The organism is Azotobacter tropicalis (assembly GCF_059739045.1).
Map to the genome: position 1 here is coordinate 1,720,515 of NZ_AP046059.1, position 112,183 is coordinate 1,832,697.

Below are 112,183 nucleotides of genomic sequence, written 5' to 3' on the forward strand. Positions count from 1 at the left end.
CGTGCCGCTGCGCGTCAACACCATCGCCCAGCAGTACGACCGCATCGCCGAACGGGTGCTCGACCGGACCCTGCGCGCCATCGAGGGCGACTACCAGCCCGGCATCGAGGCCATCCCGCGCACTCTGAAGGTGCGCCGCGGGCAGACGGACAGCCCGCAGCGCTCAGGCTGAACCACGGACGCGGCGACGGGATATCCTTGGGAGAAGCCCGCTTTTCCCGAGGAGCCCGCCACCGGTGAGATTGATCGACACCCACAACCACCTCGACTTCCCCGACTTCGACGCCGACCGCGCCGCCGTGCTGGCCCGCTGCCGGGCACTCGGCGTCGGTCGCCAGGTGCTGGCCGGGGTGTATCGCGCGAACTGGCAACGGATCTGGGATCTGGCCTGCGCCGAGCCCGGCCTGTATGCCGCCTTCGGCCTGCACCCGGTCTATCTGGAGCAGCACCGTGCGAGCGATCTGGACGACCTCGGCGCCTGGCTGCAACGCCTGCGCGACGATGGCCGGCTCTGCGCGGTCGGCGAGTTCGGCCTCGACTACTACCTGGCCGAACTGGACCGCGAGCGCCAGCAGACGCTGTTCGAGGCCCAGCTGCACCTGGCCGCCGAGCTGGAGCTGCCGGTGCTGCTGCACGTGCGCCGCGCCCATGCCGCGACCATCGCCACCCTCAAGCGCCTGCGCCTGCCCCGTGCCGGCATCGTCCATGCCTTCGCCGGCAGCCACGAGGAAGCACGGGAATACCTGAAACTCGGCTTTCGCCTGGGCCTCGGCGGCGCACCGACCTGGCCCCAGGCCAACCGTCTGCGCAAGGTCGTCGCCGAGTTGCCGCTGGAGGCCGTGGTGCTGGAAACCGACGCCCCGGACATGGCGCCGTCGATGCACCCGGGCGAGCGCAACAGCCCCGAGCATCTGCCGGAAATCTGCACCGCCCTCGCCGCGCTCATGCAGGTCGAGCCGGACACCCTGGCCGAGGCCAGCACGCGCAACGCCTGCGCAGTGTTCGGCTGGAGCTGATCTCAGAGGAACAGGATCGCCAGCGCCAGCACCACGTACCAGAGCATCCCGGCGCGCACCAGCAGCTGCCACAGCTCGTCCAGGGTCATCACCCCCGCCTCGCCGGCCAGCACCTCCGCCTCCAGCCCTTCGTTGGCGGCGCGTCCGGCCTCGATCACCAGCTGCGCCGCCGGGGCCTTGGCGCCCGCCAGATGGCGCAGCACGCGGAACACCGCGGCGAAATTGCCGACCAGCGCGAAGCTCACGGCCAGGATGCGCGCCGGCAGCCAGTCGAAGAGCTGGCGCAGCCGTACCGACTGCTCGCGCAGGGGCGGCAGGGTCGTGTGCTCGCCGGTCAGCGCCGTCAGGCGGTAGGCCAGCGCCGCCACGGGGCCGAGCAGGGCGTACCAGAAGATCACCGCGAAGAAGCTCTGGTAGGCCTGCCACAGCAGGTAGCCCTGCACCCGGCGCAGCAGCGACAGGCTCTCCTCCGCCGCCACCGCCAGGTCGCGCTCGGCCACCAGGCAAGCGGCTTCGCTGTCGCCGCGCCGCCAGGCCTCGCGGAACGGCTGCAATTCGGTCAGCACATCGCCGCGTCCCAGGCTGTAGATCAGCACGAAGATATGCAGCGGCAAGGTCAGCCAGCCGTAGAGCGGAATCGACAACAGCGCCAGCAGCCCGCCCACCGCCAGCACCGGCAGCAGCACCAGGCGGAGCAGCGCCCGCCGCGGATCGCCGGCCAGCTCCGGGTCCGTCTCGACCCGATCCAGCAGCCGCAGCCAGAAGATGTCCTGCTGCACGCGCAGGCGCCAGCGGGAGAACCGTTCCAGCAGCAGCGCCAGCAGAAGCACCAGAAACGTCATTGCATATCTCCAGAGTCGGACAGCGCGCTGCGATAGCGCGCCCAGTCGAAGGCCGGCCCCGGATCGGTCTTGCGCAGGGGGGCGATATCGGCATGGCCGCAGATGTGCCGGACATCGAGCGCCGGATAGGCCTGCCGCAGCAGCCGGGTGAGCGCCGTCAGGCTGGCGTATTGCGCGTCGCTGTAGGGCAGCTCGTCGGTACCCTCCAGCTCGATGCCGAGGGAGAAGTCGTTGCAGTTCTCGCGCCCCTCGAAGCACGACTGCCCGGCATGCCAGGCACGGTCCAGGCAGGAAACGAACTGGGTGATCGCGCCGTCGCGCTCGATGAGGAAATGCGCCGACACCTGCAGCGCGGCGATGGAGGCGAAATAGGGATGCTCGCCCGCCGGCAGGCAGTTGCGGAACAACTGCTGCACCTTGCCGGTGCCGAAGCAGCCCGGCGGCAGGCTGATGTTGTGGATCACCAACAGAGAAATCTCGCCGTGCGGGCGGGCATTGAAATTCGGCGACGGGCAATGGCGAACGCCTTGGCACCAGCCGGTGGAGGGGTCGAACTGCATGCATCTCTCCTGAAAACAGCCGACACTCTAGAGCAGCCGCGCCGCCGGGCCAAGCGACGCCCCGCCGCGGCACGGCCGCCAGGACTGCACGGGAGACGGCCCGCGTCTTATAATCCGGGACCCCAACCTGCCGGAGTCCCCCATGCCAGACCTCATCCTTGCCGATCTGAGCGCCGAAATCGTGGCGAACGTCCGCCGCGCCCTGGCCGAGGACATCGGCAGCGGCGACATCACCGCGCAGCTGATTCCCGAAGGCCGCCTGGCCCGCGCCCGCATCATCACCCGCGAGGAAGCGGTGATCGCCGGCCGCGCCTGGGTCGACGAGGTGTTCCGCCAGATCGACCCGCGGGTCGCCGTGCACTGGGAAGTCGCCGACGGCGAGCGGGTCGACGCCGACAAGCTGCTGTTCAGCCTGGAAGGCCCGGCGCGCGCTCTGCTCAGCGGCGAGCGAAGCGCCCTGAACTTCCTCCAGACCCTCTCCGCCGTGGCCACCCGCTGCCGCTACTACGCCGATCTGGTCGAGGGCACTCCGGTGCGCCTGCTGGACACCCGCAAGACCCTTCCCGGCCTGCGCCTGGCGCAGAAATACGCGGTCACCTGCGGCGGCTGCCACAACCACCGCATCGGCCTGTTCGACGCCTTCCTGATCAAGGAAAACCACATCGCCGCCTGCGGCGGCATCGCCGAGGCCGTCGCCGCCGCCCGGCGCATCGCCCCCGGCAAGCCGGTGGAGGTCGAAGTCGAGGACCTGGAAGAACTCGACCAGGCCCTGGCCGCCGGCGCCGACATCGTCATGCTCGACGAACTCAGCCTCGAGGACATGTACACCGCCGTGCGCCGCACCGCCGGCCGCGCCAAGCTGGAAGCCTCCGGCGGCATCAACGGCGACAACCTGCGCCAGATCGCCGAAACGGGCGTGGACTACATCTCACTCGGCACCCTGACCAAGGACATCAAGGCGGTCGATCTGTCGATGCGCTTGCAGTTGTGAGGGAAAGCGCCTCCCCTGCCGCGTAGGAGCCAGCTTGCTGGCGATGCTCTTGAGTAGACAGCTGATCGCTAGAGCCTGTTATTAACCCGTTCGTTTCTTGATCAGCCGAGTGTTGCCAAGGCCTTGAGAGCAGTCGGCAACATCAGGCAAACAAAGGCTATGAAGTGAAAGCCCGCCAGCGTCGAGGCCAGGCGCTCGTAATCCCGACTCAGTCTTCGAAAGCGGGCCATCCAGCCGAAGCTGCGCTCGACCACCCAGCGCCGGGGCAGCAGGATGAAGCCCTTCTTCGCTTCCGTGTGCTTGATCACTTCCAGCTGGATGCCATGCGCCTCTGCCTGCCGGGCCGCCGACTCGCCGCTGTAGCCCTGGTCGGCGAAGGCAACCTCCACCGCCTCACCGGTCACCCGCTGCACCTGCTCGGCGAGGGCGGCCACCTGGGCGCGGTCCTGTTCGTTGGCGGGCGTCACCCGCAGGGCGAGCAACTGCCCCAGCGTATCCACGGCCATATGCACCTTCGAGCCCTTGCGGCGTTTGGCCCCGTCATAGCCGGCCCGTGCGCCGCTTTCCGGCGTCGACTGCAGGGTGCGGCTGTCGAGATCACGGCGCTGGGCTGAGCCTTGCGCTTGTCCGCCACCCGGATCAACTCGCGCACATCATGCAGCAGTTCCTCGAAGACGCCGGCCTCGATCCAGCGTCGGGTCTGCTGATACACCACCTGCCACGGCGGCAGATCATGCGGCATCTGCCGCCAGAGCAGGCCGCCGCGGACGATGTAGCGCAGGGCATTGAAGACCTCGCGCAGGCTGTGGACGCGATGGGCGGAGGATTCGGGCATCAGCGCCAGATAGGGCGCCACGAAGGCCCACTCCTCATCGCTGACATCGGTGGGGTAGGGTTTTCGGGTTGTCGTCTGCATAACTGCAAACGATAACCAAAGCAGTGGTTAATAACAGGCTCTAGGGCCTGTTGACGTTTTGGCGTAGGCCGCGACGGAGGCCCGTCCCTGCGGGTTGCGCGGCAAATGCCGCCATGCGGCGTTGCGGGTCTTGGCAAGGGAATGACCATTGCTGGCGCCCCGCGCCTTGCCTAGCGGCATTTGACGCGGCAACGCGGCTCGCGTCAAAACGTCAACAGGCCCTAGCAAGCTGGCTTCCACATAGATAAACGGCTGCCAAAGCATTGGCTGTCTTGCTACGAATGCTTCGGCACAAAATCCGACATGCGCTGCGTCTGCGGGTCGAAGCAGATCGAACCGCTCCGGTAGGAAGACTCGATATCCACCCGGAAGCAACCGCTCTCCACCTCCCAGACGGCGCCGTGAAAAATCTTCTCCACGGCTCGGCGGTCGGTCGTCAGCTCGCGGTACAGGTCAACACGTTGCTGGAGTGGTGTCTCACCATTGAGCTGGCCCAGAGTATGCTGAACTACGAACTCCACCGCGTTCTCTGGCACCTCTACATAGAAGTACTTCGGCGTCCATCCCGACAACCGGTCCAGCTCATTCTCTGCAACATTTAGCTGTCGGAAATCTTCGCGGTTGAGCGCATAGAAGGTGTCGAACACCTGCACCACCACCAGCGGACGAGCATTGGCCACCAGCCAGGCACCAGTCCCCAAGGCAAGCAGTTGCACCAGAGCGATTAGCGACAGATCCCGGACCAGCTCTGCCCGGGGTTTTTGTGGATTGAACACGATCAGGGTCAGGCAGGGACCGAGCACCAGATCGACCGCTCCGACGATTCTCAGCCCCTCCCAACCACCGGCGGCCTGAAAAAGCCCGCCTGGGAAGAGCCATAACAACGCAACCGATACCGACACGACAAGAAGCGCTAGGCTGAGCAGGAGATGAAGTGCGAAGGCGCTCCAGCGATTGATTGGCTTCGACAGAAGCATTCTAGATGAGACTCCAGACAATCCGAATGGGGGCAAGTCGACAATGGGTAACGTGAAACGCGAACGCCCCGCATGGGGGCGGGGCGTTCGTGGGGTGGGTGAAACCCGTCGTCATGCCAAGGGCGTTGCAAAGCTACAAGGCTGCAGGTTACACCCAGCCTACACAGCTACAAGGCGATTACAGACCACCCAACACAGCCTGGCGGCAGCTAGCCGGGAAGTACTTCAGATCAGTTGTAGTAGCATTGGTACCACACGACCAGCTCACTACCGGAGTCATGACACCACCAGTAATCGAAATTGCAGTGGTACGACCAGCATCCGAAGTCGGCTGCAGAATCAGATTCTTGGTATCAGCTCCGGAACCAGTACCCTGGACAGTGACGGTGATGGCTGCAGTAGCATTGGAAACCGTCAAGCCTGTAGCGTATTTGCTGGCAGCCGTGCTGCAACCCGCTGCGTTTGCATCGGCCGGGAATGCGTTATTGGTTTGCAGATACTCAGCCACGGCCGCTTTGCAACCGTCTGCCGCCAGCATGACTTCAGACACCTTGGCACGTACGGTGTAATCCTGATACGCCGGCAGTGCGACAGCAGCCAGAATACCGATAATCGCCACAACGATCATCAATTCAATCAGGGTAAAACCTTTCTGCAGTTGAGCTTTCATCAAACATCTCCTTGAAGTGTTTAGGCTTTCTTTCATGCCTACCAGAGACACTGCAGGCGATATGCCATCTTTTCTCAATTCAACTTGAAGATGTTCTGTTTTTAACTCTCTGCGCGATCCAATAACAACCGCTACAAGCCTCGCCATTACTGGGGCAGCCCTCCATGGAGGACATACATAACTCCCCCGGCAACAACTTCTCCTAATGGGCAATACATCACAAAAGCCGATTCAACCGCGCGACAAAACGTCCGAAGTTTCGAGTACTTCCAATATCCCGAATATCTCTTCACCGCAAAAAGCCAACCGCAAATCCGCCAATTCCTGACATTTTTTGTCACCTCGCATCCAGGCATTTGGCAGAGCTTGGCAACTGGGTTATAAGGCGGGCCAGCAATATAAATGGCTAATTGCCGTCATTAGCCGAAAGTTCTTTCCTCTCTGGCTTTTATCCTCGCCCCTATCCCCCCAGGGAACTGTGGCAGATAGAGCTTTGGCGGCACCAGTCATCAGCCCATCCACCCTTTCAGCGCGCATAGAGCCATCCACCCGATGAGCAACGACATTTCCCTCCCCGGCCTGGCACGGCAGATGGTGCTGGCCGGACTGATTGACGAGAAGACTGCCCAGCAGGCCCAGCAGCAGGCGCAGCGCAACCAGACCCCGCTGGTTACCTGGCTGGTGCAGAGCAAGCTGGTAAAGAGCCGGGCACTGGCGGAGCTGGCCGCCGAGCAGTTCGGCATCGCCCTGTTCGACCTCAGGACGCTGGACAAGGAGAGCCAACCCCGGGACCTGCTCAGCGAAAAGCTGATCCGCCAACACCGCGCCCTGCCGCTGTGGCGGCGCGGCAACCGGCTGTTCGTGGCAATTTCCGACCCGACCAACCATGAGGCGGTCCGCGAGATCCGCTTCGGAACCGGGCTGAACACCGAGGCCGTGCTGGTCGAGGACGACCGGCTGGGCGAGGCCATCGAGAAGTACTTCGAGGGCGCTGGCACCGGCCTGGACGATCTCGGTGACGCCGATTTGGACGGACTCGACGTCGAGGCAGCCGGCCAGAAGGACGACGAGGCCGACGCGAACGGAGGTGCCGAGGACGCCCCGGTGGTGCGCTTCATCAACAAGATGTTGCTGGATGCGATCCGCGGCGGCTCCTCGGATCTGCACTTCGAGCCTTACGAGAAGAGCTACCGGGTACGCTTCCGCACCGACGGCATCCTTCATGAGGTGACCAAACCTCCGGTCCAGCTGGCACCGAAGATCGCCGCACGCCTAAAGGTGATGGCCGGGCTGGACATCTCCGAGCGGCGCAAGCCGCAGGACGGCCGGATCAAGATGAAGTTGTCGAAAACCAAGGCCATCGACTTCCGGGTCAACACCCTGCCAACCCTGTGGGGCGAGAAGACCGTGATGCGGATACTCGATCCCTCCAGCGCGCAGATGGGCATCGACGCCCTAGGCTACGAGGAAGAGCAGAAGGCGCTCTACTTGGCGGCGCTGAACCAGCCACAGGGGATGATCTTGGTGACCGGCCCGACCGGTTCGGGCAAGACGGTATCCCTGTACACCGGCCTGAACATCCTCAACACCCCGGAGGTGAACATCTCCACCGCGGAAGACCCGGTGGAGATCAACCTGGAGGGTATCAACCAGGTCAACGTCAACCCGCGCCAGGGCATGGACTTCTCCCAGGCGCTACGCGCCTTCCTGCGCCAGGACCCGGACATCATCATGGTCGGCGAGATCCGCGACCTGGAGACCGCGGAGATCGCCATCAAGGCCGCGCAGACCGGTCACATGGTGATGTCCACCCTGCACACCAACAGCGCTGCGGAAACCCTGACCCGCCTGCGCAATATGGGCGTGCCCTCCTTCAACATCGCCACCTCGGTGAACCTGATCATCGCCCAGCGCCTGGCACGCAAGCTGTGCCCCTGCAAGAAGGCGGTGGACATTCCCCGCGAGGCGCTGCTCGAGGAGGGCTTCCCCGAGGCGCGCATCGGCACCTTCAAGCTCTACTTCCCGGTCGGCTGCGAGAACTGCAACGGCGGCTACAAGGGCCGGGTCGGCATTTATGAAGTGGTTAAAATCACCCCGGCCCTGCAGCGCATTATCATGGAGGATGGCAACTCCATCGATATCGCCCGGCAGATGCGCGCCGACGGCTTCAACGATCTGCGCACATCGGCCCTGCTGAAAGCCATGCAGGGCGTCACCAGCCTGGAAGAAGTCAACCGCGTCACCAAGGATTAACCATGGCGGAAAAAGCGTTGAAAACCAGCCTGTTCACCTGGGAAGGCACCGACCGGCGCGGGGCCAAGGTCAAGGGCGAGCTGAGCGGCCAGAATCCGGCGCTAGTCAAGGCGCAGCTGCGCAAGCAGGGCATCAACCCGACCAAGGTGCGCAAGAAGACCGCCTCGCTGTTCGGTGCCGGCAAGAAGATCAAGCCGATGGACATCGCCCTGTTCACCCGGCAGATGGCGACCATGATGAAGGCCGGTGTGCCGTTGCTGCAGGCTTTCGACATCATCTCCGAGGGCTTCGACAACCCGAACATGCGCAAGCTGGTGGATGAGGTGAAGCAGGAGGTGGCGGCCGGCAACAGCTTCGCCACCGCCCTGCGCAAGAAGCCGCTGTACTTCGACGATCTCTACTGCAATCTGGTGGAGTCCGGCGAGCAGTCCGGCGCCCTGGAAAACCTGCTGGACCGGGTCGCCACCTACAAGGAAAAGACCGAGGCGCTGAAGGCCAAGATCAAGAAGGCGATGAACTACCCCATCGCGGTGATCGTGGTGGCGGTCATCGTTTCGGCGATCCTGCTGATCAAGGTGGTGCCGCAGTTCGAGTCGGTGTTCGCCAACTTCGGTGCCGAGCTGCCGGCCTTCACCCGCATGGTCATCCGTATGTCCGAGGTCATGCAGGAATACTGGTTCTATGGTCTGTTGGTGCTGTTCGCCATAGCCTTCACCCTCAAGCAGGCGCATCAGCGCTCGGAGAAATTCCGCAACTGGACGGATCGTACCCTGCTCAAGCTGCCGATCGTCGGCGAGATCCTCCACAAGTCGGCGGTGGCCCGCTTCGCCCGTACCCTGTCCACCACCTTCGCCGCCGGCGTGCCGCTGGTCGATGCGCTGGACTCGGTGTCCGGCGCTACCGGCAACGTGGTGTTCCGCACCGCCACCGAGAAGGTCAAGGCCGATGTCACCACTGGCATGCAGCTGAACTTCTCCATGCGCACCACCGGCACCTTCCCGACCATGGCGATCCAGATGACCGCCATCGGCGAGGAATCCGGCGCGCTGGACGAGATGCTCGACAAGGTGGCGAGCTTCTATGAAGCCGAGGTGGACAACATGGTGGACGGCCTGACCAGCCTGATGGAGCCGATGATCATGGCGGTGCTCGGCGTGCTGGTCGGCGGCCTGATCATCGCCATGTACCTGCCGATCTTCCAGCTGGGCGCGGTGGTCTGAGCATGTCCATTCACGATCTTCTGGCCGGCTCCGGGCTGGCCTTCGCCGTTTTTGCCGGGCTGCTGGGCCTAGTGGTCGGCAGCTTTCTCAACGTGGTGATTCATCGCCTGCCGAAGATGATGATGCGCGATTGGCAGGCGCAGGCGCGTGACGTGCTGGAACTGCCTGGCGAGGCGCCGGGCGAGCCCTTCAACCTGCTGCTGCCCCACTCCCACTGTCCGCAGTGCGGGCACGAAATCCGCCCTTGGGAAAATATCCCGCTGCTCGGCTGGCTGGCCCTGCGCGGCCGCTGTTCGTCCTGCAGGGCGCCGATCGGTGTGCGCTATCCGCTGGTGGAGCTGGCTTGCGGGCTGCTCTCTGCCCATGTCGCCTGGCATTACGGCTTCGGCTGGCAGGCTGGCGCCATGCTGCTGCTCGGCTGGGGCCTGCTGGCCATGAGCCTGATCGACTACGACCACCAACTGCTGCCGGACTCGCTGGTGCTGCCGCTGCTCTGGCTGGGCCTGATCCTCAACAATTTCGGGCTGTTCGTTTCCCTCGAAAATGCGCTCTGGGGGGCGGTGGCCGGCTATCTCAGCCTGTGGTCGGTGTACTGGCTGTTCAAGCTACTCACCGGCAAGGAAGGCATGGGCTACGGCGACTTCAAGCTGCTGGCGATGCTCGGCGCCTGGGGTGGCTGGCAGATCCTGCCGCTGACCATCCTGCTCTCCTCGCTGGTCGGTGCCGTGCTGGGAATCGTCATCCTGCGCCTGCGCCAGGCCGAAAGCGGCACGCCGATCCCCTTCGGCCCCTTCCTCGCTCTCGCCGGCTGGATCGCCCTGCTCTGGGGCGAGCAGATCACCGGTAGCTACCTGCGCTTCGCTGGCCTTTAGGGGGCGAGCGCAACCTGGCCGGCTTTTTTGGGGGCCCATGCCGGATTGCGCCAGCCCTGCGCAAGGACCACGAGCCACGAAGCGTTGCATATCCGCCGGCAACGCGGTATCTAGCACGGCACTTCGGTATTGGGAGCGCTCATGAAACCCTGGATTCTCGGCCTGACCGGCGGCATCGGCAGCGGCAAGAGCGCCGCCGCCCGGCATTTTCGTGATCTCGGCGCTCATGTGGTGGATGCCGATCAGGCCGCACGCTGGGTGGTGGAACCCGGACGTCCGGCGCTGGCGAAGATCGCCGGGCACTTCGGCCAGGAGATTCTGCTGGCGAACGGCAGCCTGGATCGCGCCGCACTGCGCCAGCGAGTGTTCCAGAACGAGGAGGAGCGCCGTTGGCTGGAGCGCCTGCTGCATCCGCTGATCCGCCAGGAGATTCTGGCCAGCCTGGAGCAGGCTTCTTCGTCCTATGCCATCCTGGAGTCGCCGCTGCTGGTAGAAACCGACCAGCACAAGTTGACCCAGCGTATCCTGGTCGTCGATGTGCCCGAATCCCTGCAGCTCGAACGCGCCATGCAGCGCGACCAGGCGGATCGCAAGCAGGTCGAGGCGATCATCAAGGCCCAGGCCAGCCGCGAAGAGCGCTTGCGCCATGCCGACGACGTGCTGCTGAACGACCGCGACTTGTCCTGGCTGTACAGCGAAGTCGAACGCCTGCATCGGTTCTACCTGACTCTTAATGGAGGTCAGCCATGAAACAACCGTTGACGGTAACCTGTCCCACCTGCCGGGCACCGGTCGAGTGGGGCCCGCAGAGCCCTTACCGGCCGTTCTGTAGCGAGCGCTGTAAATTGATCGATTTGGGCGCCTGGGCGGCCGAGGAACATGCCATTCCCGGCGACAGCCTCGAAGACGAAGTGTTCTCCGGGGAGCTGCCGCCACGTGGTCATTGAACCACGCGAAATAGAACAAGCTCAGCCCGGCTCGTCATCCTTCCAGGGGGCCTGCAGGTAGCGGCTGCGGTTGAAGGTTTCCAGCCATTCCGGGCAGTACACCACCAGCCCGCTGACCACCGCGCCATTGATGAACGCCTCAGGAAACATCACCAGCCACAGGTAGCCAAGGTAATCGAGTAGCCACGGCGGCATTTCGTAGCGACCATCCAGCCACAGCACGCCGAGCCCTGCCAGCAAGCAGGCCAAGGCGCTCAGCGCAGCCGGAAAGAAGCCCGAACAGAAGATGTAGACGAACAGGTTGCGCGGCTGCGCGCGCTCGACCAGCAGAGCGCAGCCTTCGGTGATCGACACCGGAATGGCCACCAACAGCAGGCCGTTGACGCCCAGCGCCGCCAGGTCCTGCCGCCCCAGCGCCAGCAGCCCGAGCTGAGCAGCCAATCCGGCGAGCACGGCCAGCGGCCAGTCGAGCAGCAGGGTCACCGCCGTCATGCCGATGAAGTGAAAGGACAACCCGGAAACGAAATCGCGTCGCACCAACCAGAGCAGAAATAGCGCTAGGACAGTACCGAACAGCAGATGCTGGCGCCGGCTGTCGCTGAACAGCTCCAGCCAGGGCGCCCGCCAAGCGGCATAAAGCAGGAGCCCCAGATAGAGGCCTCCGCCGATCAGCTGGGTACTGGGTGCCAGCAGATCGGCAGCAATCACGGCATCGCCTGCTCAAGGGCTGCTGCCAAGGCACCGGCATCGCCGAATTCGCGCTGGGCGCGCAGTCGCCCCTGCTCCAGATCGAGCCACAACACCTTGGCCGGATCGCCTGGATAACGGGAAGCGATCCGGGCATCGCGGTCGAGCAGCACACGATAGGGGTAGTCGCGCATCGCCGGAACGGCGAACAGGCGAGCGACCAGCGAAGGCATACGACTGATGTCGGCAACGAACGCCGCCCGACGTGCCTCCAGGTACCCCTGCGGCCGCGACTTGAGCGCGGCCTCGACCAACCGGGCACCGTCCATGCTGCGCGCGACCAGCAGAATGCGGGTCTCCTCGCTCAGGCTGTAGGCCTGATCATGCTGGTCCAGCAGGGTCCAGGGCGCAAGCCGCTCACCCACCTCCAGGGCCTGCGCCCAGACTGGCATCAAGGCAAGCACGATACTGACGACGAGTCTCACTCGCAGTTCCTCCGTGTGGAATAGACCCGAATATCGCTGCGGCCTTCCCAGCCGGCCTGGGCTTCCCAGAAGGCCTGGGCCTGCAGAGCGTCCCGCAGGACGAACACATGGGACTTGTTGATTCCCAGCTGTGCGAGCCTGACGAGCGCCTCGTCCAGCAGCGCCTGGGCAAAGCCACGGCCGCGGTGGGATTCGTCGACCGCCAGATGTTGCAGGTAACCGCGCCGCCCATCATGGCCGACCAGCAGCGAAGCGACGATCCGGCCATCGATCTCGACCAGTTGGCTCAGTCCGGGATTACGCGCCAGATAGTTGCAGAAGGGCTCGAAATCATCTTCGGCGCGCAGTTGCAGGCCCGGCGTGCGCCGCCACAACGCCAGCAAGGCCGGATGATCGGCAGGGGTGACGGGGCGAACGGGCATGGAAAAACTCCGGAGAGCGGGCGGCAAAGTCTACACCGGATGCAACCCTGCTAACGGAAGACGGCGGTCAGAATAGGACTATCCGGATACGCCGCCACGGAGCAGGCCTTAATACGCCCCTGAACTCGGCGTCATTTTTAAAATGCGAACTTTCGCCACATTGAAATTTTAGCCAAAAGACATCTTGCCAGCCGAGCGTCACAAGGAGTTATGATTCACATCAACAAAGCATGGGCTTTCCGGGTAGCCGGATCGCTTAGTGAACGATTTTTGCAGAATGCGAGCCCTGCATGGCAAGCCGCCTGAACCCCGAGGATCAGCAACGAGTCAACGAGTACCTGAGCTCCCCACAGCATCAGGTAGAGCGCCAGCCGTTCCGCCCCTGGCGCCTCGCACTGATCGTGCTGACCGTGGTCGTCTGCCTAGGCCTGCTGAGTCGCATTCTGGGACGTCTGGTGCTCTGAGCTGCTTTGCGCTCGCCCCGACGCTTCTGCCCCGTTTTTGCAACCTTTTCATTTCAACCTTGTGAGACCCTAGCTATGACTCATCGTATCGTAATTGTAGGCGGCGGCGCCGGCGGCCTGGAACTCGCTACCCGTCTCGGCAAAACCATGGGCAGGAACTATCAGGCAAAGATCACCCTGGTCGACGCCAACATGACCCACCTCTGGAAACCATTGCTGCATGAAGTCGCAGCCGGCTCGCTGAACTCGACCGGTGACGAACTGAATTATGTGGCTCAGGCCAAGTGGAACGACTTCGAGTTCCAATATGGCCGCATGTGCGGACTGGACCGCGCCAACAAGCGCATTCGTCTGGCAGCCCAGCCTGCCCAGGAAGACCGCGCCCCTCTGCCCGAGCGCGAACTGAGCTACGACACCCTGATCCTCTCTGTTGGCAGTACCACCAACGACTTCGGTACCCCGGGTGCCGCCGAAAACTGCATCTTCCTGGAGAGCCGTGACCAGGCCGAACGTTTCCGTCGCCTTCTGCTCAGCCATTACCTACGCGCCCATGCCAGCGATGCCAACAACCATCAGGTGAATGTCGCTATCGTCGGCGCCGGCGCCACCGGCGTCGAATTGGCCGCCGAACTGCGCCACGCCTCCGAGGAACTGGTCGCCTATGGCCTGGAACGCATTCCGCCGGAAAATCTCAGCATCACGCTGATCGAGTCCAGCCCGCGCGTGCTGGCCGCCCTGCCTGAACGCATTAGCCGCTCGGCACATGCTACTTTGGAAAGTCTCGGCGTTCGCGTGCTCACCAGCACTGCCGTCAGCGAAGTCACCGCCGAAGGCCTGAGGACCAAGGATGACCAGTTCATCTCCGCCGACCTCATGGTCTGGGCTGCCGGCGTGCGCGCCCCTGCCTTCCTCAAGGATCTGGACGGCCTGGAAACCAACCGCATCAATCAACTGCTGGTGCGCCCGACCCTGCAGACCACTCTCGACGACGACATCTTTGCCTTCGGTGATTGCGCCTCCTGTCCGCAGCCTGGCACCGACCGTACCGTTCCGCCGCGCGCCCAAGCCGCTCACCAGCAGGCTACCTTGCTGACCAAGTCGATCTATCGCAAGCTGCAGGAAGACAAGCCCCTGCTTGAGTACCGCTACAGCGACCACGGCTCACTGATTTCGCTCTCGAGCTTCTCGGCGATCGGCAACCTGATGGGCAACCTGACCGGCAACGTAACCCTGGAAGGCTGGCTGGCCCGCAAGTTCTACATTTCACTGTATCGGATGCATCAGATGGCGCTGTACGGCACTTTCCGCACCCTGATGATGATGCTGGGCGACCGCTTCCGCAGCAGCACCGAACCCCGTCTCAAACTCCACTGACCTCCTCCTCCCCTGCGAGCACCACTGCTCGCAGGGGCCTTTCACTGCCTGCCGCAGCGCAGACAGCTTCCGTGGCACACCTCAGCTTTTGGCGCTTTGCATCGAAGAATTTTGGACACACGGATACCGGCCCGATTAGAAACCAAGCCAAGGCAGGAGAGAAATGCGAGCCAAGGGATAAGAGAATAATGCAGCGCAGGAAGTACGACTTCGAAGACTCGAAAGTGCATACGACAAGAGATGGTGGGTCGTGTAGGATTCGAACCTACGACCAATTGGTTAAAAGCCAACTGCTCTACCGACTGAGCTAACGACCCAAGCACATGAAGAGATGGTCGGGGTAGAGAGATTCGAACTCCCGACATCCTGCTCCCAAAGCAGGCGCGCTACCGGACTGCGCTATACCCCGTCTGAAAGCTGGCTCCGCGACCTGGACTCGAACCAGGGACCCAATGATTAACAGTCATTTGCTCTACCGACTGAGCTATCGCGGAACTTTCATCGCTTCTCAACTGCAGCGAATCCGAAAACACCGTCTCCGTTGCAGTGGCGCGCATTTTACGGCTCCAGGCGCCCCTGTCAACCCTTGAAAAATGCTTTTTGCAGCAATTACTTATTTTTGTCCTCTCCCCCCGCAGGGAGAGAAGGTCGAGAAGAGGTATCAGCCAAAGACTATCTCGTCACCCACCACCTGGGCTGAGATCTTCGCTCCAGGAGCGAACCGGCCGGCAAGGATCTGCTGTGCCAGCGGGTTCTCTATCCAGCGCTGGATCGCCCGCTTGAGCGGCCGAGCCCCGTAGACCGGGTCGTAGCCGACGGCAATCAGCTTGTCCAGAGCCTCATCGGAGAGATCCAGGCTCAGTTCACGCTCGGCCAGACGCCGACGCAAGCGCTTCAGCTGGATCTCGGCGATACCGGCGATCTGCTCACGGGCCAACGGATCGAACACTACGACCTCGTCGATACGGTTGATGAACTCTGGCCGGAAGTGATGGCTTACCGCATCCATCACTGCCGCACGCTGAGCCTCTCGATCGCCGGCCAACTCCTGGATCTGCACCGAGCCGAGGTTTGACGTCATCACCACCACAGTATTCTTGAAGTCCACTGTACGCCCGTGGCTATCGGTCAGGCGACCATCTTCCAGTACCTGCAGAAGGATGTTGAACACATCGGGATGGGCTTTCTCCACCTCGTCCATCAGCACCACGGAGTAAGGCTTGCGACGCACCGCCTCGGTCAGATAGCCCCCTCCTCGTAGCCGACATACCCCGGAGGGGCACCGATCAACCGGGCCACCGAGTGTTTTTCCATGAACTCGGACATATCGATGCGCACCAACGCCTCCTCGGTATCGAAGAGGAATTCGGCCAGTGCCTTGCAAAGCTCGGTTTTACCTACCCCGGTCGGGCCGAGGAAAAGGAAGGAACCGCTCGGCCGATTCGGATCGGCGAGCCCAGCGCGGGAGCGCCGCACCGCGTTGGCCACGGCGGTCACCGCCTCATGCTGGCCGATCACCCGCTGATGCAGCAACTCCTCCATTTTCAGTAGTTTCTCGCGCTCGCCCTCGAGCATCTTGGCTACCGGGATACCGGTCCACTTGGATACCACCTCGGCGATTTCCTCGTCGGTGACGCGGTTGCGCAGCAACTGGTTCTCCCGCGGCGCGCCGCTGTCGACGGCGGCCAGCTTGCGCTCCAGCTCGGGAATCTGGCCATACTGCAGCTCGGCCATGCGGTTCAGATCACCTTTGCGCCGTGCCGCTTCCAGGTCCAGCTTGGCCTGTTCCAGTTGCTGTTGAATCTGCGCCGAGCCCTGCACTTCGGCCTTCTCGGATTTCCAGATCTCCTCGAGGTCGGCGTACTCGCGCTCGAGCTTGACGATATCCTCCTCCAGCTTGGCCAGGCGCTTCTTGGTCGCTTCGTCGGTCTCCTTCTTCAGCGCTTCGCGCTCGATCTTCAGCTGGATCAACCGGCGATCGAGACGGTCCAGCTCCTCGGGCTTGGAGTCGATCTCCATGCGGATGCGGCTGGCCGCCTCGTCGATCAGGTCGATGGCCTTGTCCGGCAGCTGGCGGTCGGTGATGTAGCGGTGCGACAGCTTTGCCGCGGCGATGATCGCGCCATCGGTGATGGTCACCCCATGGTGCACCTCGTAGCGCTCCTTGAGGCCACGCAGGATCGCGATGGTGTCCTCTTCGCTCGGCTCATCCACCAACACCTTCTGGAAACGGCGCTCCAGAGCAGCGTCCTTCTCGATGTACTGGCGGTACTCGTCGAGAGTGGTAGCACCGACGCAATGCAGCTCGCCGCGGGCTAGAGCCGGCTTGAGCATATTGCCAGCGTCCATGGCGCCCTCGGCCTTACCGGCGCCGACCATGGTGTGCAGCTCGTCGATAAACAGGATCACCCGCCCTTCCTGCTTGGCCAGCTCGTTGAGCACAGCCTTCAGGCGCTCCTCGAACTCGCCGCGGAATTTGGCGCCGGCAATCAGCGATCCCATGTCCAAGGACAGCAGACGCTTGTCCTTGAGGCCATCCGGCACCTCGCCATTGACGATACGCTGTGCCAGCCCTTCGACGATGGCCGTCTTGCCGACCCCCGGCTCACCGATCAGCACAGGGTTGTTCTTGGTGCGCCGCTGCAGCACCTGGATAGTACGGCGGATTTCGTCGTCACGACCGATCACCGGGTCGAGCTTGCCCTCCTCGGCCCGCGCGGTCATGTCGACGCAATACTTGTCCAATGCCTGACGCGACTCCTCAGCGTTCGGATCGTTCACCGTCTGGCCGCCGCGCAGGTTGCTGACGGCGTTTTCGATGGCCTTTTTCGATACCCCCTGGTCGAGCAGCAGTTTGCCCAGGCGAGTATTGCCATCCAGCGCGGCAAGCAGCACCAGCTCGCTGGAGATGAACTGATCGCCCTTCTGCTGTGCCAGACGATCAGCCTGGTTGAGCAGACGCGCGAGGTCCTGGGACAGGTTCATGTCACCGGTGGGATTCTGCAACTTGGGCAACTGGCCCAATGCCTGGCTCAGCGCCTGGCGCAGGGCATTGATGTCGAAGCCGACCTGCATCAGCAGCGGCCTGATCGAGCCACCCTGCTGATCGAGCAGCGCCTGCATCAGGTGCAGCGGCTCGATGGCGGCATGGTCGAGACCGACCGCCACGGACTGGGCATCGGACAGGGCAAGTTGCAGTTTGCTGGTCAATCGGTCGATTCGCATGGAGTCATCCTTCCTATAAGGAGCGGGCTGGCGCGCTGGAGCACCTGCCGAGTTGAAGCATAGATAAGGATGATCGGCGGGGATTCAAGGGCGCAGGCTTGATCCGTGTCAGCAATTGGAACGATGGACGCAGTCCCTTCGCCCTTGCAGCGAAGAAAGCGGTCAGGGAGTCGTCAGCCAGACCAGACTGGCGAAACGACCGGTACGCGGGGCGCGGCGATAGGAATAGAAGCGTGGATCGCTATAGGTGCAGAAACCGCCGCCGTATACGGCCTCGACGCCGCGAGCAGCCAGGCGGATGCGCGCCAACTGGTAGAGATCAGCCATGAAACGCCCGGGGTTGTGACTCGCAACGAAAGCCTCAGCGGCCTGCGGATGATGCGCGAGAAAGGCTGCGCGCACCTCCGGACCGACCTCGAAGACCGCCGGACCGATGGCCGGACCGAGCCAGACCAGCAACTCCTCCGGCGCCACTGCCAGGGCATCCAGAGTCGCCTCCAGAACGCCACCGGCCAGCCCGCGCCAGCCGGCATGGGACGCCGCCACCCGCGTGCCGGCACGATCGCAGAACAGGACTGGCAGGCAGTCGGCAGTCAGGATGGCGCAGCAGATGCCAGAGCGATCCGTCCAGCTGGCATCGGCCTCGGCTGTCAGCGTCGGATCGGCCGGTACCACCGTCACGCCATGCACCTGACGCAGCCAGGCCGGCTCGCAGTCGAGGCTGGACTGCAGACGCCGGCGATTCTCGGCCACGGCCCGTGGCTCGTCCCCGACATGGTCGCCGAGATTGAAGCTATCGAAGGGCGCGACACTGACGCCGCCCGCGCGAGTCGTCACGCCGGCGCGCACCCGTGCCGGTGCAGGCCAGTCCGGCACCAGCCAGGCATCCATCAGACGAACGCCTCGTTGTCCTGGCGTAACAGCGTCAGCAGCCAGACGAAATCGTCCGGCAGCGGCGCCTCCCACTTCAGGCGCTCGCCGCTGGCCGGGTGGTCCAACTCGAGGAAACGGGCGTGCAGGGCCTGGCGCGGAAACTCCCGGAGCGCCTGCACCAGGGTCGGACTGGCCGCCGGCGGGATGCGGAAGCGCCCGCCATAGACCGGATCGCCCACCAGCGGATAGCCGATGTGGGCCATGTGCACACGGATCTGGTGGGTGCGTCCGGTTTCCAGCTTGATGCGGGTATGGGTATGCGCGCGGAAACGTTCGAGTACGCGATAGTGGCTGACCGCCGGCTTTCCACCCTCAATCACTGCCATGCGCTGGCGCTGCTGGCCATGCCGGCCGATGGGGGCCTCGACGGTGCCACCGGCAGTGATCACGCCGACCACGATGGCCTCGTAGATGCGGCTGACGCTGCGCGCCTGCAACTGCTCGACCAGCCGCGTCTGCGCCTGCAGGGTCTTGGCCACCACCATCAGGCCGGTGGTGTCCTTGTCCAGGCGATGGACGATGCCGGCGCGCGGCACATTGACCAGCCCCGGCACATGATGGAGCAACGCATTGAGCAGGGTGCCGTCGGCGTGCCCAGCGGCCGGATGCACGACGAGCCCGGCCGGCTTGTTCAGCACTAGGATCTGCTCGTCCTCATGAACGATGTCCAAGTCGATAGCCTGGGCGACCCACTCGCCCTGCGCCTGCTGTTCGGCATCCAGCTCGAGCAGGGCGCCACCATGCACGACGTCGCGAGGGCGCAGCACGGCGCCATCGACGGTCAGGCGCCCGTCCTTGATCCAGGCGGCCAGGCGCGAGCGTGAATGTTCGGCGAAAAGCTGTGCGGCAACCTGGTCGAGGCGCTGGCCGCCCAGCTCGAAGGGGACTTCGGCACGAAGTCGAATGGCCTGATCGTTATGTATTGACATGCTCGGCAACGGCGGGGCATGGCTTTTGGTTTCGGCCATGCGCTTGTGGTTAAATACGGCCCCTCTGCCCCGGCTCACGCGGGGCGCCCATCATAACAGGACGGCCCGGCCCCCGACAGCCGCCGTCACAGGGACGCACAGCCTCCATGCACCTGAAACACCTGCTGCTGATCGCCACGCTCGTTCTCATCGCCGCCTGCGGATCGAAGAAGGAGAAGGAGGATGTCGTCGACGAGAACCTCAGCGAGACTGAGCTGTACCAGCAGGCCCAAACCGACCTCGGCAACGAGAACTACAGCGCCGCGACCAGCAAGCTGAAAGCGCTGGAGTCGCGCTATCCGTTCGGCCGCTATGCCGAGCAGGCGCAGCTCGAACTGATCTACGCCTACTACAAGAGCCAGGAGACGGAGGCCTCGCGTTCGGCAGCCGAACGTTTCATCCGCCTGCATCCGCAGCACCCGAACGTCGACTACGCCTACTACCTCAAGGGCCTGGCCTCCTTCGAGCAAGATCGCGGCCTGCTGTCGCGCTTCCTGCCGCTGGACATGACCAAACGCGACCCCGGCGCGGCCCGCGACTCCTTCAACGAGTTCGCCCAGCTCACCAGCCGCTTCCCGAACAGCCGCTATGCGCCGGACGCCAAGGCGCGCATGGTCTACCTGCGCAACCTGCTGGCCGCCTACGAGATCCACGTCGCCCACTACTATCTCAAGCGCGAGGCCTACGTCGCCGCCGCCAACCGCGGCCGCTACGTGGTGGAGAACCTCCAGGAAACGCCCGCGGTGGGCGACGGCCTGGCGGTGATGGTCGAGGCTTACCAGCGCATGACCCTGGACGAATTGGCCGCCACCAGCCTGGAAACCCTGAAGTTGAACTACCCGGATCACCCCAGCCTGCAGAACGGCCAGTTCGTGCCGCTGGAGGAAGAGGATGACAACCGCTCCTGGCTGGGCAAAGCGACTCTCGGCTTGATCGAAAGCAAACCGCCGTTGCCTCCGGGCGAGACCCGCGCCAATCAGGATATCCGTCGCATGTACGAGGAAGCCCGCCAGGAAATTCGCGCCGATCTGAAGCAAGGCGAGGAGGCTCCCGAAGCGGTCGAGGCCGCCGATCGCAAGCCCAAGCGCGCCTGGTGGAATCCTCTTCGCCTGCTCGACTGAAGCAGTACTGGCAGCACGAACAAGAAGGGAGGCCCAAAGGCCTCCCTTCTTGTTTCAGCGGTAGGTCAGCCACACGAGGGCGGCCCGCACTCCTCGCTCAATCCCCCAGCCGCCAGCCGGAAGTGATCGGATAGCGCCGATCCCGGCCGAAACCACGCTGGGTCACCCGTACCCCGACCGCTGCCTGACGACGCTTGTACTCGTTGAGATCGACCAGGCGCAGCACCCGCTTCACGGTATCCTCGTCGAAACCCTCGGCGACGATGGCATTGGCCGACAAGTCGTACTCGACATACAGCTTGAGGATCTCGTCGAGCACCGGATAGGGCGGCAGCGAGTCCTCGTCCTTCTGATCGGGAGCCAGCTCGGCTGACGGCGGACGGTCGATGACCCGTTGTGGAATCACCGTTCCCAGGCGGTTGCGATACTCGCAGAGACGGAAGACCAGGGTCTTGGGCACATCCTTGAGCACGTCGAAACCGCCGGCCATATCGCCGTAGAGCGTCGCGTAGCCGACCGCCATCTCGCTCTTGTTGCCGGTGGTCAGTACCAGATAGCCCTTCTTGTTGGAAATGGCCATCAGCAAGGTGCCACGACAGCGCGCCTGCAGGTTCTCCTCGGTGGTGTCCCGACCGAGCCCCGCGAACACCGGCGCCAGAGTCCCCATGAACGCCTCGACCATCGGCGCGATGGGCAGCACCCGGTAGGTCACGCCCAGAGCACGGGCCTCCGCTTCGGCATCCTCCAGGCTCATCTGTGCCGTGTAATGGTAGGGCATCATCACCGCCTCGACCCGCTCGGCACCGAGCGCATCCACCGCCACGGCCAGGGTCAATGCCGAATCGATGCCACCGGACAGCCCCAGAATCACCCCCTTGAAGCCGTTCTTGCGCACATAGTCGCGCACCCCCATCACCAGCGCCTGATAGACGCTCTCCTCCAGTTCCGGCAGCGGCACGCAGCTGGCAGTGTGCGGCAATACCGCCCCTTCGTCCTCGATGCGGAGATCGACCGGATAAAGCCCTTCGGTGAAAGCCGGCACCCGCTGGGTCACCTGGCCGTCCGCTGCGACCACGCAGGAACCGCCGTCGAACACCAGTTCGTCCTGCCCACCGACCTGGTTGACGTAGACCACCGGCATGCCGCCTTCGGTCGTCCGGGCGGCGAGGATCTCCTCGCGCTCGCGCTGCTTGTCCAGATGGAAGGGCGAAGCATTCAGGCTGAGCATCAGCCGCGCTCCGGCGTCGCGTGCCTGGCGCATGGGGCCGGGAAACCAGATGTCCTCGCAGATCGACAAGGCCACGGGCACGCCCTTGATATCTAGCAGGCAGGCCTCGCTACCCGGCTCGAAATAGCGGCGCTCGTCGAACACCCGGTAATTCGGCAGATGCTGCTTGTAGTAGCGCGCCAGAAGCTCGCCGTCGGCGATCACCGCAGCAGCGTTGAAACGCTGCCCGTCTTCCAGCCAAGGGTAGCCCAGCACCAGATAGATGCCCCGAACCTCGTCCTTGATCCGCTGCAGGCCCTGCTCGATACGCAACTGCATGCTCGAGCGCAGCAGCAGATCCTCCGGCGGGTAGCCGCACAGCGCCAGCTCGGGAAACACGATGACATCCGCGTCCCAGTCGTCACGGGCGCTGCAGGCTGCCTCGACGATGCGCTCGACATTGCCGTGCACATCGCCGACGCGCAGATTCAGTTGGGCCATCACGACCCGCAGGGTTTGGCTCATGGCCGTCTCCACCGATGAATGTGACGCGCCCGGCATGTACACGGGCGCGCATCGAAAAATCCATTCTCCCGCATCGGCGCCTGCGGAAACAACGCGCTCCAGCCCATGCCGGGGCGAACCGTAAAACCTTCGCGCCATGCCGGCCCGCGCGCGGAGCCGGCTACGGCATAGTCCCGGAAAACCCCCGGCTTGCTAAAATACCGGCCCTCCTTCGAGTAGAGCACTCCATGATCCGTCTGCTGTTCTGGACTCTCGTCATCATCGCCGTCCTTTGGCTCTGGCGCCGGCTGACACGCCCGGCCTCGCGTCCCGTCGCCAAGACCGCCCCCGAAGCACCCAAGCCCATGGTGCGCTGCGCCCACTGCGGCGTTCACCTGCCGCGCGAGGAGGCGCTGGCCGAAGGCCGCCTCTGGTACTGCAGCCAGGCGCATCTGACCCAGGGCCCAAGCCGCGGTGAGCGCTGAACCCCTGCCGCACTACGGCGCCCCATTAGGCATCCACCCGCTGGGCGGCCCTCAAGGCGGTAACGTCCTGCGCCTGTACCATCTGTATCGACTGGTCATCGGCCTGCTGCTGGTACTGCTGATCTCCAGCAACCTGGACGAACGGCTGCTGCAGGTCGCCCACCCCGAGCTGTTCCACCACGGCAGCTGGTTCTATCTGATCCTGAACATCGTGGTCGCCGTCCTGGTGCATCACCCCAAGCCCCTGCAGATCTTCAGCCTGGCGCTGGTCGACGTAATCCTGCTCTCTGGCTTGCTCTATACGGCCGGCGGTCCGTCCAGCGGCATCGGCAACCTGATCATCGTCTCGGTAGCCGTCGCCAATATCCTCCTGCGCGGACGGATCGGCCTGCTGATCGCCGCCGTGGCGGCCAGCGGCCTGGTCTACATGACCTTCTACCTGGGCTTCAACCGTCCTGCGGCCGCTACCCAGTACGTGCATGCCGGAGCGCTGGGTTCGCTGTGCTTCGCCAGTGCGCTGTTCGTGCAGAGCCTGACCCGCCGCCTGCAACGCAGCGAAACCCTGGCCGAACGGCGCGCTGCCGAGGTCGCCGACCTGCAAGCCTTGAACGCGCAGATTCTGGAGCGTATGCGGACCGGCATCCTGGTGCTCGACCAGCAACAGGAGATCGTGCTGGCCAACCAGAGTGCTTTCACCCTGCTGGGCAACCCCGAACTGGTCGGACAACCGCTTGCTCCCCATTGTCCGGAACTGGTGGAACGCCTGCAGCAGTGGCAACAGAACCCGACCCTGCGCCCGCAGGACCTGCACACCCTGCCCCACGGCCCGCTGGTTCAGCCGAACTTCGTGCCCCTCAAGCGCGGCGGCCGACAGAGCACCCTGATTTTCCTGGAAGACGTCTCGCAGATCGCCCAGCAGGCCCAGCAGCTCAAGCTCGCCTCGCTCGGCCGCCTGACCGCCGGCATTGCGCACGAGATCCGCAATCCGCTCGGCGCCATCAGCCATGCCGCGCAACTGCTGCAGGAGTCCGAGGCGCTCGAAGGCCCGGACCGGCGCCTGGCGCAGATCATCCAGGACCAGTCGCGACGCATGAACCTGGTGATCGAAAACGTGCTGCAGTTGTCGCGTCGGCGCCAGGCCGAGCCACAACTGCTCGACCTGAAATACTGGCTGCACCGCTTCGCGGGCGAATACCGCGCCTCGGCGACGTCCAACCAGGTCCTGCACCTGGAAATTCGGGACGGTTCGCTGAAGACCCGCATGGATGCGAACCAGCTCATCCAGATCCTGAGCAACCTGGTGCAAAATGGCCTGCGCTACAGCGCTCAGCGTCATCCACAAGGCCAGGTCTGGCTCAAGCTGTTTCGCGATCCGGACAGCGACCTGCCAGTGCTCGAGGTGCTCGACGACGGCCCCGGCGTGCCTGCCGAGCAGATCGAGCACATCTTCGAACCCTTCTTCACCACCGAAAGCAAGGGAACCGGCCTGGGCCTGTACATTTCCCGCGAGCTATGCGAGAGCAACCAGGCTCGCCTCGACTACCGCGGCAGCGAAGGCAGAGGCGGCTGCTTCCGCATCACCTTCGCCCACCCGCGCAAGCTGACTTAGATATTTGACGGATGCTCTCACCTAGCCCCCTTCGAATTCCCGCCATCTGCAACCGAGTCCGAGCATGAGCGCCCGACAGAAAGCCTTGATCGTCGACGACGAGCCCGACATCCGCGAACTGCTGGAAATCACCCTCGGCCGGATGAAGCTCGACACCCGCAGCGCCCGCAACCTCCAGGAGGCGCGCGACTGGCTGGGACGCGAGCGTTTCGACCTGTGCCTGACCGACATGCGCCTGCCCGATGGCAGCGGCCTGGAGCTGGTGCAATACATCCAGCAACGCCACTCGCAGGTCCCAGTCGCCATGATTACCGCCTATGGCAGCCTGGATACCGCGGTCAACGCCCTCAAGGCCGGCGCCTTCGACTTCCTGACCAAGCCGGTCGACCTCGCCCGCCTGCGCGAGCTGGTCGCCAGCGCCCTGCGTCTGCATGCACCAGCGGCCAAAGAGGAGCCGGTGGACAGCCGACTGATCGGCGACTCACCGCCGATGCGCACCCTGCGCAAGCAGATCGCCAAGCTGGCCCGCAGCCAGGCGCCGGTCTACATCAGCGGCGAGTCCGGCAGCGGCAAGGAAGTGGTGGCCCGCCTGATCCACGAACAGGGTCCGCGCGCCGAACGCCCCTTCGTTCCGGTGAACTGCGGCGCCATTCCTTCGGAACTGATGGAAAGCGAGTTCTTCGGCCATCGCAAGGGCAGCTTCACCGGCGCCATCGAGGACAAGCTGGGCCTGTTCCAGGCGGCCAACGGCGGCACCCTGTTCCTCGACGAAGTGGCCGACCTGCCGCTGCCGATGCAGGTCAAGCTGCTGCGCGCCATCCAGGAAAAGGCCGTGCGCACGGTCGGCGGCCAGCAGGAGATGGTGGTCGACGTGCGCATCCTTAGCGCCACCCACAAAGATCTGGCCGCCGAAGTCGCTGCCGGCCGTTTCCGCCAAGACCTCTATTACCGCCTGAATGTCATCGAGCTGCGCGTTCCGCCGCTGCGCGAACGCCGTGAGGACATTCCTGCGCTGGCGACGATCATGCTGGCGCGCCTGGCGGAAGAGGCCGGCCTGCCACCCGCCCGGCTCAGCGAGGACGCCCGGGAAAAGCTCTGCAGTTACCGCTTTCCGGGCAACGTGCGCGAGCTGGAGAACATGCTGGAGCGAGCCTACACCCTCTGCGAGGACGATCTGATCCAGGCCCGCGACCTGCGCCTCTGCGACACCCGAGTTCAGCCGAACGCGGCGAGGCATCGCTGGCCGGCATCGACAACCTCGAGGACTACCTGGAAGAGCTCGAGCGCCGGTTGCTCATGCAGGCCCTTGAGGAAACCCGCTGGAACCGCACCGCCGCCGCCGAGCGCCTGGGCCTGAGCTTCCGCTCCATGCGCTACCGCCTGAAGAAACTGGGCATCGACTGAAGTCGGCGGCTGCGTAACCCCCTCGCCCGAGAGGGCCGGAGCGAGAGTATTCGGGAGGACCGGCTCAGCGCTGGCCAATCCGCCCGGCCGGCGCATAGGGCGCCGGATCGATGATCGGCTCGCGCGCCAGCAAGAGATCGGCGAGCAACTGGCAGGACGCCGGCGCCAACACCAGCCCGTTGCGGAAATGCCCGCAGTTCAGCCACAGTCCCTCGTGATCGGGGACCGGACCGATATAAGGAATGCCCTCGGGCGAGCCAGGCCGCAGCCCCGCCCACTGCTTGACCACCTCGGCACCGGCCAGCGCTGGCAGCAGCGCCTCGGCAGAAGCCTTGAGGCTTTCCAGGGCCTCCCCGGTAGGCGTCTTGTCAAAACCGACATCCTCCAGGGTACTACCCACCAGGATGTGCCCGTCCCGTCGCGGAATCGCGTAGCGTCCGTCGGCCATCACCATCCGCGGCAGGAAGTCCTCGGCGCACTTGTAGAGGATCATCTGGCCCTTCATCGGCTTGACCGGCAGCTCCAGCCCCAGGGTGGCGAGCAACGCGCCGCTCCAGGCACCAGCTGCGAGCACCACGTGATCGGCCCGCAACTCACCGGACGCCGTACGCACCCCGACGATACGCTCGCCTTCGCGAACGAAGCCCGTCACCGGCTGGTTCTCCTCGAGGATTACATTGGGCAGGCGCGCCAGCGCCTCGTGCAGCGCGGCGAGCAGACGCGGATTGCGCACGTTGGCCACCCCCGACATGAACAGCGCCCGCGAGAAGCCCGGCCCCAACGCCGGCACCGCCTGGTGGACGGACGCGATATCCACCGCCGCCAGCGGCCGGCCCTCCCGCGCTGCCCAGGCCAGCGCCTCGGCCTCGTCCTCCAGATCCAGCCAGTAGAGGCCGGTGACATGCACCTCGGGATCGATCCCGGTTTCCTGCCGCAGGCGCTCGCCCAGCGCCGGATAGAAGTCCTGTGACCAGTGCGCCAGCGCCGTCACCGCCGGGCTGTAACGCCAGGGATAGAGTGGCGACACGATGCCGCCGCCAGCCCAGGAAGACTCCCGGCCGAGCGCGCTCTGATCCAACAGACGGACCTCCACCCCGGCCTCCGCCAAGCGCAGAGCCGACAACATACCGATGGCGCCACCGCCAACCACCAGGACTCGCATCGCATCCTCTCCCAAAGAAAACGGGCCGTAAATCGGCCCGTTATACGCCTGCAGGGAACTGCATGCCAAGGTTGTGCAGCCACGAGCCTGCCGTCAGGCCCGGAAAGTGCCGCTTGCTCGGCATACCGCCAACGCACTGCCTTGTACTCTGTGCGGTCGGCATGGAGCCACAATCCAGGAAGGAAAACGATGCGAATCATCCAGCGACGGCACGAATATGGCTTCACCTTGGGCGAGGCCCTCATTTCGACGGCTATCCTAGGCATACTGCTGGGCCTGGCCGTTCCCGCCTTCACCCATCTGACGCTGAACAGCCAGAAGAACAGCGCGGCACAACAAGCTAGATCCCTGCTGATGCACGCCAGAAGCATCGCCGTGACTCAGAGAAAGACCGCCACTCTATGTGCCAGTCAGAATGGTTACAACTGCGTCAAAACCGATGCCCGATTTCTCATTGTTTTCATCGACCACAATCTGAATGGTCAGGCCGACACCTCGGAACTCATCCGTCAGGAGCCGGTATTGCCTGAGATCCGTTATCGACTGAGCGCCTCCACCCTCGATAGCATTCGCTTCCGCCCCGATGGCACGGCAAGCAGCTATGGCAGCATTGCCCTCTGCCCCTCGGCAGACAACAAATATGCAGCCAGGCTGATCGTCAGCAGCATGGGGCGTGTACGCAGCGCCTGGGATAGCGATGGCGACGGCGTGATCGAGGGAGCGGACGGCAGGCCGCAGAACTGCCCATCCTGACCCGCAGTCACTGCGGCGGCACGGTGAGTGCCGCCGCAGCGGGGCCTACTTGGCGTACCAGTAGGCGCGCTTGCGGTTGTTGCTCAGCTCGATCTCCGGGATGGACGGGTCGAAGGTCGTAGGGCCCGAGCCGCCGATGATGAAGGGCACCGTCTCCTCCCCGATGTTGACCAGTCCCGTTACCGGCGATGGCGGCAGGCCGCCCCCGACGAATACGGTGTACTCCAGCTTGGCAGTATTGAAGTCGAGCGTGTAAGCCCGGGCTATGCCGAGGTCGGCGGTACAGGAGTCCGTCTTCGGCACGTCCGGGTAGTTGGTGCCGAAGTAGGTCTTGCCGGCCACGGTGACTGGCGCGTTGACGCCCTTCTCGCCCGCGTTGGGAAGATCGATGTAATAACCATCGATGTCATCGGCCGTGGCATCGAAGGAGCTAAGTTGATCGGGATTGGCAACCAGATCGGTATGGGTCAAGGCGGTGAAGGGCGTGGTCATGGCTGCACCAGTGTCCTTGTCCTTGATCATGTAGATCCGATCTTGCACGTTGTAGGCCATTCCTGCTGTCGTATCGGTGGTATAGAGCGGGTGCTCGCGATCGCCGGATACCGCCATGATGGCATCGAAGGCGCTGGTCGGAATCACATCCGGGGCGAAGAGAAACTTTCGTGCATCGTTTCCGGTACCGCCCAGCGCCGCCAGCTTGGTGATTTTCCAGTCGGCGGGCGTGGATGCCATGCCGAAGCCCTTTGGATCGAGATCGACGCGCCAGATATTGCCTCCCACGTCCGCCGCGTAGACCCGGTCGACATAGCCATCCGAGTTGCGGTCGAGCAGCGTGACATCGGCCGCCACGGCATCGGTCGGCGCGCCGGTCGAGACGCAAACCCCGTCGCTCGCCAGATCGACACCTGTGCAGTCGGCCAGAGCCGCCCAGACCACCTTGCCGGTCACCGCATCCAGGATCAGCACGCCCCGTCCCATGGAGTCATCGCTCACGACCGGGTCGGCATCCTGTTCCGGCGCATAGCCGGCGCCCATGATCAGCACCGGGTCGGTCCGACTGCTCAACACCGCCACCTTCGGCTGCGACCAGGTCTGCCCCAGTTCCTTGATGTCTGAATTGGTCTTTTTCCAGAGGAATTTCGGCATCTTCGGATCGGTAACATCGAATGCATAGATCAGGCGCCCGCCTCGCCGGGCAGTCAGATAGATATAGGTCTTGCCCTTGGTGGAGGCCTCGGTGTCAGTGGTGTCTGTGGTGGTCGAGCGCGTATCGCGCAGGACGGTGGTCGAGCCGTCGAAGAAGTAGTCCTTGGGCTGCTTGTCCGGAGCCATGACGCCGGCAATATCGATCAGTGGCGAATTCTGGAACAACCGCTTGAACTTGCCGTGGAACTCGGGGGCAACGAAGCTCCACAACTCGCCTCCTGCCCTAACACCGTCGATGGCCGCTGTCTGGTTACCGTTCACCGCCCGGAAGATGCCATCGTTGGCACCATAGAAAACCACCACACCTGTAGTGCCGCCATAGTTGATAACCGCCGGCCGGGAGTGCAGCACGTCCCCGTGCAGGGACGGACGCACGGTGACCGGGGCGCCAGGGCCGGCCATATCCTCGTTGCCGGCGATATCCCAACCACGTACCCAGTTGACCAGGTTGCTGGCGGTCAGGGCCGGTGCGACTTCACAGCCGACGATCGCATCCGGCAGGGTCAGGGCGGCGTTGTCCCACTTGAAAGTGAAGGTATTGGTCGCGATGGCCGTTACGGTCACGTTACGGCCGCTGCTGCCGGCAGGCAGGTTGGACAGGCCTAACACGGTTGCAGTTGCATCACTCTTCACGGCGCAGTTCTTGAGAATCACGGAGTCGCCAATACTCAGGCCATGTGCCGTGGCACCGCTGTTAACGGTCACGGTGCGATCAGGCTTGTAGAACACCGTGCCATCCGGGATGGAATAGGATGCGCCGGTCTGCAGGCCACTGACCTTAAAGGTGAAAGTGTTAGCCGTAACCGCCGTCACCATACAACCGGAGGGCATACCACAAGCGCCTTGGAAATTTGCCGTATTCAGCTCATTCACAATGATATCGTCGACACTCAGGCCTGGATCGGTATCCACGAAGGACACCTCGAACGTACAACTCTTGTTGTCCGCCTTGCATGTCGCCGCCCCCACCTTGAACGCCTCCCCCGCTGTGAGCGAAGCGCCATAGGACGAGGTCGGACCCACGCCGAACAGGGTAGAGGCATTTGCCATCAGTGTGGCATTCCCGGTGGAAAACTCGGTCAACCCCGAGCCGCAGCCGCCGATGCTGTCGCAGGTCAGCAGATTGCGCCCGTTGTCGTTGCTGCTATCAGCGTAGGTAGCCGTCAGGTTGTCGGCACGCGCCATCTGTGCAGCACCGCCTTTCTCGACCAGATCGCCATCCGGCGAGTCGAACTGCAAGCCTTCTCCGGAGGGGCTGCTCAACCAGAAGCCGGTGCTCGGCCAACCCGTTACGCCAGGCGAATTGGTCGTCCAGAAACTGACCGCCTCGGGCGAAATGGCCCCCGTCGCCGGATTGGTCTTCGAGGTGACGGCTCCGGTATCGGGATTCTCCGTAGAGTCGGTCAGGACGATGTTGTTGCCGGAATCCAGACCCAACTGATACTGCTTGAGATTCCCGTACCAGCGCGGGTTGGCATTGTCGTCCGGACGGAACATGGCCACGAACACCTGATTGAGATAAGTGCCCTGGGTGTTCGCCGTCACCGGCAGAGTGGCGGAAGCGAAGACGCTGTTCTTGGCCTGCACGTCGTTGAACACGGTGAACAAGGCATTGGCGAGCCCATCGATATCCCTGACATCGACCAGAAAGCTTTTGCCCCCGCCCTGCTTGGCCATTTCGGCGTAGTAGTTGATCGTGCTCTGGGCCTGGGCCTGATTGGCCAGGTCGCTCACCGAAATGGTGTAGGTCGTGACGTTCTTGTCGGCGGTGGCACTGTCGATCACCGAGACCCGCTTCATGAAACGGGCCCATTCATCGGCCCAGAAATCGTTGTTGGTGTTGCCCGAAGTATTCAGCAGGGGCACCGCGATCGGCTTGCTGAACAGGGAATATGCGTTGGAACCGGAGGCATAGCCGAAAACTTCGCTCAACTCCTTCTTGAGGATGACATCGGCATCCCCGCCATCGCCCGGGTTGCTGTTGGTGAAGGCGTTGCCAATATAGATCAGCACCGCATCGCGACACTGGGTCGACACCTCGGCGAGCGTGGAATAATTCACGCCCGAACAGGAAGCGCTTCTGCCGTTCAGCGCAGCCCAAGCCTCGGCCATGGTCGCGCCCACCGCCACGCTATTGGTCTTGATGGTGCCGGAGCCAGTGTCCTTGAATGCCTTGATTTTCGCGATCAGGGTATCGAGGCCCTCCTTGTCCATCAGTTGGGGAGCGTGCACCAGATAACCGCACTGGCCGTTACCGCTCTTGAAGTCGTTCTTGTTGAACACCATCAAGCCGATCTTGATCATGCCCAGCAGATTCGGATCGCTGCGCAGAGTATGCAGGGCATTAACCATCGCACACTGCTCCATGCCCGCGGCCGTCGCGGTCCCCAGGCTTGGCGCGCCACTGCCATCGGCATACTGAGTGCAAATCTCTTCGGCGCTAGCACTGTTGTTCGCCGCGTTGTCCCAGACCAGCAGGACCGTCGGCACGTTGCCGCCCGCCGGGTTGATGCCGGTATAGATGTCGATGTCCTGCGCAAAAGCGCCATGCGTGCCCAACAGCAGGGGCAGAAGCGCCGCAGCACACCGGATTGAAAACCTCTTCACGACCACTCTCCCTGACGCTACTACTTCGAAAGAAAGGCTCAGGGGCACGGCGTGCCCAGCAAAGTCCTGAGATAGACGCCCTGATGCACCTCGACCAAGGCATTGGTCACATCCGCGTCATCGACCGTGGAATGCACATCCCACATCATCTTCGAGCACCAGGAGTTGCCGGTCGCCACCCCATCGCTCAACAGGCCGCTCTCCTGTACCGCACCGCTGCCATAACAGGAAGCGTCGTCCGCGTTCTTCACGTTCAGCTCGGTCAGCTTGATGGGAATGGAGCGCAGACAGACCGGTGGCTCCACGACGGCGGAAAATTCCTCCACGCCATCACCGTCCAGATCCGTGGGAATCGTAATTGAGGCGGTTGGCAACGGAATCTCGAAGTTGGCCTCGTTGCTGATGTATTCCTCAATCGCGTTCTGCGCGGTCAGCTGCGCTTCGCTGCGGTATTGTTGGTTGCCGGCGATGCGGAAGTTGATGTTCGAGCTGTTGACCATGGCCGCGACGATGAGGGTCAGGATGCCCAGCATGACGAGGACCACGACCAGTACCGCTCCCCGCTGCCGCTCGGAGGAGGACTGCAGATGCCTGCTCATTCTTCACGTACCCCCGAGACATTCGGCAAGGTCACCACGGCGCTGTATACCTGGCGCCGATAGTTATCCTCGAAGGGGCCGGACAAGGCTTCGCGCCCGAGATCGTAGGTACGCGTATCCGTCCAGCCGGGGCTCGTCTGGGTACTCCTGGCCAGCAGATTGATCCGCACACTGACCACGTTCGACCAGTTCGTCGCATCCGTGGTCGACCAGCCGGTCGTGGGGCAATTCGCAGCAGTCGGCGCCGTATCGACCGCAGGGTCCGAGACGTAGCAGTCGGGCGCACCATTGGCGTCCAGATCCATTCCGTATTCGAAATGCATGTCCTCGATACCCTCGGCCATGGACTGCGTGACGATGCTCAGCACCCCGCTAACCTCCTTCAACTCTGCCACCTTCAGGGTGGGAATTTCGTCGCTCGGACTACAGATGTCGCAGTCACTCAGGTAATAAGTGCGGAAGCTGTAGGGCCACAGCTCGGCACTCGCCGTGCAGTCCTTGCCTTTCAGCGTGAATCCGGGGGAGCCCGCAACGCCGAAGACCATCGGCTGGGCGTCCGTCTGGCACTGGGACAACTGCACATAGGGCACACCTGCCGACGCAGCCGTCACACTGGTCGTCTCGACATGACGAACCAGCAGGGCTTCGCTGTCACTGAGCGCAGTGTCGAGACAGGAAACAGTGGGGTCGCTCGAGGAAAGGGCGGTATAGCCCTGTAGTGCAGCAGGGAGCTGGGCGTTGAATACCCCGGAAACATTGGAAAAGGAAAACCCTAGGTTCGCCACGGCCGTCGTGCAGGGGGAAGGCGCACTATAGGTCGATGCAGCAACCTGGGAGGCTCCATAGAAGCCCGCCAGGCGCAATTCGTCGCTCAGCAGCTGAATGGCATAGCGACCGTTCTCGATCTGCTCGGACGTCTTGTTGAGTTCCGTGCGGGCCTGACTCACCCAGATCACCAGACTCAGCACGCCGCCAAGCATGAAGGCACCGATCGCCAGGGCAACCATGATCTCGACCAGGCCGAGACCGGCCTGACGCAAAGAGCCTTTCATGACGATATTTTCAGGATGTCGGGCCACACGGGTAGTTATTGGCAAAGCAGACGGCTTCATGAAGAAAGTTTCCCCAAGCGCACCAGCGCACTGACGGTTCGACGCAGCGTTTCAGCGCCATAACTGCCCTGGCCGCAGTCGTTTCCTGGCGCGACGGTATCTCCCAGCCCCTGCCAAGCGACGGTGATGCGGTAGGTTCTTTCATCGGCGTCGACCAGACGGATGCAGCCTCGCGCACCGATCAAGGCTCCCACATTGGTGGAGCCGTCTTTTTCCGCCGCCCCCTTGAGATTGCTGTCCCAACGCTGCAGATCGGCAACGGCGGTGGCCTGCTGGGCAGTAGAGCCCGTACTGCAGCTGATGCTGCTGTCGAAGCCGGTGCCCAGCGTCTCCGTGCTGGCATAACAAGCGGCGGCCTGGCGATTCGCCCCGAGCTTTTCCTGCATGTCCTGCAGCAGGATGAGGGCCTGCACCCGCTGATAGGACTCGCTCTCCTGCTGCACCGTGCGCGTCACCAAGCCGGCGATCCCGAGCGAGCTGACCATGAAGATGAGCAGGGCCACCAGAATTTCGATCAGGGTGAAACCCGCATTGCCCGATTGCCGACTCATCCGCTGCATGCCCCCGTACGGTTGTTGGGCTTGCCGCTTCCCAAGACTCTTACGCATTGCGCCGTCACTCCCGCAGCCAAGGGACTGATGGCAAAGGTCGCCCCGACCGTCACGCGCCCCGTGCCCTTGTAGGTAATCTCAGTCACACCCGAGCCAATCGTCACGCCTGAATGGGAGGCGAATTCCCGCAGCGTGAGAGTTCCGGCCTTGACGACCCACCCGTCATCCCATGTGCCGGAAGCAGAGACCGTTACGTCCGTGTTGCGCTTCACCGCCTCGCTGCGGGCGAAGCTCATGGCGAAAACCAGATCGGAAGTCGCGTTTCGCACGGATTGGGAGGCTTGATACTGATTGAAAGAGGGAACTGCCAGCGTCGTCAGAATTCCCAGAAGCACGATGACGACCAGCAACTCGACCAGGGTAAAACCACCAACCGGCCTTCTTCGTGAGGCCATCCTGCCGAACTTCATGGCCTTCACCTCATTTCCAGCAGCGTGAACCGCCGCCTTCCGCCGTTTTGGCACCCAATTGATCGAGGGTGAGCTCCCCGCACTCCGTATCGCTGGCCAGTTGTGATCCGATGGGCGTGGCGGTGATGGTGTAGGCCAGGCCCGCGCTAGAGGAGCTGGTGACCGCGACCGTGTAGTTCGAAGAAATATCCGCCCCCAGCGACATTCCTAAGGTGCTGAGACTGCCGGCATAGGTGCGCTTGTCGAGAAGATAGCGTTCCTGCCTGTTGGCCACTTCGAGCATGAAGGCCTCGACCGCCGCACGGTTCGACCTGACCACGTGTTGTCGATAGCTGGGCAGTGCTATGGCCATGAGGATGGCGACGATCACCACCGTGATCATCAATTCGATCAGTGTGAAACCCGACGAATACCGCGCACGAGCCAAGCGGCTTCGCTCAAAGACCATCAAACACCCCCATCCAAGGCACAAGTCGGTGCATACGCCCAGTCGCAGCGGCGTGAAAACCCGGCCACGCTCAAACTGCAGCGTGCGGGCGTCCGCCAAGAGCCCGAACCTGAAAAGTCCTGGCTCCGCTTGGCCCTTGACGCTGCCGGGCATGAATGGAGGTGAAGATAGCGCCCTTACCCTGCCCGTTCTCAGGATAAGTGCGCAATTCTGACGTGGCGCTGCAAGGCAGCCGCCAACTTGAGAAATAAAGAGGCGTCCTTACTCAGACAGAATATCGATGCAAACGGCTCAATCCACTTGTATTACCCGTAACTCCTTCGGCATCGAGAAGGTGACGTTCTCCTCCCGGCCGGCCAGTTCCTCAACCTCGGTGACGCCCCACGCGCGCAGGCGTTCGATCACACCGCGCACCAGCACTTCCGGCGCTGAGGCGCCGGCGGTGATGCCGACGCGCTGGATGCCTTCGAACCATTCGCGGCGCAAATCCTCGGCGCCATCAACCAGATAGGCCGGGGCGCCCATCCGCTCGGCCAGTTCGCGCAGGCGGTTGGAGTTGGAGCTGCTGGGACTGCCGACCACCAGCACCAGCTGGCATTCGCTGGCCAGTTGCTTGACCGCGTCCTGGCGGTTCTGGGTGGCGTAGCAGATGTCGTCCTTGCGCGGGCCGCCGATGCCCGGGAAACGGGCGCGCAGGGCATCGATCACCCGGGCAGCATCGTCCATCGACAGGGTAGTCTGGGTGACGAAGGCCAAGGATTCGGGATTGCGCACCTGCAGGCGGGCGACATCGTCCTCGTCCTCCACCAGGTAGATGGCGCCGCCGCTGGCGGTGTCGTACTGACCCATGGTGCCGACCACCTCCGGATGCCCCTGGTGGCCGATGAGGATGCACTCCCGGCCGTCGCGGCTGTAGCGGGCGACCTCCAGGTGCACTTTGGTCACTAGGGGGCAAGTGGCATCGAACACCTTGAGGCCACGCCGTTCCGCCTCCCGACGCACCGCCTGGGACACGCCATGGGCGCTGAAGATGACGATGACGTTATCCGGCACCTGATCGAGTTCCTCGACAAAGACTGCGCCGCGGGAACGCAGGTCCTCGACCACGAACTTGTTGTGCACCACCTCGTGGCGCACGTAAATCGGCGGGCCGAAGACCTCCAGGGCGCGGTTGACGATCTCGATGGCGCGGTCGACGCCGGCGCAGAAGCCGCGGGGATTGGCGAGTTTGATCTGCATGGGAGCCTCGGCGGGAAGTAGCGGGTGACAACCGTGGCGGGCCTCGCCCGCCGGGTCTCCAGGAATTAGACCGGCTTGACTTCGAGGATCTCCACCTCGAAGGTCAATTCGCGGCCGGCCAGCGGGTGGTTGAAGTCGACGGTGACCTGCCTATCGTCGAAGGACTTGACGATGCCGGGCATCTCGCTGCTGGCGGCGTCGTTGAAGATCACCAGCAGCCCCTCGGACAGCTCCATACCCTCGAACTGGCTGCGCGGCATAACTTGCACGTTCTGCGGGTTGGGCCGGCCGAAACCCTGCTCCGGGGCGATCGGCAGGGCGCGCTTGTCGCCGGCCTTGAGGCCGTAGAGGGCCAGCTCGAAGCCGGGCAGCAGGTTGCCGTCGCCGATCCGGAAGGTGGCCGGGCGCTTGTCGAAGGTGCTGTCGACCACATCGCCCGAGTCGAGCTTGATGGCAAAATGCAGGGTGACTTCCCGATCGGGACCGATGCGCAGTTCAGTCATGGGCGGTTTCTCCGGACTTCTTGCTGATGAACATATCCAGCGCCAGCATGATGGCGCCCACGGTAATGGCGCTGTCGGCCAGGTTGAACGCCGGGAAGAACCAGCGATCCTGCCAGTGCACCAGGATGAAGTCGATCACATGGCCGTAGGCCACGCGATCGAACAGGTTGCCCACCGCGCCGCCCAGCACCAGGGCCAGGGCAACGGCCAGCCAGGTCTCGGCGGACTGCAGGCGCTTGAGCCAGACCACCAGCACGGCGCTGACCGCCACCGCGATCAGGGCGAACAGCCAGCGCTGCCAGCCGGACTCGCCGGCCAGAAAGCTGAAAGCCGCGCCGGTGTTGTAGGCCAGGGTCCAGCTGAACAGCCCGGGCACGATCTCGATCTGCTGGTAAAGCTGCAGGGCGCCTTCGAAATAGAGCTTGCTGGCTTGATCGAGGGCGAAGACCAGCAGGCTCAGCCAGAGCCAGGGGAGCTTGCCGAAACGGGAGATCATGGGCGGACACCTGCCCCCTCTGCCCTGCTATGTGCATCACGCATGCCGGCGGACCTCGCCTTCGCCCTGGATGTTTTCCACGCAGCGACCGCAGATTTCCGGGTGGGCCGGGTCGGCGCCGACGTCCTCGCGGTGGTGCCAGCAGCGGGCGCACTTGGCGTGGCCGGACTTGACCACCTTGAGCCGCAGGCCGGCGACCTCGGTGTCGACCGCATCGGCTGGCGCGCTCTCGAGGGGCTGGACCTGGGCGACGGAGGTGATCAGCACGAAGCGCAGCTCGTCGCCCAACAGGGCCAGGCGTTCGGCGAGGGCCGACTCGGCATACAGGGCGACCTCGGCTTGCAGGTTGCCGCCGATGGCCTTGGCGTTGCGCTGGTTCTCCAGCTCCTTGTTCACCGCGGCCTTGACCGCCATGGCCTGTTCCCAGAAGGCACGATCCAGCGCGAAGCCTTCCGGCAGTTCGGAGAGGCCCTGATACCAGGTGTTGAGCATCACCGACTCGTTGCGCTCGCCGGGCAGGTACTGCCAGATCTCCTCGGCGGTGAACGCCAGGATCGGCGCGACCCAGCGCACCAGAGCCTCGCCGATGTGGTACATGGCGCTCTGGCAGGAGCGACGCGCCACGCTGTCGGCGGCGCAGGTGTACTGGCGGTCCTTGATGATGTCGAGGTAGAAGCCGCCCAGCTCCTGCACACAGAAGTTGTGCACCTTCTGGTAGACGACCCAGAAGCGGTAGCTGTCGAAGGCCTCCTCGACCTCGCGCTGCAGCAGCAGGGCGCGGTCCACCGCCCAGCGATCGAGCGCCAGCATGTCCTCGGTGGCCAGCAAGTCCTTGGCCGGATCGAAGCCGTTGAGGTTGGAGAGTAAAAAGCGCGCGGTGTTGCGGATGCGCCGGTAGGCGTCGGCGCTGCGCTGGAGGATCTGCTTGGACACCGCCATCTCGCCGGAGTAGTCGGTGGCCGACACCCAGAGGCGCAGGATATCGGCGCCCATGCTGTCGGTGATCTCCTGCGGGGCGATGACGTTGCCGAGCGACTTGGACATCTTGCGGCCGTTCTCGTCCACGGTGAAGCCGTGGGTCAAGAGGCCCCGGTACGGCGCATGGCCATCGATGGCCGCGCCGGTCAGCAGTGACGAGTGGAACCAGCCGCGGTGCTGGTCGGAGCCCTCCAAGTAGAGGTCGGCGCGCGGACCCTGCTCATGACCCATGGGATGCGAGCCGCGCATCACGTGCCAATGGGTGGTGCCGGAGTCGAACCAGACGTCCAGGGTGTCGGCGATCTTGTCGTACTGGGCGGCTTCCTCGCCGAGCAGCTCGGCCGGCTCAAGCTTGAACCACGCCTCGATGCCCTCCTGCTCGACGCGCAGGGCCACCTCCTCCATCAGCTCGACGGTGCGCGGATGCAGCTCGCCGCTCGCCTTGTGCAGGAAGAAGGGAATCGGCACGCCCCAGTTGCGCTGACGCGAGATGCACCAGTCGGGGCGGCCGGCGATCATCCCGTGCAGGCGCGCCTGGCCCCAAGCAGGGACGAACTGGGTCTGCTCGATGGCGGTCAGGGCACGCTCGCGCAGCGTGGTGCCGTCATGGGCCTGCTTGTCCATGCCGACGAACCACTGGGCGGTGGCGCGGTAGATCAGCGGGGTCTTGTGCCGCCAGCAGTGCATGTAGCTGTGCTGGATGCTCTCGTGCTTGAGCAGGGCGCCGACCTCGGCGAGCTTGGCGACGATGTTCGGGTTGGCCTTCCAGATGAACTGGCCGCCGAAGAACGGCAGCGACTCGGCATACACCCCGTTGCTCTGCACCGGGTTGAGAATGTCGTCGTTGTGCATGCCGTAGTGCTTGCAGCTGCGGAAGTCGTCCTCGCCGTAGGCCGGCGCCGAGTGGACGATGCCGGTGCCGGCGTCCAGCGCCACGTAGTCGGCCAGGTAGACCGGCGAGAAGCGCTCGTAGAACGGATGACGGAAGCGGATCAGCTCCAGGGCCTCGCCCTTGGCGGTGGCGATCACCTGCCCCTGCAGGCCGTAGCGCGCCAGGCAGCCTTCGACCAACTCTTCGGCCAGCACCAGCAGCCGCTCCCCGGTATCGACCAGGGCATAGGTGAATTCCGGATGGACATTGAGCGCCTGGTTGGCCGGAATGGTCCAGGGGGTGGTGGTCCAGATCACGATGCCGACCGGCTTGGACAGGCTCGCCAGACCGAAGGCGGTAGCCAGCTTGTCCCATCCTCAATCGGGAAGAGTACGTCGATGGCGTCGGATTTCTTGTCCTGATACTCGACCTCGGCCTCGGCCAGCGCCGAGCCGCAGTCGAAGCACCAGTTCACCGGCTTCAAGCCCTTGAACACGAAACCGCCCTCGACCATCTTCGCCAGGGCACGGATCTCCCCGGCCTCGTTGGCAAACTCCATGGTCTTGTAGGGATTGTCCCAGTCGCCGAGCACGCCGAGGCGGATGAAGTCGGCCTTCTGCCCCTCGACCTGCTCGGCGGCGTAGGTGCGGCAGCGCTCGCGGGTCAGGTCCGCCGGCTGGTTCTTGCCGAAGGTGGTTTCCACCTTGTGCTCGATGGGCAGGCCATGGCAGTCCCAGCCCGGCACGTAGGGCGCGTCGAAGCCGGCCAAAGTCTTCGAGCGAACGATCATGTCCTTGATGATCTTATTGACCGCGTGGCCGATGTGAATGTTGCCGTTGGCGTAAGGCGGGCCGTCGTGCAGGATGAACTTCGGACGCCCTTCGCCGATCTGCCGCAGCTTGCGGTACAGGCCAATGCTGTCCCAGCGCTGCAGCATTTCCGGCTCGCGCTGTGGCAGGCCAGCCTTCATCGGAAATGCCGTTTCCGGCAGATTGAGGGTCGCTTTGTAGTCGGTCATCGTCATTCGGGCTCGTGAGTAAGCGGTTTACCCTGCCAGTAGGCACGGGCGGCGGCGATATCCGCGTCGATCGCCGTTTTCAGCGCTTCCAGGGAAGAAAAACGTTCCTCGTCGCGCAGCTTGTGATGAAAGGTGACCCGCAGGTGCCGGCCATACAGGTCGCCGGCAAAATCCAGCAGATGCATTTCCAGATGGGCTTGGCCGTCGCCCGCTACCGAAGGGCGAACGCCGATATTGGCCACTCCTGGCCAGGGCCGCCCGTCCAGCTCGGTGCTCACCAGGTATACGCCACTGAGCGGCACCCGGCGCCGTTTGAGCTGCACGTTCGCGGTCGGCGTACCGAGTTGGCGTCCTAGCTTCTGACCGTGCAGGACACGCCCGCAGAGGCTGAACGGCCGACCGAGCAGACGCTCGGCCAGCGACAGATCGCCGTGGTGCAGCGCCGCGCGCAGCCGCGTGCTGCTGACCCGCAGGCCGTCCACCTCCACGGTGACCGCCGCCTCGACGGTAAAGCCCTCGCTCGCGCCAGCCTGCCGCAGAAACGCGAAATCGCCAGCCCGGTCGCAGCCGAAGCGGAAGTCGTCGCCGACCTCCAGATGACGCACCCCCAGACCATCGACCAGCACGTCTTGCACGAACGCCTGGGCGCTCAGTCCGCACAACCGACGATTGAAGGCCAGGCAAAGCACGCGGTCGACGCCCTGTGCAGCGAGCAATTCGAGCTTTTCCCGCAAGCGGGTCAAGCGCGCCGGAGCGCGCTGCGGAGCAAAGAACTCCCGCGGCTGGGGCTCGAAGATCACCACGCAGCTGGGCAACCCCAACTCGTTCGCACGTTCGCGCAGGCGTGCAAGGATCGCCTGGTGTCCACGATGGACACCGTCGAAATTCCCAATGGTGGCGACACAACCCCGATGCTGGGGCCGCAGATTATGGAGGCCTCGAACCAGCTGCATAGGAAACATCTTGCTTGCAAAGTGGCCGATTATACGCACAGCCGGCACCCGGCAACAGATCGGCAAGGCCCTACGAGCGGAGGAGCGCCGACGGCACGACAACCTGTGCGGAACATTTCAAGGCTAGGCGATCGCTCTGCGGGAAAAATCCCGCAGCCGGAAGCCGAGCAGCGCCAGCATGCCGAAATAGGCCGCGACACCCGCCAGCACCAGCGCTCCCAGGCGCAGGAGGCGCTCTGCCATTCCGCCCTGCTCCCAGGCCGGCATCAGCGCCAGCAGTCCGAGCAGCACCAACACCATGGCCAGCACCGCCAGCAGCAGCTTGACAAGGAACGCCCTCCAACCGGCTTGCGGCTCGAAAAGGCGCTGTTTGCGCAGTTTCCAGTAGAGCAGACCGGCGTTAAGGCAAGCCCCCAAGCTGATTGCCAGCGCCAGACCGGCATGCTTGAGCGGAATGATGAAAGCCAGGTTCATCAGTTGAGTCGTCACCAGCGTGAAGACGGCGATGCGCACTGGCGTGCGGATGTTCTGCTGGGCATAGAAACCTGGCGCCAATACCTTTACCAGAATGATTCCGAGCAGACCGACCGCGTAGGCGATCAGCGCCTGCTGGGTCATCAGAGCATCATGAGCAGAGAACTTGCCATACTGGAACAGGGATACGGTCAGCGGTTCGGCGAGGATCGCCAGAGCCAGCGAGCAGGGCAGCACCAGCAAGAAGCACAGGCGCAGCCCCCAGTCGAGGAGCCGCGAATACTCCCGGTGGTCCTGGCTGGCATAGGTCTTCGACAGGGCCGGCAGCAGAATGGTCCCCAGCGCCACGCCGAGCACGCCGGACGGCAGCTCCATCAGGCGATCGGCATAGTACATCCAGGACACCGAGCCGGCGGCGAGAAAGGACGCGAAGATGGTGTTGATGATCAGCGAGATCTGCCCCACCGAAACGCCGAGGATGGCCGGTAGCATCTGTCTGAGCACGCGCCACACCCCGGTATCATGCAGACTCAGCCGCGGCAGCACGAGCATGCCGATCTTTTTCAAGTGCGGCAGCTGATAGAGCAATTGCAGGAGGCCGCCAACCAGCACCGACCAGCCCAACGCCAGCACCGGCGGATCGAAATAGGGCGTGAGGAACAGCGCGAAGGCGATCATGCTGAGGTTCAGCAGGGTCGGCACGAAGGCCGGCACACTGAAGCGGTTCCACGTATTGAGGATCGCTCCGGCCAGGGACGACAGCGAGATCAGCAATATATAAGGAAAGGTGATTCGCAACAGCACGGTGGTGAGCTCGAACTTATCTGCCGAATCGGCGAAGCCGGGCGCCGAAACCCAGATTACCCAGGGCGCCATCAGGATGCCGAGCAGGGTCACCAGGGCCAACACCAAGGTCAGCAGACCGGACACATAGGCGATGAAGGTGCGCGTCGACTCCTCACCCTGCTGGGTCTTGTACTCGGCGAGAATCGGCACGAAGGCCTGGGAAAACGCCCCTTCGGCGAAGATGCGTCGCAGCAGGTTGGGCAGCTTGAAGGCGACGAAGAAAGCATCGGTAGCCAGACCCGCACCGAAGATGCGCGCCACCAAGGTATCGCGCACGAAGCCCAGCACGCGGGACAGCATGGTGATGGAGCTGACCGCCGCCAGCGACTTGAGTAAATTCATGGAAGCGAAGTTCGGAGCCTGAGCAGGAAGAGAAGGGAGCGACAAGGTGCCATTTCATCGCCACCGCAGACGACGGCACCGTCTGGCGCCGGGCAGAGCCGCGAGTGTAGAGGCCGCCGACAACCACCGCAATGCGCTGCGAGTCGACCGTTTCCCTTGACATCCCCCCGCTCCTCGGCATGATTCGCGGCCTTATTTGTTTGCATCCCCAGATTTGTTCGTATCCCCCAGTTTCGAGGAGCTTGACGGTGGCCAACTCACCTTCTGCCAAAAAACGCGCCAAACAGGCTGAGAAGCGTCGTAGCCATAACGCCAGCCTGCGCTCGATGGTTCGTACCTACATCAAGAACGTGGTCAAGGCGATCGACGCCAAGGACCTGGACAAGGCCAAGACCGCCTACACCGCTGCCGTTCCGGTGATCGACCGTATGGCCGACAAGGGCATCATCCACAAGAACAAGGCCGCTCGCCACAAGAGCCGCCTGAACGCGCACATCAAGGCTCTCGGCGTAGCTGCTGCCGCCTGATCGCGACATGTTCTAAAAAACCGGCCAATGGCCGGTTTTTTGTTGCCTGCGGTTCAAGGCGAAGCCCTCACTCCCCCCAAGGCAGAATCGGAATCGCCGTTACCGCATTCTGCGGACTACCTTCGATCACTCGGTCGCTGTAGACCAGATATACGAGGGTATTGCGCTTCTTGTCGAAGAAACGCACCACCTGCATGCTCTTGAATACCAGCGAAGTGCGCTCCTTGAAGACCACCTCGCCGTCCTCGAACTCCTCGCGAAAACGAACCTTGCCGACCTGACGACAGGCGATGGAGGCCTCCGCACGGTCCTCGGCCAGCCCCAACCCGCCTTTGACGCCCCGGTCCTGGGCCGCGACAGGTAGCAGGTCACTCCTTCGACCTTGGGGTCGTCGAAGGCCTCGACGACGATCCGGTCGTTCGGCCCGAACCACTTGAATACGGTCGAAACCTCGCCGATCTGCTCGGCCAGGGCCAGAGACGGCAACAGCGCCACCAGGAACAACGACATCCTGCGCATGCTTCTCTCCTCAGACCAGAATCAGGTTATCGCGATGCACCAGTTCCGGCTCATCGACGTAGCCCAGCGACTGCTCGATCTGTTCGGAAGCGCGACCGATGATCTTCTGCGCCTCGGCGGAGCTGTAGTTGACCAGCCCACGGGCAACTTCACGCCCCTCCCGATCGACGCAGACGACCATCTCGCCGCGGCGGAAATTCCCCACGACCGACTTCACCCCCACCGGCAACAGACTACGGTTATGGCAGGTCAACGCCTCCACCGCCCCGGCATCCAGCACCAGAGTGCCACGCATCTGCAAGTGCCCGGCCAGCCACTGCTTGCGCGCTGCCAGCATGCCCTGCTCGGGTGCCAGCAGGGTGCCGAGCCGCTCGCCGGCCTTGAGCCGGTCCAGCACCCGCTCGATGCGACCACCGATGATCACCGTATGAGCGCCGGAGCGAGCCGCCAGCCGCGCCGCGCGCAGCTTGGTCTGCATGCCGCCGCGCCCCAGAGCGCCACCGGTGGAGCCGGCTGCACCGTCTAGGCGCGGGTCATCGGCGCGCGCCTCGAAGATCAGCCGGGCCTCGGGATTGTTGCGGGGATCAGCATCGAACATACCATCGCGATCAGTAAGAATGACCAATAAGTCCGCTTCTACCAGGTTGGCCACCAGCGCCGCCAGGGTATCGTTGTCGCCGAAACGGATCTCGTCGGTGACCACGGTATCGTTTTCGTTGATTACCGGGATGACGCCCAGATCGAGCAGAGTGCGCAGGGTGCTGCGGGCATTCAGGTAGCGCTTGCGGTCGGAAAGGTCATCATGGGTCAGCAGGATCTGCGCAGTGTGCCGGCCATGCCCGGCAAAGCTCGATTCCCAGGCCCGCACCAGGCCCATTTGCCCCACCGCCGCCGCCGCCTGAAGTTCATGAATGGCCTTCGGCCGGACAATCCAACCCAGCTGGCTCATGCCAGCCGCCACGGCACCGGACGACACCAGCACCAGCTCCACACCGGCCTCGCGCAGCGCTACCATCTGCTCGACCCAGACCGCCATCGAAGCACGATCCAGACCACGACCGTCGGCAGTCAGCAAAGCGCTGCCGATCTTCACCACCCAACGCCGCGCCCCCGTCACCTTATCGCGCATCATCTCCGCCTTTCCGCTCTGTCAGTCAGACGGCGAGCCAGACCCGCCGCCAATCGCGGGCGAACCCCGCCCCGCAGGATCACCGCACGTAGAAGATTTCCGGCCCGTCGCCATCATCCTCGTCGTCGAAGTCGTCTTCATCCTCCAGCGCATCGGCGCTCTTCAGGCCGGCGCGGCGCAGGGCACGCTGATCGTCGAGCGCCTGCAGACGCGCGCGCGCCTCGTCCTCGATGCGCTGATCCAGCTCGGCCAGCGCTTCGGCGTACTCCGGCTCCTCGGCGATGCGCAGGGCACGCTCGTCCAGATAGCGCATGATGTCCTGACAGAGCGCCTCGGTGCCCTCGCGCTCCAGCGCGGAAATCACGTACACCGGCCCCTGCCAGTCGAGCCGCTCAACCACCGCCCGCAACCGCTCTTCGCGCTCTTCGTCGAGCAGTTGGTCGGCCTTGTTCAGCACCAGCCAGCGTTCGCGCTCGGTCAGTGCCGGGCTGAATTTCTCCAGCTCATGCAGGATAGTTTCGGCCGCATCGGCCGGATCGCTTTCATCCAGCGGCGCCATATCCACCAGATGCAGCAGGAGACGGGTACGCGCCAGATGCTTGAGGAAGCGGATGCCCAGCCCCGCCCCTTCTGCTGCGCCCTCGATCAACCGGGAATGTCGGCGACTACGAAGCTCTTGTAGCGCCCGACGCTGACCACCCCGAGGTTCGGCACCAGGGTGGTGAAGGGATAATCAGCGACCTTGGGCTTGGCCGCCGATACCGCGCGGATGAACGTGCTCTTGCCGGCATTCGGCAAACCGAGCAGGCCGACGTCGGCCAGCACCTTGAGCTCCAGCTTGAGATCCCGCGCCTCGCCCGGCTTACCCGGCGTGGTCTGCCGCGGCGCACGATTGGTGCTGGACTTGAAGCGGGTGTTGCCCAGGCCGTGCCAGCCCCCCTGGGCGACCAGCAGACGCTGCCCGGGGCGAGTCAGATCGCCGATGATCTCCTGGGTGCCGGCATCAATCACCGTGGTGCCGACCGGCACCGGCAGGACCAGGTCCTCGCCCTTGGCCCCCGTACAGTCGCAGCTGCCGCCCTTCTCGCCGCGCTGTGCCTCGAAACGGCGGGTATAGCGGTAGTCGACCAAGGTATTGAGGTTCTCGTCGGCCTCCATGTACACGGAGCCGCCGTCGCCGCCGTCGCCACCGTTGGGGCCGCCCTTCTCGATGAACTTCTCGCGACGGAAGCTCATCATGCCGTTGCCACCGTCACCGGCCTTTACAAAAATCGAAACTTCATCGACGAATTTCATGGGGTACGCCTCCCGCCAATGGGACGGGCTGAATGAAACGAGTAATACAGGATACAGAAACAAAAAAGCCCCGTCGCATGACAGGGCTTTTCCGGCGGGGCCGCGATCAGGCCGATACGACGCTCACGTAGCGACGACCGAAGGCACCTTTCACCTCGAACTTGACCACGCCTTCCACTTTCGCGAACAGGGTGTGGTCCTTGCCCATGCCGACACCGAAACCGGCGTGGAACTGGGTGCCACGCTGACGCACGATGATGTTGCCGGCCTTGATGACCTGGCCGCCGAAGATCTTCACGCCAAGGCGTTTACTTTCTGAGTCGCGACCGTTGCGGGTAGAACCGCCAGCTTTTTTGTGTGCCATGAGTGCGTTACTCCAAATAGCGGGTATTCAGGCTCAGGCCTGGATACCGGTGATTTTGACTTCGGTGAACCACTGACGGTGGCCCTGGTGCTTCATATGGTGCTTGCGGCGGCGGAACTTGATGATGGTCACCTTGTCGTGACGGCCTTGGCCCACGACTTCGGCGGTCACCTTGGCGCCTTCGACCACAGGTGCACCGATCTTCACGTCGTCACCGTTGCCAACCAGCAGCACGCGATCGAAGGTCACGGCTTCGCCGGTGCCCACTTCGAGTTTTTCGATCTTCAGGAATTCGCCTTCGGCAACCTTGTATTGCTTGCCGCCGGTCACGATTACTGCGTACATGGTATGTCTCCGTTGATCCTGCTCACCCGGCACTTTATAGGAGGAGTCGTTGGCCGGCATGGCTGCACAGACTGAGATAATCGCCTGCGCAATTGCGTAAGACAGGGAAATACCCAGGGAAGTTAGGGCCCGCGATTGTACGCAAGCGCCAGAAGCCACGCAAGCGCCGCAGGCCCTTGCCTTGACAGCCCATACCCTGCCACCTAGCATGCCGCGCAATTGATCAGAAGCTCGAGGCGTTGATGCAACCCCAGGCCTTTTACCGCGTGGTCGCGGACGATTTCAGCGCTGTTGACGGCATTATCCGCAAACAGCTCACCTCGCGCGTTCCCTTGGTGGAGACGATCGGCGACTATATTATCTCCGCTGGCGGCAAGCGTCTGCGTCCGCTGTTGGTACTGCTCTGCGGCAACGCCCTCGGCAAGTGCGACGAGCGAATGCGCCTGCTGGCCGCCGCCATCGAGTTCCTGCACACCTCCACCCTGCTGCACGACGACGTGGTCGACGACTCCGACCTGCGCCGCGGCCGCTCCACCTCCAACGCCCTGTGGGGCAACGCGCCGAGCGTGCTGGTCGGCGACTTCCTCTACGCCCGCTGCTTCGAGATGCTGGTCGAACTGGCCTCCATGCCGGTGATGCGCATCATGTCCCAGGCCACCCGGGTGATCGCCGAAGGCGAAGTGCTGCAGCTCTCCAAGGTGCGCGATGCCAGCACCACAGAGGAGACCTATATGGAAGTCATCCGCGGCAAGACCGCAATGCTCTTCGAAGCCGCCAGCCATGGCGCCGCCATCCTGGCCGATGCCACTCCCGCGCAGGCCGAAGCGCTACGCTGCTTCGGCGACTCGCTCGGCGTCGCCTTCCAGCTGGTGGACGACCTGCTCGATTACCACGGCGATGCCGAAACCCTCGGCAAGAACGTCGGCGACGACTTGGCCGAAGGCAAGCCGACCCTGCCGCTGATCTATACCATGCGCGAAGGCACTCCCGAGCAGGCCGCCCTGGTCCGCCGGGCGATCCAGAAAGGCGGCATCGAGGATCTGGCCGCCATCGTCGCCGCCGTGGAGGCCTCCGGCGCCCTGGACTACACCGCCCGTCTGGCCCGCGAGCACGCCGAACGCGCCATCGCCAGCCTGGACGTCCTGCCGCCCGGCGAATACCGCGATGCCCTCATCGAGTTGAGCCGCTTCGCCGTGGCGCGCACCCACTGACGGCTCTCTCGCGGCATCACAATGAAAAAGCCGGACCATGATGTCCGGCTTTTTCGTTTCCGCTCGCGACTGTCCGCGGAGTCCGCTCTTACATTACGTCCAGCAGTTCGACGTCGAACACCAGCACGCTGTGCGGCGGGATGCTGCCGATGGCCTGGTCGCCATAGGCCAGTTCGCTCGGCACATAGAGGCGCCATTTGCTGCCGCTGTTCATCAATTGCAGGGCTTCGGTCCAGCCGGCGATCACCCCGCCAACCGGGAACTCGGCCGGCTGGCCGCGCTGATAGGAACTGTCGAACACGCTGCCATCGATCAGAGTACCGTGGTAGTGGGTGCGCACACGGTCTTCGCGGCCCGGCTTGCGGCCCTCGCCGGCCGTCAGCACCTCGTACTGCAGGCCGGACGCCAGAACGATGACGCCTTCGCGCTTGGCGTTCTCAGCGAGGAAGGCGACGCCTTCGGCGGCCGCCGCCTCGGCCTTGACTTGGGCTTCGGCCTGCATGCGATCACGGATGACCTTGAAGCTGGCCGACAGCGCAGCCGGCTCGACCCGGCTGGGCTGGCCGCCGAAGGCATCGGCCAGACCGGCCAGCACCGCCTCGAGGCTGACCCCGGGCGGGGGGTTGTCACGGATCTGGTCGCCCAACTGGCGCCCGATGCCGTAACTGACCCGGGCTTCGTCGGTGGAAAGATTGAGTTCGCTCATGACGGAGTTCCAGTCGGTGAAAAGACCCGACAGACTAGCACAAGCACTGGTGCAGGACAGGAAAGATGATCCGCGGGCATGCTGTCGCACAGGGGAAAGGCGCTCCGGAAGCAGCCGCCTCAATGGGCGTGCTTGGTCATCTTCTCCAGATAGCTCATAACGAAGGCAGAGACAACGAAAGTCATGTGGATGAGCACATACCACAACAGCTTGTCGTTGGGGATCTTCTGCGCATCCATGAACACGCGCAGCAGGTGAATCGAGGAGATGGCCACGATGGAGGCAGCCACTTTCAACTTCAGCGAGCCGGAATCCATCTTGCCCAACCAGTCGAGCTTTTCCTTCCCCTCGTCGATGTCCAACTGGGAGACGAAGTTCTCGTAGCCGGAAATCATTACCATCACCAGCAATCCACCAACCAGCGACATGTCGATCATCGACAGCAGGACCAGGATCAACTCCTCCTCGGCCATGTCGAGCACGTGCGGCAGCAGATGGTAAACCTCCTGGAAGAATTTCAGGGTCAGCGCCAGCAGGGCCAGGGATAAACCGATATAGATCGGCGCCAGCAGCCAGCGGGAAGCATACATCGCATTTTCGAGAAAACGTTCCATAGGGCATTCACTCAGCCAAAAACGGCGGCGAGTATACCCATGGGCATGGTCGGGACAAAGACGTCCGCCAGAACCGGAAACGCCCGGCAACATATCCCCAGACTCTGTGGATAACCCTGTGAACGACGAGCGGATGAACCGCTCCGAAGCACGGCGGACGGTCCTTCGCGCCCGCCGTACAAATCTCGAACAGCGTGCGCTCAGACTTCCGGCCGGGACTCGCAGCTTCCCGGGCGGCAGCGTCGTGGACCGTTCAGGCGCCGCAATTCGGCCTGCAGATGAAGGCACCAGATGAGCGGGTCGGAGCACTCCTGATAGCCCACGCCGGCCAGGGTCGCGGCCACCTCTTCGAGCACCCGCTCTGCCGCCACAGGCCCGCGAAACGGCCCCTGCGCCTTGACCGAGGATGGCTGTGCACCGGACAGACCGGCGGCGAAGAGCAGCGTCCACAGCCCCTGCTCTCCCGCCAGAGGACGGGCTACCAATTCGATGCGAACGGTCAGTCCCAAGCAGTTGCGGACCAGACAAAGCGTGCGAGACATAGGCAATCCCCCTTCAGGGTCGTGCTTTCAGCGTACACCTCGCACGGCAACCCAGGAAGATTTTTACGTCTCGCCAGCCTGTGGATAAATCTGTGAACGGATCCAGGACAAGCGGAAACCGGCCTGCGGCATTCGACCGCCCCGCCCTGCCGGGCAGGGCCGGCCCCACTCACTCTTGAAGGCCGATCTGCGGCTCCTTCGGCTTGCCGGAGTCCTCCTCCATGCCCATCTCGGCGATTTCCCGCAGCCGCTCGACCACCCGCGCGTTGACGCTGCCGGTCGGGAAACGTCCCAGCCCATCCGGCGTGCCGGCCGGCTCGCCGAGCAGCAGGCTGAGCGCCTCGTCCACCTGACGTACCGCATAGACATGGAAACGTCCGGCGCGTACCGCCTGCAGCACGCGCTCGTCGAGCATCAGGTTGGTGACGTTGGCGCGCGGGATGATCACCCCCTGCTCGCCAGTCAGCCCACGCGCCTCGCAGAGCCGGAAGAAGCCCTCGATCTTCTCGTTGACCCCGCCGACCGCCTGCACCTCGCCAAACTGGTTGATCGAGCCGGTGATGGCAAAGCACTGCCTGAGCGGTGTACGCGACAGCGCCGAGATCAGCGTGCAGACCTCGCCGAGGGAGGCACTGTCGCCATCGACGTAGCCGTAAGACTGCTCCAGGGCGATGCTCGCCGAAATTTCCAGGGGAAACTCCTGGGCATAGCGGCTGCCGAGGTAGCCGGTGAGGATCATCACCCCCTTGGAGTGGATCGGCTGGCCGAGGTTGACCTCGCGCTCGATGTCGACGATGCCCGAGCCGCCCGGATAGACGGTGGCGGAAATCCGCGCCGGCACGCCGAACACCGAGTCGCCGATCTCCAGCACGGTCAAGCCGTTGCACTTGCCGATCGCCGCGCCTTCGGTATCGATCAGGATGATACCGGCGAGCATGTCGTCGAGAATCCGCGCGGAAACCCGTCCGGTGCGGGTTTCCTTGGCCTTCAGGGCGCGCTCGATGTGACCGACGTCGGTCAGCGCCGCGCCGGCCAGCTGGCGGACGAAGTCGGCCTCGCTGACCAGCTGGAACAGGTCGCCGATGCGCGCCGACAGCCGCCCCTGGTGCTCGGCCAGGCGCGCACTGTAGGTCGCCAGGCGCGCCACCGCCGGACCGGACAGAGGCGCCATGCCCTCCTCCGAGGTACGCGTCTTGAGCAACTGGGCGAATTGTTCGAGGCTGTCGTCGGCGAGGGGAATCTCCTCGTCGAAATCCACCAGCACGCGGAACATTTCCTGGAAGTCCGAATCCACCTCCTGCAGCGCGTAGTAGAGCTGCCGCGAGCCGACGATCACCACCTTGACCTGCAACGGAATGACCTGCGGGGTGAGGGTCACGGTGGCCAGGCGGCCCAGCTCGGCCAGCGGCGACTCCATCTTCAGCTGACGCGAGTGCAGGGCGCGCTTGAGGGCATCCCAGACGAAGGGCTCGCCGAGCAGCCGCTCCGCCTCGAGGATCAGGAAACCGCCGTTGGCGCGGTGCAGCGCGCCCGGACGCAGCTGGCGATAGCTGGTGTAGAGCGCCCCCTGGTCAGTGCCGTATTCGATGCGGCCGAACAGGTTGTCGTAGGTGGGATGCGGCTCGAACACCACCGGTGCGCCGCCCCGGCAATGATGACCGACCACCAGGCTCGGGCAGTACTGCTCGACCAGCAGCGCGCGCCGCTGGGCATCCGGGGCGCTCTCGTCGCCCAGTTGCTCGACCACGGTACGCAGCAGGTTGACCTGCATCGCCTGCAGATAGGCACAGACTCCGGCGCTCTCCGCATACTTCTCCGAGAGCGGCGCAAGCAGCGGCTGCAGGGCCAGGGTGATGGTCTCCTCATTGAGCTGGCGCAGCTGGTTGCTCGATTCGCGCTTCCACTGCGGCAGGCTGGAGAGCTCCTCGTTGAGGCGCTCCTCGAGGCTGCCGATATCCTCGTGAAAACGCTCACGCTCGGTCTCGGGCAGCAGGGCGAAGTCGGCCTCGTCCAGCGCCTTGCCGTCCTTCATCGGCGTGAAAGCGATATTGCTGCTGTCGCGGTACAGGGCGATGCCCTTGTCCAGCGCCTGCCGCTCGATGCTGTCGAGGGCACGGTCGTAGCGCTGGTTGAAGCCGCGGTCGATGGCGCTCTTCTTCTGCTGATAGGTCGGCGTCTCGAACACCGCCGGAAAGGTCGCCAGCAGGTTGTCGACCAGCAGATTGATGTCGGCGATGAACTCACTGGCACTACCCGCGGCGAGCTGCAGCGAGCGTGGCTCGCGCGGCTCCTCGAAGTGATTGACGTAAACCCAGTCGGCTGGCGTTTCCAGACGCTTGGCTTCGGTCTGCAGATAGCGCTTGACGTAGGAGAAGCGGCCGGTACCCGGCTCGCCCATGACATAGACGTTGTACCCCGGGCGCGGCATCGCCACACCGAACTGCAGCGCCTCCACCGCGCGCTCCTGGCCGAGCACGCCGCGGAAGGGCTCCAGCTCGTCGGTACTGGCGAAGTCGAACTGGGCGGGGTCGAAGGGACGGGTCAGCTCATCGGGTGCCAGGCGCAGGCCGGCAGCAACGGAGTCGGGCATCGGGAGTCCTTACATCGGGCGGCCAGGGGCCGCGGAGAGGGGAAAAACAGTCGTCATTCTGGCCTTCGCACCGACCCGCCGCAAGGCGCCCCATCGATGCCGCACGGCGGACGAGGCTTCGCACTCGAGCAAACGGCCATCACACGCCTCAGTGCTCCAGCCCGGCGCAATGCAGGCAGAGTTCGGCGACCGGCAGAGCGGCCAGGCGTGCCGGCTCGATGGGCTGTCCGCAGCGCCGGCAGAGGCCGTAGCGCCCCTCCGCCAATCGCTGGCGCGCCCGCTCGACCTGGCGCAGGCCCGCCTCGGCCTCGACCAGCAGGGCCTGCAGGACCTCGTCGTTCTGCCGCTCGCCGGCCCGCTCGGTGGCATCCGCGTCGTGCGGCCGGGCCAGGTCGTCGCGAATGGCCTCGGCGCGCTGCCGATACTCCCGATATAGACGCTCGAGGGTGTCCTGCGGATCGAAAATGTCGGCCATGTTCGCTCCCTGGAATCGACCATACTCATCTTCAGTGTGGCCCAGGCTGGGCGATATGCAGTGATCTGCATCAAGCGCCTAGCCCACCACCGGGGCGGCCGGCTTGACAGCCCCCCTGCATTGCAAAATGCTGCGCACCGGCCGGCCAGGACCGGCCCGTTTCTCCACATGAAGAAGAAGAGATCATCAATGAAAAGGATTCTGCTGGGTTCCCTGTTTGCCATCGTCTCCGTCAATGCCTTCGCCGAGGCACCGGGCGGCCCGAGTTGCGGCTGGGGCAACATGTTGTTCAAGGGGCAGCGCGGCCTGGCCTCGCACCTGGTCGCCTCGACCACCAACGGCACTTCGGGCAACGCCACCTTCGGCATGACCTCCGGCACAACGGCTGCCGTACCGATGGCGCCCTGACCTACGCCGGCAGCCGATGCTGGTACTGGGCAGCATTATGGACGAGTTGTCCGAGGACATGGCCAAGGGCGACGGCGAGGCTCTGACCACCTATGCCGTGGTCCTCGGCGTGCAGCCGGAAGACCGTGCCCACTTCGCCGCCGTGACCCATGAGCACTTCATGGAAATCTTCAGCTCTGCCGACGTCACCGCCGAGGACGTGCACAACGCCACCCTCGCCGTGCTGAAGAAAGACGCACGCCTGGCCAAGTACGCCGAGCAGGCCTGACCTGGCCGGGGCACCCCGCCCCGCTGCTGTTTCGTGCCCGCTCCGGCGGGCACTTTTCTGTCCGACTTTTTCATCCCCCCATGCTCAAACGCCTGCTTCCCCTTCTGCTGGGCGGCGCCTGCGCCGCGCTCCAGGCCGCACCGCAAGTGCCGGCCTCACGCCTGCACGCTCTGGCCGCGGAGCCCTTCTGGCTCGCCCTCGGCCACTACCAGCGCGACCGACTGGGCGGCTGGCGCAGCCATGTCGACGATGCGGAATTCTTCCTGGCCGAGCGGGGCGAACGCGATCCAACCGCGGAGCTCGCCGCTACCCTGGCCGCCCTCTACCAGAAGCCGGCCCTCGCCGACCGCCATCCGCAGTGCCGCTTCCCGGCTCGCACCCGTTGGCTGCGCGAGCGCCTGGCGCTGGACGACCTGCCGCAACCGCAGTGCCGCGAATACACCGACTGGTATGCCGACATCGCTCCGTACAGCACGGTGCTGGTGTTTCCCGCCGCCTACCTGAACAGCCCCTCGTCGATGTTCGGCCACACCCTGCTGCGCATCGACCCGGCCGGCCTCGACACCCGGGGCAGCCCGCTGCTCAGCTATGCGCTGAACTTCGGCGCCTACATCGAGGGCAGCGACAACAGCATCCTGTATGCCTGGAAGGGCCTGATGGGCGGCTATCCCGGCCTCTTCGCCCTGCTGCCGTACCGGGAAAAGCTCGCCGAATACAGCCGACTGGAAAACCGCGACCTCTGGGAATACCGCCTGAACCTCAGCGCCGAGGAAACCGGGCGGATGGTCGAGCACGTCTGGGAGCTGCGACAGATCCAGTTCGACTACTACTTCTTCGACGAAAACTGCTCCTATCGCCTGCTCGAATTGCTGGAAATCGCCCGTCCGGGCCTGGAGCTGACCGACCGGTTCCCGCTCACCGCCATCCCCGCCGACACCGTGCGCGCGGTGCAGCAGGCCGGACTGATCGAGCGTACCGACTACCGTCCCTCGCGGGAGAAAGAGCTGCTCGCGCGCGCCAAACCGCTGAGCCGCTCGGAGCTGGCGTGGACGCGGCGCCTGGCCGAGGACAGCGCACCGCTCGCCAGCCCGGCCTTCCAGAGGCTGCCGGCCGAGCGCCGGGCGCTGATCCAGGATGCCGCCTACCGGCTGATCCGCTACCGCAAGAACGGCGAGGAACGCGACGACGCCAGCGCCCGCGACAGCTACCGCCTGCTGCAGGCGATCAACCGCAACCCGCCGCCGCGGCTCGCCGAGGGGCGCCCGGAGGCGCCGGAGAACGGCCACGAATCGCGCACCTGGCAACTCGCCCTCGGCAGCCGAGAAGACCAGAGCTTCGCCGAATACGGCCTGCGCATGGCCTACCACGACCTGCAGGACAACCTCGCCGGCTTTCCTCTCGGTGCGCAGATCGAGATCGCCCAGCTCAAGCTGCGCCAGTACGAGGACAACCACTGGCAGCTGCAGCGGTTGGACGTGGCCAACATCCGCTCGCTGACCCCGCGCAGCGCGCTGCTCTCGCCCTGGTCCTGGCAGATCGGCGGCGGGCTGGAACGGGTCATCGGCAAAGGGCGTCACGACGACGAGCAACTGGTCGGTCACTTGAGCGGCGGCGCCGGCGCCACCTGGCAACTCGCCGACGGACTACTCGGCTTCGCCTTGGCCACCGCCCGGCTGGAGCAGAACGAGGACTTCGCTGCCCTCATCAGCCCGGCGGCCGGCTTCGACGCCGGACTGCTGTGGCGCAACCGCCTGGGCAACCTCGGCCTCGAGGCCCGCGCCGACTACTTCCACAACGGCGAGGTGCGCCGCGAGCTGAGCCTGGTCCAGCAATGGGAAATCGCCAACAACCTCGGCCTGCGCCTGGCCGCCCGGCGCGAATTCAGCCACATGGGTTCCCCTGCCAGTGAGCTGAGCCTGCAGTTGCGCTGGTATCACTATTGAGACGACCGTGCGCGAGGTCTACGGCCCTGCCGCCCTATTCCCTGCTCGCCGCCGGTCCGCCGAGACGGAGCGGGCGTCCTGCCCCATCGCTCTCGAGCGCCTTCCTGGCCGGCTCGACGATCTGCTCGAGCGGCAAGGCGGCCACCGCCTGCTGTACCTGATGCCCGGCGCTGCGCCGCACATCCTCCAGCTCCGCCTTCAGCGCCTCGTTCTCCTGACGGAACATTTCCGCCACCTCGCGCCAGACCCGGGCGACCGCCTCCTGCTCGCGCGCCTCGTCCGGCGTGCCGGCCCGGCGTGCCTGCTCGTCCGCCTGTGCGGCCCTGGCCTCGGCTCTCGCCAGATTCGCCGCCCGGCGCCGGCGCAGAATCTCCCGAAGCCGGTCGAACAGCCAATCGGAAAACTCGTCCAGGACCTTCCCGACGAGCATCTTGACCACCGGCCCGAGCAGGCCGATCAGGAGTTTGGAAAGCATTGGCGTATCGCTCCGAAAAAAGAGGTCCGGCGGCGCAGCTTGCCGGAAGCGTGGCGCAACGCGCAATCGTCGCGCCTCGGTGCCTCACGGCGGCCTAGCGCCTCTCCGGGCGCCGCAGATTTCCGACCATGCCGCACGGCCAACGCTTTGTGCGATCATCGCGCCTTCGAAAACCCACACCCGATGAGAGGAAACATGAGCAGCGAAGCCACCGGCACCTGCCGCCATTTCGTCACCTACAGCGGCATCAAGCTGCCGCTGAAGCTGATGAACGAACTCGACGAAGCCGGTCTCCACAACCGCAACACCTTCTTCCGCGGCCACTTCGACGAACAGGACCGTCTGATCAAGATGGAGAAGATCGTCTACGGCGAGCTGGAGCTGCAGCACATCTACAGCTACCACGCCAACGGCGCGCTGCGTCAGGCCGAGATCACCGACGTCGACGAGGAAGTCACGGTACTCGACTTCGACGAGAACGGTCAGCCGGCCTGACTCGCCCCCATGCCTCCTGGCAGGGATGCTGCTGCGCATGACCCAAGCCCTCGGCACCGGCCGGGGGCTTTTGCTTTCCGGCATCCTGTACGGGAAGGGCTGCTCCAGCTAGACGTCCGAATCGCCCCGGCCTGCCGGCTCCGCCGCCCGCTGCCACGGCCAGCGCCCCTCCAACTCGACCTGCAGGGACATGCTCAGGAAGGTTCGGATCACCACGATCAGTCCCAGGACCAGGACGCTCTCGATCGTCGGGGTCACGGCCACCGTGCGGATGATGTCGGCCGCTACCAGAAACTCCAACCCGAGCAGAATGCCCCGTCCCAGATCCTGGCGGAACTGCCGATACGGGGTGGCCGTCCGCCGGCCGGCGACGCAGAACCGCAACGTGGCGGTCAGGATGCCGAGGACGATGACTAGGACTCCGGCGGCATCGACCATGAGGCCAACCGCCTCGATCATCCCGTGCAGTGAAGACATGGCATCCCTCCCCGTGGCCCCCAGGTTGCCGGCAAACAGCCGAGACGCCGCAACGAAAAAGCCCCTGCCGATCCGGCAGGGGCTTTTCGCTTCAGGGCTGCCTGTGGCTGCCTTCGAGTTTACGCCAGCTTCTTGTAGCGCACCCGGTGCGGCTGGGCCGCGGCGTCGCCGAGGCGCTTCTTGCGGTCGGCCTCGTACTCGGTGTAGTTGCCCTCGAAGAACACCACGCTGGAGTCGTCCTCGTAGGAGAGGATGTGGGTGGCGATGCGGTCGAGGAACCAGCGGTCGTGGGAGATCACGATGGCCGAGCCGGGAAGTCCAGCAGCGCCTCTTCCAGCGCGCGCAGGGTTTCCACGTCGAGGTCGTTGGACGGCTCATCGAGCAGCAGCACGTTGCCACCCTGCTTCAGGGTCAGCGCCAGGTGCAGGCGGCCGCGCTCACCGCCGGAGAGGTCCTTGACGAACTTCTGCTGGTCGGCGCCCTTGAAGTTGAAGCGACCCACATAGCTGCGCGAAGGCACCTCGTAGTTGCCGATGCGGATCTGGTCGAGGCCGTCGGAAACCTGCTCCCAGACGGTCTTGCTGCCGTCCAGATTCTCGCGGCTCTGATCGACGCTGGCGATCTGCACGCTGTCGCCGAGGTCGATGCTGCCGGCATCCGGGTTTCCCGGCCGAGGATCATGCGGAACAGGGTCGACTTGCCCGCGCCGTTGCCGCCGATCACCCCGACGATGGCGCCCTTGGGCACCGCGAAGGACAGATCGTCGATCAGCACGCGGTCGCCGTAGCCCTTGCGCACGTGGCTGAACTCGATGACCTTGTCGCCCAGGCGGGGCCCGGCCGGGATGTAGATCTCGTTGGTTTCGCTGCGCTTCTGGAATTCCTGCGACTGCATCTCCTCGAAACGCTGCAGGCGCGCCTTGGACTTGGCCTGGCGGGCCTTGGCGCCCTGGCGCACCCATTCCAGTTCGGCCTTCATGGCCTTGGCGTGGGCGGCTTCGGCCTTGGCCTCCTGGGCCAGACGGGCGGCCTTGGACTCCAGCCACTGCGAGTAGTTGCCCTCGAAGGGGATGCCGTGGCCGCGGTCCAGTTCGAGGATCCAGCCGGCGACGTTGTCGAGGAAGTAGCGGTCGTGGGTGATCGCCACCACGGTGCCGGGGAAGTCGTGGAGGAACTGCTCCAGCCAGGCCACCGAGTCGGCGTCCAGGTGGTTGGTCGGCTCGTCGAGCAGCAGCATGTCGGGGGCCGACAGCAGCAGGCGGCAGAGCGCCACGCGACGCTTCTCGCCGCCGGAGAGGTGCTCGATCTTCGCCTCCCACGGCGGCAGGCGCAGAGCGTCGGCGGCGACTTCCAGCTGGCGCTCCAGGTTGTGGCCATCGGCGGCCTGGAGGATCGCTTCCAGCTTGGCCTGCTCGGCGGCCAGCGCATCGAAATCGGCATCCGGTTCGGCGTAGGCGGCATAGACCTCGTCCAGGCGGGCCTGGGCCTGCTTGATCTCGCCCACCGCCTCCTCGACGATGTCGCGCACGGTTTTCTCCGGATCGAGCTGCGGCTCCTGCGGCAGGTAGCCGACCTTGATACCGGGCATCGGCCGGGCCTCGCCGTCGAACTCGGTGTCGACCCCGGCCATGATCCGCAGCAGGGTCGACTTGCCCGCGCCGTTGAGGCCGAGCACGCCGATCTTCGCGCCGGGGAAGAACGACAGGGAGATGTCCTTGAGGATTTCACGCTTCGGGGGCACGACCTTGCTGACCCGATGCATGGTGTAGACGTATTGAGCCATGGATGACCTTGGTTTCGACCAGGAAATGGAAACGGGAAGACGGGGGCGCCCGGCCAGGGGCGCGGCCGAACGGCGATCCGCGACAGCTCGGTGACACCGGCTGCCCGGTCCCCCGCGCGTGGCGGCAAAGCTACCCGAAATGCGCCGGGCAAGCCAGACGAGGGCAGCGCCGGCGGCGAGCGGCTTTACTGGGGAGACGGCGCGCTGCCGCATGAGTCCGGCTCGTCCACAGTTGATCGTCTTTCATGTGCCGGCCTGCTGCGGATAAGGTAGAATTCGCGCCCTCTTTAATTTACCGCCCAGCCGAACTCAGGGGATTGCCATGTTCAGCCGTGATTTGACCCTCGCCCGCTACGACGCCGAACTGTTCGCCGCCATGGAGCAAGAAGCCCAGCGTCAGGAAGATCACATCGAGCTGATCGCCTCCGAGAACTACACCAGCCCCGCCGTGATGGAAGCCCAAGGCTCGGTGCTCACCAACAAGTACGCCGAAGGCTATCCGGGCAAGCGCTACTACGGCGGTTGCGAATACGTCGACATCGTCGAGCAGCTGGCCATCGACCGCGCCAAGCAGCTGTTCGGCGCCGACTACGCCAACGTCCAGCCGCACGCCGGATCGCAGGCCAACGCCGCGGTCTACCTGGCGCTGCTCAACGCCGGCGACACCATCCTCGGCATGAGCCTGGCCCACGGTGGCCACCTGACCCACGGCGCCAGCGTGTCCTCCTCCGGCAAGCTGTACCACGCCGTGCAGTACGGCATCGACGGCAACGGCCTGATCGACTACGACGAGGTCGAGCGCCTGGCCCTCGAGCACAAGCCGAAGATGATCGTCGCCGGCTTCTCCGCCTACTCCCAGGTGCTGGACTTCCCGCGCTTCCGCGCCATCGCCGACAAGGTCGGGGCCTACCTGTTCGTCGACATGGCCCACGTCGCCGGCCTGGTCGCCGCCGGCGTGTACCCCAACCCGATCCCCTTCGCCGACGTGGTCACCACCACCACCCACAAGACCCTGCGCGGTCCGCGCGGCGGCCTGATCCTCGCCCGCCAGAACGAGGAGATCGAGAAAAAGCTCAACTCCGCGGTCTTCCCGGGCGCCCAGGGCGGCCCGCTGGAACACGTGATCGCCGCCAAGGCGGTGTGCTTCAAGGAGGCCCTGCAGCCGGAGTTCAAGGAATACCAGCAGCAGGTGGTGAAGAACGCCCAGGCCATGGCCCAGGTGTTCATCGAGCGCGGCTTCGACGTGGTGTCCGGCGGCACCCAGAACCACCTGTTCCTGCTGTCGCTGATCAAGCAGGACATCACCGGCAAGGATGCGGACGCTGCCCTGGGCCGCGCCTTCATCACCGTGAACAAGAACAGCGTGCCGAACGACCCGCGCTCGCCCTTCGTCACCTCCGGCCTGCGCATCGGCACCCCGGCCGTGACCACCCGCGGCTTCAAGGAGGCCGAGTGCCGCGAACTGGCCGGCTGGATCTGCGACATCCTCGCCGACCTGAACAACGCTGCGGTGATCGATGCCGTGCGCGAGAAGGTCAAGGCGATCTGCACCAAGCTCCCGGTTTACGGCAAGTAAGCCTCACCCTCCTGGAAAAGCCCGGCCCTGCGCCGGGCTTTTTCGTTCAGGCCCCCGGCGCACCACGCGACCGTCCGGCAACGCATCCGCTGCGCAAGCCTTGGCTCCCGGTCGCGCCCGAAAGCGGCCTCCGGGCCCGGCGGCTGCGGTCTGGGACGCAAGGCAACTTCCCGCCCACCTCTCCGCAAGAAGCTGCGCAGGAGTCATCGACGGCCGTCACACAATCCCGGCCCCTCCAAGCCAACCCATTGATTTGCAAGGCCACACGGATTCGGCACGGCTCTTGTGTACGTTTCGGCACCGGACCGCTCCGGTCCACCACCCAGCAAGGAGAGCCCCCATGCCAACCCCCGCGTACCTGTCCCTCGAAGGCACCAAGCAGGGCCTGATCACCGCCGGCACCTTCACCGAGGATTCGGTCGGCAACATCTTCCAGGAAGGCCACGAAGACCAGATCCTGGTCCAGGCCTTCAACCACCAGGTGATCATTCCCGCGACCCGCAATCCGGCCAGCCCACCGGCCAGCGCGTGCACAAGCCGCTGATGATCACCAAGGTGTTCGACAAGTCCTCGCCGCTGATCTTCAACGCCCTCACCTCCGGCGAGCGCCTGGCCAAGTGCCGCCTGGAATGGTTCCGCACCTCGGCCACCGGCACCCAGGAGCACTACTTCACCATCGAGCTGGAGGACGCGGTGATCGTCGACGTGCAATCGCGCATGCCGAATTGCCAAGACCCGAACATGGCGCACTTCACCCATCTGGAGGACGTCTACTTCACCTACCGCAAGATCGTCTGGACCCACGAGGTGTCCGGCACCTCCGGCTCCGACGACTGGCGTGCGCCGATCTCCGCCTGACCACCGCCGCACCGGCCGGCGCCCCAGCCAGGTGGCGAATGTCCGCCCCTGGCCCCGCGGGCATTCGGCATTTGGCTGGAGACCCGCTATCACCGAGGCGCTGCAGCTCAGCCCAGCACCTCGGCGAATCCCGCGCGGATCTCCTCCTCCGCCAGGTTGTCGCCGATGAACACCAGCACGCTCTCGCGTGTCTCGTCGGCACCCCACTCCTCGGCCCAGTCGAAGCCATAGAGGCGCAGCACGCCCTGGAACACCATGCGCCGCGACTCGCCGGCCAGGTGCAGCACGCCCTTGTAGCGCAGCAGCGAGTTGCCGTAGCGCGCCAGCAGCCCCTCCATGAACAGGCCGAGGCGCTCCAGGTCCAGCGCCTGCTCGCTGCGCAGCACCAGGGTGGCGATGCGGTCCTTGCTGGCGGCCGGGACGAGCGGGCGCAGGGTCAGGGCCTGGCCGAAGTCGGCGTTGAGGTTGAAGCCGCGCACGTCGAGCAGCTCGCCCAGATCGATGCGCCCGTGCTCGACGATGCGCACCGGCGCGCGGCGGTTGATGCGCTGCAGGCGCTGGCTCAGCGCCTCGACCGCCTCGGCCGCGACCAGGTCGGTCTTGCTCAGCAGGATGCGGTCGGCAAAGCCGACCTGGGCCTGGGCGATGGCCTCCTGCAAGTGGCGCCCGGCATTGGCGGCATCCACCAGGGTGATGATGCCGTCGAGCACGTAGCGGTCGCACAGCTCGTCGTCGGCGAAGAAGGTCTGCGCCACCGGCGCCGGATCGGCCAGGCCGGTGCACTCGATGACCAGGCGGTCGAAGTCGAGCTCGCCGGCGTCCCGGCGCTCGAGCAGGAGAAATAACGCCTTCTCCAGCTCGACATGGATCGAGCAGCAGACGCAGCCGTTGGCCAGGGTCATCACCTCGACCGGCGCGGCGCCGAGCAGTTGGCCGTCGATCGGCGCCTCGCTGTACTCGTTTTCGATCACCGCGATCTTCAGGCCGTGCTCGGCTTCGAGCAGGTACTGCAGCAGGGTGGTCTTGCCGGCGCCGAGAAAACCGCTGAGCACGGTGACCGGAATGGGAGTCTGGGACATGAAGCGTTCCTCGAAACGAAACGCGCCACGGCGGAGCGTGGCGCGTGGATGCAATGCCAGGTGTAACGATCCGACAGGGGGCGTAAGGCGACGGGTTGCACCCGCGCCCTACCCAACGTCAACAGCAGCGTACCGGCCGTCCCTTGCCGCCGCCATAGCGGGCGTCCTGACGCTCGCGGAAGAAATCCTCGTAGCTCATCACCGGCTGGTCGGGATGCTTGCTCTGCATGTGCTCGACATAGGTGTCGTAGTCGGGCATGCCGACCAGCATGCGGGCGGCCTGGCCGAGATACTTGCCCATGCGGCTGAGATCGTTGAACACGGAACCTCTCCTCTGTTGCTCAAGACCGGGCTCCCGAAGGAGCCCGGAGCCGGATCAGGCGCCGGGAATCGCCTGGAAGGGCGTTTCCTTGTCGGTGCGCTCCTCGACGACCCAGGCGGCGCGGCCGACCTTCAGCGAGTAGAACAGGATACTGAACACCACTACCAGGAACAGCACGCTGAGACCGGCGTTGGTGTAGGCGTTCATGATCACGTTCTGCATCTGGCCGAGGTCCTTGGCCGGCGCCAGGATCTGGCCGGCGTCCAGCGCCGCGGTGTACTTGTTGGCCAGGGCGAGGAAGCCGACCGCCGGGTTCGGGTCGAACAGCTTGATCAGGCTCGCCACCGTGGTGCAGATCAGCAGCCAGATAGCCGGCAGCAGGGTGACCCAGACGTAGCGCTGGCGCTTCATCTTGATCAGCACCACGCTGCAGAGCATCAGGGCGATGCCGGCGAGCATCTGGTTGGAGATGCCGAACAGCGGCCACAGGGTGTTGATGCCGCCCAGCGGATCGACCACGCCCTGGTACAGCAGGTAGCCCCAGAGCGCCACGCAGCCGGCGGTGGCCAGCACGTTGGCGCCCCAGGAGTCGGTGCGGCGCAGGGCCGGCACGAAGTTGCCGAGCAGGTCCTGGAGCATGAAGCGCCCGGCGCGGGTGCCGGCGTCCACCGCGGTGAGGATGAACAGCGCCTCGAACAGAATGGCGAAGTGATACCAGAACGCCATGGAGCCGGCGCTCGGCAGCACCTGATGGAGGATCTGCGCGATGCCCACGGCCAAAGTCGGCGCACCGCCGGCACGGGCCAGGATGGTGGTTTCGCCGATGTCGCGGGCCACGCCTTCCAGTGCCTCGGGAGTGATGGCGAAGCCCCAGTTGCTGACCGCCGCCGCCACGCTGGCGGCATCGGCGCCGACGATGGCCGGCGGGCTGTTCATGGCGAAGTACACGCCGGGCTCGATCACCGCGGCGGCGACCATCGCCATGATGGCGACCATCGACTCCATCAGCATGCCGCCGTAGCCGATGTAGCGGGCATGGGTCTCGTTGGCCAGCAGCTTGGGCGTGGTGCCCGAGGCGATCAGCGCATGGAAGCCGGACACCGCACCGCAGGCGATGGTGATGAACAGGAAGGGGAACAGCGCGCCTTTCCACACCGGACCGCTGCCGTCGATGAACTGGGTCAGCGCCGGCATCTTCAGGTCGGGGTTGAGAATCACGATGCCGATCGCCAGGGCGACGATGGTGCCGATCTTCAGGAAGGTCGACAGGTAGTCGCGCGGGGCGAGGATCAGCCATACCGGCAGCACCGCGGCGACGAAGCCGTAGCCGATCAGCATCCAGGTGATCTGCACGCCGCTGAAGGTGAACACCGCGCTCCAGTAGGGGTCGGTGGAAATCGCGCCGCCCAGCCAGATCGAGCCCAGCAGCAGGACGATGCCGATCACCGAGATCTCGCCGATGCGCCCGGGTCGGATGTAGCGCATGTACAGGCCCATGAACATGGCGATCGGGATGGTCGCGATCACCGTGAACATGCCCCACGGGCTGTGGGCCAGGGCCTTGACCACGATCAGCGCCAGCACCGCGAGGATGATGATCATGATCAGGAAGCAGCCGAACAGCGCAATGGTGCCGGGAATCCGCCCCATCTCCTCGCGCACCATGTCGCCCAGCGAACGGGCGTTGCGGCGGGTGGAAATGCACAGGACCAGGAAGTCCTGCACCGCACCGGCCAGCACCACCCCGGCGATCAGCCACAGGGTGCCGGGCAGGTAGCCCATCTGCGCGGCGAGCACCGGGCCGACCAGCGGACCCGCGCCGGCGATGGCAGCGAAGTGATGGCCGAACAGCACGTGCTGGTTGGTCGGCACGAAGTCCAGGCCGTCGTTGTTGAGCACCGCCGGGGTGGCACGGCGCGGATCGAGCTGCATCACCCGGGTGGCGATGAACAGGCTGTAGTAGCGATAGGCGACCAGGTAGATGGCCGTCGCGGCGACCACGATCCACAAGGCGTTGATGGCTTCGCCTCGACGCAGGGCCACGACGCCCAAGGCGGCGGCGCCCAGCACCGCCAGGGCGAACCAGGCGAGATGAGAGACCAGTCGGTTCATTGCGTTCTCCTGCCGCCGGCCGGGCGGCCCGCAGCGTCGTTGTTGGAATTGTCGCGCTCCGGAGATGGAGCCTTGCTACTATCGCCACATCTCGCACGCGCCGATATTCGCAGTGCTACTCAGGGCCACTACGTAAAACTACGCAGCCGCCGCGAGCCGGGCATGCCCATTCCCCTCCCCGGACAGGCCTGGCAACCCTCTGGCACGGCGCCAGGCCAGCGGTCGCAGGCAGACAGCCGGCAAAACGCTCCTACTGGAAATCCTAGGACAGAATCTCCGGACCCGGCGCCCTCCCGTGCCGCTCGTCCGGCAGACGCGCCTTCGGCAGACAATCCCGGCGCGGCTCCGCGCCCCGCTCCCCACGAGAAGGCCCATGCAGCTCAAACACAAGATCGTCGCCCTCAGCCTCCTGCCGCTGCTGCTGGCCGTGGCGCTGATCTGCGCCCTGGTCATCGTCCAGAACCAGCGCCTGGGCGAAGAACAGGCCCGGCTGATCGAGAACGCCATCCTCTCCAGCAAGCGCGCCGAACTGAAGAACTATGTGGCCATGGCACTGAGCGTCATCGCCCCGCTGCAGGCCGCCGGTCCGGACGATGCCAGAACCCGCCGGCAGGCCCTGGAGGCCCTGGCCAAGCTCAACTTCGGGCAGGACGGCTACTTCTTCGTCTACGACACCCGGGGCCGCAACCTGATGCATCCCCGCCAGGCCGAGCTGATCGGCCGCGACCTGTGGAACCTGACCGATCCCCACGGCCTGCCCGCCGTCCAGGCGCTGATCGAGAGCGCGACCCATGGCGACGGCTTCCAGCGCTACGCCTGGCAGAAGCCCTCGACCGGCCAGGTGACCGACAAGCTGGCCTACGTGGTGATCCTCGAACCCTGGGGCTGGATGCTCGGCACCGGGATCTACCTCGAGGATGTGGAGCAGGCGACCCGTCTGGTCCGCGAGGAGGTGGCCGGCGGGATACGCGCCACCATGGTCGCCATCGCCACCATCGCCCTGGTGGCGGTGCTGCTGGTCTTCGCCGGCGGCCTGACCCTGAGCGTCCGCGAGCACCGGCTGGCCGACAGCAGACTGCAGTCGCTCAACCGGCGCATCGTCTACCTGCAGGAAGAGGAGCGCTCGCGGGTTTCCCGGGAACTGCACGACGGCATCAGCCAGCTGCTGGTGTCGATCAAGTTCCAGTTCGAGCTGGCCGCTCATCAGCTGGAGGCCGGCCAGTCCGCGGGGCTGGCGATCCTCGGCAAGGCCATCGAGCGGCTGGGCGGCGCCATCGGCGAGATCCGGCGGATTTCCCACGACCTGCGTCCCTCGCTGCTCGACACCCTGGGCCTGCCGGCCGCCCTCGGCCAGTTGGCCGCCGAATTCGAGCAGCGCTGCGGTCTGGCGGTGATCTACCGCAACGACCTGCACGACACCCGGCTGCCCGACGGGGTGGCGGTGGCGCTGTTTCGCATCGTTCAGGAAGCGCTGACCAACATCGAGCGCCATGCCCAGGCCGGCATGGTGCTCATCGACCTGGAACCCTGCGTGAACGGCGTGCAGTTGCAGGTGCGGGACGACGGCGTCGGCTTCGATCCGCGCACCATCGAACAGCCGCAGAAGGGCATCGGCCTGCGCAACATCCGCGAACGGGTCGAGCAGCTCGGCGGTCGCTTCAGCCTATCGTCCAGCTCTGGCCATACCGGAATCTGTGTAATATTGCCCGTGCCGGCCGCCTGAACGCCGGCCTGTCGTTCACCCCATAAGAAGAGCTGCAGCATGAACTCCAGCCCCCCGATCCGGATCGTTCTGGTCGACGACCATGCACTGGTACGCGAGGGTATTCGGGCCTTGCTGGCCGTCATGCCGCGAATCGAAGTGGCGGGCGAAGCGGAAAGCGCCGCCGAAGCGCTCGAACTGCTCGACCGGGTACCGGCCGACCTGCTGCTGCTCGACATCGGCCTGAAAGACACCAACGGTCTGGAGCTAACCCGCACCCTGGGCCGCCAGCACCCGGACCTCAAGGTGCTGATCCTCAGCATGTACGACAACATCGAATACGTGCGCACTGCGATCCGCGCCGGGGCCTGCGGCTATGTGCTGAAAGACGCCTCGTCCCGGGAGATCGTCGCCGCTATCGAGGCCATCGCCGCCGGCGGCAGCTTCTACAGCGCGGAAATCGCCCGCAAGCTCGCCGAACGGAGCACAGAGCCCCACAACCTGACGCCACGGGAATGCCAGATCCTGCAGATGCTCGCCCAGGGGCTGGACAGCAAGGCCATGGCCCGCGAACTCGACATCAGCGTGCGCACGGTGGAAACCCATCGTTTGAGCATCCGCCGCAAGCTGAACATCGACGGCTCGGCAGCGCTGATCAAGTACGCCCTGAGCGCCTCCCGGCTCTGAACGGGGCCGGTCAGATCCAGCGCCGCACCCGCGCCTGGTAGGCGCGATAGGCGTCGCCGAAGAGCACGGTCAGCAGCGCCTCCTCATGGCGGACCACCGTGCGGTTCATGAACACGATCAGCACCGGCAACAGCAGCCAGGGCCAGAGGCTGGCCAGGAGCAGAGCGATGCCGGCGTAGACCAGGGTATCGGCCAGGTAGATGGGGTTGCGCGACAGGCGGAACGGCCCCTCTTCGAGCAGCTTCGCCGGGGTGCCGTAGGGATTGACGGTAGTGCGCTGGCGGATCATCAGCAGCGCGCTCCAGAGCATCAGCACCAGGCCGGCATCGATCAGACCCCAGCCGGCCCAGCGGGTCCAGTCGTTGGACGGCAGCGCTATCGGCAGCAGGGCATCCAGACCCCAGGCGAAACCGACGAAGAGCAGGTAGATGACCGGCGGCGGCAGGATGCGGGGGATCGGGTGGCTGGACATGGCGGCACTCCTTAGGGCCTGTTGACGTTTTGGCGTGAGCCGCGTTGCCGCGCCAAATGCCGCCAGGCAAGGCGCGGGTCGCCGGCAATGGTCATTCCCTTGCCAAGCCCCGCAACGCCGCATGGCGGCATTTGCCGCGCAACCCACAGGGACGGGGCCCGTTTGGCGCAGCACGGCGTCTCTCCTCGTTCATTTGGAATGACCAAACTTCTCTCCTCGTTCCTTGTTCTGCGCCAAACGGGCCGCCGTCGCGGCCTACGCCAAAACGTCAACAGGCCCTAGAGAAAAGGCCCGATTGTAGCGTCCGCTGCTGACGGAGCCGACGCCCGGCACTCACTCGAACAACGCATCCAGCGCCTGCTCCAGGCGCGTCACCGGAACCACCGCCAGCCCGTCCGGCGCCTCCTTGGGCGCGTTGCCCCTGGGCACGATGGCGCGCTTGAAACCGTGTTTGGCGGCCTCCTTGAGGCGCTCCTGGCCGCTCGGCACCGGACGGATCTCGCCGGACAGGCCGATTTCGCCGAACACCAGGAGATCGTGGGGCAAGGGCCGGTTGCGCAGGCTGGAGATCACTGCGGCGAGCAGCGCCAGGTCCGAGGCGGTTTCCAGCACCTTGACCCCGCCGACCACGTTGAGGAACACGTCCTGGTCGTAGGTGGGAATGCCGCCGTGGCGGTGCAGCACGGCCAGCAGCATGGCCAGGCGGTTCTGGTCGAGACCCAGGGTGACGCGCCGCGGGTTGGCCAGGTGGCTGTTGTCGACCAGCGCCTGCACCTCGACCAGCATCGGTCGCGAACCTTCCCAGGTGGCCATCACCACGCTGCCGGGCACCGCCTCCTGGGCGCGGGTGAGGAAGATCGCCGAGGGGTTGGAAACCTCCTTCAGGCCCTTGTCGGTCATGCCGAACACGCCCAGCTCGTTGACCGCGCCGAAACGGTTCTTCACCGCGCGCAAGAGGCGCAGGCGGCCGTCGGACTCGCCCTCGAAATACAGCACGGTGTCGACCATGTGCTCGAGTACCCGGGGACCGGCCAACGCGCCCTCCTTGGTGACGTGGCCGACCAGGAACACCGCGGTGCCGCTCTGCTTGGCGAAGCGCACCAGGAGCGCCGCGCTCTCGCGCACCTGGGCCACGCCGCCGGGCGCCGACTGCAGCTGCTCGGTGAAGATGGTCTGGATCGAGTCGATCACCATCACCTTGGGCTTTTCGAGGCGGGCGGTGGCGATGATCGCCTCGATGCAGGTCTCGGTCATCACCTTGAGCTTGTCCTGCGGCAGATCCAGGCGGCGGGCGCGCATCGCCACCTGCTGCTGGGACTCCTCGCCGGTGACGTAGAGCGCCGGGAAGCGTTCGGCGACGTTGCACAGGGTCTGCAGGAGGATGGTCGACTTGCCGATCCCCGGGTCGCCGCCGATCAGCACCACCGAGCCGTCCACCAGGCCGCCGCCGAGCACCCGGTCGAGCTCCTTCGAGGCGGTGGAGAAGCGCGGCAGCTCCTCGACGCTGACCTCCGCCAGGGTCCTGACGTTGGCCTGCTGGCCGGCCCAGCCGCCGCGGCCGTTCGGCGTCGCCGTGCCCTCCAGCAGGGTTTCCACCAGGGTGTTCCAGGCACCGCACTCGCCGCACTGGCCGGCCCATTTGGGGAAGGTGGCGCCGCACTCGGTGCAGCCGTACATGCGCTTGGCCTTGGCCATGGGAACTCCGCTCGCCGGTAAAGGGCGCATGATAGCGGCACGGCAAGGGCCTGTGCGCGGCGCTCGGCGCGTCAGTGCCTGTTGTTGTCGAGCGCCTTTCTGAGCTGGCGGGCGATGTCGTCCTTCATCACCACCCGCTCCTGCTTCAATGCGTTCAGCTGCAGGTCGTCCATGTTCTCCGTGCCGCTCTCGACGCGGCAGATGCGCTTGTCCAGCGCCTCGTAGTCCTCGACCAGGCGGGAAAAGCTGGGGCTGGTCTGACGCAGGCGCAGCAACGCCTCGGCCATGTCCGGAAAATCCTTGTTCAGGGAATGGGGGTCGACGTAGTACATGAAGCACTCCTCCTGTGGTCGGGACCGGACCCTTTCACCTTAGCAGCCGCCGACCGCGGCTGCCGGCGGCTCGGGGCGCACGGATTCCGGCCGCCTGACCGGCAGGGAGCGATGGCTGGCGTCCAGGCGCCGCATCCGGCTATCCGCGCAGGACCACCCTCCTCCCCAGACCTCCCCGGCATGGCAGAGTCGGCGCGGCTACTCTCCAAGACGTACCTGCCCGGCCGCCGAGCCGTACCGGCGGGATGCCCGGTACTCCCGAAAACCGCCATCCAAGGAGTTCTCCAATGAGCATGCTCAGCGAATTCAAGGCCTTCGCCGTCAAGGGCAACGTGGTGGACATGGCCGTCGGCATCATCATCGGCGCGGCCTTCGGCAAGATCGTCTCGTCCTTCGTCGGCGACGTGATCATGCCGCCGCTCGGCCTGCTGATCGGCGGGGTGGATTTCTCCGATCTGGCGATCACCCTCCGGCAGGCCCAGGGAGACGCGCCAGCGGTGATGCTGGCCTACGGCAAGTTCATCCAGACGGTGATCGACTTCGTGATCGTTGCCTTCGCCATCTTCATCGGCGTCAAGGCGATCAACCAGCTCAAACGCAAGGAGGCCGCGGCGCCGACCCTGCCGCCGGCACCGACCCGCGACCAGCAGTTGCTCGAGGAGATCCGCGACCTGCTCAAGGCGCAGGACCGCCCCTGATCAGCCGAGCGCCTTCTCGATGGCCTGCGGCAGCGCCGGATCGTCCGGCGCGGTGCGCGGCGAGAAGCGCGCCAGCACGTGGCCATCGCGGCCGACGAGAAACTTCTCGAAATTCCAGCCGATGTCGCCGGGAAACGCCGCTCCCTCCCCCGCCAGCAACTGGTACAGGGGCGCGCGACTAGGGCCGTTGACCTCGAGCTTGGCCGCCAGGGGGAAGGTCACGCCGTAGTTGAGGGTGCAGAACTCGCGGATCTGCGCCTCGCTGCCTGGCTCCTGCCCGGCGAACTGGTTGCACGGCACGCCGAGCACGCTGAAGCCGCGCCCGCGGTACTGCAGGTAGAGCTTCTCCAGGCCGGCGTACTGGGGCGTCAGGCCGCACTTGGAGGCGACGTTGACCACCAGCACCACCCGGTCGCGGAACTGCGCCAGCGGCAGGTCCTGCCCGTCCAGCCCGCGCAAGGTCAGATCATGGAACGCGCTCATCTCTCGACTCCCCCTGCTTGCCAAGAGAAAAGGCGCCGAACGGCGCCTTTTCGAGGTGTCTGCAGTCGGCCGGGGCCGGCTTCAGTGGTGATGACCACCCTCGCCATGGATATGGCCATGGGCGATCTCTTCCGGATTGGCGTCGCGCACATTGACCACCTTGACCTGGAAGGTCAGCCGCTGACCGGCCAGCGGGTGGTTGCCGTCGACGGTCACGTCGTCGCCATCCAGATCGCGGATGGTGACGATCTGCATGCTGCCGTCCGGGCCGGAAGCGTGGAACTGCATGCCCACCGCCAGCTCGTCGACGCCTTCGAACATGGCGCGGTTGAGGGTGGCGACCAGCTCGGGGCTGTACTCGCCGTAGGCCTCTTCCGGCTCGATGGAAACCTTCAGCTCATCCCCGGTCTGCTTGCCCTCCAGCGCCTTCTCCAAGCCGACGATGATGCTTCCGGCCCCGTGCAGGTAGACCAGCGGCGCACCGCCGGCGGAACTGTCGATCACCTCACCGGCATCGTTGGTCAGGGTATAGTCGATGGAGACGGCCTTGTTGGCGGCGATCAGCATGAGCGAACAACCTTTGCAAAATAAGAATGAAGCCACGAGTGTAACCGCCGCCTCGCGGGAAAGCGAACCGAGCGAGGACGAGCGGGCCGCGATGCCGCGCCTGACCGGCTTCCGCCAGGATGCCGACGGCCACTGGGTGGCGGTGCTGTCCTGTGGGCACACCCAGCACCTGCGTCACCAGCCGCCCTGGCAGAACCGCCCCTGGGTACTCGACCCGGAACGTCGCCGGCGCCTGATCGGCCAACCCTTTTCCTGCGGCTGGTGCCTGAGGGCGCGACTTCGGGAGGAGTGATGGCCACACGCAACCTGCGGTCGGCACTGCCGGTCGAAACGAAAGAGCCCGGCATCGGCCGGGCTCTCCCACTGCGCGAAGCCTCGCGGCTTACGGCTGCTGGGTAGCCCCCGGCAGCGGCCGCAGGTTGATCTCCACGCGGCGGTTCTGCGAGCGGCCGGATTCGGTGGCGTTGCTGGCCACTGGCATGTCCGGACCGGCGCCGCGGGTGTTCACCCGCGCGCCGTTGACGCCCTGGGCGACCAGGTAGTTGGCCACGCTCTGCGCGCGGCGCTGCGACAGGCTCAGGTTGTTCTGGTAGGAACCGGTGCTGTCGGTGTGGCCGACGATCTCGATGCTGTTCTGGTCGTACTGCTTGAAGGAGGTCGCCAGATCGTTCAGCGGGGTATAGAAGTTGCTGGCGATCTCCGCCGAGCCGGTGGCGAAGGTGATGTTGCCGGGCATGATCAGCTTGATGTCGTCGCCCTGGCGCTGGACCTCGACGCCGGTGCCGGCCATCTGCTGGCGCAGCTGGGCTTCCTGCTTGTCCGCGTAGTAGCCGTAGCCGGCGCCGGCGGCACCGCCCACCGCCGCGCCGATCAGCGCGCCCTTGCCGCGGTTGTCATGGTCGATCAGCGCGCCGGCCGCAGCGCCGGCCAGCGCGCCGAGACCGCCATACTTGGCGGTGCGGCCGATGCCGCCCTGACTCCCGGCCTGGGTCTGGTCCTGAGTCTGGTAGGGATTGTTGTTGGTAGCACAACCGGCCAGCAGCGCCATGGCAGTCGCGGCGATCAACAGGCGAGACGGAGTAAACATGCAGTACAGCTCCTCAGAGATTCATCAGCCCCCTCGCAGAAGGGAGGGCGGTTGGAACACGAAAACGGCGGGAGATTCCCTCCCCGATTTGCAGGGTTCCGAAGAAGGGAATTTACCCGCTATCGATGGGGCATTCCGTGCCCCTTTTCAACGCCGGGCGAACACTCAGCCCTGGTCCGCCCGGCGCCTTCAGGCCCGGACGAAGGGATTCTCCCGCATTTCGTCGCCCAGGCAGGTATCGGGGCCGTGGCCGGTGACCACCGTGGCCTCCTCATCCAGAGTGTAGAGGCGCTGACGGATCGAGCGCTTGAGCGCAGCCGCATCCCCGCCCCACAGGTCGGTGCGGCCGACGCTGCGGTGGAACAGGGTGTCGCCGGCGATCAGCAGCTTGGCCTCAGCGAACCAGAAGCTCATCGAGCCGGGCGTATGCCCCGGCGTATGCAGCGCGACGCCGCAGCCGCAGGCCAGCTCCTCGTCGTCGCTCAGCCACTGGTCGGGAGCCGGCACCGGGGTGTAAGGCACGCCGAACATGCGGCACTGCATCTCCAGGTTATCCCAGAGGAACTGGTCGCCCTGGTGCAGGTGCAGGGTCGCGCCGGTCAGCTCCTTGAGCTGTCCGGCGGCGAGGAAATGGTCAAGATGGGCGTGGGTATGGATGATGCTCACCACCTTCAGTCCATGGCGCTGCAGACGCGCCAGGATCAGCTCCGGATTGCCGCCCGGGTCGATGACGATGGCCTTCTTGCTGACGGGATCGCCGATGATGGTGCAGTTGCACTGCAGGGGGCCGACGGGGAAGGTTTCGCGGATCATCGCGGTGGGCGCGGTCATGGGGAGGGGGCTCCGGAAGCTTCGGTGCGCCATCTTGGCACACTGCGAAGAAACGTCGAGCATTTCGAGCGCAGCATATACGGCAAAGCGCCCCCCTTCCGGTCCCGTTCTCAGCAGAGGTCGGCACGCCTTCAGCCGTCCGCCCCGGCCGTCGACGCCAGGATGGCGGCGACCCGCTTGGGCCGGCAGTTCAGGTAAAGGGATGAGGCCAACCATTTCTGGTCGGGATAGTAGGAAAACATGAACTGCCCGCCCTTGAGGCTGTCGACCACCATACGCGCCACCTCCGGACGCACCGCCGGACAGCCGTGACTGCGCCCGAGGCGGCCTTCGCGGGCGATCCAGGCCGGGCTCACGTAGTCGGCGGCGTGGATGACGATGGCCCGCTCGCGCGCCCGGTCGTTGATGCCCGGCTCCAGACCATCCATGCGCAGCGAGTAGCCGTGCTGGCCCTCGTAGCTTTCCTGGGTGCGGAACAGGCCGATGCTCGACTGATGGCTGCCTTCGAGGTTGGAGAAGCGCGTGGCGTAGTCCTCCCCGGATTGCTGCCCGTGGGCGACGAAGTCCTCCAGCAGCAGTCGCCGGCGCACGAGATCGAAGATCCACAGGCGACGCTGGGACGACGGCAGGGAGAAGTCGATGACCGCCAGCCGCTGGGCCGGCGCCGAGCCGTTGTTGATGGCGCACTGCATGGCCGCCAGGGCGCTGTCCAGCACCTTGCGATTCAGTGTCGGAGCGGCCCTCGACAGGCTGTCGAGCAGGTAATAACGAGGAGCCGGTGCCGCGTGGGCGGAAAAGACGAAGCCCGCCACCGCCAAAATGAGCAGCCGGAAAAGAGTGGACATGGAGAACGCGCCTCTTTCTGGTTGGGTGGCGAACGATCGGGGCCCCTTTGCCTCGCCGGGCAATTGGGTTGATCATGGACGCCAGTTGATTGCAGTCTAGCCGGCAACCTGCGATCCGAATGTTCAGCAGGCTTGGGAGCCAGCAATTGTATAAAAAGTGCACACTTCTGTTAACCGGCCTGTTCCTGGCAACCAGGGTTGCCCTGGCGGACCCGGCCGCCCCCTTGCCCGGCGACGAAGCGATCCGCCAGCAACTGGCGCAGCCTTCGCTGAGCTGCGTCTCTCCGGCCATCACGCTCGACGGCTTCGGCCTGGAGGCGCTGTCGGCCTTCTACCGCCAGCTCGGTTACCAGCATGCCTGGGCAACCGACGCCCGCCTGGAAAAACTGCTCGAGCAGCTCACCCATCTGGCCGACGACGGCCTGGATCCGGCCCGCTACCAGCTCGCCAGCCTGCGCCAGTTGGCCGCTGACCCGGCCAGCCATCCGCGGCAGAATGCCTGCACTGATGTCCTCGCCACCCATGCTTACCTGCAAGCCTTGCGCCATCTTGCCTATGGCCAGCTCGACCAGAACCAGGCCGAGCCCCTCTGGCGCTCGCCGAACAGTCTCGTGCCGGCCGCGCCCGTACTGTTTCCGGCCTTCGCGGTGACCCAGCTGGACGACCTGCCGGCCGCCTTCGCCGCGGCCCGCCCGGACTTCGCCCCCTATCGCGCGCTACGCCAGGCCTATGCGGAACTGCGCCAGAATCCGCCGCGCAACTGGCGGCGCGTGCCGGAAGGCGACCTGCTGCGTCCGGGCATGACCGACGAGCGCGTCCCCCAGATCGAACAGCGCCTGGCCGGCGAAGGCTATCTGACCGAGGCAGCTCGCCCCGGCAGCGACCGTCAACGCTACACGCCGCGGCTGGTCGATGCCGTGAAGCGCTTCCAGGCCCGGCATTTTCTCGACGACGACGGCGTCATCGGTCCGGCCACCCTGGTGGAGCTGAACATCACGCCCGCCGCCCGTCTGGAGCAGGTCCGCGTCAACCTCGAACGCTTCCGCTGGCTGGCCCGGGAAATGGAGCCGACCCTGCTGCTGGTCGATGTCGCCGGCGCCCAGCTGACCTTCTTCCGCGACCACCAGCCGCGCTGGCAGACGCGCACCCAGGTAGGGCGCCCGGCCCGCCCCACGCCGCTGCTGAAGTCGCAGGTCACCCACCTGACCCTGAACCCGACCTGGACCATACCGCCGACCATCCTGCGCGAGGACAAGCTGCCGCAGATCCAGCGCAACATCGGCTTTCTGGCCAACCAGAACCTCAAGGTGATCGACTACGAGGGCAACGAGGTCAACCCGCGCAGCGTCGATTGGCACAATCCCAGCGGCATCATGCTGCGCCAGGACCCCGGCCCGCACAATCCGCTCGGGCAGATCGCCATCCGCTTCCCCAACCCCTTCTCGGTATACCTGCACGACACGCCGAGCCAGCACCTGTTCGCCAAGGAGACGCGCACCCTGAGTTCCGGCTGCGTGCGCGTGGAACGAGCGATGCAGCTCACCGACCTGCTGCTGGAGGGCGCCAGCCCGGCCGAGCGCCAGCGCTTCGAGGAGATCCTCGGCAGCGGCAAGACGCGCAACCTGAACCTGCCGAAACCGGTGCCGATCCTGCTCGCCTACTGGACCGCGCAGGTCGACGACAGCGGCCAACTGACCTTCCGCCCGGACATCTACGCCCACGACGAAAAGATCCTCGCGGCACTGCAGGCCATGCGCTGAACCTTCAGAAGCGCACGCCGAGGCTCAGCAGCAGATAGTCGCGGTCCACCAGGGTGCTGTACTCGCCGCCGAAAAAGTCGGTGTAGGACAGCCCCGCGCTGTAGGTGTCGAGGTAATCGGCATCCAGCCCGAGGCCGAGCGCCTTGCGGCCCTCGACGAAGTTGCCGTCGGGGCCGGGGGAATAGCCGTCCACGTCGTGGGACCAGACGAGTCCCGGCTTCAGGTCCAGGCCCGGCAGGATGTCGCGGTACGCCCAGGTCGCCTTCAGCCGGTAGCCCCAGGAGTCGCGGGTGGTGAAGCCGTCGCTCTCGCAGTAGCGGCCGAGGTTCTGCTGCGAACCGCCCGCCAGGGTGGCGGCGTTCTGCGCCTGGCAGGCGCCGTCCGGCAGCGGGCCGACGCCGAATACCGGATCGCGGCCGTAGCGCAGCTTGCTCGCACCTTCCAGCCCGCCGACGTGGGTCCAGCCGACCTCCCCCTGCAGGGTCAGGCGGCTGGCGCCCATCACGCCATCGAGGTCGTGGCTGAAGCCGGTCTGCACCTGGGTGATCTCCTTGCGCCGGTAGCCGTGGACCTCCTGTCCGGGGCTCGTCTGCAGCAGCGCCGCGGCGGGATCCAGCGGCGTCAGGGTGGCGCCGAGCAGATCGTTGATGTTGAGCTGCACCGGGGCGTTCGGCCGGTAGCTGAGCTCGCCGCGCCAGCGGGTCCCGGAGGCCAGCGTAGTGGAGAAGCTCAGGCCGAACAGGCGGATGTCCTCGGGGTATTCGACGAAATAGCGCGCATTGCCGGCCGCCGCCAGCGGCTGCAGCGTCTGCGGCAGATGCGTGGCGAACGCCGCGGCGGAGGCGCTGGCGGTGCTGAAGATCGCCGCGCGGCTGTGATAGTTCATGAAGTAGGCGCCGAACTCGGTGTCCAGCGGCTCGGCGAAATAGTGCAGGGCGATCCCCCACTGACCGCCGTCGCGGGCATCGCGGTCGCCGCTGCGGCGCACCAGCACGCCCTGGTCGGGCGGGCTCCAGGCGACGCCCTGCGCCTGCAGCGCGTCGATGTCGGCGGCGCTCAGCGCGCCGGCCTGGCCGCCGAGGACCACCAGGTTGCGGTCGCAGCCGTCGGCCAGCATGTCCGCCTGCGAGAAGAAGGTGCCGCAGTTGTCGGTCAGGGTCTGGTCCCAGGCCAGCTGGTAGAAGGCCTCCACGCCGAAGGCATCGTTCAGGCTCTGGGCGAGGTGCAGCAGGGCGACCGGCAGCCGCCCTTCGCGGACCTGCGTGACGGGACGGTGAAAGGTCTGCGCATCGAGGGGATTGATCGCATCGATGCCTCCCTGCAGGAACAGCCCTTCGCCCCAGTTCACCACCTGCCGACCGAGGCGCAGCGAGCCCGGCAGGTCGCCGAGACTGTAGTTGCGGTAAACGAAGGCATCCAGCAGCCGGGCGCCGGAGGGCCGGGCGCCCTCCTTGCGGTTGCTGTCGTCGATATCCTTGAACAGTCGCTGCTCATCCTGCAGTTCGAAGTCGTACCAGTAGTCGCCGCGCAGGTACAGGCCGCTGTCGCCGCGCTTCAGCTCCAGACCGTGCACGCCGCGCAGGCGCTTGGCGAAGGTCTCGCCGCGCTTGAAGTTGCGCCGGCCGTCGTCGGAGATGGACGACAGGCCGCGTCCGCCGTCGGCGCCGATCAGGTCCCTGTCCTTCTTGTCCGTCGACCAGGCCGTTTCCAGCGTCAGGCTGGAGTCGAGCTGCGCCTCGAGCGGGCCGATGTTGAAGCTCACGGCGCCGGCCGGCGCAGCCAGCGAGGCGGCACAGGCGACGGCCAGGGGCCGGAGGACGGGAAAGGATGGCATCGTGACACTCCAGGACAGGGCCGCAGGTCTCCGCTCCGGCCCGATGGGCAAAGCGTCTATTGTCCCTGTCTCCACCGGGCTACCGCCAGCCGGCAAGCGCCCTTCACGCCGAACGGAACATCTCTGTTAGGCTCGCCCCCTGTCCCCTTCCCTGCCAAGGAATCCTCGATGAACAAGCGTCGCGCCGTTTTCCTCGACCATGCCTCCCTCGACCTCGGCGATCTGGACCTCGCCCCGCTGCGCCTGGCCTTCGACGAGCTCGTGCTGCACGACGCCAGCAGCGCCGGCGAGGCGGCCGGGCGGCTCGCCGGCGCCCAGGTAGCGATCGTCAACAAGGTGCCGCTGAGCGCGGAAACCTTGGCCGCCTGCCCCGACCTGGAGCTGGTGCTGGTCTCCGCCACCGGCACCAACAACGTCGACCTCGCCGCCGCCCGCGCGCTGGGCGTGGCGGTGTGCAACTGCCAGGGCTACGGCACGCCTTCGGTGGCCCAGCACACCCTGATGCTGCTGCTCGCCCTGGCCACCCGCCTGCCCGACTACCAGGCGGCGATCCGCGCCGGCCGCTGGCAGCAGGCCACACAGTTCTGCCTGCTGGACTTCCCCATCGTCGAGTTGGAGGGCAAGACCCTCGGTCTGCTCGGCCACGGTGAACTGGGCAGCGCCGTTGCCCGGCTGGCCGAAGCCTTCGGCATGCGCGTGCTGCTCGGCCAGCTGCCGGGCCGCCCCGAGCGCGCCGACCGTCTACCACTGGCCAAGCTGCTGCCGCAGATCGATGCCCTGACCCTGCACTGCCCGCTGACCGAGCAGACCCGCAACCTGATCGGCGCCGAGCAGTTGCAGGCGATGAAGCCCAACGCCTTCCTGATCAACACCGGCCGCGGCGGGCTGGTCGACGAACAGGCGCTGGCCGACACCCTGCGCCGCGGCCACCTGGGCGGCGCGGCCTGCGACGTGCTCAGCGAGGAGCCACCGCGCCACGGCAATCCGCTGCTGGCGCCGGATATCCCGCGGCTGATCCTCACCCCGCACAGCGCCTGGGGTAGCCGCGAGGCGCGCCAGCGCATCGTCGGCCAGTTGGCGGAAAACGCCCTGGCCCATTTCGCCGGCACGCCGAAGCGTCAGGTCGCCTGAGCCGAAAGCCGCTCTGCTAAGCTGCGGGCTTTTTCCGAGGATGTTTCATGGACCCGCGTAGCGAAGTGCTGTTGCGCCAGGCCGAGCTGTTCGGCGGCGATCTGCTGCTGGCCGGCCTGCCTGCCGACGACCTGCTCGGCCGGCTGCCCGCCGCCCACGGCTGGAGCTGGCAGGCCGGGGAGCACGCCGCGTTGGCCACGCGCTTCGCCGGACGCTGCCAGTTCGGCGTCGCCCCCGGCGAGCGGCCCTTCGCCGCCGCCGTGCTGTTCCTGCCCAAGTCCGCCGAGCTGACCCGCTACCTGCTCGATGTCCTGGCTGCCCGCCTGCCCGGCGGCGAGCTGTACCTGGTGGGAGAAAAGCGCGGCGGCATCGAGAGCGCCGCCCGCCAGCTGCAGGCCTTCGGCCGGCCGCGCAAGCTGGACAGTGCCCGACACTGCCAGCTGTGGCAGGTGACGGTGGAGCAGGCTCCTCCGGCCCCCGTGCTGGAAGAGCGCGCCCAGCGCTACCGGCTCGAGCTGGCCGACGGTGCGCTCGAGGCGATCAGCCTGCCGGGGGTGTTCAGCCACGGCCGCCTCGACCGCGGCAGCGCCCTGCTCCTCGAGCACCTCGACGGACTGCCGCCGGGGGATCTGCTCGACTTCGGCTGCGGTGCCGGCGTACTCGGCGCGGCGCTCAAGCGACGCTATCCGCCGAGCCGGGTGAGCCTGCTGGACGTGGACGCCTTCGCCCTGGCCAGCACCCGCCTGACCCTGGCAGCCAACGGCCTGGAAGCGGAGCTGATCGGCGGCGACGGCATCCAGGCCGCTCCCGGCGAACTGGCAGCGATCATCAGCAACCCGCCGTTCCACCAGGGCGTGCACACCGACTACCAGGCCACCGAGACGCTGCTGCGCGAGGCCGCCCGCCACCTGCGTCCCGGCGGCGAGCTGCGTCTGGTGGCCAACAGCTTTCTCAAGTACCCGCCGCTGATCGAGCGCCATCTCGGCTCCTGCCAGGTGCTCGCCGAGGCCCACGGCTTTCGCGTCTACCGCGCAGTCCGGGCGCGCTGACTTGCCCACCGGCGGCGGCTTGGGCACAATGCGCGCCGTCCTGGGGGAGTAGTCTCCCGCGAGCGCCGCTCGCCCGGCACCCGTCAACATGCTTGGCCCACAGGCCATGGCGGGTGCGACCCCGGCCCACGCAGGCCGCCGGGTTTGACAAGACCCATGACGCGCACACCTCTAGCCGGGGCGGGGAGGCGTGCGCGTCATGGAACCGTGTCGACCCGCCCCCGCAGGAAATTCGATGGAATCCCTTTTCGTCCCCACCCTGATCGTTGCCCTGGCCGAAATTGGCGACAAGACGCAACTGCTCGCCCTGCTTCTCGCCGCCCGCTTCCGCCAGCCCTGGCCGATCATCTGGGGCATCGTCGTCGCCACCCTGGCCAACCACTTCGCCGCCGGCGCGGTCGGTAACTGGGTCGCCGGCTTCTTCTCGCCCGCCACGCTGAGCGCCATCCTCGCCGCCGCCTTCGCCGCCGTGGCGGCCTGGACGCTGATTCCGGACAAGCTGGACGAGGACGAGGAGTCCGGCCTCAAGCGCTACGGCCCGTTCCTCACCACCCTGATCGCCTTCTTCCTCGCCGAAATGGGCGACAAGACGCAGATCGCCACGGTGATGCTGGCCGCCCAGTATCCGCACTTCGTCCTGGTGGTGATCGGCACCACGCTGGGGATGCTGATCGCCAACGTGCCGGTGGTGCTGGCTGGCAACTTCGCCGCCGACCGCCTGCCGCTGACCCTGATCCGCCGCATCGCCGCCGCCGGCTTCGCCGCCCTGGCCGTCTACACCGGCTACCAGGCCATGCAACTGGCCGGCTGGCTGTAAGCCCTTCGTCCAAAGGGGGTCGCGCTTGCCCGGCCCCTCCCCCTTGGGCACAATGTCCGCCGTCCTAGGGGAGTTCTCTCCCGCCCGCCGCGGCCTGTCGCCAGGTCCGGTCATGACGCGTGCGCTCCAGGCCCGTCGTATACATGCCAAGGTATGACACGCGTCCCTCACTCCCGGGGCGGGGAGGCGCGCGTGTCCTGGAAGACTGTCGTCCCGCCCCCAGGAAATCCGATGGAATCACTCTTCATCCCCACCCAGATCTCCATCCTCGCCGAGATCGGCGACAAGACCCAGCTTCTGGCCATGCTGCTGACCCTGCGCTTCCGCAAGCCATGGCCGATCGTCTGGGGCATGCTCATCGGCATCCTCGCCAACCACTTCCTCGCCGCCGAAGTCGGCCATCTGTTCGCCCGCTACCTGTCGGAAGTCGCGCTGAACGGCATGCTCGCCCTGGCCTTCGCCGCGATCGCCGTGTGGACCCTGCTGCCCGACCAGCGTGGCGACGACGACGACTCCAAGCTCAAGCGCTACGGCCCGTTCCTGACCAGCACCATCGCCTTCTTCTTCGCCGAGATGGCCGACAAGACCCAGGTCGCCACCGTGGTGCTGGCCGCGCAGTACACCTATCCCTTCTTCGTGGCGGTCGGCACGACGCTGGGCATCGTGGTTTCCAACGCGCCGGTGATCCTGCTGGCCGGCAACTTCGTCGCCCAGAACCTGCCGCTGAAACTGATCCGCCGGATCGCTGCCCTGGCTTTCATCTGTCTGGCGATCTATTCGGGCTATCAGACCGCCAAGCTGGCCGGCTGGCTGTAGACACCGGCTGCGCTGCCCCCGACCGGGGGCAGCTTCAGTTGCCGCCCCGGGCCTGCCGGTACAGCGGCATGACCTTGGGAATCGCCGCCTCCAGCGCCGCCGTGCGGTTGCCGGGCGAGGGGTGGGTGCTCATGAACTGCGGCGTGCCGTTGTTTCCCGCCTGGCTCATCTTCTGCCACAAGGTGATCGCCGCGTTCGGGTCGTAGCCGGCGCGAGCGGCCAGCTCCAGGCCGATCAGGTCGGCCTCGTTCTCGTTGCTGCGGCTGTTGGGCAGGGTCATGCCGTACTCCACCGCCACATCCGCCAGGGCGATACCGGCCTCTCCCACGCCGAGCAGCGCGCCGGCCCCCTGCTTGGCCATCTGCACGGCATAGGCCTTGGACATCGCCTCGCGGCCGTGCTCGCGCAGAGCATGGGCGATCTCGTGCCCCATCACCGCGGCGATCTCGTCGTCGGTCAGTTGCAGTTTCTCGATCAGCCCGCTGTAGAAGATGATCTTGCCGCCCGGCCCGCAACTGGCGTTCAGCTCGTCGCTGTCGATCAGCGCGACCTCCCACTGCCACTGCGCGGAATCGGCGCGGAACAGCGGTGCTTTGGCGATCAGCCGCTGGGCGATGGCGTTGAGGCGCCGGGCATTCTCGCTGCCGGTGTCCAGAACACCCTTGCCGGAGGCTTCGCTCAGCGTCTGCTGATAGGACTGGGCGTACATCTGGTTGACCTGCTCGGTGGAGAGCATGCTGAACATGTACTGCTTGCGCTCGACTCCCACTGCGCCACCGCTGGTGGTCTGGACGGGCTGGCAGCCCGACAGCAGCAGGGCGACGGCTACACCGGTGAGATAGGAAGACTTGCCCATGGGGGTACTCCTGGCGAACACGGCCTGTATGCTAGGTCGCCGGCACAGGGGCGGCAACCGGGGCCGAAGAATGGATAATAGCGATAAGCCAGCCCCAGAAGCGGGGCCGGCAAGAGAGCGCCGGCAGCCCGGAAAGTTCCCGCGGCGCCCTGGCTCAGGCCGGCGTCAGGCACTCCGGGGCATCCAGCCGCGGGTCGTTGACCAGCGCTGCCAGGGCCCGTTCGCGCAGGGCCGGTGCGGGCTGCAGCAGCAGCCCCTGCAGCGCGGCCGGGGAACTGGCGGCATCCAGCCAGAGCGCCTGCTCGGCCTCGCCGAGAATCAGCGGCCGGCGCTGGCCGGCCGTCGCCTGGGTGATCATGGCGGCGCTCAGGTAGACCTGCCCGCCGGCCGAATAGGCCTCCCAGATCGCCGCAAAGTGCAACAGCGGTGCCGCGCCGGTCATCCAGTAGGGGCGTTTGCGCGCGCTACCTCGCCACTCGTAGAAGCCGTTGGCCGGCAGCAGACAGCGCCGCGCGCGGAAAGCTTCGCGGAACATCGGCTGCTCGGCCAGGGTTTCCGCCCGGGCATGTGCTGGGGTACGCGACAGGTCGGTCAGCCAGGCCGGAGTCAGCCCCCAGCGTGCCAGCGCCACCTCGCGCTCGCCGTCCACAGCGTGCAGCATCAGCACCCGGGCGGCCGGGGCGATGCTCCAGTGCGGCGCCAGATCCACGGGAAAGCCGCGCAGGGCAGCCAGGGCCGGAGTCCAGCGAAACAGGGCATAGCGTCCACTCATGATGGCAAGCACTCGGGGCAGGAGAGGAAAAAGGCCTCACCATTGTAGCGGCGCCAGCCGTCGGGGCCAGGTAGCCGTGACCCGACCGTTTCGCCACGGCAAAACCACCACCAGCGGCGCGTTTCCGGCATCGTGGAGTCCGCCGAGTTGCCGCTATAATGCCCAGCCGATTTTCCCCCGCGACAGGAGGCGCAGGCCCGCACCTCCGCCTCTTTGTTTATCTACCCAGTCCTGATCAAGAGCACATGATGGGCGAATTCGATGCCATCCGACCCTATGCCGACGCCGAAGTCCCTGCCGTTCTGCAACGGCTGATCGCCGACGCCGACTTTCTCGACATTCTTACCCGCTTCCGCTTTCCACGCCTGGCCGGGCCGCTCGGCTGGCTGCTCAAACCGCTCATCGCCCTGCGCCTGCGCGCCGAGTTCGCCCGCATCGACAGCGTCGCGTCCCTGCAGACGAAGATCGAAGCCTATGTCGACCACACCATCGAGCGTGCCACGGATGGCGTGACCTACAGCGGCGTCGAACAGCTCCGGCCCGGCAAGGCCCGGCTCTTTCTCGCCAACCATCGCGACATCGTGATGGATCCGGCCTTCGTCAACTACGCGATCTACCATGCCGGACTGCGCACGCCGCGCATCGCCATCGGCGACAACCTGTTGCAGAAGCCCTTCGTCAGCGACCTGATGCGCCTGAACAAGAGCTTCATCGTGCATCGCTCGCTGAGCGGGCGGCGGGAGAAGCTCGCCGCCTACCAGCTGCTTTCCGCCTACATCAACTACTCGATCCGCGAGGAAGGCGAATCGATCTGGATCGCCCAGGCCGAAGGCCGCGCCAAGGACGGCGACGACCGCACCGACTCGGCGATCCTCAAGATGTTCCACATGAGCCGTAAGGACGAACCCTTCGCCGAGGTGGTGAAGGCTCTCAACCTGACACCGGTGTCGATCAGCTACGAGTACGACCCCTGCGACCAGGCCAAGGCCCGCGAGCTGTACATTCGCGCCACTACCGGCAGCTATACCAAGGCGCCGGGCGAAGACGACCAGAGCATCGCCCTCGGCATCACCGGCTACAAGGGACGGGTGCACATCCACTTCGGCGCGCCGCCGGAAACGCTGCCGGAAGATGCCAAGCAGCTCGCTGCGGAGATCGACCGGCGGATCCTCGGCAACTACCGGCTGTTTCCCGTCCATTACCTGGCCTATGCCATGCATGCCGGACGCGATCCGCAACTGCAGGTGCCGACCGCCGCGGAGCTGTTTCCGGCCGAGGAAGTCGCCCGTGCCGAGGCGGAATGGCAGAAGCGCCTGGCCGCCTGCCCGGAAGAGCAGCGCCCCTATCTGGTCCAGCAATACGCCAACCCGGTGCGCAACCAGTATCGGGTCAAGGCCGGCCTGCCGCTGTAGGAACGACAGCGCCGCACCCGGTCAAAGCCGGGTGCTGCACCAGGAAAGGAGCAGGGCCAGCAGCAGGGTGCCAGCGCCGAAGCAGTAGAAGAAGCGGTTGACCCGCCCGGTCGCCGCCTCCAGCGACCAGGTGCCCTCCTCGTCCAGTTCCCCCTCGCCGGCCAGGCGTGCCAGGGCACGCTGCTCGCGCAGGCGGGTGGCCAGCAGCAGCCAGCTCCCCGCGAGAGCGAAGAACAAGGCTACGGCATTCAGCAGCAGCGACGGGGCAAGCGGCAAGGGAAACCCAGGGGCCGGCAGTAACATCAAAACCTCCGCATCGGAGAGGTGCACAGAGAAGCCGCGCGCACCACAACAGGGAAAGACAAGTCGTTCTCCAACCGGCGGAGAGCGCCAGCGTCTGCTGCGGAAACGGAGAAAACTCCTGTCGCAGAACGGCTTGGCGATCGCCGTGCATCCCGCAAAAGCAACTGGCCGGCAGCTTGCATGAAGCCTCGCCGCGGACAGAGAAGACTCATCCCTATTCTATGCAAGCCAAGCGCCTTATAAGCGCTACTTTCGACCAAATTCGCCAATGAGTCGTCGGAGTTCTGATTCCGTCGGAAAACGGTCATCCGACCGCCCTACAGTCTGAAGCCCTAGCCATGAGGCAAGGCAACCGATCAGCCATGGAGGAACCGACATGCAGCACGCTGAATCCCTCGAACGCCCGACCGAGTTGCAGGACGAGCTGGAGGAGCGCATCGGACTGGACTTCTGCGTCCACGACCAGGACTGGCTGGACTACTGCCGGCTGGGCGGCCACGAGCACTACGAACTGCTCGCCGCCAGTCGGCCAAAGAGACGCTACGCCAAGGCCGCCTGACAGGGCGAAGCCCTACGGTACTGGAACCAGCATCGCCCCCGGAAGCGAGCCCGGCTCCGGCAAGCGGACCGGGCTGCACGAATCCCGCCTCAGCGCCCCAGCAGCAACTGACCGATGGCCGGATCCTTGAAGGCACGGGTCAGCGCATCACTGAGCACGTCGCCGATCAGCTTGGTGTTGGTCTGCTGGTTCGGCGCCATGCCAAAGCGCTGGTTCAGCGAGGCGCCATAGCGGCCGCTGTAGCGGCGCCCGCTGTTCTGCACATCGACCCGGAAGGTCGCGCCGATATCCGCCTCGGTGACATACATCCCCTTCTTCGGCGACTGGTATTTCAGCTCGGCCAGGGTCAGGGTCAGCTGCGGCGCGTTGTAGGCATTGGGCGACGGGGTGAAGCCGAGCAGGCGCACCGCCGTCTCGGCCTGGGTCTGCAGCCGGGGCAGCACATCCTGGCCGCGCACGACGATCGCGCTGGTTTCCGGATACAGCCCGCCGCGCGTGCCCAGGTTCGGCGAGGCGCGCCCGTCGACCACCCGCACGACGACGGGCTGGCCGCTGCCGACCGCAACGAGTGGCGCGTTGAGCTTGGGCTCGGGGGTGATTTGTTGCGGGCTGAGGGCGCAGCCGGCCAGTCCCAGGCTGGCGATGGCGACCAGGCCAAGCAACAGACGATGCAGCATGCTCGATTCTCCAGAAGTGGCGAGGGAAGCGCAGTATAACGGCCTCGGCAGCCGCCCGCAGCCGGCGTCACGGCCCCGGAGCGCAGCCCTTCGCACCGCGCGGGGGGCCCCGGAATAAAACTAAAGCCAAAGGGTCAACTTTGTTGATTTGGCGCTATACTCGACCCCCGATTATAAGGTTGCTCCTGATCGGGCATCGTCATGCACAGCCGTGCAGCGCCATTTGGCACGACTTCCCGCAGAGAGTCGCCACCCGCCGCCATTGTCGGCATCGGTTTTATTTTCCGCCCATCGCGCAGAACACTGTCGCTTGCAAGGACGCAGCCTGTCTCGCTACGCCCGGGTATTGGCGTGCCCGAGACAACGACTGAACAAGGGCCTCGACTTCAAAAGAGCGTGGCAATGCGGTTTTTTCACTACTTCAAAAGAGTGTGGCGAGCAATGAACGACGACGCGTCCCGAGCGAACATTGATGCTTCTTCGCCATCGACAATCCAGTGACCGAGAGATCGGGGTCTACCCGCTAGGGCCGGCCGAATGGATGCCGCGACGAGAGTCGCTAATTGCCGGGACGGAAAACCCGCCCGTTTTCCCGGCAGCCACGCAGGTGTCCCGTGTGAGCACAGCCGAGTATTCGGCAGGTGCCCGTCAAGGAACAACGGATAACAGGCCGACCGGGCGGCCGGAGCACCCTCGAGTGGTGCAACGGCGCAGCCAGACGCCTGAGGATCAGGTGCAAGGTCGTACTGCCAATTTGGTGTTGCAGATTTGGAGGCGTTAATGGCGCAGAAAAATTACGAAGTTGATGTGGTGCTGGTCGGCGCCGGCATCATGAGCGCGACACTGGGCGTGCTCCTGAAGGAACTCGATCCCGGCATCAAGCTGGAAATCATCGAAATGCAGGACTCCGATGCCCTGGAAAGTTCCAACCCCTGGAACAACGCCGGCACCGGACATGCCGGCCTGTGCGAGCTGAACTACACCCCGCAGGCGGCCGATGGCTCGGTCAAGGCGCAAAAGGCCGTCGAGATCAACACCAAGTTCGAGGTTTCCAAGCAGTTCTGGGCCTACCTGCTGGAGCAGGGCAGCTTCGGCGCGGCGCAGTCCTTCATCAACCCCGTGCCGCACCTGAGCTTCGTGCGCGGCGACAAGGACATCGGCTTCCTCAAGACGCGCTTCGAGGCCTTGAAGCAGCACCACTGCTTCGCCGACATGGAATACACCGAGGACAAGGCGACCCTCAACGAGTGGATGCCGCTGATGATGGCCGGCCGCGACCCGAGCGAGCGCCTGGCCGCAACCCGTTCTCAGGGCGGCACCGACGTCAACTTCGGCGCCCTGACCGGCCAGTTGCTGCAGCACCTGACCAGCAAGAGCGATGTCGCGGTCAGCTACGACCACAAGGTCACCGGTCTCGAGCGCGACGGCAGCGGCTGGCAGGTCACCGTCAAGGACAGCAAGTCCGGCGAGAGCCGCGTCATCAAGGCCGGTTTCGTGTTCCTCGGCGCCGGCGGCGGCGCCCTGCCCCTCCTGCAGATGTCCGGCATTCCGGAAGGCCACGGCTATGGTGGCTTCCCGGTCAGTGGCCAGTGGCTGCGCTGTGACAACCCCGAGGTGGTCAAGCAGCACCAAGCCAAGGTCTACAGCCTGGCCGCGGTCGGCGCGCCGCCGATGTCGGTGCCGCACCTCGACACCCGCGTGGTCGACGGCAAGAAATCCCTGCTGTTCGGACCCTACGCCGGCTTCACCACCAAGTTCCTCAAGCACGGCTCGTTCCTCGACCTGCCCAAGTCGATCCGTCTGAGCAACATCGGCCCGATGCTGGCCGTGGCCCGCGACAACATGGACCTGACCCGCTACCTGATCAAGGAAGTGAAGCAGTCCATGGGCGATCGCCTGGAGACCCTGCGCGGCTTCTACCCCGAGTTCAACCCGCAGGACTGGCGCCTGGAAATCGCCGGCCAGCGCGTGCAGATCATCAAGAAGGATGCCGAGCGCGGCGGCAAGCTGGAGTTCGGCACCGAGATCGTCGCGGCCGCGGATGGTTCGATCGCCGCGCTGCTGGGAGCCTCTCCGGGCGCCTCGGTTTCCGTGTCGGCCATGCTCGACCTGCTGCAGCGCTGCTTCGCCGAGCGGATGAAGTCCGAACAGTGGACCGCCCGTCTCAAGGAGATCTTCAAGGCCTCGGCCAAGGACCTGCAGGAAAGTCCGAGCTGTACCGTAGCGTCCAGGCCTCCTCGAACCAGCGCCTGGGCCTGGTTTCTAGCCCGGCCAAGGCCGTGCCCGCGGCCGCCAGCGCCGATAGCTGATCGGATCGCCGGCCATGAAAAAACCGCCTGAACAGGCGGTTTTTTCGTTTCCGGGGATCGCTCGGCTCAGCGCCGGGCGGCCCGCACGATGTCGATGTAGGGCTCGGCGAGCCGCTGGTCCTGGATCAGCGCGATGAAATCGCGTCCCTGGCTGTCCTGCGCCGCGAGGTCGTAACCGGCCTCGACGAAGAAGCCCACGAAGCGCTCGAAATCGTCCACCCGCAGCCCCCGGTAGGCCTTGATCAGCTTGTGCAGGGCGGGCGGCGTGTCGTCCGCCGGCTCGACATCGAGGAACAGGCGGATTTTCTCCTCGCTGATCTCCTCGCCAATCACCTGCTTCTTGTCTTTCTTGCGCATGTTTCGCTCCCTTGACGGCTCTGGAAAAGGCGCATTCTAGCCGTGCTCGGCAGGCAGCGTCTCACAACCCTTGACCGCATAGATGCCGGCCGCATTGCGCCAGTAGCCCTTGTAGTCCATGCCGTAGCCGAAGACGTAGCGGTCCGCGCAGCTCAGCCCGACGTAATCGGCCTTGAGATCCGGCGTGGCCTTGCGCTGGTGCTGCTTGTCCACCAGCACCGCGGTATGCACGGCGCTCGCCCCCTCGTGGCGGCAGAAGTCGATGATCGCCGCCAGGGTATGTCCTTCGTCGAGGATGTCGTCGATGATCAGCACATCGCGGTCGATGAAGGAAAGCTCCGGCTTGGCTTTCCAGAACAGATCGCCGCCGCGGGTTTCGTTGCGGTAGCGCGTAGCGTGCAGGTAGGACAGCTCCAGCGGGAAGCCCAGCAGCGGCAGCAGCTTGCCGGCGAAGACCAGTCCGCCGTTCATCACGCAGAACACCACCGGATTGCGCTCGGCCAGCTCGGCGTTGATCGTCGCGGCGACGCGCCCGATCGCCGCCTCGACTTCGGCATGGTTGAACAGGCAATCGGCCTCCGCCATGACTTGGCGGATATGGGCGAGATCGACGGACATGGCATTTACCTCGGCTGGTAGGGGGCGCTGAAGGCCCGCCGCAACGAGCCGGCCCCGGCAATCGGAGCAGGAACGTTACCCAGCGTCCTGGCTGCGGGCAAGCCCTGCGGCCAGGCAGCGCATGGCCGCCATTCATTCTCCGCCGGGCCGGTGTTTTAATTCGGGCATCATTCCAGAGCGTCGGAGCCCTTCATGCCCATCCACGAAATCCACCACCCGCTGATCCGCCACAAGCTCGGCCTGATGCGCCGCGCCGACATCAGCACCAAGAGCTTCCGCGAACTGGCCCAGGAAGTCGGCGCCCTGCTCACCTACGAGGCGACCAAGGACCTGCCGCTGGAGAGCTGCCAGATCCACGGCTGGTGCGGTCCGGTGGAGGTGGAAAAGATCGCCGGCAAGAAGATCACCGTGGTGCCCATCCTGCGCGCCGGAATCGGCATGCTGGACGGTGTGCTGCGGCTGATCCCGAGCGCCAAGGTCAGCGTGGTCGGCCTGTCGCGGGACGAGGAAACCCTGGTCGCGCACACCTACGTGGAGAAGCTGGTCGGCGAGATCGACCAGCGCCTGGCGCTGATCGTCGATCCCATGCTCGCCACCGGCGGCTCCATGGTCGCCACCATCGACCTGCTGAAGAAGGCCGGCTGCAAGGAGATTCGCGCCCTGGTGCTGGTCGCCGCGCCGGAGGGCATCCGCCTGCTCGAGCAGACCCACCCCGACGTGACCATCTATACCGCGGCCATCGACCAGCGCCTCAACGAAAACGGCTACATCATCCCCGGCCTCGGCGATGCCGGCGACAAGGTGTTCGGCACCAAGCAGAAGCCGAGCTGAGGCTCTGAGCCTGTTCACGATCTAGAGCCTGTTATTAACCCGTTCGTTTCTTGATCAGCCTGGTGCTGCCAAGGCCTTGAGAGCAGTCGGCAACATCAGGCAAACAAAGGCTATGAAGTGAAAGCCCGCCAGCGTCGAGGCCAGACGCTCGTAGTCCCGACTCAGTCTTCGAAAGCGGGCCATCCAGCCGAAGCTGCGCTCGACCACCCAGCGCCGGGGCAGCAGGATGAAGCCCTTCTTCGCTTCCGTGTGCTTGATCACTTCCAGCTGGATGCCATGCGCCTCTGCCTGTCGGGCCGCCGACTCGCCGCTGTAGCCCTGGTCGGCGAAGGCAACCTCCACCGCCTCACCGGTCACCCGCTGCACCTGCTCGGCGAGGGCGGCCACCTGGGCGCGGTCCTGTTCGTTGGCGGGCGTCACCCGCAGGGCGAGCAACTGCCCCAGCGTATCCACGGCCATATGCACCTTCGAGCCCTTGCGGCGTTTGGCCCCGTCATAGCCGGCCCGTGCGCCGCTTTCCGGCGTCGACTGCAGGGTGCGGCTGTCGAGGATCACGGCGCTGGGCTGAGCCTTGCGCTTGTCCGCCACCCGGATCAACTCGCGCACATCATGCAGCAGTTCCTCGAAGACGCCGGCCTCGATCCAGCGTCGGGTCTGCTGATACACCACCTGCCACGGCGGCAGATCATGCGGCATCTGCCGCCAGAGCAGGCCGCCGCGGACGATGTAGCGCAGGGCATTGAAGACCTCGCGCAGGCTGTGGACGCGATGGGCGGAGGATTCGGGCATCAGCGCCAGATAGGGCGCCACGAAGGCCCACTCCTCATCGCTGACATCGGTGGGGTAGGGTTTTCGGGTTGTCGTCTGCATAACTGCAAACGATAACCAAAGCAGTGGTTAATAACAGGCTCTAGCGAGCTAAGGTCAAGCAAGGCGAAATCGGGTGAGGAAGCGGAGTTTACGAGCGGTAAATGAGCATTCCGAACCGATTTCAACGCAGCATGGCCGACGCGCAGCAGATCATGGACAGGCTCTCAGGCCGGCGTGCGGCAAAGCTGCGCCAGCGCGGCCGCCCACGCCGGATGATCGTTGAGGCAGGGCACCAGGAGCAGTTCCTCGCCGCCGGCCGCCCGGAACTGCTCGCGGCCGCGCTGGCCGATCTCCTCCAGGGTCTCGATGCAGTCGGTGACGAAGGCCGGGCACATCACCAGGAGCCTCTTCACCCCGCGCGCGGCCAGCGCGTCGAGCTGCTCCTCGGTGTAGGGGCCGATCCACTTGGCGCGCCCCAGGCGCGACTGGAAGGACACCGACCACTGTCCTTCCCCAACCCCATCTGCCGAGCGAAGCCCTCGGCGGTCTGCAGGCACTGCGCCCGGTAGCAGCGCGCCAGCACGGCCGACGGCGCCTGGCGACAGCAGTCGGCGCTGCTCAAACAATGCGTGCCGCTCGGATCGGCCTTGCGCAGGTGACGCTCCGGCAGGCCGTGAAAGCTCAGCAGCAGGTGGTCGAAATCCCGCTGTAGATGGGGTCTGGCGCTCTGCACCAAGGCCTCGAGGTACTCCGCCCGGCCGAAGAAGGGCGCCAGCACCTGCCACTCCAGCGCCAGGCCGCTCGCCCGCAGCGCCCGCCGGGTCTCCTCCACCACGGTGGTCACGGTGCTGTCGGCGAACTGCGGATAGAGCGGCGCCAGGGTCACCCGGCGCACGCCACCCTCCGCCAGCCGGTTCAGCGCCGCCTCGATGGACAGGCTGCCATAGCGCATCGCCAGCTCCACCGGTCCCTCGTGCCAGTGGGCCTGCACCGCCTCCTGCAAGCGGCGGCTGAGGGCGATCAGTGGCGACCCTCCGGCCACCAGATCGAGGCATAGGCATGCGCCGACTGCTCCGGCCGCTTGCGCAGGATCAGCGAGACCAGCAGGCGGCGCAGCGGCCAGGGCAGGTCGATCACGTAGGGGTCCATGAGAAACTGGTCGAGGTAGCGGCGCACGTCGGCCACTTCGGGGGAATCGGGCGAGCCCAGATTGACCAGCAACAGCGCGTGATCGGTCATGCAGCATCCTTGAGTCGGTGATCGCCCAGCAGATCGGCCAGGGCGACGTTGAGATCGGTGAAACGGAACACGAAGCCCGCCTCGGACAGACGCGCCGGCACGGCGCGCTGGCTGCCGAGCAGCAGTCCGGCGAGCTCGCCGAGCCCCAGGCGCAGGGCGAAGGCCGGCGCCGGCAAGCGGGCCGGACGGTGCAGCGCCCGGCCCAGGGCGCGGGCGAACTCGCCGTTGCGCACCGCCTGCGGCGCGCAGGCATTATAGGGACCCTGCGCATCCTCCCGGTGCAGGAGAAAGTCGATCAGCGCGACCTGATCGGCGATGTGTACCCAGGGCATCCACTGCCGGCCGTTGCCGAGCGATCCGCCCAGGCCCAGGCGGAACAGCGGCAGCAAGCGCTGGAGAAAGCCGCCGTCGGGCGCCAGCACCAGCCCGCTGCGCAGCAAGACTACGCGCACGCCCAGCTCCTCGGCGCGCCGCGCCGACTCCTCCCAGGCACCGCACAGCTGGCTGGCGAAATCCGTGCCGACCGGTCCCATGTCCTCGCGCAACTCGCGCTCTCCGCCATCGCCGTACCAGCCCACCGCCGACCCCGAGATCAGCACCTTCGGCCGCTGCAGGCGTGTCTGCAGCCAGTTCACCAGGTGCTCGGTCAGGGTGATCCGGCTGCTCCAGAGCAGCGCCTTGCGCCGACGCGTCCAAGGCCGCTCGGCAATCGGCGCGCCGGCCAGATTGATCACCGCATCCAGCGTCTCGCCGTCCAGCTCCTCGAGCCGTCCGACACCCCGCACGGAGGGCCCGCAGAGGCCGGGAACCCGCTCCGGCGTGCGGCTCCACACCGTCAGCCGATGCCCCTGGGCAGTCCAGTGCCGGCACAGCGAACGTCCCATCAATCCAGTACCGCCAGTCAGCAAAATGTGCATTGCCGCCTCCTCGCATTGCCAAAGGCATGCATCGCCCTACTTTGAATTTATGACTCTTTTACGCTTTCGCACTTGTCGATTTAGGAGTACAGATGAAGGAGCGCCAACCGTTGTGATCCGCGCCGGGCGTATGGGATGGGGAATTCGTCCACGGCGCACCTGCTGAAGGGGTACGAGGTAAATCATGACTTTTCCTATTGCCATCATTGGCACAGGTATCGCGGGGCTCTCCGCGGCGGGGGCACTGCACGCGGCGGGACTCGAAGTCCAGCTGTTCGACAAGGGCCGCGGCAGCGGCGGCCGCATGGCCAGCAAGCGTACCGAGGTCGGCATCCTCGACCTGGGGGCCCAGTATTTCACCTGCCGCGACCGCCGCTTCGCCGAGGCGGTCCAGCAATGGCGCAGCCACGGCTGGGTCGCCGAGTGGCAGCCCAGTCTCTACGACTCTGCCAATGGCACGCTGCGCCCGTCCCAGGACGAGCAGATCCGCTGGATCGGCACGCCGCGCATGAGCGCCCTGACCCGCGGCCTGCTCGGCGACATGCCGGTGCGCTTCGCCTGCCGCATCACCGAGGTCTTCCATGGCCAGCAGCACTGGATGCTGCAGGATGCCGACGGCAAGGCCTACGGTCCGTTCAGTCAGGTGGTGGTGGCCACGCCGTCTCACCAGGCGGCGCAGTTGCTGGCCGCTGCCCCCAAGCTGGCCAGCAGCGTGGCCAGCGTGGCGATGGAGCCGAACTGGGCGGTCGCCCTGTCCTTCGAGCAGGCGCTGGACACCCCGGTGGACGGCTGCTTCATCCAGGACAGCCCGCTCGAATGGGCGTCGCGCAACCGCGGCAAGCCCGGTCGTGCCAGCCAGCCGGATACCTGGGTGCTGCAGGCCAGCAGCCGCTGGACCCGGCAGCATCTCGATCTGCCCAAGGACCAGGTGATCGAGCAGCTGTATGGCGCCTTCGCCGAAATGATCGGCTGCACCGTGCCGAAACCGGTGTTCAGCCTCGCCCACCGCTGGCTCTACGGCCGGCCGGTCGGCACCCACGGCTGGGGCGCCCTGGCCGACTCCAGCCTCGGTCTCTACGCCTGTGGCGACTGGTGCCTGTCCGGGCGCGTCGAAGGCGCCTGGCTCAGCGGCCAGGAAGCTGCCCGCAAGTTGCTGCAGCACCGCGCGAACTGAGCTTCGCCTCCTTTCCGCACCATACCTGCCCGACGGCCACCACAAGGCGGCCGTCATCAGCGCTTGCCGAGCACCTCCGACGTCCCTGCCGCTCCGCTCTTTCCATATCATGATTCTCCTCCCCGGCATCACCCGCGATTACTTGTACAAACAGTTGATCATGTACAGGAATACTCCTAAGCTGGACGCATAGTTATACAAATGCAATGGCCTGTACAGATATTAGCGAGGTCGCCCATGCCTTCTGCCAGACCGAAGATCGCCATCAGCGCCTGCCTGCTCGGTGAACGGGTGCGCTTCAACGGCGGCCACAAGGAATCGCCGCTGTGCAGCCGCGAGCTCGCCAAGCACTTCGACTTCGTGCCGCTCTGCCCGGAAATGGCCATCGGCCTCGGAACGCCACGCCAGCCGATCCGCCTGGTCGGCGACCCGGCCAGCCCGCGGGCGGTCGGCACGCGCGATGCCGCGCTCGACGTCGGCGCACCGCTCGGCGCCTATGGCGAGCGCATGGCCGGCGAGCTGGACGACATCGACGGCTTCATCTTCATGCAGAAGTCTCCGTCCTGCGGTCTGGAGCGGGTCAAGGTCTACCAGGCCAACGGCCATCCGGCCGAGGGTGGCGGCCGTGGCCTGTTCGCCGCCGCCTTCTGCGCGCGTCGCCCGGAGCTGCCGGTCGAAGAGGACGGCCGCCTGCACGACCCGGTGCTGCGCGAGAACTTCGTCACCCGGGTGTTCGTACACGCCGAATGGCGCCAGTTGCTCGGCCAGGGCCTGACTCGCCAGGCGCTCCTCGACTTCCATGCCCGCCACAAGTACCTGCTGATGGCCAGCCATCCGCAGCAGTACCGGGCGCTTGGCCAACTGCTCGGCGAGATCGGCCGGCATGCGCCGGAGGAGCTCGGTCCGCGCTACTTCGCCCGGTTGATGGCGGCGCTGCGCCAGTGCGCCAGCCGTGGCAGCCACGGCAACGTGCTGCAGCATCTGTGCGGCTATCTGCGGCCGGCCCTGGATCCGGACGAGCGCGCGGAACTCCAGCAACTGATCGAGCAATACCGTCTCGGCATGCTGCCGCTGGTGGTGCCCTTGACCCTGCTCAAGCACCATTTCCGCCGCCATCCCCATCCTTACGTGGCCCGGCAGGTCTACCTGCAGCCGCACCCTGAAGAACTAGGCCTGCGCAACGCGATCTGAACGATGTCCGAAAAACTACTGCCCGCCCCACCGCTCGATGAGCCCGAAACCGCCGCCGAACCCGGCTGGCTGCCGATCCGCGAGGTCGCCCGGCAGACCGGGGTCAACCCGGTCACCCTGCGCGCCTGGGAGCGTCGCTACGGCCTGATCCTGCCGCGCCGCACCCCCAAGGGGCACCGCCTGTACAACGACGCCCACGTGGCGCGCATCCACGCGGTGCTCGCCTGGCTGAACCGCGGCGTGGCGGTCGGCCAGGTCCGCGACCTGCTCGACCGCGAGCCGCCGAGCGAAACCGAGACGGCTCCCGACAACCCCTGGCAAGTCTTGCTGGGGGAACTGCTCGCCGCCACCGAGGCACTGGCCAGCCGCCGTCTCGATGCCCTCTTCGACCAGGCCGGCTCGCTCTATCCCGCGCCCCTGCTCTGCGAGCGTCTGCTCCAGCCGCTGCTCGCCGAGCTGGAGCGGCGCGAACGGGCCGGGGCCGGGCTGGAGCGCGCGTTCTTCCTGTCCTGGCTGCGCACCCGGCTCGCTGCCCGCGTGCATCAGCACAACCGCCAGGGCAACGGCGCGCCGCTGTTGCTCGCCGGCCTCGCCGGACAGCCGATCGAGCCCGGCCTGTGGCTCTGCGCCTGGCTCGCCACGGCGACCGACCGACCGCTGGAGGTGCTCGACGGGCCCGCGTCCCTCGCCGAACTGGAACTGGCGTTGCCACGTCTGGCGCCGTGCGGCCTGCTGCTCTATGCCGCCCAGCCGCTGACCGCGGTGCAGCTGCGCCAGCTCGAGCGCCTGGCCCGCGGCAACATTCTTCCGCTGTTGCTCGCCGGCCCGGCGGCGGTCGCACAGCGGGAAGCGCTGGCGCAGCTGCCCGGCCTGCTGCTGGCCGAGAACCCGCCCGCCGCGCTGCGGCTCCTGCAGGAGCTGCACGGGAAAGCGCCATGCGCCAATTGATCTGGCTGCGCAGCGACCTGCGCGTCCGCGACAACCGTGCTCTGAGCGCCGCCATGGCCACCGGACCGACCCTCGCCCTCTACCTGCTCAGCCCCGGCCAGTGGCGCACCCACGACGACGCCCCGAGCAAGGTCGACTTCTGGCTGCGCAACCTGGTCGAGCTGTCGCACAGCCTGGCGCGCCTGGGCGTGTCGCTGCTGATCCGCCGGGCCGATACCTGGGACCAGGCGCCCGCTCTCCTCGCGCGCCTGTGCCATGAGCAGAACATCGTCCGGGTGCACGTCAACGACGAATACGGAGTCCACGAAAGCCGCCGCGATGCGGCGGTGGAGCGCGCATTGCAGGTGCAGGGCGTCGGCCTGCAGCGACACCTGGACCAGCTGCTGTTCGCCCCCGGCAGTCTGCTGACCCGCTCCGGCGGCTGCTTTCAGGTGTTCGGCCAGTTCCGCCGGGCTTGCCACCAGCGCCTGGCCGCCAGCCTGCCGGCAGTCGGCGGCCAGCCCGCCGCGCAGCCGCCGCTGGGCGTCGCCGGCGATGCCGTTCCCGCTGCAGTGGAGGGTTTCGCCACCCCGCCGGAATCCCTGCGCCGGCTCTGGCCGGCCGGCGAGGCGGCCGCGCAGCGGCGCCTGCACGAGTTCGTCGAGGACCGCCTCGCCGCTTACGGAAAGGCCCGCGACTTTCCCGCCGAGCCCGGCACCAGCCGGCTGTCGCCCTACCTCGCTGCCGGCGTGCTGTCGCCGCGCCAGTGCCTGCATGCGGCGCTGCAGGCCGGCGGCGGCGAATTCGACCGTCCGGGCGTCTCCGCCTGGCTCGACGAGCTGCTCTGGCGCGAGTTCTACAAGCACGTGCTGGTCGGCTACCCGCGGGTGTCGATGGGCCGCGCCTTCCTCACGGAAACCGAGGCCCTGCCCTGGCGCGATGCTCCGCAAGAGCTGGCGGCCTGGCAGCAGGGGCGCACCGGCTTTCCGCTGGTCGATGCGGCGATGCGCCAGCTGCTCGCCACCGGCTGGATGCACAACCGCCTGCGCATGGTGGTCGCCATGTTCCTGACCAAGAACCTGCTGATCGACTGGCGGCACGGCGAGCGCTGGTTCATGCGCCACCTGATCGATGGCGACCTGGCCGCCAACAACGGCGGCTGGCAGTGGAGCGCCTCCAGCGGCACCGATGCGGTGCCCTATTTCCGTCTGTTCAACCCGCTCGCCCAGTCGCGCAAATTCGACCCGGACGGGCGCTTCATCCGTCAGTGGCTGCCGGAGCTGGAGGGCCTGGACAACCGCGACATCCACGCGCCGGCCGGATTGTTCCGCCCCGCCGGCTATCCTTTGCCGATCGTCGAGCTGCCCTACAGCCGCGAACGCGCCCTGGCCGCCTTCAAGGCCCTGCCCCGCCGCGGCTGAGCCACCTCAGCAGGGCAGCGCCTCGACCGGCGCGGCCTCGCCCCACAGCAGTGGCAATACCCGTTCCAGCCCGGCCGGATCGCCGCTCGACCAAAAGCGCGCCGCGGCCGGCCCGGCGGCCAGCAGGTCGCCGGCCTCAAGCAAACGCTCGAGCTGGCGGGCCACCGCGGCGCCGGTGTCGATCAGGCTGACCGAAGCGGGCACCAGCTCCCTGAGCAGCGGCCTGACGAAGGGGTAATGGGTGCAGCCGAGGATCAGGGTGTCGCAGCCCTCGGCCAGCAGCGGCGCGACGAAGCCCTGCAGCAGTTCGCGGGTCTGCGGCCCGTCCAGCGCGCCGGCCTCGATCCGCTCGACCAGCCCGGGACAGGGCTGGGTGATCACCCGCACGTCGCCGGCGAAGCGGTCGAGCAGCGCGGCGAAGCGGGCGCTCTTCAGCGTTCCGGTGGTCGCCAGCACGCCGACCCGGCCGCTGCGGGTGGCTGCCGCCGCCGGCTTCACCGCCGGCTCCATGCCGACCACCGGCAGCTCCGGGTACAACTCGCGCAGCTCGGCCACCGCCGCCGCGGTGGCGGTGTTGCAGGCCAGCACCAGCGCCTTGGCGCCTCGCTCGAGAAGGAAGGCGGCGATATGCCGGCAGCGCTCGCGGATGTACTCGGGGCTCTTCTCGCCGTAGGGCACGTGGCCGCTGTCGGCGACGTAGCACAGCGACTCGCGGGGCAGCCGGGCGCGGATCTCGCCCAGCACCGACAGCCCGCCGACCCCGGAATCGAAAACGCCGACCGGCGCCTCACTGGCCATGCCGCGCTCCACACACCGGACAGTGCGGATCGCGCCGCACGCGCAGCTCGCGGAAGCGGCTGCTCAGCGCATCGACCAGCAGCAGGCGGCCGACCAGCGGCTCGCCGAAACCGGCCAGCAGCTTGAGCGCCTCCAGGGCCTGCAGGCTGCCGACCAGCCCGACCAGCGGACCGACCACCCCGGCCTCGCTGCAGGTCAGCTCGGCCTCGCTGCCGTGGCCGTAGAGACAGTGGTAGCAGGGACTGTCCCCGTTGCGCGGATCGAACACCGAGAGCTGGCCTTCGAGACGGATCGCCGCGCCGCTGACCAGCGGCTTGCCGGCAGCCACGCAGGCGGCGTTGACCGCTTCGCGGGTGGCGAAGTTGTCGCTGCAGTCGAGCACCAGATCCACCGCCGCCACCGCCGTGGCCAGCGAATCGGCATCCAGGGCACCACGCAGTGGATGCAGGGCGACCTCGGGGTTGAGCGCCGCCAGCCGGGCCAGCGCCGAGTCCACCTTGCCCTGGCCGACGCTCGAGGTGTCGTGCAGGACCTGACGCTGCAGGTTGGTCAAATCCACGCTGTCGAAGTCCGCCAGATGCAGCGCGCCGACCCCTGCCGCCGCCAGGTAGAGCGCCACCGGCGAGCCGAGCCCGCCGAGGCCGACGATCAGCGCACGGCTCTGCTTCAGGCGCAGCTGACCGTCCACGTCGATCTGCGGCAGGAGGATCTGGCGGCTGTAGCGCAGCAGTTCTTGGTCACTGAGCATGAAGATGTCCTGGCAAGAAAGGGGATGGATTCGAAGGGGCGCGCCGGCAAGCGTGGGAAAGGCCTGCGCCCGCTTCCCACCCTACAAGAGCCGTACGGCAGGGTGACAGCCCTCGCCCCGAACTCACGCGGGCAGCCGTCCCAGGCTGATGCGCTCGTGGCCGCCGAGGTCGCGGCGGCTCTCCACGTTGACGAAACCGCGCGCAACCAGCAACCCACGCACGGCGGCGGCCTGCTCGAAGCCGTGCTCCAGGAGCAGCCAGCCGCCGGGCTCGAGATGCTCGGGCGCCTGGGCGACGATCAGCCGGATGTCGTCCAGCCCATCGACGCCGGCCACCAGCGCGCTGGCCGGCTCGAAGCGCACATCGCCCAGGGCCAGGTGCGGATCGGCGGCGGCAATATAGGGAGGATTGCTGGCGATCAGCGCGAAACGCCGGCCGTCCAGCGCGGAAAACCAGTCGCTCCGCAGGAACGCGGCGTTGCCCAGGCCCAGGCGCCGGCGGTTGCGCTCGGCCAGCGCGACTGCCTCGCTGATTCGGTCGACGCCGGTCAACTGCCAGGCCGGCCGCTCCGCCGCCAGCGCCAGGGCGATGGCCCCCGTGCCGGTGCCGAGGTCGAGCACCGCGGCATTGGACGCCGGCAGCAGGGCCAGGGCAGTTTCCACCAGCAGTTCGGTGTCCGGGCGGGGGATCAGGGTCGCCGGCGCCACTTCCAGATCGAGGCTCCAAAAGCCCTGCCGGCCGAGGATGTAGGCCACCGGCTCGCCGGCCCGGCGGCGCGCCAGGTCGGCGGCGAAACGTGCGGCCAGCGCCTCCGGCACTTCGCGCTCGGGCCAGGTACGCAGGTAGCTGGCGGACTTGCCGAGGGCCGCGGCGAGCAGCCATTCGGCATCCAGCCGCGGGCTCGGCGAGTCGGGCAGCTCGGCGCTGTTCAGCAGGGTTTCGATGGTCGGCATGCCTCGACTCCGTCGGCGTCGTAGGGCGGGTGAAACCCGCCGGGTTCGGTGCGGCCCCGCGCCATGTTCGGCAGGCTTCACCCGCCTACGCGTCAATCCCCCAGCGCGGCCAGCTGGTCGGCCTGGTACTCGCTGAGCAGCGGCTCGATCACCGCATCCACGCCGCCGGCCATGACCTCGTCGAGGGCGTAGAGGGTCAGGTTGATACGGTGGTCGGTGACCCGTCCCTGCGGGAAGTTGTAGGTGCGGATGCGTTCGGAACGGTCGCCCGAACCGACCAGCAGCTTGCGCGTCTCGGAGATTTCCTTGTGCGCGGCGGCGTCCTGGCGGTCCTGCAGCTTGGCCGCCAGCCAGGCCATGGCCTTGGCGCGGTTCTTGTGCTGCGAGCGCTCCTCCTGGCATTCGACGACGATGCCGGTGGGCAGGTGGGTGATGCGGATCGCCGAGTCGGTCTTGTTGACGTGCTGACCGCCGGCGCCCGAGGAGCGGTAGGTGTCGACGCGCAGCTCGGCCGGGTTGATCTCGATCGCCGCCTGCTCGTCCGGCTCCGGCAGCACTGCGACGGTACAGGCCGAGGTGTGGATGCGGCCCTGCGATTCGGTTTCCGGCACGCGCTGCACGCGGTGGGCGCCGGACTCGAACTTCAGCTTGCCGTAGACGTTGTCGCCCTCGACGCGGGTGATGATCTCCTTGTAGCCGCCGTGCTCGCCGGCATTCTCCGAGAGGATCTCGATCCGCCAGCCCTGCTTCTCGGCGTAGCGCGAGTACATGCGGAACAGGTCGCCGGCGAAGATCGCCGCCTCGTCGCCGCCGGTGCCGGCGCGGACCTCCAGGAACACGTTGCGCCCGTCGTTGGGGTCCTTGGGCAGCAGCATGCGCTGCAGGCGGTCTTCCAGGCCGAGCAGCCGCTCGCGGGCCTCGGCCACCTCTTCGGCGGCCATCTCGCGCAGGTCCGGATCGCTGTCCTTGAGCAGCGCCTGAGCACCTTCCAGATCGTCCTGCACCTTGCGGAAGTCGCGGTAGGCGGCCACCACCGGCTCGACCTCGGCATACTCCTTGGAGTAGGCGCGGAACCGAGCCTGTTCGGCGATCACCTCGGCATCGCCGAGCAGTGCAGTGAGTTCCTCGTAGCGGTCGTGCAAGAGGTCCAGTTTGTTCAGCAGGGAGGCTTTCATCGTTTCGGCTCACCCTCGTCGAGGGCAAAGAGTTCCTGGGCCACGGCCAGCGCATCGAAGCGACCGTCGGCGGAGAGTTTCTTCAGCTGCACGCTGGGCGCATGCAGCAGCTTGTTGGTCAGTGCGCGAGCCAGGGAGGCCATCACCTCCAGCGGGTCGGCGCCGTTGCCCAGCAGGCGCTGGGCCTTGGCCAGCTCCTCGTCGCGCAACCGCTCGGCCTGCTGGCGGTAGGCCTTGAGCAGGTCCACCGCGGCCAGCTCGCGCAGGCGCAGCATGAAGTCGTCGGCGCCGGCGGCAACCAACTCCTCCGCGGCTTTCGCCGCATCCTGGCGGCTCCGGCGGTTTTCCTCGATGACCTCGTGCAGGTCGTCGACGCTGTACAGGTAGACGTCGTCCAGTTCGCCCACTTCCGGCTCGATGTCGCGCGGCACGGCGATGTCGACCATGAACATCGGCTTGTGCTTGCGCTGCTTCAGCGCCCGCTCGACCGCTCCCTTGCCGAGGATCGGCAGCTGGCTGGCGGTGGAACTGATGACGATGTCGCTGTTGGGCAGCTCGCTGCCGAGGTCGGCGAGCATGATCGCCTGGCCGCCGACCTGCTCGGCCAGGAGCCGGCCGCGCTCCAGGGTGCGGTTGGCGACGACGATGCGCCGGACGCCCTGCTCGTGCAGGTGGCGGGCGACCAGGCTGATGGTTTCCCCGGCGCCGATCAGCAGCGCCTGGCTGCGCTGCAGGTCGCTGAAGATCTGCTTGGCCAGGCTGACCGCGGCGAAGGCCACCGACACCGGGTTCTCGCCGATGGCGGTGTCGGTGCGCACCGCCTTGGCGGTGCTGAAGGTGGCCTGAAACAGCCGGCCGAGCAGCGGGCCGACGGTGCCGGCCTCGCGTGCCACGGCATAGGCGGTCTTCATCTGGCCGAGGATCTGCGGCTCGCCGAGCACCAGCGAATCGAGCCCGGAGGCGACGCGCATCATGTGGCGCACCGCGGAGTCGTCCCGATGCACGTAGGCGCAGGCGCGCAGCTCGTCCAGACTCAGCCGGTGGTAATCGGCCAGCCACTGCAGCACCCCATCGACCCCCGGACTATCCTGCTCCAGATAAAGTTCGCTGCGGTTGCAGGTGGAGAGGATCGCCGCCTCGCGGCTGTCGGTATGCCGGCAGAGCTGCTGCAGTGCTTCGGCAAGCTGCGCGGGAGTGAACGCCACGCGCTCGCGGACATCCACCGAGGCGGTCTTGTGGTTGATACCGAGGGCGATGAATGCCATTCAGGTGCGCAGGTCCGAACAGGGAAAGCACGCGATTGTCCTACTTCGACAGATGGAGAACAACCTCCGCCCGCCTATCCCGCGCCCCGCCGGCCCCCGTAGCCATGGGCTTGACCGGCGGCTTGTGTCATGATGCTTCCCACTTTCCGGTGCAACCATCGCTTTCCCTCCCTATGAATAAAATCTTCGCCTCGCTGGCCGTCATGATGTTTCTCGGCGGCTGTCAAAGCCTCTCCCAGCCGGGTAGCAGACCGCCGGCGAAGGAGGAGGTCGCACCGTCGCCGGCTCCGGCCAGCCCACCGCCGCCGCAGCCGGTTGCCTCATTCAGCGAAGAGACCCTGTACAGCCTGCTGGTCGGCGAACTGGCGGGGCAACGCAACCGTTTCGACATCGCCCTGGAAAACTACGCCGTACAGGCCCAGGCCACTCAGGACCCGGGCGTCGCCGAGCGGGCCTTCCGCATCGCCGAATACCTCGGCGCCGACCAGAGCGCCCTGGAGAGCGCGCTGATCTGGGCGGACAACGCCCCGGCCAACCTCGATGCGCAGCGTGCCGCCGCCATTCAGCTGGCGCGCAACGGCCGCTACGACGAGTCCATGCGCTACATGGAAAAGGTCCTGCAGGCCAGGGCGACACCCATTTCGACTTCCTCGCCCTGGCTGCCGCGGAAAGCGATCCGGAAACCCGCGCCGGCCTGCTGCAGAGCTTCGACCGGCTCCTGAAGAAATCGCCGGAAAACGGCCAGTTGCTGTTCGGCAAGGCGCTGCTGCTGCAGCAGGACAACCAGCCGAAAGCCGCCCTCGAGCTGCTGGAAAGCCATGCGGCGAGCGAGCAGGAGATCGCCCCGCTGTTGCTGCGCGTGCGCCTGCTGCAGAGTCTGGGGCGCAGCGAAGAAGCGCTCTCCCTGCTGAAGAAGGGCATGCGTCAACACCCCGACGACAAGCGCCTGCGCCTGACCTATGCCCGCCTGCTGGTCGACCAGGACCGCCTCGACGATGCCAAGGACGAGTTCGCCGCCCTGGTCGAGCAGTTTCCCGAGGACGACGATCTGCGCCTGTCCATGGCGCTGGTCTGCCTGGAGGCCAAGGCCTGGGACGAGGCAGCGGTCTATCTTCAGGAACTGATCGAGCGCGGCAGTTACGTCGATGCCGCGCACTATCAATTGGGCCGGGTCTACGAAGAGCGCGGAGAGCCGGAAAGCGCGCTGATCGAATACGCCCTGGTCGGCCCCGGCAACCACTACCTGCCGGCCCAGCTGCGCCAGACCGAAATCCTCTTCGAGAGCGGCCGCGCCGAGGAGGCCTCGACGCGCCTGACGCAGTCCCGCGAAAAACAGCCGGACTATGCCTTGCAGCTTTATCTGATCGAAGCCGAGGCGCTGACCAACCGCGAACGGCTCGACGACGCCTGGCGGGTCATCGACCACGCCCTGCAGCAGTTCCCGGACGACCTCAACCTGCTCTACACCCGCGCCATGCTGGCCGAGAAGCGCGGCGATCTGACCCAGCTGGAACGCGATCTGCGCTTCGTCATCGCGCGCGAGCCGGACAACGCCATGGCCCTGAACGCCCTCGGCTACACCCTGGCCGACCGCACCACCCGCTACGCCGAAGCCAAGGCGCTGATCGAGCGGGCCCACCAGCTCAACCCGGACGATCCGGCGATTCTCGACAGCCTCGGCTGGGTGAATTTCCGCCTGGGCGCGCTGGGCGAGGCCGAGCGCCTGCTGCGCCAGGCCGCCGAGCGCATCTCCGACCACGAGATCGCCGCCCACCTGGGCGAAGTGCTCTGGGCCCGCGGCAAGCAGCGCGAAGCCCGCAAGGTCTGGGCCAAGGCTCTCGAGGAACAGCCCGACAGCGCCATCCTGCGCAGCACACTGCTGCGCCTGACCGGATCCGAGACGTTCTGAACCATGCCCACCCCGTTGCTTCGTCACGCGCTGCTCCTCGTCCTGCTCGCCCTGCTGGCCGGCTGCGCCGGCCTGACCTCGCGGGAAGCCCTCGAAGGCCCGGGCGATCCCGACCGCTGGCGGGCGCACAAGCGCGAGATCGGCGCCCTCGATGCCTGGCAGATCAGCGGCAAGGTCGGCATCCAGGCACCCCGCGAGTCCGGCAGCGGCACCCTGTTCTGGCTGCAGCGCCAGGAGTACTACGACATCCGCCTGTCCGGCCCGCTCGGCCGCGGTGCGGCGCGCCTGACCGGGCGTCCCGGCGGCATCGAGCTGGAGGTCGCCGGCCAGGGACGCTACCAGGCCGAATCTCCGGAGGCCCTGCTCGAGCAGCAGCTCGGCTGGAGCCTGCCGGTCTCTCATCTGCTGTGGTGGGTGCGCGGCCTGCCGGCACCCGGCAGCCGTAGCCAACTCACCCTCGACGGCGATAGTCATCTGGCCCGTCTGCACCAGGACGGCTGGCAGGTCGAATACCAGCGCTATGCCGAGCAGAACGGCTTCTGGCTGCCCGAACGCCTGAAGCTGTACGGCCAGGACATGATCATCACCCTGGTCATCAAGGACTGGCAGCCGCGCCGGCTAGGACTCTGAACGCCATGCAGCACGCCCAACTGATCCTGCCGGCCCCGGCCAAGCTCAACCTGATGCTGCACATCCTCGGCCGCCGCGCCGACGGCTATCACGAGTTGCAGACCCTGTTCCAGTTTCTCGACCACGGCGACGAACTCGGCTTCACCGTGCGCGAGGACGGCATCATCCATCTGCATACGGAGATTCCCGGCGTCCCCCACGACAGCAACCTGATCGTTCGCGCCGCCCGCCGGCTGCAGCAGCAGAGCGGCTGCCGACTGGGCGCCGACATCTGGCTGGACAAGCGTCTGCCGATGGGCGGCGGCATCGGCGGCGGCAGTTCGGACGCAGCGACCGTCCTGCTCGCCCTCGACCGCCTCTGGCGACTGGGCTGGAGCGAGGACCGCCTGGCCGAGCTGGGCCTCGCCCTGGGGGCCGACGTACCGGTGTTCGTGCGCGGTCGCGCTGCGTTCGCCGAAGGTGTCGGCGAACGCCTGCAACCGATCGAGCTGGAGGAGCCCTGGTTCCTCGTCATTGCTCCGCAAGTCACTGTCAGCACAGCAGAAATTTTTTCCGACCCGGAGTTGACACGCAATACACCGGCCATTACAGTTCGCAGCCTCCTTGCCGGGATGGTCATAACGACTGCCAGCCAGTCGTCGAAAAGCGCTACCCGGAAGTGCGTAACGCTTTGAGCTGGCTGAACAAATTCGTTCCCGCCAGAATGACCGGGACTGGAGCTTGCGTATTTGGGAGCTTCCCAAATCGGGACGATGCTGATAAAGTCGCCCGCCAACTTCCAGTGCCCATGCCGGGCTTCGTTGCCCAGGGTCGCAACATCTCCATGTTGCACCGCAGGCTAGAGGCGTTGGCGCAGGGAGTGAATGCCTAGCATTCGATGATTGCGTGTCACAGGGGCGTCGCCAAGCGGTAAGGCAGCAGGTTTTGATCCTGCCATGCGTTGGTTCGAATCCAGCCGCCCCTGCCATCCCTTCCAGGGAACACACGCGTCGACCGGGTATTCAAGGATGTAACGCCACAGGGGCGTCGCCAAGCGGTAAGGCAGCAGGTTTTGATCCTGCCATGCGTTGGTTCGAATCCAGCCGCCCCTGCCATATTCCAGGAAGCTGTTCAAAAATGCCGCAATCACGCCGCCTTTTTGAGCAGCTTTTTAATTTCATCAGGTCCACCCTCAGCCGGCAGGTACTGCGCGTGTCCAAGATGATGGTCTTCACGGGGAACGCCAACCCCGATCTGGCGCGTCGCGTCGTACGTCAGCTGCATATCCCCTCGGCGATGCCTCCGTAGGCAAGTTCTCCGATGGCGAAATCAGCGTCGAGATCAATGAGAATGTCCGCGGCAAGGACGTCTTCCTGATCCAACCGACTTGCGCACCGACCAACGACAACCTCATGGAACTGGTGGTGATGGCCGACGCCTTCCGCCGCTCCTCGGCCTCGCGGATCACCGCGGTCGTTCCCTACTTCGGCTACGCCCGCCAGGACCGGCGCCCACGCTCCGCCCGTGTGGCGATCAGTGCCAAGGTGGTGGCCGACATGCTCGACGTGGTCGGCGTCAACCGCGTGCTCACCGTCGACCTGCATGCCGATCAGATCCAGGGCTTCTTCGACATCCCGGTGGACAACATCTACGGCTCGCCGGTACTGGTCGACGACATCCAGGCTCAGCGCTTCGAAAACCTGATGATCGTCTCCCCGGACATCGGTGGCGTGGTGCGCGCCCGCGCCGTCGCCAAGTCCCTGGGCGTGGATCTGGCGATCATCGACAAGCGCCGGCCGAAGGCCAACCAGTCGGAAGTCATGCACATCATCGGCGACGTGGAAGGCCGCACCTGCATCCTGGTCGACGACATGGTCGATACCGCCGGCACCCTGTGCCATGCCGCCAAGGCCCTCAAGGAGCACGGCGCCGCCAAGGTATATGCCTACTGCACCCATCCGGTGCTGTCCGGCCGCGCCATCGAGAATCTCGAAAGCTCGGTGATGGACGAACTGGTGGTGACCAACACCATCCCGCTGTCCGCCGCCGCCCAGGCCTGCCCGCGCATCCGCCAGCTGGACATCGCTCCGGTGGTGGCCGAAGCGGTACGCCGCATCAGCAACGAGGAATCCATCAGCGCCATGTTCCGCTAGGAGCAGGCGCCGATACCACCGCCCTGCCAAGCGCAGGGCCCTCAGCCATCGCCCGGACGCTGGTCGCAAGCGTCGCGGGCGATGCTGTCATTCTGGAGAAACGCAATGACCGATTTTACCCTGAATGCCGAAGTGCGTTCCGACCTGGGGAAAGGTGCGAGCCGCCGCCTGCGTCGTAACGCCGATCAGATCCCCGCCGTGATCTACGGCGGCGACAAGGCGCCCCAGTCCATCAGCCTGCTGGCCAAGGACATCGCCAAGCTGATCGAAGACGAGGCTGCCTTCAGCCACGTGATCGCCCTGAACGTCGCCGGCGCGACCGAAACCGTGCTGATCAAGGCCCTGCAGCGCCATCCGTCCAAGGCCGTGGTGATGCACGCCGACTTCCTGCGCGTGGTCGCCGACCACAAGCTGACCGCCCATGTTCCGCTGCACTTCGTCAACGCCGAAACCTCGGTCGGCGTGAAGCAGCAAGGTGGCGAAGTCTCCCACGTGATCAGCGAAGTGGAAGTCTCCTGCCTGCCGAAGGACCTGCCGGAGTTCATCGAAGTCGACCTGGCCAACGTCGAAGTCGGCCAGATCGTCCATCTGTCCAACCTGAGCGTGCCGGCCGGCGTCGAGCTGGTGGCCCTGGCCCATGGCAACGACCTGGCCGTGGCCAACATCCACGCCTCCCGCGTGAAGGAAGAAGGCGCCGAGTAATCCCTCGGAGCCACTGGAGGGCCCCTGCATGACCGCCGTGCAACTGATCGTTGGCCTGGGAAATCCCGGCCCGGAATACGACCAGACCCGGCACAACGCAGGGGCCCTTTTCGTCGAGCGCGTGGCATCCGCCAAGGGCGTCAGCCTCAACGCCGACAAGAAGTATTTCGGCCTGGTCGGCAAGTTCAGCCATCAGGGCCGCGACGTTCGTCTGCTCATCCCCACCACCTACATGAACCGCAGCGGCCAGTCCGTGGCGGCGCTGGCGAACTTCTTCCGCATTCCGCCGGCGGCCATCCTGGTGGCCCACGACGAACTCGACATGCCCCCGGCACCGCCAGACTCAAGCAGGGCGGCGGCCATGGCGGGCACAACGGGTTGCGCGACATCATCGCCCAGCTCGGCAACCAGAACTCCTTCCATCGCCTGCGGCTCGGCATCGGCCATCCCGGCGACAAGACGCTCGTCTCCGGCTTCGTGCTCGGTCGGGCGCCACGCAGCGAACAGGAGAAGCTCGAGGCCTGCATCGACTTCGCCCTCGACGCGCTGCCGGACATGCTCGACGGCCAGTGGACCCGTGCCATGCAGCAGCTGCACAGCAGGAAAGCCTGAGCCCACCCTTTTCCACCGACTTCAGCTCTGCGAGGGACACACCATGGGATTCAACTGCGGCATCGTCGGCCTGCCCAACGTCGGCAAGTCCACCCTGTTCAACGCCCTCACCAAGTCCGGCATCGCCGCCGAGAACTTCCCGTTCTGCACCATTGAGCCGAACAGTGGCATCGTGCCGATGCCCGACGCGCGCCTGGACGCCCTCGCCGCCATCGTCAAGCCCGAGCGCGTGCTGCCGACCACCATGGAGTTCGTCGACATCGCCGGTCTGGTGGCGGGCGCCTCCAAGGGCGAGGGCCTGGGCAACAAGTTCCTCGCCAACATCCGCGAGACCGACGCGATCGCCCATGTGGTGCGCTGCTTCGAGGACGACAACGTCATCCACGTGTCCAACAGCGTCGATCCCAAGCGTGACATCGAGATCATCGACCTCGAACTGATCTTCGCCGACCTCGACAGCTGCGAGAAGCAGCTGCAGAAGGTCGCTCGCAACGCCAAGGGCGGCGACAAGGAGGCCCTCGCCCAGAAGGCCCTGCTGGAAAAGCTGATTCCGCATTTCAGCGAAGGTAAGCCGGCCCGCTCGCTGATGAAGGGCATGGACGACGAGCAGAAGCGCATCATTCGCGGCTTCCACCTGCTGACCAGCAAGCCGGTGATGTACATCGCCAACGTCGCTGAAGACGGCTTCGAGAACAACCCGCACCTGGACGTGGTCAAGGCCATCGCCGAGGAGGAAGGCGCCATCGTGGTGCCAGTGTGCAACAAGATCGAGGCGGAGATCGCCGAGCTCGACGACGACGAGGAAAAGCAGATGTTCCTCGAGTCCATGGGCATGGAAGAGCCCGGTCTGAACCGCGTGATCCGCGCCGGCTACCAGCTCCTCAACCTGCAGACCTACTTCACCGCCGGGGTGAAGGAAGTGCGCGCCTGGACCGTCAAGATCGGCGCCACCGCGCCGCAGGCCGCCGGGGTGATCCACACCGACTTCGAGAAGGGCTTCATCCGCGCCGAGGTCATCGCCTACGACGACTTCATCCAGTACAAGGGCGAGGCCGGCGCCAAGGAAGCCGGCAAGTGGCGCCTGGAGGGCAAGGACTACATCGTCAAGGATGGCGACGTGATGCACTTCCGCTTCAACGTCTGATCGTTTTGCTTGCGTTCTCGACCTTCGGGACTGACACAGCGCTTCGTAACACCCTGTGAGGCTCTTGTCTTCGCAGGGTGTTGCCTTTCGGAAATACATTGCACCCGACTCGGCCATAGGCGCGATGCATCCCTGCGCCCAAGCAATGCAAGGGATGACTAATCCAGCCAGATCTTCTTTTCACATGCTGGATAGCGATATCCATCAGCCTACAAAACGCATCGAACTGTCCGCCACTACCTGGCGATGCTCAATAGGATCCCAAGTAAATCGGCATCTTGTTCTACCGGATGCGACGACATCTCATATTGGAAAAAGTTTCACACGAAAATAAGATGCCTTCCTTTTGCCAGCATATCGAAAGGAGCAAAAAGTGGAACCTGTGTATGTGAAAGCCCCTCCCCCCACCGACGAGATCGATCTTCGGGACCTGTTGGCACGCTTGTGGTCCGAGCGTTTCCTGATAATCGCAGTCACGCTGCTAATCGCTGCAGCAGCAGCAGCCTATGCTTTCCTGGCCAGGCCCTACTATGAGGTCAGGAGCGTACTACGACCGCCAGTCATCAAAGCTCTCGACGAACTTAATTCAACCGGCGTATACGCCCTGGATGCTGAAACTGCTCTCAAGCGTGTCGGAGCCGCCTTGGACTCCTATACGAACCGCCAGGCCTTTTTTCAGGCCAACAAGGAGCAGTTCGCCTTTCTGCTTAAAGCAGATCAAACTTTCGAGCAGTTCTTCGACAAGTTCAATGGGGAAGCATTCACAATGCTTCAACCTGATCCCAAGAAAAATGAGGGCTTGTCGCCTTACGTAGGAGTTTCTCTTACTTACCCAGAAGGGGTGGATGGGGTACGCCTGACCAACGAGTTCGTTGACTTCGCCATCGCCTCGGAGCGCAAGAAAATCGAGGACGACTTTGCCACGGTAGTACAAAACCAGCTGGCCTTGGTTGAGCGCCGGATCGAAGCCGAACGCGCCAGATATCTATCCGCCAAGGATGTCCAGGTTGCCAAACTGCTGGAAGCCGATGCCCTTGAGCGAGCTCAACTGCAAGATGAATTGGATGCCCTGCGCAGCGAACTGCGTACCCGCCGCAACAACCGCATAGCCCAGCTGAATGAAGCTATCCGCATCGCGACTGCTCTGAATATCCGCAAACCGACTACTCCGAATGCCATGGGAGAGAGCGGCAAGTCAGCTCAAGGCAATGTGATCCGCACGGAAGTCAATAATCAGGAAATCCCGCTGTATTTCATGGGCGTGGATGCACTGGAGGCAGAGCGTGATGTGCTGGAAAAGCGTCGCTCCGACGACTTCGCCTCGCCACGCATCGCAGAAATCCAAAAGAGGTTGCACTTGCTGGAAACGAACCGGCAGGTCGAGCTGCTCAAACAGCGCAAGGACAAGGAGGAAGACCTGTTCCTCAATGATCTGGACAAGTTGATTGGCGAGGCGACTCGCCTTCGCAACCTGAAGGTCGACTTCTCCAATCTATCTCTGGCGAAAATCGATCAACAGGCGATTGAGCCGATTAAGCCAGTCAAGCCGAAAAAAGCCCTGATCCTCGCTCTGGGACTGGTTCTGGGCTGCATGCTTGGAATATTTATCGCACTCCTGCGCAGCATGATGCGCAAGAGCTCATCGACCAGCAAAAACCTTTCTTCCCTGCCCCACTTGCCCCTGCAGGGCAATCAGCAGATCGCTGCCTGATCCTGCCTCCCGCAAAGGGCCACATAGGCCAACTCCTTCGATGTATCCGAGACAGCCATGGATGGCTTGTCCGCTCCCGAAGTCGACACCCGATAAAAGGCGGCAACGATGTCCGCAACGTTCGCCAGCAATCATGCATACGCCGAACAGCACGGCGAACACTGCCTGCACAATAGCGGACTCACGAAGCAGGATGTCTGTCGGATTGACAGCCACATACCGGCGGCCCGCCTGCCGACAGCCCTCTTACCTCCAGCCTTTCAAGGTCTTTGCTTTTCGAGGAATTGATCGTGGCCGCACTTTTTCGCGTGGGCGCGCCGCAGAGGGCATT

At 65.6% G+C, this 112,183-nt stretch carries 97 protein-coding genes, 5 tRNA genes and 15 pseudogenes (1 of these 117 running past the window's edge); 49 read left to right on the forward strand and 68 right to left on the reverse strand.

Annotation, left to right across the window (positions count from 1 at the left end):
- A protein-coding gene (cra, locus tag Atro_RS08005; protein ID WP_497927152.1) for a catabolite repressor/activator crosses the window boundary here: on the forward strand, positions 1-172 show its end. 842 nt of this gene lie to the left of the window's left edge; the window shows 172 of its 1,014 coding nt (coding positions 843-1,014); its start codon lies beyond the left edge, outside the window; its stop codon occupies positions 170-172.
- 64 nt (positions 173-236) lie between these two features.
- Positions 237-1,016 carry a TatD family hydrolase gene (locus Atro_RS08010; protein WP_497927153.1) on the forward strand — a complete coding sequence of 260 codons (780 nt, stop codon included), beginning with the start codon at positions 237-239 and terminating at the stop codon, positions 1,014-1,016.
- Between the two features lie 2 nt (positions 1,017-1,018).
- Here the strand turns inward: Atro_RS08010 and ampE are convergent, their stop codons facing one another.
- Positions 1,019-1,858, reverse strand: a complete 840-nt coding sequence (gene ampE / locus Atro_RS08015) for a regulatory signaling modulator protein AmpE (protein ID WP_497927154.1) — start codon at positions 1,856-1,858, stop codon at positions 1,019-1,021.
- Positions 1,855-2,418 (reverse strand): 1,6-anhydro-N-acetylmuramyl-L-alanine amidase AmpD, encoded by a 564-nt coding sequence (gene ampD, locus Atro_RS08020; protein WP_497927155.1) that lies wholly within the window; start codon positions 2,416-2,418, stop codon positions 1,855-1,857. Before ampD ends, ampE begins: the two co-directional genes overlap by 4 nt.
- A gap of 142 nt (positions 2,419-2,560) precedes the next feature.
- Between ampD and nadC the strand changes: the two genes are divergently transcribed.
- On the forward strand, positions 2,561-3,409 hold the full coding sequence (gene nadC / locus Atro_RS08025; protein ID WP_497927156.1) for a carboxylating nicotinate-nucleotide diphosphorylase: 849 nt from the start codon (positions 2,561-2,563) through the stop codon (positions 3,407-3,409).
- Between the two features lie 101 nt (positions 3,410-3,510).
- Here nadC and Atro_RS08030 read toward each other — a convergent pair.
- The 3 genes and pseudogenes from Atro_RS08030 to Atro_RS08040 all read right to left on the reverse strand — a co-directional run bounded on the left by Atro_RS08030 (position 3,511) and on the right by Atro_RS08040 (position 5,972).
- Positions 3,511-4,325, reverse strand: a pseudogene (locus tag Atro_RS08030) (IS5 family transposase).
- 275 nt (positions 4,326-4,600) lie between these two features.
- Positions 4,601-5,302, reverse strand: a complete 702-nt coding sequence (locus tag Atro_RS08035) for a hypothetical protein (RefSeq protein WP_497927157.1) — start codon at positions 5,300-5,302, stop codon at positions 4,601-4,603.
- Between the two features lie 178 nt (positions 5,303-5,480).
- Positions 5,481-5,972, reverse strand: coding sequence for a pilin (locus tag Atro_RS08040; protein ID WP_497927158.1), 492 nt, complete (start codon positions 5,970-5,972; stop codon positions 5,481-5,483).
- Positions 5,973-6,524: 552 nt separating this feature from the next.
- Between Atro_RS08040 and pilB the strand changes: the two genes are divergently transcribed.
- From pilB to yacG, 5 genes are all read left to right on the forward strand, one after another.
- Positions 6,525-8,225, forward strand: coding sequence for a type IV-A pilus assembly ATPase PilB (pilB, locus tag Atro_RS08045; RefSeq protein WP_497927159.1), 1,701 nt, complete (start codon positions 6,525-6,527; stop codon positions 8,223-8,225).
- A gap of 2 nt (positions 8,226-8,227) precedes the next feature.
- Positions 8,228-9,445 carry a type II secretion system F family protein gene (locus Atro_RS08050; protein ID WP_497927160.1) on the forward strand — a complete coding sequence of 406 codons (1,218 nt, stop codon included), beginning with the start codon at positions 8,228-8,230 and terminating at the stop codon, positions 9,443-9,445.
- Between the two features lie 2 nt (positions 9,446-9,447).
- Positions 9,448-10,317 (forward strand): prepilin peptidase, encoded by an 870-nt coding sequence (locus tag Atro_RS08055; protein ID WP_497927161.1) that lies wholly within the window; start codon positions 9,448-9,450, stop codon positions 10,315-10,317.
- Positions 10,318-10,458: 141 nt separating this feature from the next.
- The gene (gene coaE / locus Atro_RS08060; RefSeq protein ID WP_497927162.1) at positions 10,459-11,067 is read left to right on the forward strand and encodes a dephospho-CoA kinase; all 609 of its coding nucleotides are present in this window, start codon (positions 10,459-10,461) and stop codon (positions 11,065-11,067) included.
- Positions 11,064-11,264, forward strand: coding sequence for a DNA gyrase inhibitor YacG (gene yacG / locus Atro_RS08065; RefSeq protein ID WP_497927163.1), 201 nt, complete (start codon positions 11,064-11,066; stop codon positions 11,262-11,264). Before coaE ends, yacG begins: the two co-directional genes overlap by 4 nt.
- Positions 11,265-11,285: 21 nt before the next feature.
- On the opposite strand, the gene Atro_RS08070 is transcribed toward yacG, so the two are convergent.
- From Atro_RS08070 to Atro_RS08080, 3 genes are read right to left on the reverse strand one after another with little or no spacing between them, the layout of a single operon-like run.
- Positions 11,286-11,972: an energy-coupling factor ABC transporter permease gene (locus tag Atro_RS08070; RefSeq protein ID WP_497927164.1), complete on the reverse strand. Its 687-nt coding sequence runs from the start codon at positions 11,970-11,972 to the stop codon at positions 11,286-11,288.
- On the reverse strand, positions 11,969-12,403 hold the full coding sequence (locus Atro_RS08075; RefSeq protein WP_497927640.1) for an FAD/FMN-containing dehydrogenase: 435 nt from the start codon (positions 12,401-12,403) through the stop codon (positions 11,969-11,971). Before Atro_RS08075 ends, Atro_RS08070 begins: the two co-directional genes overlap by 4 nt.
- A 29-nt stretch (positions 12,404-12,432) precedes the next feature.
- The gene (locus Atro_RS08080) at positions 12,433-12,858 is read right to left on the reverse strand and encodes a GNAT family N-acetyltransferase (protein WP_497927165.1); all 426 of its coding nucleotides are present in this window, start codon (positions 12,856-12,858) and stop codon (positions 12,433-12,435) included.
- 290 nt (positions 12,859-13,148) lie between these two features.
- Between Atro_RS08080 and Atro_RS08085 the strand changes: the two genes are divergently transcribed.
- Complete coding sequence (locus Atro_RS08085; protein WP_497927166.1) at positions 13,149-13,322, forward strand: DUF3094 family protein; 174 nt, start codon at positions 13,149-13,151, stop codon at positions 13,320-13,322.
- Between the two features lie 75 nt (positions 13,323-13,397).
- Positions 13,398-14,696: an NAD(P)/FAD-dependent oxidoreductase gene (locus Atro_RS08090; RefSeq protein ID WP_497927167.1), complete on the forward strand. Its 1,299-nt coding sequence runs from the start codon at positions 13,398-13,400 to the stop codon at positions 14,694-14,696.
- Between the two features lie 241 nt (positions 14,697-14,937).
- On the opposite strand, the gene Atro_RS08095 is transcribed toward Atro_RS08090, so the two are convergent.
- The 6 genes and pseudogenes from Atro_RS08095 to rluD all read right to left on the reverse strand — a co-directional run bounded on the left by Atro_RS08095 (position 14,938) and on the right by rluD (position 19,783).
- Positions 14,938-15,013: transfer RNA gene (locus tag Atro_RS08095), tRNA-Lys, on the reverse strand.
- Between the two features lie 15 nt (positions 15,014-15,028).
- Positions 15,029-15,105, reverse strand: a tRNA-Pro gene (locus Atro_RS08100).
- A 9-nt stretch (positions 15,106-15,114) separates the two neighbouring features.
- Positions 15,115-15,190: transfer RNA gene (locus Atro_RS08105), tRNA-Asn, on the reverse strand.
- Between the two features lie 167 nt (positions 15,191-15,357).
- Positions 15,358-17,921: pseudogene (gene clpB, locus Atro_RS08110) on the reverse strand (ATP-dependent chaperone ClpB).
- A gap of 162 nt (positions 17,922-18,083) precedes the next feature.
- Entirely contained in the window at positions 18,084-18,812 is a 729-nt protein-coding gene (gene pgeF, locus Atro_RS08115) for a peptidoglycan editing factor PgeF (protein ID WP_497927168.1), read from the reverse strand.
- Positions 18,812-19,783 (reverse strand): 23S rRNA pseudouridine(1911/1915/1917) synthase RluD, encoded by a 972-nt coding sequence (gene rluD / locus Atro_RS08120; protein WP_497927169.1) that lies wholly within the window; start codon positions 19,781-19,783, stop codon positions 18,812-18,814. Before rluD ends, pgeF begins: the two co-directional genes overlap by 1 nt.
- Positions 19,784-19,929: 146 nt before the next feature.
- Between rluD and Atro_RS08125 the strand changes: the two genes are divergently transcribed.
- Positions 19,930-20,943, forward strand: a complete 1,014-nt coding sequence (locus Atro_RS08125) for an outer membrane protein assembly factor BamD (RefSeq protein ID WP_497927170.1) — start codon at positions 19,930-19,932, stop codon at positions 20,941-20,943.
- Between the two features lie 97 nt (positions 20,944-21,040).
- On the opposite strand, the gene Atro_RS08130 is transcribed toward Atro_RS08125, so the two are convergent.
- Positions 21,041-22,675: an NAD+ synthase gene (locus Atro_RS08130; RefSeq protein WP_497927171.1), complete on the reverse strand. Its 1,635-nt coding sequence runs from the start codon at positions 22,673-22,675 to the stop codon at positions 21,041-21,043.
- Between the two features lie 227 nt (positions 22,676-22,902).
- Here Atro_RS08130 and Atro_RS08135 point away from each other — a divergent pair, with 227 nt between their 5' ends.
- The 3 genes and pseudogenes from Atro_RS08135 (at position 22,903) to Atro_RS08145 (ending at position 26,152) form a co-directional block, all read left to right on the forward strand.
- Positions 22,903-23,139 (forward strand): PP0621 family protein, encoded by a 237-nt coding sequence (locus Atro_RS08135; protein WP_497927172.1) that lies wholly within the window; start codon positions 22,903-22,905, stop codon positions 23,137-23,139.
- Positions 23,140-23,170: 31 nt separating this feature from the next.
- Entirely contained in the window at positions 23,171-24,748 is a 1,578-nt protein-coding gene (locus Atro_RS08140) for a sensor histidine kinase (RefSeq protein WP_497927641.1), read from the forward strand.
- 64 nt (positions 24,749-24,812) lie between these two features.
- Positions 24,813-26,152 (forward strand): annotated as a pseudogene (locus tag Atro_RS08145) (sigma-54-dependent transcriptional regulator).
- A 64-nt stretch (positions 26,153-26,216) separates the two neighbouring features.
- Here the strand turns inward: Atro_RS08145 and thiO are convergent.
- Positions 26,217-27,314, reverse strand: coding sequence for a glycine oxidase ThiO (thiO, locus tag Atro_RS08150; protein ID WP_497927173.1), 1,098 nt, complete (start codon positions 27,312-27,314; stop codon positions 26,217-26,219).
- A gap of 189 nt (positions 27,315-27,503) precedes the next feature.
- Here thiO and Atro_RS08155 point away from each other — a divergent pair, with 189 nt between their 5' ends.
- Entirely contained in the window at positions 27,504-28,067 is a 564-nt protein-coding gene (locus Atro_RS08155) for a GspH/FimT family pseudopilin (RefSeq protein WP_497927174.1), read from the forward strand.
- Between the two features lie 45 nt (positions 28,068-28,112).
- Here the strand turns inward: Atro_RS08155 and Atro_RS08160 are convergent, their stop codons facing one another.
- The 12 genes and pseudogenes from Atro_RS08160 to murJ all read right to left on the reverse strand — a co-directional run bounded on the left by Atro_RS08160 (position 28,113) and on the right by murJ (position 42,780).
- A complete protein-coding gene (locus Atro_RS08160) occupies positions 28,113-31,880 on the reverse strand; it encodes a pilus assembly protein (protein WP_497927175.1) in 3,768 nt (1,255 codons plus the stop codon).
- Positions 31,881-31,918: 38 nt separating this feature from the next.
- The gene (locus Atro_RS08165) at positions 31,919-32,479 is read right to left on the reverse strand and encodes a hypothetical protein (protein ID WP_497927176.1); all 561 of its coding nucleotides are present in this window, start codon (positions 32,477-32,479) and stop codon (positions 31,919-31,921) included.
- Positions 32,476-33,591 carry a PilW family protein gene (locus Atro_RS08170; RefSeq protein ID WP_497927177.1) on the reverse strand — a complete coding sequence of 372 codons (1,116 nt, stop codon included), beginning with the start codon at positions 33,589-33,591 and terminating at the stop codon, positions 32,476-32,478. The genes Atro_RS08165 and Atro_RS08170 overlap by 4 nt, the downstream gene beginning before the upstream one ends.
- Positions 33,588-34,142: a type IV pilus modification protein PilV gene (pilV, locus tag Atro_RS08175; RefSeq protein WP_497927178.1), complete on the reverse strand. Its 555-nt coding sequence runs from the start codon at positions 34,140-34,142 to the stop codon at positions 33,588-33,590. The genes Atro_RS08170 and pilV overlap by 4 nt, the downstream gene beginning before the upstream one ends.
- Complete coding sequence (locus Atro_RS08180; protein ID WP_497927179.1) at positions 34,139-34,612, reverse strand: GspH/FimT family pseudopilin; 474 nt, start codon at positions 34,610-34,612, stop codon at positions 34,139-34,141. The genes pilV and Atro_RS08180 overlap by 4 nt, the downstream gene beginning before the upstream one ends.
- A 10-nt stretch (positions 34,613-34,622) precedes the next feature.
- Positions 34,623-35,159, reverse strand: coding sequence for a type IV pilin protein (locus tag Atro_RS08185; RefSeq protein WP_497927180.1), 537 nt, complete (start codon positions 35,157-35,159; stop codon positions 34,623-34,625).
- Between the two features lie 192 nt (positions 35,160-35,351).
- Positions 35,352-36,299: a 4-hydroxy-3-methylbut-2-enyl diphosphate reductase gene (ispH, locus tag Atro_RS08190; RefSeq protein WP_497927181.1), complete on the reverse strand. Its 948-nt coding sequence runs from the start codon at positions 36,297-36,299 to the stop codon at positions 35,352-35,354.
- Positions 36,300-36,364: 65 nt separating this feature from the next.
- A complete protein-coding gene (fkpB, locus tag Atro_RS08195; protein WP_497927182.1) occupies positions 36,365-36,802 on the reverse strand; it encodes an FKBP-type peptidyl-prolyl cis-trans isomerase in 438 nt (145 codons plus the stop codon).
- Positions 36,795-37,298 (reverse strand): signal peptidase II, encoded by a 504-nt coding sequence (gene lspA, locus Atro_RS08200; RefSeq protein ID WP_497927183.1) that lies wholly within the window; start codon positions 37,296-37,298, stop codon positions 36,795-36,797. The genes fkpB and lspA overlap by 8 nt, the downstream gene beginning before the upstream one ends.
- Positions 37,299-37,334: 36 nt before the next feature.
- Positions 37,335-40,165, reverse strand: a pseudogene (gene ileS, locus Atro_RS08205) (isoleucine--tRNA ligase).
- Positions 40,166-40,167: 2 nt separating this feature from the next.
- Complete coding sequence (gene ribF / locus Atro_RS08210) at positions 40,168-41,118, reverse strand: bifunctional riboflavin kinase/FAD synthetase (protein ID WP_497927642.1); 951 nt, start codon at positions 41,116-41,118, stop codon at positions 40,168-40,170.
- A gap of 123 nt (positions 41,119-41,241) precedes the next feature.
- The gene (gene murJ / locus Atro_RS08215) at positions 41,242-42,780 is read right to left on the reverse strand and encodes a murein biosynthesis integral membrane protein MurJ (RefSeq protein WP_497927643.1); all 1,539 of its coding nucleotides are present in this window, start codon (positions 42,778-42,780) and stop codon (positions 41,242-41,244) included.
- 248 nt (positions 42,781-43,028) lie between these two features.
- Between murJ and rpsT the strand changes: the two genes are divergently transcribed.
- Positions 43,029-43,307, forward strand: coding sequence for a 30S ribosomal protein S20 (gene rpsT / locus Atro_RS08220; RefSeq protein ID WP_497927184.1), 279 nt, complete (start codon positions 43,029-43,031; stop codon positions 43,305-43,307).
- A 67-nt stretch (positions 43,308-43,374) separates the two neighbouring features.
- Here rpsT and Atro_RS08225 read toward each other — a convergent pair.
- The 5 genes and pseudogenes from Atro_RS08225 to rplU all read right to left on the reverse strand — a co-directional run bounded on the left by Atro_RS08225 (position 43,375) and on the right by rplU (position 46,960).
- Positions 43,375-43,718: pseudogene (locus Atro_RS08225) on the reverse strand (CreA family protein).
- 118 nt (positions 43,719-43,836) lie between these two features.
- On the reverse strand, positions 43,837-44,955 hold the full coding sequence (proB, locus tag Atro_RS08230) for a glutamate 5-kinase (RefSeq protein WP_497927644.1): 1,119 nt from the start codon (positions 44,953-44,955) through the stop codon (positions 43,837-43,839).
- Between the two features lie 79 nt (positions 44,956-45,034).
- Positions 45,035-46,251 (reverse strand): annotated as a pseudogene (gene cgtA, locus Atro_RS08235) (Obg family GTPase CgtA).
- A gap of 106 nt (positions 46,252-46,357) precedes the next feature.
- Positions 46,358-46,615, reverse strand: coding sequence for a 50S ribosomal protein L27 (gene rpmA, locus Atro_RS08240; RefSeq protein ID WP_497927185.1), 258 nt, complete (start codon positions 46,613-46,615; stop codon positions 46,358-46,360).
- Between the two features lie 33 nt (positions 46,616-46,648).
- Positions 46,649-46,960 carry a 50S ribosomal protein L21 gene (gene rplU, locus Atro_RS08245; RefSeq protein WP_497927186.1) on the reverse strand — a complete coding sequence of 104 codons (312 nt, stop codon included), beginning with the start codon at positions 46,958-46,960 and terminating at the stop codon, positions 46,649-46,651.
- A gap of 242 nt (positions 46,961-47,202) precedes the next feature.
- Between rplU and Atro_RS08250 the strand changes: the two genes are divergently transcribed.
- Positions 47,203-48,171: a polyprenyl synthetase family protein gene (locus tag Atro_RS08250; protein ID WP_497927187.1), complete on the forward strand. Its 969-nt coding sequence runs from the start codon at positions 47,203-47,205 to the stop codon at positions 48,169-48,171.
- 88 nt (positions 48,172-48,259) lie between these two features.
- Here Atro_RS08250 and bamJ read toward each other — a convergent pair whose 3' ends face one another.
- The 5 genes from bamJ to Atro_RS08275 all read right to left on the reverse strand — a co-directional run bounded on the left by bamJ (position 48,260) and on the right by Atro_RS08275 (position 53,098).
- The gene (bamJ, locus tag Atro_RS08255; RefSeq protein ID WP_497927188.1) at positions 48,260-48,877 is read right to left on the reverse strand and encodes a BamJ family beta-barrel-assembly machinery protein; all 618 of its coding nucleotides are present in this window, start codon (positions 48,875-48,877) and stop codon (positions 48,260-48,262) included.
- A gap of 119 nt (positions 48,878-48,996) precedes the next feature.
- Positions 48,997-49,491: a TIGR00645 family protein gene (locus Atro_RS08260; RefSeq protein ID WP_497927189.1), complete on the reverse strand. Its 495-nt coding sequence runs from the start codon at positions 49,489-49,491 to the stop codon at positions 48,997-48,999.
- A 200-nt stretch (positions 49,492-49,691) separates the two neighbouring features.
- Positions 49,692-50,033 (reverse strand): PA4575 family protein, encoded by a 342-nt coding sequence (locus Atro_RS08265; protein WP_497927190.1) that lies wholly within the window; start codon positions 50,031-50,033, stop codon positions 49,692-49,694.
- Positions 50,034-50,202: 169 nt separating this feature from the next.
- Positions 50,203-52,623, reverse strand: coding sequence for a Lon protease family protein (locus Atro_RS08270; protein ID WP_497927191.1), 2,421 nt, complete (start codon positions 52,621-52,623; stop codon positions 50,203-50,205).
- A 148-nt stretch (positions 52,624-52,771) separates the two neighbouring features.
- Entirely contained in the window at positions 52,772-53,098 is a 327-nt protein-coding gene (locus Atro_RS08275) for a TraR/DksA family transcriptional regulator (protein ID WP_497927192.1), read from the reverse strand.
- 189 nt (positions 53,099-53,287) lie between these two features.
- Between Atro_RS08275 and Atro_RS08280 the strand changes: the two are divergent.
- Positions 53,288-53,774 (forward strand): annotated as a pseudogene (locus tag Atro_RS08280) (DUF3015 domain-containing protein).
- Positions 53,775-53,854: 80 nt separating this feature from the next.
- Positions 53,855-55,717, forward strand: coding sequence for an Lnb N-terminal periplasmic domain-containing protein (locus Atro_RS08285; protein WP_497927193.1), 1,863 nt, complete (start codon positions 53,855-53,857; stop codon positions 55,715-55,717).
- A 34-nt stretch (positions 55,718-55,751) separates the two neighbouring features.
- On the opposite strand, the gene Atro_RS08290 is transcribed toward Atro_RS08285, so the two are convergent.
- The gene (locus tag Atro_RS08290; RefSeq protein ID WP_497927194.1) at positions 55,752-56,192 is read right to left on the reverse strand and encodes a hypothetical protein; all 441 of its coding nucleotides are present in this window, start codon (positions 56,190-56,192) and stop codon (positions 55,752-55,754) included.
- Positions 56,193-56,387: 195 nt separating this feature from the next.
- On the opposite strand from Atro_RS08290, the gene Atro_RS08295 reads away from it, so the two are divergent.
- Positions 56,388-56,687, forward strand: a complete 300-nt coding sequence (locus Atro_RS08295; protein WP_497927195.1) for a DUF6156 family protein — start codon at positions 56,388-56,390, stop codon at positions 56,685-56,687.
- A gap of 108 nt (positions 56,688-56,795) precedes the next feature.
- On the opposite strand, the gene Atro_RS08300 is transcribed toward Atro_RS08295, so the two are convergent.
- Positions 56,796-57,164: a DUF1622 domain-containing protein gene (locus Atro_RS08300; RefSeq protein ID WP_497927196.1), complete on the reverse strand. Its 369-nt coding sequence runs from the start codon at positions 57,162-57,164 to the stop codon at positions 56,796-56,798.
- Positions 57,165-57,283: 119 nt separating this feature from the next.
- Positions 57,284-58,946, reverse strand: a pseudogene (gene ettA / locus Atro_RS08305) (energy-dependent translational throttle protein EttA).
- A gap of 322 nt (positions 58,947-59,268) precedes the next feature.
- Between ettA and glyA the strand changes: the two are divergent.
- Together glyA and Atro_RS08315 are read left to right on the forward strand one after the other, a co-directional pair.
- Positions 59,269-60,522: a serine hydroxymethyltransferase gene (gene glyA, locus Atro_RS08310; protein ID WP_497927197.1), complete on the forward strand. Its 1,254-nt coding sequence runs from the start codon at positions 59,269-59,271 to the stop codon at positions 60,520-60,522.
- A 340-nt stretch (positions 60,523-60,862) separates the two neighbouring features.
- A pseudogene (locus Atro_RS08315) lies at positions 60,863-61,380 on the forward strand (Hcp family type VI secretion system effector).
- Positions 61,381-61,487: 107 nt separating this feature from the next.
- On the opposite strand, the gene yjiA reads toward Atro_RS08315, so the two are convergent.
- The 3 genes from yjiA to Atro_RS08330 form a co-directional block, all read right to left on the reverse strand.
- A complete protein-coding gene (gene yjiA / locus Atro_RS08320; RefSeq protein ID WP_497927198.1) occupies positions 61,488-62,459 on the reverse strand; it encodes a GTPase in 972 nt (323 codons plus the stop codon).
- Positions 62,460-62,577: 118 nt separating this feature from the next.
- A complete protein-coding gene (locus tag Atro_RS08325) occupies positions 62,578-62,781 on the reverse strand; it encodes a YbdD/YjiX family protein (protein ID WP_131299946.1) in 204 nt (67 codons plus the stop codon).
- A gap of 54 nt (positions 62,782-62,835) precedes the next feature.
- Positions 62,836-64,893 carry a carbon starvation CstA family protein gene (locus Atro_RS08330; protein ID WP_497927199.1) on the reverse strand — a complete coding sequence of 686 codons (2,058 nt, stop codon included), beginning with the start codon at positions 64,891-64,893 and terminating at the stop codon, positions 62,836-62,838.
- A gap of 373 nt (positions 64,894-65,266) precedes the next feature.
- Here Atro_RS08330 and Atro_RS08335 point away from each other — a divergent pair, with 373 nt between their 5' ends.
- Together Atro_RS08335 and Atro_RS08340 are read left to right on the forward strand one after the other, a co-directional pair.
- The gene (locus Atro_RS08335) at positions 65,267-66,616 is read left to right on the forward strand and encodes a cache domain-containing protein (RefSeq protein WP_497927200.1); all 1,350 of its coding nucleotides are present in this window, start codon (positions 65,267-65,269) and stop codon (positions 66,614-66,616) included.
- Between the two features lie 39 nt (positions 66,617-66,655).
- The gene (locus Atro_RS08340) at positions 66,656-67,282 is read left to right on the forward strand and encodes a response regulator (protein ID WP_497927201.1); all 627 of its coding nucleotides are present in this window, start codon (positions 66,656-66,658) and stop codon (positions 67,280-67,282) included.
- 10 nt (positions 67,283-67,292) lie between these two features.
- On the opposite strand, the gene Atro_RS08345 is transcribed toward Atro_RS08340, so the two are convergent.
- The 3 genes from Atro_RS08345 to Atro_RS08355 all read right to left on the reverse strand — a co-directional run bounded on the left by Atro_RS08345 (position 67,293) and on the right by Atro_RS08355 (position 69,781).
- The gene (locus tag Atro_RS08345; RefSeq protein ID WP_497927202.1) at positions 67,293-67,754 is read right to left on the reverse strand and encodes a methyltransferase family protein; all 462 of its coding nucleotides are present in this window, start codon (positions 67,752-67,754) and stop codon (positions 67,293-67,295) included.
- A gap of 333 nt (positions 67,755-68,087) precedes the next feature.
- Positions 68,088-69,449 (reverse strand): DNA repair protein RadA, encoded by a 1,362-nt coding sequence (gene radA, locus Atro_RS08350; RefSeq protein ID WP_497927203.1) that lies wholly within the window; start codon positions 69,447-69,449, stop codon positions 68,088-68,090.
- 71 nt (positions 69,450-69,520) lie between these two features.
- Entirely contained in the window at positions 69,521-69,781 is a 261-nt protein-coding gene (locus tag Atro_RS08355) for an HP1242/YdcH family protein (protein ID WP_497927204.1), read from the reverse strand.
- 287 nt (positions 69,782-70,068) lie between these two features.
- Between Atro_RS08355 and mscL the strand changes: the two genes are divergently transcribed.
- A complete protein-coding gene (mscL, locus tag Atro_RS08360) occupies positions 70,069-70,479 on the forward strand; it encodes a large-conductance mechanosensitive channel protein MscL (protein ID WP_497927205.1) in 411 nt (136 codons plus the stop codon).
- On the opposite strand, the gene Atro_RS08365 is transcribed toward mscL, so the two are convergent.
- Both Atro_RS08365 and Atro_RS08370 read right to left on the reverse strand, forming a co-directional pair.
- On the reverse strand, positions 70,480-70,962 hold the full coding sequence (locus Atro_RS08365) for a glutathione peroxidase (protein ID WP_497927206.1): 483 nt from the start codon (positions 70,960-70,962) through the stop codon (positions 70,480-70,482).
- A gap of 81 nt (positions 70,963-71,043) precedes the next feature.
- Positions 71,044-71,529 (reverse strand): FKBP-type peptidyl-prolyl cis-trans isomerase, encoded by a 486-nt coding sequence (locus Atro_RS08370; RefSeq protein ID WP_497927207.1) that lies wholly within the window; start codon positions 71,527-71,529, stop codon positions 71,044-71,046.
- Here Atro_RS08370 and Atro_RS08375 point away from each other — a divergent pair.
- On the forward strand, positions 71,528-71,821 hold the full coding sequence (locus tag Atro_RS08375) for a DUF3565 domain-containing protein (RefSeq protein ID WP_497927208.1): 294 nt from the start codon (positions 71,528-71,530) through the stop codon (positions 71,819-71,821). The genes Atro_RS08370 and Atro_RS08375 overlap by 2 nt on opposite strands.
- A gap of 90 nt (positions 71,822-71,911) precedes the next feature.
- On the opposite strand, the gene Atro_RS08380 is transcribed toward Atro_RS08375, so the two are convergent.
- The 3 genes from Atro_RS08380 to Atro_RS08390 form a co-directional block, all read right to left on the reverse strand.
- The gene (locus Atro_RS08380; protein WP_497927209.1) at positions 71,912-72,616 is read right to left on the reverse strand and encodes a YiaD family glycine zipper/OmpA-like lipoprotein; all 705 of its coding nucleotides are present in this window, start codon (positions 72,614-72,616) and stop codon (positions 71,912-71,914) included.
- Positions 72,617-72,805: 189 nt separating this feature from the next.
- Positions 72,806-73,447 carry an MBL fold metallo-hydrolase gene (locus tag Atro_RS08385; RefSeq protein WP_497927210.1) on the reverse strand — a complete coding sequence of 214 codons (642 nt, stop codon included), beginning with the start codon at positions 73,445-73,447 and terminating at the stop codon, positions 72,806-72,808.
- Positions 73,448-73,578: 131 nt separating this feature from the next.
- On the reverse strand, positions 73,579-74,292 hold the full coding sequence (locus Atro_RS08390) for a murein L,D-transpeptidase catalytic domain family protein (protein WP_497927211.1): 714 nt from the start codon (positions 74,290-74,292) through the stop codon (positions 73,579-73,581).
- Positions 74,293-74,516: 224 nt separating this feature from the next.
- On the opposite strand from Atro_RS08390, the gene Atro_RS08395 reads away from it, so the two are divergent.
- Complete coding sequence (locus Atro_RS08395) at positions 74,517-76,052, forward strand: L,D-transpeptidase family protein (RefSeq protein ID WP_497927212.1); 1,536 nt, start codon at positions 74,517-74,519, stop codon at positions 76,050-76,052.
- Positions 76,053-76,056: 4 nt separating this feature from the next.
- Here Atro_RS08395 and Atro_RS08400 read toward each other — a convergent pair whose 3' ends face one another.
- Positions 76,057-77,886 (reverse strand): DUF1302 domain-containing protein, encoded by a 1,830-nt coding sequence (locus Atro_RS08400; protein WP_497927213.1) that lies wholly within the window; start codon positions 77,884-77,886, stop codon positions 76,057-76,059.
- A 168-nt stretch (positions 77,887-78,054) separates the two neighbouring features.
- On the opposite strand from Atro_RS08400, the gene Atro_RS08405 reads away from it, so the two are divergent.
- The 4 genes from Atro_RS08405 to Atro_RS08420 all read left to right on the forward strand — a co-directional run bounded on the left by Atro_RS08405 (position 78,055) and on the right by Atro_RS08420 (position 81,699).
- Positions 78,055-79,017 carry a 2-hydroxyacid dehydrogenase gene (locus Atro_RS08405; protein ID WP_497927214.1) on the forward strand — a complete coding sequence of 321 codons (963 nt, stop codon included), beginning with the start codon at positions 78,055-78,057 and terminating at the stop codon, positions 79,015-79,017.
- Between the two features lie 47 nt (positions 79,018-79,064).
- Positions 79,065-80,066, forward strand: a complete 1,002-nt coding sequence (locus tag Atro_RS08410; RefSeq protein ID WP_497927215.1) for a methyltransferase — start codon at positions 79,065-79,067, stop codon at positions 80,064-80,066.
- Positions 80,067-80,301: 235 nt separating this feature from the next.
- The gene (locus Atro_RS08415; RefSeq protein ID WP_497927216.1) at positions 80,302-80,883 is read left to right on the forward strand and encodes a TMEM165/GDT1 family protein; all 582 of its coding nucleotides are present in this window, start codon (positions 80,302-80,304) and stop codon (positions 80,881-80,883) included.
- 231 nt (positions 80,884-81,114) lie between these two features.
- Complete coding sequence (locus Atro_RS08420; protein WP_497927217.1) at positions 81,115-81,699, forward strand: TMEM165/GDT1 family protein; 585 nt, start codon at positions 81,115-81,117, stop codon at positions 81,697-81,699.
- A gap of 34 nt (positions 81,700-81,733) precedes the next feature.
- Here Atro_RS08420 and Atro_RS08425 read toward each other — a convergent pair whose 3' ends face one another.
- Both Atro_RS08425 and Atro_RS08430 read right to left on the reverse strand, forming a co-directional pair.
- Complete coding sequence (locus Atro_RS08425; RefSeq protein ID WP_497927218.1) at positions 81,734-82,555, reverse strand: M48 family metallopeptidase; 822 nt, start codon at positions 82,553-82,555, stop codon at positions 81,734-81,736.
- Between the two features lie 154 nt (positions 82,556-82,709).
- A complete protein-coding gene (locus Atro_RS08430; RefSeq protein ID WP_497927219.1) occupies positions 82,710-83,327 on the reverse strand; it encodes an SOS response-associated peptidase in 618 nt (205 codons plus the stop codon).
- 248 nt (positions 83,328-83,575) lie between these two features.
- Between Atro_RS08430 and Atro_RS08435 the strand changes: the two genes are divergently transcribed.
- Positions 83,576-84,739: a 1-acyl-sn-glycerol-3-phosphate acyltransferase gene (locus Atro_RS08435; RefSeq protein ID WP_497927220.1), complete on the forward strand. Its 1,164-nt coding sequence runs from the start codon at positions 83,576-83,578 to the stop codon at positions 84,737-84,739.
- Between the two features lie 21 nt (positions 84,740-84,760).
- Here Atro_RS08435 and Atro_RS08440 read toward each other — a convergent pair whose 3' ends face one another.
- Complete coding sequence (locus Atro_RS08440) at positions 84,761-85,042, reverse strand: hypothetical protein (RefSeq protein ID WP_497927221.1); 282 nt, start codon at positions 85,040-85,042, stop codon at positions 84,761-84,763.
- Between the two features lie 376 nt (positions 85,043-85,418).
- On the opposite strand from Atro_RS08440, the gene Atro_RS08445 reads away from it, so the two are divergent.
- Entirely contained in the window at positions 85,419-85,601 is a 183-nt protein-coding gene (locus tag Atro_RS08445; protein ID WP_497927222.1) for a hypothetical protein, read from the forward strand.
- A gap of 89 nt (positions 85,602-85,690) precedes the next feature.
- Here Atro_RS08445 and Atro_RS08450 read toward each other — a convergent pair whose 3' ends face one another.
- Positions 85,691-86,278 carry a YajG family lipoprotein gene (locus tag Atro_RS08450; RefSeq protein WP_497927223.1) on the reverse strand — a complete coding sequence of 196 codons (588 nt, stop codon included), beginning with the start codon at positions 86,276-86,278 and terminating at the stop codon, positions 85,691-85,693.
- Positions 86,279-87,058: 780 nt separating this feature from the next.
- Between Atro_RS08450 and mqo the strand changes: the two are divergent.
- A pseudogene (gene mqo / locus Atro_RS08455) lies at positions 87,059-88,587 on the forward strand (malate dehydrogenase (quinone)).
- Between the two features lie 66 nt (positions 88,588-88,653).
- On the opposite strand, the gene Atro_RS08460 reads toward mqo, so the two are convergent.
- Both Atro_RS08460 and Atro_RS08465 read right to left on the reverse strand, forming a co-directional pair.
- The gene (locus tag Atro_RS08460) at positions 88,654-88,944 is read right to left on the reverse strand and encodes a PA4642 family protein (protein ID WP_497927224.1); all 291 of its coding nucleotides are present in this window, start codon (positions 88,942-88,944) and stop codon (positions 88,654-88,656) included.
- A 36-nt stretch (positions 88,945-88,980) separates the two neighbouring features.
- The gene (locus Atro_RS08465) at positions 88,981-89,562 is read right to left on the reverse strand and encodes a hypoxanthine-guanine phosphoribosyltransferase (protein ID WP_497927225.1); all 582 of its coding nucleotides are present in this window, start codon (positions 89,560-89,562) and stop codon (positions 88,981-88,983) included.
- A gap of 192 nt (positions 89,563-89,754) precedes the next feature.
- Between Atro_RS08465 and upp the strand changes: the two genes are divergently transcribed.
- Positions 89,755-90,393, forward strand: coding sequence for a uracil phosphoribosyltransferase (upp, locus tag Atro_RS08470; protein WP_497927226.1), 639 nt, complete (start codon positions 89,755-89,757; stop codon positions 90,391-90,393).
- A 54-nt stretch (positions 90,394-90,447) separates the two neighbouring features.
- Here upp and Atro_RS08475 read toward each other — a convergent pair whose 3' ends face one another.
- The 3 genes and pseudogenes from Atro_RS08475 to Atro_RS08485 all read right to left on the reverse strand — a co-directional run bounded on the left by Atro_RS08475 (position 90,448) and on the right by Atro_RS08485 (position 93,359).
- Positions 90,448-91,263: an IS5 family transposase gene (locus Atro_RS08475; RefSeq protein ID WP_497926666.1), complete on the reverse strand. Its 816-nt coding sequence runs from the start codon at positions 91,261-91,263 to the stop codon at positions 90,448-90,450.
- A gap of 164 nt (positions 91,264-91,427) precedes the next feature.
- Positions 91,428-92,442 (reverse strand): annotated as a pseudogene (gene hemH, locus Atro_RS08480) (ferrochelatase).
- On the reverse strand, positions 92,439-93,359 hold the full coding sequence (locus Atro_RS08485; RefSeq protein WP_497927227.1) for a TIGR01777 family oxidoreductase: 921 nt from the start codon (positions 93,357-93,359) through the stop codon (positions 92,439-92,441). Before Atro_RS08485 ends, hemH begins: the two are co-directional and overlap by 4 nt.
- Positions 93,360-93,543: 184 nt before the next feature.
- Here Atro_RS08485 and Atro_RS08490 point away from each other — a divergent pair, with 184 nt between their 5' ends.
- The 4 genes from Atro_RS08490 (at position 93,544) to phrB (ending at position 98,072) form a co-directional block, all read left to right on the forward strand.
- Complete coding sequence (locus Atro_RS08490) at positions 93,544-94,533, forward strand: NAD(P)/FAD-dependent oxidoreductase (protein ID WP_497927228.1); 990 nt, start codon at positions 93,544-93,546, stop codon at positions 94,531-94,533.
- A 237-nt stretch (positions 94,534-94,770) separates the two neighbouring features.
- Positions 94,771-95,724: a YbgA family protein gene (locus Atro_RS08495; RefSeq protein WP_497927229.1), complete on the forward strand. Its 954-nt coding sequence runs from the start codon at positions 94,771-94,773 to the stop codon at positions 95,722-95,724.
- A 3-nt stretch (positions 95,725-95,727) separates the two neighbouring features.
- Complete coding sequence (locus tag Atro_RS08500; RefSeq protein ID WP_497927230.1) at positions 95,728-96,672, forward strand: MerR family transcriptional regulator; 945 nt, start codon at positions 95,728-95,730, stop codon at positions 96,670-96,672.
- Positions 96,660-98,072, forward strand: a complete 1,413-nt coding sequence (gene phrB, locus Atro_RS08505; RefSeq protein WP_497927231.1) for a deoxyribodipyrimidine photo-lyase — start codon at positions 96,660-96,662, stop codon at positions 98,070-98,072. Before Atro_RS08500 ends, phrB begins: the two co-directional genes overlap by 13 nt.
- Positions 98,073-98,078: 6 nt before the next feature.
- On the opposite strand, the gene murI is transcribed toward phrB, so the two are convergent.
- From murI to hemA, 5 genes are all read right to left on the reverse strand, one after another.
- Complete coding sequence (murI, locus tag Atro_RS08510; RefSeq protein WP_497927232.1) at positions 98,079-98,870, reverse strand: glutamate racemase; 792 nt, start codon at positions 98,868-98,870, stop codon at positions 98,079-98,081.
- On the reverse strand, positions 98,860-99,618 hold the full coding sequence (locus tag Atro_RS08515) for a molybdopterin-synthase adenylyltransferase MoeB (protein ID WP_497927233.1): 759 nt from the start codon (positions 99,616-99,618) through the stop codon (positions 98,860-98,862). Before Atro_RS08515 ends, murI begins: the two co-directional genes overlap by 11 nt.
- Positions 99,619-99,741: 123 nt before the next feature.
- Complete coding sequence (gene prmC, locus Atro_RS08520; RefSeq protein ID WP_497927234.1) at positions 99,742-100,572, reverse strand: peptide chain release factor N(5)-glutamine methyltransferase; 831 nt, start codon at positions 100,570-100,572, stop codon at positions 99,742-99,744.
- 92 nt (positions 100,573-100,664) lie between these two features.
- Positions 100,665-101,747, reverse strand: a complete 1,083-nt coding sequence (gene prfA, locus Atro_RS08525; protein WP_497927235.1) for a peptide chain release factor 1 — start codon at positions 101,745-101,747, stop codon at positions 100,665-100,667.
- A complete protein-coding gene (gene hemA, locus Atro_RS08530) occupies positions 101,744-103,012 on the reverse strand; it encodes a glutamyl-tRNA reductase (RefSeq protein WP_497927236.1) in 1,269 nt (422 codons plus the stop codon). Before hemA ends, prfA begins: the two co-directional genes overlap by 4 nt.
- 173 nt (positions 103,013-103,185) lie before the next feature.
- On the opposite strand from hemA, the pseudogene Atro_RS08535 reads away from it, so the two are divergent.
- From Atro_RS08535 to Atro_RS08555, 5 genes and pseudogenes are all read left to right on the forward strand, one after another.
- Positions 103,186-104,921 (forward strand): annotated as a pseudogene (locus Atro_RS08535) (tetratricopeptide repeat protein).
- Positions 104,922-104,924: 3 nt separating this feature from the next.
- Entirely contained in the window at positions 104,925-105,551 is a 627-nt protein-coding gene (gene lolB / locus Atro_RS08540) for a lipoprotein insertase outer membrane protein LolB (RefSeq protein ID WP_497927237.1), read from the forward strand.
- A 5-nt stretch (positions 105,552-105,556) separates the two neighbouring features.
- A pseudogene (gene ispE, locus Atro_RS08545) lies at positions 105,557-106,422 on the forward strand (4-(cytidine 5'-diphospho)-2-C-methyl-D-erythritol kinase).
- Between the two features lie 21 nt (positions 106,423-106,443).
- A tRNA-Gln gene (locus tag Atro_RS08550) sits at positions 106,444-106,518 on the forward strand.
- Between the two features lie 52 nt (positions 106,519-106,570).
- Positions 106,571-106,645: transfer RNA gene (locus tag Atro_RS08555), tRNA-Gln, on the forward strand.
- A gap of 31 nt (positions 106,646-106,676) precedes the next feature.
- On the opposite strand, the gene Atro_RS08560 is transcribed toward Atro_RS08555, so the two are convergent.
- Complete coding sequence (locus Atro_RS08560; RefSeq protein ID WP_497927748.1) at positions 106,677-106,814, reverse strand: hypothetical protein; 138 nt, start codon at positions 106,812-106,814, stop codon at positions 106,677-106,679.
- Between Atro_RS08560 and Atro_RS08565 the strand changes: the two are divergent.
- The 5 genes and pseudogenes from Atro_RS08565 (at position 106,752) to Atro_RS08585 (ending at position 111,852) form a co-directional block, all read left to right on the forward strand.
- Positions 106,752-107,683: pseudogene (locus Atro_RS08565) on the forward strand (ribose-phosphate pyrophosphokinase). The gene Atro_RS08560 and the pseudogene Atro_RS08565 overlap by 63 nt on opposite strands.
- A 105-nt stretch (positions 107,684-107,788) precedes the next feature.
- Positions 107,789-108,385: a 50S ribosomal protein L25/general stress protein Ctc gene (locus Atro_RS08570; RefSeq protein WP_497927238.1), complete on the forward strand. Its 597-nt coding sequence runs from the start codon at positions 107,789-107,791 to the stop codon at positions 108,383-108,385.
- A gap of 28 nt (positions 108,386-108,413) precedes the next feature.
- A pseudogene (gene pth, locus Atro_RS08575) lies at positions 108,414-108,997 on the forward strand (aminoacyl-tRNA hydrolase).
- A 43-nt stretch (positions 108,998-109,040) separates the two neighbouring features.
- Positions 109,041-110,141, forward strand: a complete 1,101-nt coding sequence (gene ychF / locus Atro_RS08580) for a redox-regulated ATPase YchF (RefSeq protein ID WP_497927239.1) — start codon at positions 109,041-109,043, stop codon at positions 110,139-110,141.
- A gap of 373 nt (positions 110,142-110,514) precedes the next feature.
- Positions 110,515-111,852, forward strand: coding sequence for a Wzz/FepE/Etk N-terminal domain-containing protein (locus tag Atro_RS08585; protein ID WP_497927240.1), 1,338 nt, complete (start codon positions 110,515-110,517; stop codon positions 111,850-111,852).
- Positions 111,853-112,183 lie beyond the last annotated feature (331 nt).

Excerpts from the sequence above, each read along its gene's own strand:
- Atro_RS08385 (WP_497927210.1), bottom strand. The coding sequence starts at position 73,447 with ATGACCGCGCCCACCGCGATGATCCGCGAAACCTTCCCCGTCGGCCCC.
- fkpB (WP_497927182.1), bottom strand. The coding sequence starts at position 36,802 with ATGACTGAACTGCGCATCGGTCCCGATCGGGAAGTCACCCTGCATTTT.
- Atro_RS08410 (WP_497927215.1), top strand. The coding sequence starts at position 79,065 with ATGGACCCGCGTAGCGAAGTGCTGTTGCGCCAGGCCGAGCTGTTCGGC.
- Atro_RS08365 (WP_497927206.1), bottom strand. The coding sequence starts at position 70,962 with ATGAGCGCGTTCCATGATCTGACCTTGCGCGGGCTGGACGGGCAGGAC.
- Atro_RS08295 (WP_497927195.1), top strand. The coding sequence starts at position 56,388 with ATGAGCAGCGAAGCCACCGGCACCTGCCGCCATTTCGTCACCTACAGC.
- Atro_RS08370 (WP_497927207.1), bottom strand. The coding sequence starts at position 71,529 with ATGCTGATCGCCGCCAACAAGGCCGTCTCCATCGACTATACCCTGACC.
- Atro_RS08485 (WP_497927227.1), bottom strand. The coding sequence starts at position 93,359 with ATGCACATTTTGCTGACTGGCGGTACTGGATTGATGGGACGTTCGCTG.
- Atro_RS08275 (WP_497927192.1), bottom strand. The coding sequence starts at position 53,098 with ATGGCCGACATTTTCGATCCGCAGGACACCCTCGAGCGTCTATATCGG.
- yjiA (WP_497927198.1), bottom strand. The coding sequence starts at position 62,459 with ATGTCCCAGACTCCCATTCCGGTCACCGTGCTCAGCGGTTTTCTCGGC.
- mscL (WP_497927205.1), top strand. The coding sequence starts at position 70,069 with ATGAGCATGCTCAGCGAATTCAAGGCCTTCGCCGTCAAGGGCAACGTG.
- Atro_RS08420 (WP_497927217.1), top strand. The coding sequence starts at position 81,115 with ATGGAATCACTCTTCATCCCCACCCAGATCTCCATCCTCGCCGAGATC.
- Atro_RS08465 (WP_497927225.1), bottom strand. The coding sequence starts at position 89,562 with ATGTCCGTCGATCTCGCCCATATCCGCCAAGTCATGGCGGAGGCCGAT.
- Atro_RS08250 (WP_497927187.1), top strand. The coding sequence starts at position 47,203 with ATGCAACCCCAGGCCTTTTACCGCGTGGTCGCGGACGATTTCAGCGCT.
- Atro_RS08080 (WP_497927165.1), bottom strand. The coding sequence starts at position 12,858 with ATGCCCGTTCGCCCCGTCACCCCTGCCGATCATCCGGCCTTGCTGGCG.
- Atro_RS08035 (WP_497927157.1), bottom strand. The coding sequence starts at position 5,302 with ATGCTTCTGTCGAAGCCAATCAATCGCTGGAGCGCCTTCGCACTTCAT.
- Atro_RS08090 (WP_497927167.1), top strand. The coding sequence starts at position 13,398 with ATGACTCATCGTATCGTAATTGTAGGCGGCGGCGCCGGCGGCCTGGAA.
- murJ (WP_497927643.1), bottom strand. The coding sequence starts at position 42,780 with ATGAATTTACTCAAGTCGCTGGCGGCGGTCAGCTCCATCACCATGCTG.
- glyA (WP_497927197.1), top strand. The coding sequence starts at position 59,269 with ATGTTCAGCCGTGATTTGACCCTCGCCCGCTACGACGCCGAACTGTTC.
- Atro_RS08490 (WP_497927228.1), top strand. The coding sequence starts at position 93,544 with ATGACTTTTCCTATTGCCATCATTGGCACAGGTATCGCGGGGCTCTCC.
- Atro_RS08180 (WP_497927179.1), bottom strand. The coding sequence starts at position 34,612 with ATGAAGTTCGGCAGGATGGCCTCACGAAGAAGGCCGGTTGGTGGTTTT.
- Atro_RS08415 (WP_497927216.1), top strand. The coding sequence starts at position 80,302 with ATGGAATCCCTTTTCGTCCCCACCCTGATCGTTGCCCTGGCCGAAATT.
- proB (WP_497927644.1), bottom strand. The coding sequence starts at position 44,955 with ATGCGCGATAAGGTGACGGGGGCGCGGCGTTGGGTGGTGAAGATCGGC.
- prfA (WP_497927235.1), bottom strand. The coding sequence starts at position 101,747 with ATGAAAGCCTCCCTGCTGAACAAACTGGACCTCTTGCACGACCGCTAC.
- Atro_RS08340 (WP_497927201.1), top strand. The coding sequence starts at position 66,656 with ATGAACTCCAGCCCCCCGATCCGGATCGTTCTGGTCGACGACCATGCA.
- radA (WP_497927203.1), bottom strand. The coding sequence starts at position 69,449 with ATGGCCAAGGCCAAGCGCATGTACGGCTGCACCGAGTGCGGCGCCACC.
- thiO (WP_497927173.1), bottom strand. The coding sequence starts at position 27,314 with ATGCGAGTCCTGGTGGTTGGCGGTGGCGCCATCGGTATGTTGTCGGCT.
- Atro_RS08495 (WP_497927229.1), top strand. The coding sequence starts at position 94,771 with ATGCCTTCTGCCAGACCGAAGATCGCCATCAGCGCCTGCCTGCTCGGT.
- Atro_RS08335 (WP_497927200.1), top strand. The coding sequence starts at position 65,267 with ATGCAGCTCAAACACAAGATCGTCGCCCTCAGCCTCCTGCCGCTGCTG.
- rpmA (WP_497927185.1), bottom strand. The coding sequence starts at position 46,615 with ATGGCACACAAAAAAGCTGGCGGTTCTACCCGCAACGGTCGCGACTCA.
- Atro_RS08390 (WP_497927211.1), bottom strand. The coding sequence starts at position 74,292 with ATGTCCACTCTTTTCCGGCTGCTCATTTTGGCGGTGGCGGGCTTCGTC.
- upp (WP_497927226.1), top strand. The coding sequence starts at position 89,755 with ATGCCCATCCACGAAATCCACCACCCGCTGATCCGCCACAAGCTCGGC.
- phrB (WP_497927231.1), top strand. The coding sequence starts at position 96,660 with ATGCGCCAATTGATCTGGCTGCGCAGCGACCTGCGCGTCCGCGACAAC.
- yacG (WP_497927163.1), top strand. The coding sequence starts at position 11,064 with ATGAAACAACCGTTGACGGTAACCTGTCCCACCTGCCGGGCACCGGTC.
- Atro_RS08445 (WP_497927222.1), top strand. The coding sequence starts at position 85,419 with ATGCAGCACGCTGAATCCCTCGAACGCCCGACCGAGTTGCAGGACGAG.
- Atro_RS08345 (WP_497927202.1), bottom strand. The coding sequence starts at position 67,754 with ATGTCCAGCCACCCGATCCCCCGCATCCTGCCGCCGCCGGTCATCTAC.
- ispH (WP_497927181.1), bottom strand. The coding sequence starts at position 36,299 with ATGCAGATCAAACTCGCCAATCCCCGCGGCTTCTGCGCCGGCGTCGAC.
- ampD (WP_497927155.1), bottom strand. The coding sequence starts at position 2,418 with ATGCAGTTCGACCCCTCCACCGGCTGGTGCCAAGGCGTTCGCCATTGC.
- Atro_RS08260 (WP_497927189.1), bottom strand. The coding sequence starts at position 49,491 with ATGGAACGTTTTCTCGAAAATGCGATGTATGCTTCCCGCTGGCTGCTG.
- Atro_RS08170 (WP_497927177.1), bottom strand. The coding sequence starts at position 33,591 with ATGAAGCCGTCTGCTTTGCCAATAACTACCCGTGTGGCCCGACATCCT.
- lspA (WP_497927183.1), bottom strand. The coding sequence starts at position 37,298 with ATGATCTCCCGTTTCGGCAAGCTCCCCTGGCTCTGGCTGAGCCTGCTG.
- Atro_RS08375 (WP_497927208.1), top strand. The coding sequence starts at position 71,528 with ATGAGCGAACAACCTTTGCAAAATAAGAATGAAGCCACGAGTGTAACC.
- Atro_RS08500 (WP_497927230.1), top strand. The coding sequence starts at position 95,728 with ATGTCCGAAAAACTACTGCCCGCCCCACCGCTCGATGAGCCCGAAACC.
- Atro_RS08050 (WP_497927160.1), top strand. The coding sequence starts at position 8,228 with ATGGCGGAAAAAGCGTTGAAAACCAGCCTGTTCACCTGGGAAGGCACC.
- Atro_RS08300 (WP_497927196.1), bottom strand. The coding sequence starts at position 57,164 with ATGTCTTCACTGCACGGGATGATCGAGGCGGTTGGCCTCATGGTCGAT.
- pgeF (WP_497927168.1), bottom strand. The coding sequence starts at position 18,812 with ATGGATGCCTGGCTGGTGCCGGACTGGCCTGCACCGGCACGGGTGCGC.
- bamJ (WP_497927188.1), bottom strand. The coding sequence starts at position 48,877 with ATGAGCGAACTCAATCTTTCCACCGACGAAGCCCGGGTCAGTTACGGC.
- Atro_RS08400 (WP_497927213.1), bottom strand. The coding sequence starts at position 77,886 with ATGCCATCCTTTCCCGTCCTCCGGCCCCTGGCCGTCGCCTGTGCCGCC.
- Atro_RS08435 (WP_497927220.1), top strand. The coding sequence starts at position 83,576 with ATGGGCGAATTCGATGCCATCCGACCCTATGCCGACGCCGAAGTCCCT.
- ychF (WP_497927239.1), top strand. The coding sequence starts at position 109,041 with ATGGGATTCAACTGCGGCATCGTCGGCCTGCCCAACGTCGGCAAGTCC.
- pilV (WP_497927178.1), bottom strand. The coding sequence starts at position 34,142 with ATGAGTCGGCAATCGGGCAATGCGGGTTTCACCCTGATCGAAATTCTG.
- rplU (WP_497927186.1), bottom strand. The coding sequence starts at position 46,960 with ATGTACGCAGTAATCGTGACCGGCGGCAAGCAATACAAGGTTGCCGAA.
- Atro_RS08165 (WP_497927176.1), bottom strand. The coding sequence starts at position 32,479 with ATGAGCAGGCATCTGCAGTCCTCCTCCGAGCGGCAGCGGGGAGCGGTA.
- Atro_RS08405 (WP_497927214.1), top strand. The coding sequence starts at position 78,055 with ATGAACAAGCGTCGCGCCGTTTTCCTCGACCATGCCTCCCTCGACCTC.
- ribF (WP_497927642.1), bottom strand. The coding sequence starts at position 41,118 with ATGCAGCTGGTTCGAGGCCTCCATAATCTGCGGCCCCAGCATCGGGGT.
- Atro_RS08290 (WP_497927194.1), bottom strand. The coding sequence starts at position 56,192 with ATGCTTTCCAAACTCCTGATCGGCCTGCTCGGGCCGGTGGTCAAGATG.
- Atro_RS08570 (WP_497927238.1), top strand. The coding sequence starts at position 107,789 with ATGACCGATTTTACCCTGAATGCCGAAGTGCGTTCCGACCTGGGGAAA.
- Atro_RS08560 (WP_497927748.1), bottom strand. The coding sequence starts at position 106,814 with ATGCAGCTGACGTACGACGCGACGCGCCAGATCGGGGTTGGCGTTCCC.
- hemA (WP_497927236.1), bottom strand. The coding sequence starts at position 103,012 with ATGGCATTCATCGCCCTCGGTATCAACCACAAGACCGCCTCGGTGGAT.
- Atro_RS08265 (WP_497927190.1), bottom strand. The coding sequence starts at position 50,033 with ATGTCTCGCACGCTTTGTCTGGTCCGCAACTGCTTGGGACTGACCGTT.
- nadC (WP_497927156.1), top strand. The coding sequence starts at position 2,561 with ATGCCAGACCTCATCCTTGCCGATCTGAGCGCCGAAATCGTGGCGAAC.
- Atro_RS08125 (WP_497927170.1), top strand. The coding sequence starts at position 19,930 with ATGCACCTGAAACACCTGCTGCTGATCGCCACGCTCGTTCTCATCGCC.
- Atro_RS08085 (WP_497927166.1), top strand. The coding sequence starts at position 13,149 with ATGGCAAGCCGCCTGAACCCCGAGGATCAGCAACGAGTCAACGAGTAC.
- Atro_RS08040 (WP_497927158.1), bottom strand. The coding sequence starts at position 5,972 with ATGAAAGCTCAACTGCAGAAAGGTTTTACCCTGATTGAATTGATGATC.
- Atro_RS08055 (WP_497927161.1), top strand. The coding sequence starts at position 9,448 with ATGTCCATTCACGATCTTCTGGCCGGCTCCGGGCTGGCCTTCGCCGTT.
- Atro_RS08450 (WP_497927223.1), bottom strand. The coding sequence starts at position 86,278 with ATGCTGCATCGTCTGTTGCTTGGCCTGGTCGCCATCGCCAGCCTGGGA.
- Atro_RS08285 (WP_497927193.1), top strand. The coding sequence starts at position 53,855 with ATGCTCAAACGCCTGCTTCCCCTTCTGCTGGGCGGCGCCTGCGCCGCG.
- ampE (WP_497927154.1), bottom strand. The coding sequence starts at position 1,858 with ATGACGTTTCTGGTGCTTCTGCTGGCGCTGCTGCTGGAACGGTTCTCC.
- murI (WP_497927232.1), bottom strand. The coding sequence starts at position 98,870 with ATGGCCAGTGAGGCGCCGGTCGGCGTTTTCGATTCCGGGGTCGGCGGG.
- Atro_RS08135 (WP_497927172.1), top strand. The coding sequence starts at position 22,903 with ATGATCCGTCTGCTGTTCTGGACTCTCGTCATCATCGCCGTCCTTTGG.
- Atro_RS08515 (WP_497927233.1), bottom strand. The coding sequence starts at position 99,618 with ATGCTCAGTGACCAAGAACTGCTGCGCTACAGCCGCCAGATCCTCCTG.
- Atro_RS08425 (WP_497927218.1), bottom strand. The coding sequence starts at position 82,555 with ATGGGCAAGTCTTCCTATCTCACCGGTGTAGCCGTCGCCCTGCTGCTG.
- coaE (WP_497927162.1), top strand. The coding sequence starts at position 10,459 with ATGAAACCCTGGATTCTCGGCCTGACCGGCGGCATCGGCAGCGGCAAG.
- rluD (WP_497927169.1), bottom strand. The coding sequence starts at position 19,783 with ATGTCAATACATAACGATCAGGCCATTCGACTTCGTGCCGAAGTCCCC.
- Atro_RS08460 (WP_497927224.1), bottom strand. The coding sequence starts at position 88,944 with ATGCGCAAGAAAGACAAGAAGCAGGTGATTGGCGAGGAGATCAGCGAG.
- Atro_RS08330 (WP_497927199.1), bottom strand. The coding sequence starts at position 64,893 with ATGAACCGACTGGTCTCTCATCTCGCCTGGTTCGCCCTGGCGGTGCTG.
- pilB (WP_497927159.1), top strand. The coding sequence starts at position 6,525 with ATGAGCAACGACATTTCCCTCCCCGGCCTGGCACGGCAGATGGTGCTG.
- Atro_RS08075 (WP_497927640.1), bottom strand. The coding sequence starts at position 12,403 with ATGCCAGTCTGGGCGCAGGCCCTGGAGGTGGGTGAGCGGCTTGCGCCC.
- prmC (WP_497927234.1), bottom strand. The coding sequence starts at position 100,572 with ATGCCGACCATCGAAACCCTGCTGAACAGCGCCGAGCTGCCCGACTCG.
- Atro_RS08155 (WP_497927174.1), top strand. The coding sequence starts at position 27,504 with ATGCGAATCATCCAGCGACGGCACGAATATGGCTTCACCTTGGGCGAG.
- Atro_RS08430 (WP_497927219.1), bottom strand. The coding sequence starts at position 83,327 with ATGAGTGGACGCTATGCCCTGTTTCGCTGGACTCCGGCCCTGGCTGCC.
- Atro_RS08440 (WP_497927221.1), bottom strand. The coding sequence starts at position 85,042 with ATGTTACTGCCGGCCCCTGGGTTTCCCTTGCCGCTTGCCCCGTCGCTG.
- Atro_RS08475 (WP_497926666.1), bottom strand. The coding sequence starts at position 91,263 with ATGCAGACGACAACCCGAAAACCCTACCCCACCGATGTCAGCGATGAG.
- Atro_RS08270 (WP_497927191.1), bottom strand. The coding sequence starts at position 52,623 with ATGCCCGACTCCGTTGCTGCCGGCCTGCGCCTGGCACCCGATGAGCTG.
- lolB (WP_497927237.1), top strand. The coding sequence starts at position 104,925 with ATGCCCACCCCGTTGCTTCGTCACGCGCTGCTCCTCGTCCTGCTCGCC.
- Atro_RS08355 (WP_497927204.1), bottom strand. The coding sequence starts at position 69,781 with ATGTACTACGTCGACCCCCATTCCCTGAACAAGGATTTTCCGGACATG.
- Atro_RS08380 (WP_497927209.1), bottom strand. The coding sequence starts at position 72,616 with ATGTTTACTCCGTCTCGCCTGTTGATCGCCGCGACTGCCATGGCGCTG.
- Atro_RS08130 (WP_497927171.1), bottom strand. The coding sequence starts at position 22,675 with ATGAGCCAAACCCTGCGGGTCGTGATGGCCCAACTGAATCTGCGCGTC.